We start from the raw sequence: 115,343 nt of genomic DNA, 5'->3' as shown, positions 1-115,343 counted from the left end.
CGCGAGAAAGACCCGCACATCACTCCAGTCCATGCTCTGCCCCCGTACAAAAATGAACAGTGAGAGTGCAGCAATGGCAGTGCCGTAGCAATCCCGTGCCCGACATACTTGTCTGCATTCACCGTCGTCGAATACAAACCGGAGACTGCAAATGAAGATTGGTTTTATCGGAGTGGGAAGCATGGGCAGAGCGATCATTCCACTGCTCGTCCGCGCTGGCCATCACGTCTCGGCATGGAACCGCAGTCAGGCGGCGATCAAGGATCTCGAAGGCATCAGCGTTATCGAAACGCCGGCCTCGGCGTTCCAGCAAGAGGTAGTCATCACTCTTCTGGCCGATGATGCCGCCGTCAGGCAAGTGCTGCTCTCCAGCGCTGTTCTGGAAACTGCAGACAAAGCTTGCGTGCATGTCGTGATGTCGACCTTGTCGCCTTCGCTGATGTTGGAGTTGCAGCGCGAACATGAAGCCGTCGGCATGCCATTGATCGCGGCGCCGGTCTTCGGCGTGCCCGCCGTGGCGGCCAAGGGCGAGTTGAATATCCTGGCGGCCGGATCGCAGGCCGCTGTCTCGACCGTCCAACCGCTGTTCGACCTGCTCGGGAAAAAAACCTGGTATCTGGGCGACCAACCTGAACAGGCCTGTATCGCGAAAATCGCCGGCAACATGATGATCACCCAAGCCATCCAGTCGCTGGGCGAAGCCAGCGGACTCGTTCAACGCCACGGACTGAGCCCTTCGATTTTCATCAAGCTCATGACCCAGACCCTGTTCGCCTGCCCCAGTTATCAACGTTATGGGCAGAACATCGTCAGCAGCAATTTTGAACCGGGATTCAAACTGTCGCTAGGCCTCAAGGATATGAATCTGGCGATCGATGCGGGTCGCCTCAAAGGGCTGGAGTTGCCAGCGGCGGATGCCGTTCGATTGAAAATGAAGTCGGGGGTAGCCAGGGGGGATGGCGACAAGGACTGGTCGGTTTTCGCTCAGCAGACGAATCATTGAGAAGCTCTTTCGAACACCTGTCACGAGGTCATTCATGGAAAACTCCGACATCGCGCGTCAACTCTCAACATTCAGGAAAACCATCGACAATATCGACGCCGCGCTCATCCATCTGCTCGCGGAACGGTTTCGCTGTACCGATGAGGTCGGATTGCTCAAAGCCCGATATCAGTTGCCTGCGGTAGACGAGGCCAGAGAGCAGCAGCAATACCAGCGTCTGGCAGCACTTGCTCAAGAGGCTGAGCTGGATACGGCCATCGTGCAGAGGCTGATGCAGTTGGTCATTGGCGAAGTGGTCGAGCGCCACAGGCAGATCGCCGCCAGGCATGCCCCGACACCCCCAATGACCTCACCCCTCGGGGCTGACCCCGGCGCCACTTATCGAAGCAATCAGACAAACGAGCAGAACCGCATGAAATGGCCAACGATCGAGCAAATTCGCAGCTTCACCGATTTACCCTATGGCTACAGTTGGGATTACCTGAAACGTGAGGAGATCAATGTCGCGACAGATTTTTTCCGGACATGGTTTCCCTCCATTTCGGTGGGGTTGGCAAGCCCGTTTCTGGACCAGCAGTTCTACGCAGACAACGTGGTGCTCGAAGACGATCCGGATCGAGGCATATTCGCTACCGTCGTCCGCCAGAACGATGAGATTGTCGCTATCGCCACGTGGGAAAAAATTGACGGTGCTGACGTTATTTTCGGGCGGGTCGGCGCGGTAGCCAAACCGCACAGACAAGCCAGACTGGCCGTTGCGGCCCAGGACCTGGGAGAAAAAATCGGCACGTTCATGGGCGCGGGGCTGATCTATGGCATGGCAACAACCCGCACGCCGTATATGCAACAAGCACTGGAGCAAGCCGGTTACAAAGCGGTAGGTATAATGCCTGGCCTGGACCGGGAAGAAACAGCACCTGGAATCGTGCGCAGGGTTTACGAAGTCATCTACGTAAAACGGCTCGCCCCACACGCCGACTTTCTCATTCCTACCGTTCATAACCTTACCCCTACAGTCGCGCGACTTTACGCAGATATATTTCAAGGCGATGACGACACGAACTGACGAGCCAGCCTAGTAGCGAACCAACCATCGAAATGCTTCTGATCAGTAACGCTGCCGGCTCGCGCCTTTTGCATCGATCGAGGTAGCCACATTAGGTAATGAGTTCAAAAAGACTCAGCAGCGGCTAAAAGCACCTGTGGGGTTGATTAATAGATGAGAAGTGAACTGAGTGGACGCGGCTCTGGCCCCTGAGTTAGCTTTCGTAACCGTTCTAACTTGGGGCTCCGCAATCATGACTGACCGTCAGATCATTGTTCCAGATGGCATGAGATTGATCTACGAGCGCGCGGGTTATGCACCAGCAGTAAAGGTAGGAAAAACTCTCTACTGCGCGGGTCAGGTAGGCAGGACGCCGGAATTATCCGTCATTGAAGAACCTGAGCAGCAGTTTTTAGCTGCATGGGACAATCTTCGGATCGTCTTGGAGGCAGGTGGCTGTAAATTTGAAGATGTCGTAGAAATGACAACTTACCACGTCGACATGCACCGTCACATGCCAATTTTCAGACGCGTAAAGGATAAAGTCTTTCCGAGAAGCACTTGTGCATGGACCTGCATTGGTGTCAGTGAATTGGCTCGACCTGGCCTTCTCGTGGAGATCAAATGCGTCGCCGTAGAGCGATAACGAGCGCTGCTGTCCAGATAGCCAACGCGTACTCGCTCAGCCAAGCGGCTCAAAGAACGTCTCCGCCCGTTGTGGCACCGGCTTTTTATGTCTGAACATCTGCTGCCAAGCGAGCTGCGCCTGGACCTTGGCCACCGAATCCAGCACTTTCTGCGCCCAGCGATCATCCTCGGGATGCACCACGACCACCCGGAAGCCATGATCCTTGCCTTCAATCTGCACGCCTTCCGAATCATCGACATGCAAGTCGATATCGAACGCTGGCGGATACTTGGAAGGCGCATTCGACATCCCGTGCGCCGTCAGGGCACGGTTGTGCAGCACGCTGTTGACCACGCCGTCGACGCGGATACCGTACAGCGCCAACCAACGTCGGATATAGGACGGCGTGCGCCCGGATGAGGTGTAGACCCAGACACTGCAGTCCTGGCGGCGCAGCTCGCGGATCAGCGATCGCGTGCCCATGCGCAACGGCTCACCCAGCCAACGATGAATACAGGCGGGAAGTCGGCTTTTCTCGACTGCGCAATGGTGCAATTGGCAAGCGAGCGTGTCATCGATATCGAACGAAATTCGTATGCGCTGACGCCTGAACAGCTGCGGCAGAGCGCAGCGGATGACTTGCCCTGCCCGGCTGGCGAAGGTTCTGCATTTGGCCAATGCTGGAGCCCCGCTCATCAATGGCCACCTTGGGAGACAGGCAGGGGCTTGTCTTTGAGAAAGAACTTCATTGGATCGGGCGCCTGTTCTTCTAAGAATGCTGCATATTTTTTCTTGATCTTGGGCAATTCGTACAACGCCTTGACGCCATGCTTGGCGGAGTTGCGGATGACCGAAGACGGGTTGAAATAGCCCTCGGCGTTTTCCAGCGTCAACACGAATGGAGGCAGCCCCGCCCGCATGAGCAGGTAGCTCACAATGAGCGAGCCACTACGGTTATTGCCCTCGATAAACAGCTGCGGCTTGCTCAGAATGCGCACATAGACCCCCGCTGCACGCTTCCAGACCGACTCACTGCGATACGCGCAATACCAGTTGTACAAGTCTTTGATGCCTCCCTCAACATTGTTGAAGAAGTGCGCCTCAGTCGCAGCCAGATGCTGGGCGTATTCCAGCCGGCGCGCCGGATCCCGGCCACAAAGCACTGTGGCATTGATCTCCAGCATCAGGTTCAGTTGCTGCAGATCGAACAGGTCGATGCCGCGGGCAACATATTCGTCAACCAACGCATAACCTTCAAGCACATTGTTCAGGACTTCGTCAGTGAACGGGTCTCGGGGCTCGGTGAAGTGCCGGCTGAGCTCGGCGAAACGGCTCTGCACGTTACGCAGTGCGCGTTCAATCGCAGGCAAATCAAGGCGATGCGTGGCAGGCATTGGAGCTCCTTGGAAACGCTTGGTAAATGTCCGCCGGTGCCCGCCAAATCCATTTGGCTTGTGCAGGTAGGCGGCCGTGACCGGTGCTGTGACTTAGCTGAACTTGCCGCTGATGTAATCGCCGGTCATCTGTTCACGCGGGTTGTCGAAGATCTGCGCCGTCGGGCCCATCTCGACCAGATAACCGGTGCGCGTGCCCTGGGAAATATCCACCGAGAAAAACGCTGTGGTGTCAGCAACACGGATGGCTTGCTGCATGTTGTGAGTGACCAGTGCGATGGTGTAGTCCTTCTTCAACTCGACCATCAACTCTTCGACGCGTCGGGTGGCGATCGGGTCCAGTGCCGAACAAGGCTCATCCAGCAGCAGGACTTCCGGCTCGGTGGCGATTGCCCGGGCGATACACAGGCGTTGCTGCTGGCCACCGGAGAGCGACAGGCCGCTGACCTTGAGCTTGTCCTTGACCTCATCCCATAACGCGGCGCCTTGCAGCGCATGCTTGACGCGGTCACCGATATCGCCCTTGTAGCGATTGAGGCGAAGACCAAAAGCCACGTTGTCGAAGATGCTCATCGAGAACGGGTTAGGCTGCTGAAACACCATACCGATGTAGCGGCGTACGACCACCGGATCGACGCCCTTGCCGTAGACGTCCTGGCCGAGGAAATGCACATGACCCTCGAAACGAAAGCCCTTCACCAGATCGTTCATCCGGTTGAGACTGCGCAGCACGGTGCTTTTGCCGCAGCCTGAGGGACCGATGAATCCGGTGATCTTGTTTTTCTCGATGGGCACGTGGCTGTCACGTACTGCCATGAAGTTGCCGTAGAAAATCTTGTCCAGTTTGCAGTCCATGACTACAGGCGCCTGGGTGACAAACGGAGCGGCAATTTGCGCAGTGGATACGTTCAAAATCAGATGCTCCCGTTCTTAATACTTGGGCTTGCCGAAAATCCGGCTGATGATGTTCACGAACAGCACGATCATCACCAGCACCAACGAGGCCGCCCATGCGAGCTCGAGCTGGTTATCGAAAGGCATGCCGGAGAAGTTGTAGATCAGCACCGCCAGCGACGCAGTCGGATTCATGACATCGAGATTGCCCTGGTGGTAGATCCAGTAGTTGCTGAACAGCGCGGTAAACAACAAAGGGGCCGTCTCGCCTGCGGCACGCGCCACGGCGAGCATCACGCCAGTCAGGATCGCCGGCATGCCGGTCGGCAAGATGATTTTCCAGATGACCTGCGAGCGGGTGCAGCCCATGCCATAAGCAGCATCTTTCATGATCTTGGGCACCATCCGCATCGATTCTTCGGCGGTCAGTACCACGATAGGCAGCATCAGGACGGCGAGCGCCACGCCACCTGCCGGTGCCGAATACGTGCCGGTGGTCATCACTACCAAAGCGTAGGCAAACACCCCCGCCAGGATCGACGGCAGGCCCGTGAGCATCTTGGCGGCAAAACGTGCGGCGTTCCCCAGCTTGCTGTCAGGCCCCAGTTCAGCCAGAAAAATGCCCGCCATGATCCCGACCGGCACCGCGATCGCTGCCGCGATACCGACCATCACAAAGGTACCCGCCATCGCGTTGCCGAAACCGCCGCCCATCTCGAAGCCGGTCGGCGGCAGTTCGGTAAAGACTTCCAGGTTCAGACGCGCACCACCGCGGGTGATCAGCATGTAGAGCACGGAAATCAGCGGCACGCTGGCCAGCAAAGCACCTGCCCAGACCAGGGTGGTCAGGATCAGGCTGCGCAGCGCACGGCCTTCGAATCTGCGTTGCAAGCTGGGCATCGCACCGGTTGGCGCCGTCAGGTCTGTTGCTGCGGTCAGATCAGTCATCACTTGTTACCCCGTTGGGCGTACATCATGATCATCGAGCCGAAAATGTTCACGATCAGCGTAATCAACATCAGCACGAGCGCGGCATACATCAACACCTCGATCTCGTTTGGTCCGGCTTCGGGGAAGTTCAGCGCCAGCAGAGCGGCAAGCGTGTTGGCCGGTGCAAACAACGAGAGGGAAATGTTGTTGGCATTGCCGACCAGCATGGCCAGCGCCATCGTTTCACCCAGCGCGCGCCCCAGGCCCAGCACCAGAGAGCCGAAAATGCCGGTGGCAGCCGAAGGCACCATCACCTTGAGAATCGCTTCCCAATGGGTTGTGCCCATGCCGTACGCGGCCTGTTTGGTTTTCATCGGCACAGCCGTAAGCGCGTCCTGCGAAACGGCGGCAATGGTCGGCAGAATCATGATGGCGAGCACCAGAGCTGCGGGCAGCAGGCCCGGACCGCTCAGGGACGTGCCGAAAAAGGGTATCCAGCCCAGTTCGCTGTTCAACCAGGTCGTCAGCGGCCGAATCGCCGGGATCACCACATAGATCCCCCACAGGCCATAGACCACGCTGGGAATGGCCGCGAGCAGTTCGACGATGGTGCGAAACAGCGCAGCGAGCTTGGTCGGCAGGAAGTCCTGGGTCAGGAAAATCGCCATGCTCACGCCAAAGACACCGGCGATCAGCAAAGCGATGAAGGCGCTGTAAAGCGTGCCCCAGATGGCCGGCAGGATGCCGTATTTGCCCTGGTTGACGTCCCACACACTGCCCAGAAGCACATCAAAGCCGTGCTTCTCCATACCGGGAAGTGCCTTGCGTCCGACTTCGAATACCAGTGCAAATACCAGCGCCAGAATCAGTACCACACCGATACGCGCGAGCGCGCGGAAGGTGCGATCAACCAGGAAATCCTTCGTCGAGGGTGGCTGGCAGGCAGAGTCGGGATTAACCGGTACGACAAAAGGTTTGTTCATGGGCTAAGTCCGGAACAGGGGGAAAACTCTCCCGGCGTGGTGCAGACGCACACGCCGAGAGAGACCTCACGGCGTTACTGAATGTTGGCGGACGCTTTGCGAACCTGTTCGACGACCGATTGCGGCAACGGGATGTAACCCATCGAATCGGCAATCTTCTGCCCCTCGGTCAGGCTGTATTCGACCATTTCACGCATGGCTTTGGCCTTGGCCGGGTTGCCATTATCCTTGCGGAAAATCATCCAGGTATAAGAGGTGATCGGATAGGACTTGGCACCGTCCGGATCAGGCAGCCAGGCCACCAGGTTTTCCGGCATCTTCACCGCCGCCAGGGCCTCGGCACCGCTTTCGGCGTTTGGCACGACGTAATTGCCTGCCTTGTTCTGCAACTGGGCAAAGTCGACCTTGGCCAGCTTCGCGAAGCCATATTCGATGTAACCAATCGCACCTGGGGTCTGGCGCACGGTAGCGGTTACGCCATCGTTTTTCGGCGATTTGATGAACTTGTCACTGGCCGGCCAGTTGACGGTGTTGCCCTCACCCAACGCCTGCTTGAACTCGGCGTTGACGGTTGCCAGGTGCTTGGTGAATACCGCGGTAGTACCGCTGGAATCTGCACGCACGACAACCGTGATCGGCGTATCGGAGAGTTTCAGGTCCGGGTTGGCTGCGACGATCTGCGGATCGTTCCAGCGCGTGATCTTGCCCAAGAAAATGTTGGAATAGACGTCGCGTGGCAGCTTCAGGCCCTTGGGATTGCCCGGCAGGTTATAGGCCAGCACGATTTCCCCGGCGGTCATTGGCAGCAACTGCACGCCTTCGGCGACCTTGGCGATATCTTCGTCTTTCATTGCCGAGTCACTGGCAGCGAAATCCACGGTTTTGTTCAAGAAGTCCTGTACGCCCGCGCCACTGCCCTTGGATTGGTAATCGACAGTGACACCATCGGATTTCTTGCTGAAATCCTTGAACCATGTCAGATAGATCGGCGCCGGGAAACTTGCTCCGGACCCCGTCAGGCGAACATTTTCTGCTGCAAAGGAGGCCGAGGTGGCACAAAGAGATACCGCAATGGCGAGCGCAGCAGACTTCATCAAACTTTTCATTAAATGACACCTAGTGATTACGGGCTCCCGAACTCTGCAGCAGTTTTGTGACGATTTCATGAAAGCAAAGTGGCAAGCGTTACCCTCATGGTCCGCAGCAGCGCCTATGGATGTAATCGGCCTCCGGGTTTCGAAAAATCGAATCTTCCTGTGCCGGACTTGTCACTACCCCCTGATCCCGAGCAGTCACGTGCGAGGTTCACATTGCAAAAACGCTACTTTTCCCCAGCCTTTATGGCCCTCAACCGGAAATGGCGTTAGCATTTCACTCATTCGGCTGAACAAGCCTGTTTATTCAGATCAGGGTCGCATTGTGGAAAAGCTAAAACGCCTTCAAAGCGGGATCGAAGGGCTCGACGCGTTGCTTCAGGGGGGCTTTGTCGCCGGTGCCTCGTACATCATTCAAGGGCGTCCGGGCTCCGGCAAGACCATCCTTGCCAACCAGCTAGGGTTTCACCATGCCCGTAATGGCGGTCGTGTGCTGGTCGCCACGTTGCTGGCCGAGTCCCACGACCGGCTGTTCCAGTTCCTGTCGACCATGAGTTTTTTCGACGCTTCGCGAGTCGGCGCGGAAATTCAGTTTGTCAGCGCATTCGATACGCTGGAAAACGAAGGCCTTGATGAAGTCGTGAAGCTGCTTCGGCGCGAAATCACCCGGCAGAAGGCGACCGTCATGGTCGTCGACGGCCTGCTCAACGCACGTTCCAAAGCCGACTCGCCGATCGACACGAAAAAATTCATCTCTGAACTGCAAGGCCATGCCGCATTTGCCGGTTGCACCGTGCTGTTCCTGACCAGCTCGCGCCTGGATGACGGCAGCCCCGAGCACACGATGGTCGACGGCGTCATCGAAATGGGTGAAGAGCTGTTCGGTACCCGTTCGGTGCGCCGCATTCATTTGCGCAAGACTCGCGGCAGCGGCGCGTTGACCGGTCTTCACGAGTGCGAGATCACCGATAACGGCCTGGTCGTCTACCCTCGCCTCGAAAGCCTCTACAAGCGCCCTTCCGCCCCTGACAGCGCGGACATGACGCGCATCCCCAGCGGCATTGCTTCACTGGATGACATCCTCGGTGGTGGCTTGCACAGCTCCAGCGTGACGCTGGTCATGGGGCCTTCCGGGATCGGCAAGACCACGCTGGGTCTGAAGTTCATCGCGCAGTCGACGGCCGAATCGCCGGGCCTGCACTTCGGCTTCTATGAAAGCCCGCAGCGGCTGCGGCTGAAAGGCCGTTCGCTGGGCATTGATATCGAACACATGGAACACAGCGGTGCGCTGAGCATTGCCTGGCAGCCAACTACCGAAGGCTTGCTGGACGGCCTCGGCGCACGCCTGCTGAGCCTGGTCGATGAAAAAGGCATCAAGCGCCTGTTCATCGATAGCCTCAGCGGCATGACTCGGGTTTCAACCACACCGGAACGCATCACCGACTTTTTCAGCGCGCTGATGAATGAGCTGCGATCCAGAGGCGTTACGGTGTTCGCCTCATGGGAAATGCGCGATTTGTTCGGCTCCGAGGTCAGCGCACCGAACTCCGACCTGTCCAGTATTGTCGACAACCTGATGCTCATGCGTTTCTTTGAGAATCACGCTGAACTTCACAGGACGCTTTCCATTCTCAAGATACGTGATAGCTCCTACAACCCGTCGCGGTTCGAGGTGGTTATCCGTGATCAAGATGTGTTCCTGGAAAAGGCTTTGAAAAATGAACCTTCAGTCACAGCTGAGTCATTGCCTGGTTCAATTTCGTAAGTCTGCAAGCGGGTTGAAATAACATGACCACCATCCTGGTAGTCGACGACGAGTATCTGATTGCTGACATTCTTGGCTTTGCGCTTGAGGATGAGGGCTTCATGACTGTGACCGCGAGCAATGGCAAGAAGGCTCTCGAAGTGCTGGAAAGAGAACGTCCAGCCCTGGTCATCACTGACTTCATGATGCCGGTCATGGACGGCCTCGAATTCGCCGAAGCCGTGCGTGCCCAGCCGTCCGTCAAACACTTGCCGATCATTCTCATGAGTGGCGCGCAAGCGCACATCGGCATGCAGCGTTCGGATCTGTTTGATGTGGTGGTGCCCAAGCCGTTTGATATTGCGGTGATTGTGGCTGAGGTGAAGAGGCTGTTGGGCTCATAGATACTCGACGACAAAGGCAATTTCGGCATTGGCATCGCCCGCTCGCATTTGCGCATTGGAAGGCTCGATGCGCACGAAGCGGGCTTGCAAGGAAACGGATGCATTACCGCCGCTCGATGTTGGCGCTTTCATTATGTAATTCTGGTTCAGCTTGAGTATCGTCCTGTCACTGAAGCGCATTTGCAATGCCAGCCCTTTGGCAGTGGAATTACTGTTGAGGTGTACCACGCCGGTATCAGCGCTCCATGCAGGGCTGCCCGCAGTGGGCGAAAAGGAGTACCTGAAGTTATTGATTCCGGGAGGACAGTTTTTCATATCAAGAAAGAAATATTTCTCCTTGGCATAGTCACCGTTCTGCAAAAAATCGCTCATGGTGTAGCTGCCCATATCCACTTTCACATCAGGTGTTTCACAAGACTGCGAGACGATCCGCGTGCCATTTGTATTCATTGCCAGAGGCTCGATTTCTGCAGCGACGAAGGTCCCAAGTTGGCCTGAGGGTATCGTCGCACTGCCGGAAATAGTTCCCGTCTTTACAAAACGCAAGATGTGCTCAGAACCATTCCAACCCCAACCGCCAGCAGTGTCGGTAGTTCCTGGAAAGCCTTTCCACGCTTTCCCCGATGGCGGTCGGACCCATTGCCAGCCGATTCCGGTATTTCCGATAGGAAAAATCTCCGCGCCCGGCTGAGTAACGCCGACAGTATTGCGTACACCTTCGTTGTGTACCGCAGAGCACCTGAATGAGCTGGGTATGGCGCCCAGGGTCACGATCGGGCTTTCATAGATAACCGTGCCGTTGGGCGTGTCACGAGGCACCGAGATCGTGGCTGGAAGAACCACCCTGACACTGCCCTTGGAATGGTCGGGATAAAATTCGCAAACTGCAGCCATTGCGTTAAATGGCAGTAAATACAAAAAACCGACAATTAAAACATGGGAAAACTTCATAGCAATCTCTCTGAACTCGCCGTGTTTGCAAACATTTGAATGGCGGACGATTGCGTGAACTATCAGCAGTAAACGCCACCAAAGCGGCAGCAGACGATAATGAAAAAAAGGAGCTTGAGCAAAAAGTTTATTTATTCGCAAACAAGACAATTCTCATGGACCCACAAGAAACTTTAGATAGTCGGTTTAAACAAGAAGCCTTCTGCGAATTCGTTAACAAATGTTAGCCGTTATCGACATACGCAAATAGAGCACAATTTAAGACTCGTCTTAAAGGCCCAGCGAATCGAGGTTATTACACTGTCTACTCTTGATAGGAGAAACGATTCCGTGAGAGCCCTCGATACCCTCAATAGCTCAAAACCCCAGAGCAACGCCGCCATCTACTGCCTGACCATTCTTGCGCTGGCACTGATCGCCATGACTGTGGTCGCCGGCTACCAACTCAATGAACTGTTTCCACTGAAGGCTGTGGTGCAACAACAGGAGGTCCAACTCACCCAGCGCGCCGATGCAATCCAGTCGATGAGCGCAGAACTGAAGCGCCTGGCGGAACAGAAACAGGTTTTGGAAGCCGACCTGCTTAGCGCAAAGGAACAGGCGAAGGCCGCTGAGCACGCAAAAACCGAACTCGAAAACAATCGACAGGCAGCCCTGACCAGCGCGGCGTTAGAGGATGAAGATTCACTGTGCGCGATCATCGAGCAAAACATCCGACTTGTTGCGGACCAACTCAATCGCGACGATTTCTTCCGCCTGCGTGATGAGCGCGAAGCTGAAGCCGAAGCGGTACTTGAAAGCTATGAAAAACAACTCGCCAGCTGCATTGAGCAGTTGACAGCACAAACCGCATCGCCAGCACAAACTGACTCTGCACCCCATGCGCAAGACTTTGCTGCGCCGATCGAGCGCTGATCAAAAAGCCCTGGTAGCCAGGGCTTTACGTTTACTGATTAAAGCTTGAATTCCTTGGTCAATTTATTCAGCGATGCCGCCAGTTGCGACAGCTCCGCCGATGCAACTGCCGTCTGTTTCGACCCCTCTGCGGTTTCACATGACAGGTCACGAATGCTGATCAGGCTGCGGTCGACTTCCCGCGCAACCTGAGCCTGCTCCTCGGCAGCGGTTGCCATCAGCAGGTTTCGCTCGTTGATGAGATTCAGCGAGCCAGTGATGTCGGTCAGCACTTCGCCGGCGATATTGGCCATTTCGAGCGTTCTCTCGGCCTGAGCGCGGGTGTGGCTCATGGAGGAAACTGCGCGGCTGGTGCCCGACTGAATGGAGCTGACCATGGACTCGATGTCCTCGGTCGACTTCTGAGTACGCTGCGCCAGCCCTCTCACCTCATCGGCAACCACGGCAAAACCGCGACCCGCCTCCCCCGCCCGCGCTGCTTCGATCGCTGCGTTCAAGGCAAGCAGATTGGTTTGTTCGGCAACCTCTCGGATAACGTCCAGCACGCTGCTGATATCGCTCGCCATGGTCGATAGCGCCTGCACCTCAGCCGAGGTGCTGTGCACGCTGGACACCATCAGGTTGATTGCGGCTACCGTGTCGCTGACCTGGCTTCGACCGGCGACGGCTGCGGCACTTGATTCCGACGTCAACTGCGAGGTCGATGCGGCGTTGTCTGCAACCTGCTCCACCGCTGCACTCATTTCAGTGACGGCGGTGGCGGCCATTTCGATTTCATGGCTCTGACGTTGAGTGATACGCGAGATATCTTCAGTGACGCCGTGCATGACCTCCGAGGTCTCGGCCAACTGCGTGGACGAATCACGGATCATGATCAAGGCATCTCGCAGGCTGGTTTGCATCGCCGCCAATGACGACAGCATTTGCGCCGCCTCATCAGAGCCATCCAGCGCAATGGTTTCGCTCAGATCATTGGCGGCGATGCATTCCGCCACCCTTAGCGAGCCTGCAATGGGTACCGTCAGGCTGCGGGTATACAACACGGCCAGGGCCAACGAAGCACCGATCGCGATGAGAATGAACACACTGACGATCAACAGCGTGTGCTCATAGACATTGTCGGCCTGCTTGCCCGCCTCATAAGCTTCTATTTCGTTGAGTGCAATCAGCTTCTTGAGCGCGACTTGTACGCCATCCGAGGCAGCACGCATCTGATTCTTTGACAACGCAATGGCCGCTTCAAGCTGCCCGTTCGCCACGGTTTGAAGGTATTGCTCCTGAGCCAGATCGTTGACCTTCTGTGCTTTGGCAAACTCCTCGAACGCCTCGCGCCCAGCGTCAGTGGCCAGCAGATCAATGAGCGCTTGCTGATGTTTTTTGATCAGCTGACGCGACTGCTGAATGTCCATCAGGGCTTGCGCCTTGCGCTCAGGGGTTTCGATGGGATTGCGCAAGCGAGCGTTGTTGCCCTTGATTTCGACGAACTCTCGATCGAGTTGGCCGAGCAGCTTGATACTCGGCACGATCGTCGTCTCGACGTACGTTTCTGCCTTGTTGAGCAAGTCGACTTGCTGCAGAGCGATCAATCCGATCGCGATAATCATGAGACAGAACAAGCCGAAACACAGCGCCGAACGAGGCGCGAGATTGAGTTTACGAAGCAGCATGATGCCTTACCTTAGAGTGTATTCAAGACAATGGGGCAAACGAGTGGGCGGCACAGCAGGCGCTGGGCAATAGCACCTCAGCGTCTACGTGGATCATCGCGGGAAGGTGCAGCAGCTAGCGGTTTGCGCACGAAGAGAGTGTGGAGTCGGTCGAGGCCGGCTCCGCAAGTTCCTTGAGCACCGGGTCGGCCAGCATCAGAAAATCTGCCAGTCGCGGCAGATTGATTTTCGAGACCAGGCGCATCCAGCGTTGCGGATGCGGGTTGAAGAAGGTCTTCGACCACTGGTGATCATCGTTGGGATTGAAAATCAGCAAATGACGAATCAGCGGGTTTTCCCCGAAAAAGTCGAGCGGATCCATCGCCATCTCGCTGAGCAGCTCAGCATTGACGACGACCAGGCTCAACCGTTGAGGGCAGTAATACGTCAGTATTTTCAGGTCACGATAAGTGCAAACGTTCAAGACGCTGAGACAGCCCAGCTTGTTGAACTGCTGTTCGATTGACAGACCTCTGCGCACATCGCTATCGGCGATCAGGATCCGCAAGGATCGACTGCGGTTATTTTCAAGAAACATCGGGCACCTTTGGCAGCTCCATTCTTCCTTTCAAGAAAATAACCAAGGGCCAACCTGCCTGATATGAGACTTGTCTCAAAAATGAACGCAGGGATAGATGATAAAAAGCCACACCTTGACGACAGCCCAAGCGATCGGCGCATGGTCTGGCTCAGAAAGTGTTGAAGGAGGGATTTTGCAACGCAGGGGAGTGGCGACAAGCCAGAAGCGCGGGACGGTTCTGTGCGAACCAGACAATTCTCATTATTAACGCCCCTTTTTGTCAGTAACCTTGAAACAAGGGGCGCAGACTCATTCTTTCCAAGCCATCAAGGCAGCGTCATCGTCACTACGTAATTACCGCTCGTTATCTGGTGACCCTTGTTGTCCGTGAGCAGCAAGCGCTGGTCGTAATAATCGTCCTGCTCATGAGTATCGGCAATCACCTTCACAAACACCTGCTGGCGCGACTCACCTCGCCCTGCCGCACTGACGTTGTTCACGGTAAAAATCTGCCCGGTGCTTGCCTGGGGGCAATCAAGCAACTCGACAGAAGAATGGCTGGCGCCACTGGCAATGCAACTTGCCTCGACAATTCGACCGCTGAAGCGAATCACTCCGCTGACCGGCGCAGACTGGGCTGCGCTGACGGTGTCAAAACCGAGCAGGCAAAGGCAGGCAATCAATAAAGGACGTCGAATGATCATCGCGAAACTCCATGGTTATTACCAAGGTATCGCCCGCTGCAAAATGATCTTTAACGTCAGCTTTAATGCAAGGCCAGTCGGATGGTCATGAGCCGATACGTTTACAGCTCGATCCGTTTGATTTTCTTGATCAGATCAGCCTGTGCATGCTCCAGCTTCAATGCACTGCGATTGAGGTCCAGCGGATCGATAACAGGCGCCTCGCACTCGGCTTCAAGCTCGTTACACGCCTCAATGACCTGATGCTCGGCAACAATGCGCGCCGCCCCCTTGATGCGGTGCGCCAGGTCAGCCAACAGCCCGGGATCGCTTTCGGGTATTAGCGAATGCAACTCCTCCAGATCCTTTTCGCAACTCGACAGCGCCTCGCGCAGAAGTTCTTTCATCATGTCGAGATCGCCTCCGGTGAGCTCGTCAAGACGCTCGCGAATCGAACCCAGCTCCTTGATAGTCGCCGCAGGCGGGCTTTCAAATGGCTGGGTTTCAACATTTTTTTCCCAGCCTGCAAGCATGATCGACAAGGTGCCGAGACTGATCGGTTTGAACAGACAATCATCCATCCCGGCCTCCCGGCATTTCACTTTTTCTTCCGGCTGCGCGTTGGCCGTGAAGCCCAGTACGATGCACGGCGATCCACCACTTTCGCGTTCGTCCTGGCGAATGGTGCGGGCCAGCTCATAGCCGTTCATGACCGGCATGTTGCAGTCCGTGATCACAATGTCGAACGGCTCCGAGCGCCACAGCGCCAATGCCTGGGCACCGTCGGCGGCATCACGCACCGCCTGGCCAAGGAAACTCAGCTGCTGCGTCAACAGCAGGCGGTTGGCGCTCTGGTCATCGACTACGAGAATCCTGAGTGTCGGTACCGGTTTGTCCTGAACAACCGAAACAGGCAGCACTTTGCCGCCAAGCGGGCTGAGAATATTGAAGAACAGCGACACTTCCAGGCAGGTGCCTTTGCCAAGCGTACTGGTAATGTTCAGCCGCCCGCCCATCAATTCGCACAATGAACGTGAGATCGCCAGTCCCAGACCGGTGCCGCCTCTGCTGGAGGGACCATGATTGGCTTGGGAAAACGGCTGGAACAGATTCTGCAGATCGGCGCTGGAAATGCCGATGCCGGTGTCCTCGACCTTGAGGTCGACCTGTAAGCGTTCGTCAGCGAGACGTTGGCCGCGAATCGAGACGGTGACATGACCGGTGTCGGTAAACTTGATCGCGTTGCCCACCAGGTTCGAGAGCACCTGCTGGAAGCGCATCGGATCAACCAATACGTCACAGCCGACAGTGGCGTCGATGTCGAGCTTAAGCACCAGACTCTTCTGCCTGGCCAAGCCGTCGAACACCCGCGCCACGGATTCGACCAATTCGCGCAGGTTGGCACGTTTCGGCGAAAGGCTGACATGGCCCGATTCGATGCGTACCACATCGAGGATATCGCCGATCAGTTCCAGCAGACCTTTTGCCGAGTCGTATGCCACTTCAATCGCCGGCCGATCGAAGTGACCTTGCTCGGCACGCTTGAGGGTAAGTTCGAGCATGCCGATCACGGCGCTCATCGGCGTACGGATTTCGTGGCTCATGGTCGCCAGGAACGTGGTTTTGGCGCGGCTCGACTCGTCAGCCAGCTCTTTCGCCGAACGCAACTCCTCGATCAGTTCACGGCGTTCGCTGATATCGATCCAGCCGCAGATCACGCCTCTGACTTCACCCGCCGTGTCGTGATACGGCTGGATCCAGTGGTAAATGATCAGCCGCGTATCACCCACATGCAGCGTGCGATCCACCTCGTAAGGTTCGTCCTGCTCGATGACGCGCAGGTAGTCGTCGTGAAATTGCAACGCCTCCTGACGATTGCGCTTGCCGCTTTCGAGCACGGTCTTGCCGATCACGTCCTTTTCTGACAGGCCAAATGTTTGCAGATAATTATTATTGCAGGTCACCAGCCGACCTTCCCGGTCACGTACGTAAATGGGATGCGGCGTGCCGTTGATCAGCGCCCCCATGAACTTCAGCTGATCGCCGAGCAAGCGCTCTGCACGACTGCGTTCGCGAATCTGCCGACGGATGTAGAAATTCCACGCCAGCGATCCCAGGATAATCAGGAACGCGCCAGCGCTGATCTGGTAGATCAGCGCCTTGTAATCGCGCCACGACAACCCCGAAAACGCTGCAATGGGACGCCACCTGTTGAGGATTACGTCCAGCTCATCCGGCGGAATGCTCAGCAGCGCCTTGTTCAGAATGCTGACCAGTTCGGTATCGGCACGCCGCGCGGCGAAAGCGAGGAAGCCTTTGTTCATGCCGACGATGTTGGAGATACGCAAGCTGTCGCTGTAGATGTGGGCGATGTAGTAGCGCGCACTGTGCAACGTGGTAATCATCGCGTCCGCTCGACCGTCCTTCACGTCAGCCAAGGCGCCCAGAACTGTTTCGTTATCAACGATCTCGATGTCGGGGTAGTCCTTGAGCAGCTCACGCTCAGCCGAACTTTCGGGCACTGCGACGCGCTTGCCGCGCAGCTCCTGCAGGCTTGAAGGCGCGCCTGCGTCCTTGGTGGTGACGATCACAAAGGGGCTGGCAAGGAACGGATGAGTGAAACGCATGCCGACTTCCCGCGAGACCGTTGGTGTCAGCAGAGAAATATCCGCGCTGCCATCCAGCAGACGCGTGCTCAGACTGGAAAAGCTGTCGGTGCGCTCGACATTGATCTGCAAGCCGGTACGCCGCTGGATGAGCTCGAGCAGATCAGCGCCGATCCCGCCAAAGTTGCCGTCACCATCAAAGAATGCAAACGGTGCCTGATCGTCATTGATCACGAACCGCGCGACCGGATGCAGCTCAAGCCAACGTGCTTCGCCGGGTGTCAGGTCAATGCGTTTGGGCGTCAGCGCCCCGCCGCCGCCCGACCAGCGCTTGGTAATTTCGGCAATCTTCGCATCACCCAGCGACTCGAGGGTCGAATCGATCAGACGCAGCAATTGGTCGTTGCCCCGGCGCAAGGCAAAGCTGAAACCGCTGGTTTGGGTTTTGACGAAAGAGTGCAGCCGCACATAGTTGAAGTAGTTGAGGTTGATCAGGTAATTGCTCGACACCGTATCGCCGAGAAACAGGTCGACCTTGCCAAAAGCCAGCGCAGCCAGTGCCAACTCGTTCGATGGAAAAAGCACGAATTCGGCGTTGGGGTATAACGCGTGTAATTGACTGGAAGGCAGGTAATCGTCGGCAACCGCAATACGCAAACCGGCCAGATTGGCCGGCATCGGGCGCCGATCATCACCGCGCATGAACATTGCCGGCACGTCTTCGACATAAGGCTTACTGAGCGTGACGAGGCCGTCGATCAACTCGAAACTGTTGGAACTGCCCAGCATGTCGATGTCGCCACGCTCGAGCGCCGCCATGGCGTCGCGACGGTCGGGATAAGCCTTGACGGTAACTTCGACATGCAAGGCCTGACCGATAATGCAGGCGATGTCGGCGGCTATTCCCTCGTACCGCGTACCGCTGGCGGTCATGACATAAGGCGGGAAATCCGGAAGCGCCGAGCCCAGCACCAGACTGCGCTTCTGCCGCAGCCAACTCCAGTCTTCATTGGCCAGATCGACCTGTAGCTCCTTGCAGTCAGACCGACCGAACACCTGCAGAGTGCGCGGCTCTGCTGCCCACAACGACCCGCTACCGAACATGACAAGCACACTGACTAGCAAAACACCGCGCAACAGATGAAACATAAGCGAGTTATCCCTGGTTGTCCGCCGTCAGGCTGTGCTGCAACTTGAACAGCTCCGCATCACCACGAATGCCAAGCTTTTTGAAAGCGGCCTGTTTTTGCCCGCTGATGGTTTTGCGACTGCGCGAGAACTTCAAAGCGATCTGCGTCACTCCCATCCCCTCGAGGCAGCAGCGCAATACTTCTTTTTCTTTCGGTGACAGAAGAGGATTACTGAGGAAGTCGTCGCCGTGCGCCGCGCCATCGTCATTGGCACCAGCAGGTTCGTCGACCGACGCAGGCAGCACATCGAGTTCGAAGGCCATTTCCGGCGAAAGATACAACTGGCCGGACGCAGCACTGCGGATGGCGGTGATCAGGTCATCGACCGACTGCGACTTGCCGAAGAATCCGCTGACGCCCGCCCCGATCGCCATATTCACTACCGCCGGGCGCTCTTCGGAAGATGAGACAAGGATGCGCATGCCCGGATATTGCTTGCGCAGCAGGCGGATCAGATTGAGCCCGTCCAGCTCCCCATCGTGCAGTTTGTAATCGAGTATCAGCAGGTCGATGTCGATTTCGCGCAATCCGGTGAGCAACTGCGCGCTGCTGCCATACACACCTACGACACTGAACTCGGCTTCGCGCGTCAGCCGCGACTTCATCGCCAGACGTATGAGCGAGTGATCATCAAGGATGGCAACGCGTAACGGATTCACGACTGACCAATGCATGAACAGCTCCATGATGAAGAGTGTTGGAGGACCATCAGCACTTGGCAACCGCAGCAAATCCCGGGCATCACCGAAGCATTCAGGTGCATCTGATTGATTTCTCGGCACATGATGAGTGTTTTGAAGGCGTGACGAAATAGGGCTTTGTCCCAAAAGTCAGAATGCCGCTTGCATCAACGATCGGATGTGCCTATTGCGCGGCGCCAGGACGACTTCTGGCCTTCGAAACGCCAGTCGACCAAATGCGCCCAATTCATCGGGCGAGCATAGAAGAAGCCCTGCCCCCACTGACAACCAAGCCGCGCCAGATGCTGAACCTGATCTGCGGTTTCAATACCCTCTGCCACCACGCGCATGTCCAATTCCCGCGCCAAGGCCAACGCCCCGTGGATGACCGCGCTGTAGCGCGCCTGATGGAAATTCTGCACGAAGCCGGCGTCGAGTTTGATTTCGTTGAACGGCATCTGGCACAGCCGCTCAAGTGAAGAATAGCCGACACCGAAATCATCGATTGCCAGACTGAAGCCGAGCATGCGCAGACGCACCATGTTTTCCATGCTGATCTCGGGCATCTGCAGCAGGCCGGTTTCCGTGAGCTCGAAAATGAGCCCAGCTGGCGAGGCGCCATGGATGCGCAACAGCGCCTTGATCCGGTCGACAAGATTCGGATTGGCCATCTGCGTCACGTCGAGATTGAACGCCAGCTTGAACGGCTTGCCGTGAGACTGGACGAAGCGCTGCAGACTCAAGCCTTGCGTGAGCAGGCTGAAAAACATCTCATCGAGCAGCCCGCAGCGCTCGATCGTCGGCAAGAACATGCCTGGCGAGAGCAAGCCGCGACTGGGGCTCTGCCATCGCACCAGCACCTCGGCGCCATCCACCTCACCACTGCGCAGATGAAACTTGGGCTGGAAGTAGGCGCGAAATTCCTGACGGCGTATCGCTTCGAGCACTTCGTTCTCCGAAGGCTGATCGAGATGACTTTCCACCACTTTGGTATCGCCCGGAGTGTGCGGCCGATAACGCGCCAACAATGGCCCCAGCACATCGATCATCAGAGGCTTGCCGACACTGCCAAGCAATTCCAGCCCCTGCAACGTGACGATTCGATCAACCGTGCGCAACAAGTCTTCAGGCAGTGAACTGCAGATGATCACTGCACGAATCAAACCGGCCTCTCTCGCCAGGCGCAAGAACGTCAAACCATCCATCCCGGCCATGCTCAAGTCACACAATGCAACGTCCACGCCTCCAGCCTGGGATATCACAGCCAGCGCATCCTTGCCGTCAGCCGCCTGAAAGATATTTTTGTACCCCAGACTATTAAGCGCACTGACTGCCGCCGTGCGCTGAAAGGCGTGATCTTCCAAGACCAATATACGAAGCGTGTTCACAAACCTGGAACCTCTTTCTATCAGTCGTTAATAGCGAAAGTCTGAATAATCTTTCAAGCAGGACGCCCGCTCACAAACTTTGCGTTGACTGAGAATTTCTGCATCCGCGAATACTAGCCAGACAAAGACCGCACGACTTTGAGAATTGTCTCATTTGGTTCGCTGCACCATTACCGCAAATATGAATACGCCACTGCCATATTACTGACTGGCTCGCACATTTATCGCTTTAAGACAAATCCCAAAGACCCGCCACCACCGCACACCTAATATGGCCTGGCATTTCAATGCAGCACTTCACAATAACTTCGGATATAAACATGAAAAAGTTCGCTTTCGCAGTACTCACTCTTTCCGTACTGGCTGCCTCCACTGGTGCAGTGGCTGAAGAAGAAGCCGCTAAAGCTGTCAAGGGCGGCAGCGGTCAAATCAGCTTCACCGGCGTTATCAACAACGACGCCTGCTCGGTAGACGGCGCTTCGGGTAACGACAAGATGATTGCCGTGGACATGGGCAGCGTGTCGATCAAAGACATGGGCACCGACTCTGCTCCGGGCGCCGGTCGTGTGGCCGCCAACGATTTCAACCTGAAAGTGAACTGCAACGCTGGCACCAAGGTTTCGATGCTGTTCAAACCAACCGTAAACGGCGGTTCGGGCCTGGTTGATGGCAAAAAAGTTCTCAAGCTGCAAGGTACCGATGCGGCCAAAGGCGTAGGTATCGCGCTGCTGGACAGCAATGGCCAATTGATCGACCTGAGCTCCGAAGCCACCGCCAAAGTGCAGACCAGCCTGACTGGCGACGGCACCACTGGCGGCGACGGCACCCTGTCGTTCGCAGCCGCTTACGTCACCACCGGCGACAAGACCGCTGCTACTGCAGGTACCGGTAACGCCACTCTGCCGTTCGTTCTCGAATACGAATAAGCAACGCGCAATACCCGGACGGGGCCGCTGTGCCTCGTCCTTCCCCGGCCATTAATCGGTGAAAACTATGTTAAGTCGCTATTTTCCGCTTTGCCTGGGGCTTGCCGGGGTGTTGATGACGCACTCGGCATTCGCCAGCATCTCTCTGAGCTCCACCCGGATCATCTTCGATGGCGCGCACAAAGAGGCGAACGTCACGGTGCGCAACGGCGGGCAAACCATCCTCGCACAATCGTGGCTCGATGCCGGCGACACGACTGGCAGCGCACCGCCTTTCGCTGTTACTCCACCACTGGCCAAACTTGAGCCCAATCAACAGCAATTACTGAGGATTCTTTATGAAGGCCGCGGCATGCCTGCGGACAAGGAGTCGGTGGTATGGCTGAACGTGCAGGAAATCCCCCAGGCCAGTGCTGCCGATGTCAACACGCTGCAATTGGCGGTACGTCAGCGTATCAAGGTCTTCTTCCGCCCGGACGGACTCACCGGTGATGCCGCAAAGGCACCGGAGCAACTTGCATGGCAATTGGTCACTCAGGCTGGCAAGTCGGTGCTGAAAGTAAAAAACCAAAGCAACTACCACGTGTCGCTGGCCGATCTGAAAGTCGTTGCAGGAAAAAAAGCGGAATTGGTAATTGATTCGACAATGATCGTTCCAGGGGAAGTTCGCTCATTCAATCTGAAAGATCTGCCAGCTGGTACTTCGCATTTGAGTTTTTCAGCAATTAACGATTACGGCGCACAACAACGATTCGATGCACCACTAAGCGTTGCCGAAAGCCATGCCGAGCGCGTGAAAGATGCCTCCGCCCAGTAAATCCCCCACCCCACCCTGCCAACTTACAAGCTATTCACAAGTTCCGGACTCCGGTTGAAGCAACACGGACTGATAAGGCAAATTGCATGTTTCCCTCCCAACACCACACATCTGAAAGTTGTGTTAAGCATCATGTTGCGCGCCAGAAAAACAAAGCGGCGTTGGGCTGCCTGCATCCATTGTGCTTTGCAATCAACATGGCTATCTGTGGATTTGCCATAGGTGCCGACGCGCCGGCCGCGGTAGCGGGTGAAGCTTTCAATACGTTGTTTCTTGAAGGGTCATCAGCGGTCGATCTGCAACCCTTGTTGAATGCCAACAGCGTACTGCCGGGCCAATACCGCGTTGACGTTTTCAGCAACGGCACGCTGGTCGGTCGACGCGACGTTGATTTCGCGGCCAACCCGGTCAACGGCAAAGTCGAGCCACGCATCACTCTGGAACTGTTGCAGCAGCTGGGTGTGGACATGCGCAAACTTCGTGAGCAGGGTCTGGTTGACGAGCAACACCCTGCCGATCACTACGACCTGCCTGCAATGATCGAGCAAGCCAGTCTCAGCTTCGATGCCAACCGCCTGCGCCTCAATATCAGCGTGCCGCAGGTCGCCATGGCGCGTGGCATGCGCGGCTATGTAGATCCAGAGCTTTGGGACCAAGGTGTGGCCGCCGGTTTCATCAACTACCAGCTGAGCAGCACCCGCAGCAAAACCGATTACTCGACGCAAATTTCCAACAACCTCGGGCTTCGCAACGGCCTGAACCTGGGCGCCTGGCGGCTGCGCAACGAGTCCAACCTGAGCAGCTCCACCGGCCGGCCCAATCGGTTCGTCAGCAACCGCACCTTCATCCAGCGCGACCTCACGGCGATCAAGGGGCAACTGAGTGCGGGGGAAATCTTTTCCGACTCGGATCTGTTCGACAGCGTGCGCTATCAAGGCGTCAAGGTGGCCTCTGATGAGGGCATGCGCGCAGACAGCGAGCGCGGCTATGCGCCGATCATACGTGGCGTTGCTGAAACCAACGCCACGATCGAGGTCCGCCAGGATAACTACATTCTCTACACCACCAACGTGCCGCCGGGTCCGTTCGAGATCAGTGACATCTATCCATCGGGCTCCAACGGCGATCTGGAGATCACCATTGTTGAAGCAGATGGACGGCGCAAGGTCACCCGACAGGCATTCTCCGCCCTGCCGACGATGGTGCGTGAGGGACAGTTGAAGTACAGCCTGTCGAGCGGCAAATTCAATAACAACAGCGAGGGCTATGACAAGCCCGCCTTCCTCAGCGGCACGTTCGCCTACGGCTTGACCAGCAACCTGACAGGCATTGCCGGCCTTCAGGCCAGCAATGGTTTCAAGGCGATTTCAGTCGGTGCGGCGAAGAACACCTCGATTGGCGCAATGTCCCTGGACGTGACGCAATCGTCCAGCAAGGCATTCGGCAAAACCACCCAGGGCAGCAGCATACGCGCGCTCTATGCAAAGACCTTCACCGGCACCGATACCAGCTTCACCCTCGCCGCTTATCGTTATTCGACCGAGGGTTACCGCACGCTGACCGACCATGTCCAGGACACCAGCTCCGGGGCCACCCGGCGCCTGGGTAATTCCAAAACCCGCACCGACCTCACGGTCAACCAGACTTTGGGCGAAGCACGCCAGTTCGGCTCGCTGTACCTGAACGCCAGTGACCAGCGCTATTGGGATCGCGGTGGCTCGCGGAGCTTTTCCGCCGGCTACAACAACAATTGGCGCGACCTGAACTACAACATCAGCCTGAGCAAAACCCAGGAATTCGGCGCGCGCGGTGACACCAGCAACGACACACAACTGAGCGTCTCGATTTCGTTTCCGCTCGGTTCGACACCCCGCGCACCGCGCGCCTACATTTCCAGTAACCATCAGAACACCGGTACCAGCACCCAAGCCGGGATCAACGGTTATCTGACCGAGGACAGCGACACCTACTATTCCGTGCAGACCGGGCGCAGTGTCCAAGGCGATCGATCTGGCTCGCTGAGCCTGAGTACCCGCACATCGATGGGCGACCTGAGCCTGGGTTACAACCGAGGCAACGGTTATGAATCACAGAACCTGAGTGCCGCCGGATCGCTGGTGGCCCATGCAGGCGGCATCAATATGGGCCAGACCGTCGGTGAAACGTTCGGTCTGGTGGAAGTGCCCGGCATGTCGGGCGTCGAAGTCAGCAGCTATTCGGGTGTGAAAACCGGCCTGAACGGCTATGCGGTTCTGCCTAACGCGCAACCGTACCGCGTGAACTGGGTAACGCTGGACACGCGTAACCTGGGCGGTGAGATCGAGCTGGACAATGCCACCCAGCAACTGGTGCCAAGACGAGGTTCGATAGTTCTTGCACGCTTCGAAGGCAGCAAAGGCAGACGCGTCCAGTTTGAACTGTACGATGCCAACGGCCAGCCGATTCCATTCGGCGCGGTGCTGTTGGATAGCGACGGCAAACAACTGGCATTGTCAGATCCGACAGGCAAGGCCCTGGCGCTGGTGACCAAAGATCACGGTGTCATCACCATCAAGTGGCAGGGCAAAAGCTGCCCCGTGCCATACAAGCTGCCGGAAAAGGTCGAAGGTTTGAATTACGAGCAATATCGGTTGGCTTGCTCTTCGAGCGCGAAGTAGACCGACCGCGAGCTTGTCACTCTACGCCCCCTCAACCAAAACTCAGCCCTGAAGATTCAGGGCTTTTTAATGCGCAGTTTGAGCATCGCGTTGATCAATACGCTGGTCCCAGAGCTGAACGTCAGGAGACCTTCCACGGATGCTCACGCCACTTGTTCTGAAAAAACTCGATGAAGACTCGTATCCGTGGACTCAAATGCTTGCGATCCGAATAAAGCAGGTAGATCGGCTCAACCACACCCGTTTTGAAATCCTCAAGCAACGGCACCAGCGTTCCCGCTTTTACATCAAGTCCGATATGAAAGTCCGCAAGCTTCACCACGCCAGCGCCTGACAGCGCCATGTCGCGCAACAGATCGCCTTGAGTAAAAGACGCGCTGGCGGTCACCGGTACCGAGACGCCGTCTCCATCCTGCAAAAATGACCATTTGTTCCACGGGCTGACGAAGCTGAAATTGAAGCAACGATGATTCAGCAAATCTGCGGGTGTGGTTGGTGTGCCGTGTTCAGCCAGGTACTGCGGCGAGGCACAGATCAGCCATTCACATTCGCCGATGCGTCTGGCAATGCGTGATGAGCTGGGCAATACGCCGCTGTGGATGGCGATATCGAGCCCTTGCTCGAAGTGATCGACGAATTGCGCGCCGAGTTGAATCTCAACGTCCAGTGAGGGATACAAATCCAGAAATTCCGGTAGCCACGGCACGATCTGGTGTTTGGCGAAAGAGGTCATGGTGTGGATGCGCAGGGTGCCACTGACCCTGGAGGGCAACGCCTCGGCCAGCGAGTCCGCCTCGTTCATGGCTTCAACGACGGCTTTGGCGCTGCGCAGGTAAGCGGCGCCCTCCTCGGTCAGCGTCAGCACGCGTGAGCCGCGCTGGAACAGCCGGACCTGCAAGCGATCTTCCAGGCGGGTGATCAGTTTGCTGACCGCTGATGGCGTCAGGTGATGGGCGCGCGCGGCAGCAGAAAAACTTCCACATTCGGTAGACCATATAAAAGCGAGCAGCTGCGAATAATTGTCCATGGCCGGTCCTGGCGAAAAGCTTGAAGGCATGTTGTCTCAACGCTTATGAAAAAGCGCGCCGAAGCGCGCTTTTTCCTGGGGTCCGGGTCAGCGAATGAACTGTTCGATGTAGTCGTCCGGCAAACCCAGCGTCTTGTAATGCGCTCGGGCGGCTTCAAGCTTGGTGAACACATCTTCGTAACCCACGGCAACGCCCTGCGGATCGACGTAAGTGTAGCCACCCTGCACGTGGAACCAGGTGATCATTTCACTCACATCCTCGGGGACGAACAGGGTATGCGTTTCACCGGGCGGCTCATAGGCAAAAGACCCCTCCTCCGCGACCCAGTCATGCTCCAGGTAGTACCAGCGACCCTTGAGCACGATCGCATGCACGCCGCCGGTATGGCGGTGACGCGACAGCACGCCGGCCTGACGCACCCGCAACAGGTTGATGTAATAGCCGCCGCTGGTGTTGAGCAGCAATGGCTTGAAGGAGACAGATTTCGTTACCGGCACCCACAGCGCATCGTCTTCAAGCCACTGCGTCATGACGCCCGGATGCACCATGTCGGGCGTCATGAATGGAACTTGCGGCAACTGGTACGCAATGGCGAGCTCATCAGGTTTAACAGGAGTATTCATTGTCAGGCCTCTAGGTTTTCTTGACGAACTCACAGCACTTGATTGCGCCAGGATTTCGCTTGAGGGAAAGGTTATGGCGTCGCTGTACGGGAGAAAACAGCTACTTGGTCATACCTGTTGTGACACAGGAGCACAGCGTCGCGGGCGGCTTCGCGCAGCCTCTGATCAACCGCGCACCCAGGCTGTCAGCCGCCGCCAATCCTTCCACCAGGCGCTGGTAGGTCAAGGGCGGCTGCATGTTTCTGGCGTATGCCGCCGATAAGGTCGCGTCCACGAGGATAGTGATCTGCGCCGTCGTCAATGGCGTGCGCTGACCCAGCTCAGCGAACGTCACGGGCAGCTTCACCGCGTGCAGCAGACGCGCGACCTGTTCAATCTCTTCGACCGGTCGCGCCTCCACCGCCATCTGCACCAGCGTGCCGAACGCTACCAGTTCGCCGTGCAGCATCGACGCCATCGCCGGTATCGCGGTCAACCCCCGAACCAGGGCATGGGACAGTGACAAACCACCGCTCTCGAAACCGACACCGCTAATCAGCACGGTGCCTTCGATGACCCGCTCGACATCATCGGTGAGTTCATGACGACACACCGCCTGATAAGCCGGGACGCCGTACTGCATCAGCGTGTCGAAAACCAGGTTGGTGAGCATCAACGCCGTGTGCAGAGGCGGTGTGCCGAAAGAGTTGTGGCCGCCGGCGGCGTAGCACTGTCGGGCTTCGAATTTCTTGCTGATGGCATCGCCGATCCCGGCCGCGAAGAACCGTGCCGGCGCCTGAACGATGACCTCTGTATCGACAATCACCGCAGCGGGATTCATCTTCAGGAACTCCACGCCCACCACTTTGTGCTCTTCGTCGTAAAGCACGATCAGCCGACTCGTTGGCGCGTCACTTGAAGCGATTGTGGGGCAGACAACGATCGGTACGTCGAGATTGGCCGCCAGCCCTTTCGCCGTATCGATGGTCTTGCCACCGCCCAGCGCAATGATCGTGTCGGGGGCGTGCAGCAATGCCTGCTCGGATAACTGCGCAATCGCAGCGCGCGTGCACTCGCCGGGAAACTCGATGTGCAATGGCTCCAATCCCTGGTCCTGCAACGTGGCGCCAACCTGCGGCCATAGATGCCGGGCGACAAACTCATCGCAAAGCACCAGCGGCCGTGATCGGCCCATGTCGTTCAGCACTCTGCCCAATTGTTGCAATGCATTCGGACCCTGCTCGTAGCGCCCGGGAAATCCCATCGTTTTAACCATGACAAACGTCCTCGCAAGAAGTCATCAGCGCATCAACCAGCCGCCCGCGACATCAACCACCTGGCCGGTAATGAAGTCGCTTTCGCTTGACGTGAGAAAACACGCCGCTCTCGCCACCTCAAGCGGTGTGCCCAGCCTGCGCAGCGGTGTCTCGTCGACCACGGTTTGATTGGCCTGGGCCGATACGGTCTTGAGCAATGGCGTTTCGATTCGTCCAGGTGCCAGCGCATTGGCGGTGACACCGAACGGCCCGAGTTCGCCGGCCAGGTGGCGGGTAAAGCCGATGATTGCGGCTTTGGTCGCACTGTAGTGCGCTGCGACAATCGGCAAGAACGCGCTGCCCGCCACCGAAGACATATTGACGATGCGCCCGAACCGGCGCTCGACCATGCCGGGCGCGAGCACTCGCACCAGGTTGAAGGAGCCATTGAGGTTGATATCGACCACCCGCAGCCACTCATCCGGCGCCATGGTCCAGATCGGCGCGGGTGCGCCGTGGTGTTTGGGCGAAATGCCGGCGTTGTTGATCAGGGTATCGATGAGGCCGAGCTCACCTTGCAAGCGCTCGCAGGCAGCAGCGCAGTCTTGAAAACTCGCGACATCAGCCTGCGCCCACGCGACCGCAAAACCCGCATCACGCAACGCCCCGGCCTGCTGTTGCGCCTTGTCGGCATCAGCGTCGAGCAGCGCCACGGCTGCACCTTCTTCGCAATACAACCGCGCGATCGCCGCACCGATGCCACCACCGGCACCGGTGACCAATACGGTGCGCCCGGCGTGTCTGGAATGAGTCATGACCTTCTCTCGCTTGCAGATGAATGGACTGGGTCAGAGCCCCAGATAAGCACGCTTGACGTGCGGGTTCTCCAGCAGTTCCTGGCCGGTGCCGCTGAGCACCACTTCGCCGTTCTCCAGCACGTAACCTCGATGAGCAATGCGCAGCGTATGAACGATGTTCTGCTCGACGATCAACACGGTGGTGCCCAGCTGGAGAATCCTGTTGATGATCTCGAAGACCTGCGACACCAGCAGCGGTGACAGGCCCAGCGACGGCTCATCAAACATCAACAATTTCGGCTCGGCCATCAGGCCCCGGGCGATGGCGACCATTTGTTGTTCGCCGCCCGACAGTGTCCCGGCGTTCTGATCAAGGCGTTCGCGTACCCTCGGAAACAGATCGAGAATATTGTCCAGACGCTGCCTGTAGCCCGCTCGTGCACTGCGTTTGTAGGCGCCCATCAAGAGGTTGTCGCGCACGCTGATGAAGGGAAACAACTGGCGCCCCTCCGGTATCAGCGTCAGGCCCGCGTCGACAATCTGATCGGGGCGATTGCCATCGATGCGCTGGCCTTCGAATTCGATCGTGCCTTGGGACGGTGTGACGATGCCGCACAAGCTGCGCAGGGTCGTGGTTTTGCCGGCGCCGTTGGCGCCGACGATAGTCACCACCTCACCGGCATTGACCTCGAACGACACGCCACGAAGGATCTCCGTACCGCCATAGCCGCTGTGGACGTTGTCGAGTTTAAGCATGGCTGTACTCCTTACCGAGGTAGGCTTCGATAACCTGAGGATCGTTGATCACATCGTGAGGCGCGCCCTGCATCAGCAGCGTGCCGGAACTGATCACGACGATGCGGTCAGAAAGGCTCATGGTGGCTTGCATCAAGTGCTCGATCATCAACACGCTGACGCCCGAATCACGCACCCGGCGAATGACTGCGATGGCCTTGGCAACATCCGTCGGGTTGAGGCCGGCCATGACCTCGTCGAGCAGCAGGATGCGCGGGCGGGTCGCCAGAGCGCGGGCCATTTCCAGGCGCTTCATGCCGCCGACCGTCAAGTTGCGCGCCCGGGTGTCGAGCAGCGCGGTGAGTTCGGTCAGCTCGGCGACTTGCTCGGCGATCGCCCTCGCCTCCTTCGCGTCGGCGGTGTGCATGAATGCACCGAGCATGATGTTCTCGCAGACACTCAAATCAGCGAATGGCTGCACGATCTGAAAGGTCCGGCCAATGCCTGCCCGGGCGAACTCGGCCGGGCTGTTCGGGGTGACCCAGTCGCCATTGAGCAGGCGCACTTTCACTTGGCCTTTGGATGGCAGAAGAAACCCGGAGAGCTGGTTGAACACCGTAGTTTTGCCGGCGCCGTTCGGGCCGATCACACCCACGATTTCGCCTTCGGCCAAGCTCAGCGAAACATCGTTGGTGGCGTGCAGTCCGCCAAAGAACTTGTGCAGGTTTTCTGCGACCAGAACCGGCTCACCGTGCATGGCCGAGTGGGCTTGCGCCAAGGTCAGCCCGATCGGTGCTTTTGTATTTGCCATCGAACGACGGCCGCCGGGCAATGAGTCGATCCAGGCAAATATCCGGGCCCCAAAACGCCCCACCACGCCTTGCGGAATAGTCAGCACCACCACGACCAGCACGATGCCATAGACCAGACCGTGCACCCCGCTGCCCAGATCGCCAAGCCAGCCGCGTGCCAGTTCAGCCAGCGGCAGCACCAGCAAAGTGCCGATCAGCGGTCCCGATACCGTGCCCAGTCCACCAATCAACGCGAACATGGCGATCTGAATCGACATCTCGAGAGAAAACATCGAGCCGGGTTCGATGAAGGTCAGGTACATCGCATGAAAGCTGCCGACCAGGCTGGTGATAAATGCGGACAACACCACGGCGATCAGCTTGACCTTGACCGAGTTCACGCCCACCGCATGGGCGGCGTCTTCACGCTCACGCACGGCGATCAGGTAATAACCCAGTCGGGAATTCTTGATCTTCCACGACACCGCCAATGTGATGAGCAGAAACGCGAAGGCGATCAGCAGGTACGGCCAGCGCGGGCGGAACAACATCCACTCGAAACCGAGCTTCAGCGGTACGCCCAGCCCTGCCGCACCACCGGTCACGTCATGCTGATTGATCGCCACCAGACGCACGACCTCCAGCACCGCAATGGTCGCCAAGGCAAAAAACGGCCCGCGCAACCTGAAGCACGGCCAACTGATCAGCACCGCGACAATCGACGACAGGATTGCGCCAGCGAACATGCCGATCCATGGACTGATGCCCAGTTTCATCATCAGCAGCGTCGTCGTGTAAGCGCCCACCCCATAGAACACGGCATGCCCCAACGACAGCTGGCCGGCAAACCCACCGACGATGTTCCAGGCACTGGCCAGTGCCGCATAACTGCATATGAGGATGAACAGGTGGTAAACGAACGGCGAGCCAACGCTCAATGGAATGATCAATAACAGCGCCAGGGCCAGTGCACTGACATAGACACGCGGGTGCAAAATATTCATGACCATTTTCCTCACTCAGACCCGCGACCGGAGCCGAAAAGGCCTGTCGGACGAAACACCAGGATGCCCAGGAAAATCGTGAAATAGACGACCTCCTTGAGGTCCGGCGCGATGTAGTAACCGGCGAGACTGTCGACGATGCCGATCAGCATTGAACCGATCAGTGCGCCGGACAGGCTGCCCAGGCCGCCCAGCACCACAATCACAAACGCCGTCAGCACGAAGAAAGTGCCAACGGTTGGAAAGACCGGATATTGCGGAGCGATCAGTCCCGAGGCGACGCCCAGGCAGGCGCAACCCAGGCCGAAGGCAAACACATAGATGTTTTTGACGTTGACACCCATCAGTTGCGCCGCGTTGCGATGCTGTGCAGTAGCGCGGACAGCCCGGCCGAGAAAGGTGTTCTGCAAAAACCAGTGCAGCCCCGCGACCAGTGCGAGCGACGCGACAAACGTGATCAACTGACCGCTGCTGACGCGAAAGGCGCCGAAGCTGACGGTCGTGGTACCGACGCTGATGTTCTTCACCGTCATGACGTCGGCACCGAAGATCAGCAACGCGCCGTTCATCAGGGCAATCGAGACGCCCACGGTGGCGAAAATCTGGATATGTCCCTCGGCGCCAAGCAACGGCTGAATGATGAAACGCTGCATTGCCGCACCAGCGGCAAACAACAGGATCGTTGCAGGAATGATCGCCATATACGGGTGGATGCCGAAGTGCGAATTCAGCAAGTACACGGCATACAGGCCGATCATCAGAAACTCGCCATGGGCGAAGTTGACCACACGCACGATGCCGAAAATCAAAGTCAGGCCGATGCTGATGATGGCCAACGTGCCACCGAGCAATAAGCCGTTCAACAGGAGCTGGATGAAAATTTCCACGGTTGGCGCCCTCTTTGCGAGCGAACGAACCCGTGAAGCTCAATGATCAAGCTTCAGCAGATTGCGGGGTTCAGGTATCAGGGTTGGTCGGAAAAACGCGCTTGGGCAACGGCGGCTGCCTGGGGGTAAACGGTTTTCAGCAGTCCGTTCTGCCACTGCATGATTGCCGTATTGGCGCGCTGGTTCTGGCCGTTCTTGCCAAACCTGGCACCGATGCCGGCAGCCGTGCCGCCGAGAGGAATATCGATGGTTGCCACCGAGGCACGGATCGCATCGGCGTCCAGCGAAGTACTGTTTTCCATGGCATCGAGGAATATCTTCGCCCCGACATAGTTGATCAGGCTGTGGCCCGAGCGCGGTTCGCTGCCGTAGCGATCCTTGTATGCCTTGGCGAACGCACCGATACCGGGAGCGCCGTTTTCATTGGTCTGGAACTGTGGGAAATCGACATTGAGCACGCCTTCCATATTGGCTGCGCCGACGACCTTGACCGTGTCCTGCATGGAATAGCCGCCGCCGGCGCCGATAACGGCTTTGGGCCTGAAACCGGCTTCGCGGATCTGGCGGAAAAACAGCGTCGTGTCGTTCTGATAACTGGTCTGCAATACCACATCCGCCTGGGCGCCTTTCAAACGCAGGATCAGCGATGAGAGATCGACCGCTTTGGCCGAATACGGTAGTACCTCGACCACATTCAGACCTTGCTCCTGAGCGATTTTTTTCTGAAACCCGGCGATGGTCGTACCGTACAGCGCATCCTCGTGGATGATCGCGACCTTCAATTGTTTCGGATCGACCTTGAGCGATGGGCTGACAATCTCCGTGATGGCGGTAATGGTGCCCTCGGCAAAATTCCTGGCGGTCGGGTTGCTGCGCATCACGTAGCTCAGATCACGCTCAGTGATGTGGTCGGACACCGCACCCAATTCGAAAAATGGCACCCCCGCCATCTCCGTCACCTGCGTGGCCGCAAATGACAGCGCCGAGGAATAGCTGCCAAATACAGCAGTGACGTTCTCAACAGAGGTGAGCCGGCGCGCGGCACCGACCGCTTGTCCCGCATCGACTGCGTCGGCCTTGAGCAACTTGATCGGCTCGCCCTTCAAACCGCCCGAGGCATTTCGTTCGGCGACGGCCAGTTCGAGGCCACGGAAGCTCTCGTCGCCCAGCAACGCCAGGGATCCACTCAGGGGATAAAGCGCACCGATCCTGATGTCCGCGAGCGCGGCAACCGGAGTGGACAGGCAAAGCAGGATGCCGGCAGCTTTCAGCCAGCTTTTCGCGGTAGCCGCCACGGCCACGGCTTCCTCTTGAGCGAGTCTCATTGGATTCATCTCCCGCAGATATTGTTTTTATTGTTCCTTCAAATGATCCGTGCCGAGCACAGACATCATCGGATTACAGTGGCGATGACACGCAAGTTTCTGCGCCACTGTTTGCAAGAGTACGGCTCGCCAAGATTGGCTGGATATAGCTGAAAAAGCACACCTGCTGTGAATTTTCGGCACAGCTTCTATCGCCGATTGATCAGTCCCAAGGCGCCGGCGACCACGCTTCCACCAGCCTGTCGATGAACAGCCGAATCTTCGGCGACAGGTGTCGCTTGCTCGGATAAATCACCCGGATCGGCTCGGCAGCCTCGGCGTAATCTGCGAGCAACTGCACGAGCTTGCCACTGCGCAAGTCATCGTTGACTACATAGGATGGCAACGTCGCGATACCGAGGCCGGCGGCAGTCGCCTGATGCAAGGCTTCAGCGCTGTCCATCTGCAGCCGCCCGGCATGAATGACCGACACAGGCTGACCATTGACGCGAAAATTCCACGGCAGCAATCGGCCACCGCTGACGAAGTGCAGGCACGCATGCCCGGCGAGATCTTCGGGTGTCTGCGGTGCCGGATGTTCATTCAGATAATCGGGCGAGGCACAGGTGATCATTTGCTGGTAAGCCACCGTGCGCGTGAGTAGCCCGGAGTCTTCCTTGGGCGGACCGATGCGAATCGCCAGATCGAAACCCTCGTCGATCAGGTCGACCAGCCGATCGGAAAACGTCGCGTCGATGGCGAGCGACGGCCAGTCTCTCAGGCAGCGCTCGATGTGCTGCACAACGTGCAGCCGGCCCAGTGCTACCGGCAGGCTCATGCGCAAGCGGCCGCTGGGCGTCGAACGGCGGAACGCCAAAGCTTCTTCGACCTCGTCCAGATCCTGCAGGATGCCCACACATCGCTCATACAGCACCCGACCATCGTCGGTCAGGCTCAGGCTGCGGGTGGTGCGGTTCAGCAGACGGACCTGCAGACGCGATTCGAGCCGCACGATCGATTTACCGACGGCCGAGCGAGTCAGCCCGAGTTGCCTGGCCGCCGCCGTAAAACTTCCGGCATCCACCGAGGCGACGAAGGCGGCGATGTCGTTCAGGTTATGCAGTTCCATGAGGCCTCCGGGTTTGGCATTCAGGCGGGTTGGCACCGGTTATGGGGAACCCTATTCCCCAATCATGAGCATACCATCTCGATTAGTTAAGCCATCACCAACGCCTGATCGAGGTCATATGAACACTGAAGTAAAAGCAGCCGTACAAACCTGGGCCAACAGCCTCAGCGATCTGGTACCCGTGCTCAAGGGCACCGATACCACCACAAAGATGAGCGACATCCGCGATGCCTACGCAAAAATGCTCGGGCAGAATCAACCGCCGGCTGGCGTGAGGTTTGAAGCAGTCGACATGGGCGGCGTGCCCGCTACGCTGGTGACTCCGGATGAACTCAAGACCGACGCGGTGCTGATGTACATCCACGGCGGTGCCTACATCGTCGGTCGACCTGACGGCTACCACGGCATCGGCGGCAACTACGCAAAAATGCTCGGCGCGCGGGTGTACATGCCGGATTACCGCCTCGCACCCGAGCATCAATTCCCCGCCCCCATCGATGACACTTTGCGCGCCTATGAGTGGTTGCTTGAGCAGAACATCGCCGCCAGCAAGATTGCCTTCGCAGGCGAGTCGGCGGGTGGCGCGATGGTGGTCAGCGTGATGGTCGCGGCAAAATCCAAAGGCTTGCCCTTGCCTGCGGTGGGTTCGTCCATCTCGCCATGGGCCAACCTCGAACACACCGGCACCTCCATGAGCAATCGTGAAGGCCTTGACCCGCTGAACTCCAAGCCAGTGCTGGACATCCTCGCGCGAGCCTTTCTCGGCTGCACCCTGGCCAACCATCCGCTGGCCTCGCCGGTGTTCGCCGACGTCACCGGACTGCCACCGATTCTGGTGCAGATCGGCGAAAACGAACTGATGCTCAGTGACGCCATGCGTCTGGCCAATCACCTGGCGGACAACCGCGTCCGGGTCAATCTTGAAGTGTGGCCCGGCATGTTTCACGCCTGGCATTTCTACGCGGGCATGCTGGCCGAGGGGCAGCAGGCGCTGGAGAGTTCGGTGCGGTTTATCGAGGCGGGGTTGACTGAGGCTAATCGCTGACCAAACTGCGTCCGCTGCTGATCGGCGACACTTCTGGCTGTATAGCTCGGCGCCTTGGCGGTATGGTGGTTTGCCGACCGCCGAGGAACCGTGAATGCCGAAAAAACCACCAGCCCCTGAGAACAGCGCCAGCGCAGCCGACATCGAACGCGCCATTCAGGCCTTGAACAAAATGGCCGAACGCCTGTGGGGCGACGGGCGTGAAGCCGAGGCCAACGCGTTGCTCGATGCACTGGATGCGTTGAACCGCGCCCTCGACCGGATCCGCATCGGGGAAAGTCGCAGGGCCGTCACCCTGCACTGAATCAGACCTGATAGAACTCGCGATACCACTGCACGAACGCTTGCACGCCCTGCTCGATCGGCACCTGCGGGCTGAAGTCGATGCAGCGTGCCAGCGCCGACACGTCGGCCCAGGTCTTCAATACATCGCCCTCCTGCATCGGTAGATAACGGCGCTGGGCCTTCATGCCCAATGCCTGCTCCAGGCATTCGACGAAGATCAATAGCGCTACTGGACTGCCGCGACCGATATTGAACAGCCGGTTAGTACCACGCTCGGCGCTGAGTGCGGGCGGTTTGTCGAGCAGTCGGAAAATCCCTTCGACGATGTCATCGATGTAGGTGAAATCCCGCGCCATTTCGCCTTGGTTGTAAAGGTCGATGGCGCGCCCCTGCAGCATCGCTTCGGTGAACTTGAACAGCGCCATGTCCGGTCGACCCCAGGGACCGTAGACGGTAAAAAAACGCAGGCCGGTGGCTTGCAAGCCGTAGAGATGGCAGTAACTGTGCGCGAGCAATTCGTTGGCACGCTTGGTCGCGGCGTACAACGAAACCGGTTGGTCGACCGGGTCGTCTTCTGCAAACGGCATCTTGGTATTGGCGCCATACACCGAGCTGCTCGAGGCGTAGATAAAGTGCTCCGGCGGATGACGACGGCATGCCTGCAGAACGTTGAGAAACCCGACCAGATTCGATTGCGCATATGCATCAGGATTGTCCAGCGAGTAGCGCACACCGGCCTGGGCGGCCAAGTGAATGACCTGTTTGAAGTGTCCGTGCTGTAACAGCGCGTTCAACGCCGCCTGATCAACAATGTCCAGTCGATGGAAAGTGAAATTGGCCAGCGTCTGCAATCTGTGCAAACGCGCCTGTTTGAGTTTGACATCGTAATAAGGATTGAGATTGTCGATACCCACAACCTCGAGCCCCTCGCGACACAAACGCATGACCGTGTGATAGCCGATAAAACCTGCGGCACCTGTCACCAGAACACTCATGATCACCTCGGCTCACCGGTTGGACTTTAAGGAGATACACAGCACCGAACATTTACCGGCCAACAACGGCAACTATTGATAGACGACCCTAGTTACCCTGGCCAGCAGCATCCGACGCGAGGTATTTAAAAGTCGAACTGCCGATGAATCGAAAGATGTAAGATTGAAACTAATTTGCTATCACGGACGCCATCTAACACCCGCGACTTCAATAACTTCGAAAAGTTTAAAAAATCCGACGAATAAATTTCACCATTCACAAACAATGACTTACGAAACACGGCCATTATCAGCGGATGAAAGGCAGTCTTTTTGACTGTTATTAATTGACAGCTTGCAAAGACTGGCCGATAACTTAGCACTGCCCGAAGAGCTCGCGCCGCCGCGCACTTTTCTGCTCTCCGGCTACTTATGTAATTGGATCCTGAAGGTCGCAACTGCGAACCGTGCGGTAGCTTTGCCTGAATGAAAGCGCGCCGATTCGTTATAGCCAAGACGGCCACGGATATAACAATAACCAACAAGTTGATTCATTTTTGAAACACTTCTTCTGCCAATAAACATTGATGCATCTGGCTCGGCACTTTGCCTTGATCAGCCTACTACCTACTAGCAAGCATGACGGCTCGTCCCACGCTATCGGCCGTCCTGCTTAAACGATCGCTATGTATGGAGTACTCCAGCATGCTAACGGTTTGCCGCAACGGCTCTAACTGGTATTTATTGCAGTGCAAGCCCCGCCAGGATGAACGGGCACAACTCAATCTGCAGCAACAGAACTATTCAACCTTCCGGCCGCAGCTGATGAGCGAGCGCAGTATTCGTGGCAAACGCCAACGAACACTGGAATCGCTGTTCCCCGGCTACGTGTTCATTCAACTGAGCCGCGACGACAACTGGGCACCGATTCGCTCGACCCGTGGTGTCAGCCGCATCGTCGAATTCAACCATGTGCCCGCCCGGGTCGATGAAGACGTGATCGCGCAATTGCGTGAGCGCAGTCAGGAGTCGATCGGCTTTCCTGCGGAACCGACACTCAAGCCCGGCGAACCTCTGCAAATCGTCCAGGGTCCACTGTCCCCGCTCGAAGGCGTGTTCCTGTCCATGCAGGGCGATGAGCGGGTAATGATCCTGCTCAATTTCCTCAACCGCCAACAGCACGTCAGCGTCCCGCTGAGTTACCTCGAACGCCAGCGACAATAGTCCGGATCCGCTTCGCCCTGACCCCGACCCCCTTAATCAGGAGCGTGATCCATGGCTCTGAAGCCTCGCTGTTCCCTGGTTTTAGTCGTCGCCTGCTGTGCCCCCGAAGCTGCCTGGAGCGTTGAGCCGCAAGCGATCAATGTGTACGGCTTCGATTTCACCCCGACCTTTGCCTTGTCGGAAAGCTACGACGACAACTTTCGTGAAGTCGAACACGATGTCGAATCGACCATGGTCACCCGCCTGGCGCCGGCCTTCGAGCTCAAAGCCGAGGACCGCAACAGCGCCACGCGGGTGATCTGGGAGCCGACCCGCTACATCTATCACAGCGCCTCGGACGCTTCGAACACCGCCCAGCGTCTGCGCGCCGACAGCATCATGGAGTTCACCGACCGGCATCGGCTGAAACTCGAAGCCGAGGCACGCAAGTACGAGCGCACCACCTCGACCGCCGTCGACGGCATCAACGACAAAATCGAGAGCCAGCGCGTCGGCGGCGTCTACACCTTCGGCGCGCGCAGTGCGCTGAACCAGATCGACCTCGGCGCCAGTTACGCAAGGCTGCGCTACGACAACTCCGACGGCATCAACGATGACAAGGAGCGCAACACCAGCAATCTGTCCAGCACTTGGTATCACCGCCTCGGCAGCAAGACCCGTGGCCTGCTCGAATACGACCACACCCGCTTCGATTACCTGCAATCGAACAGCCCGCGCAGCAGTCGCTCCGACGCGGTGCTGGCTGGGGCCGAGTGGGACATGACAGCGAAAACCACCGGCAAGCTGCGCGTCGGTTACGAGCGAAAGAATTTCGACCAGAGCGGTTCCGACGACCTGAGCAACCCCACCTGGCAAGTGGATCTGGCGTGGAAACCGCGCACCTACTCGACCTTCACCTTTCTCGCGCGCCAGGCCATGGCCGAAGGCGATGACGGCTCCGACGCGGTGAAAGCCACCTTCACCCAGATCGGTTGGCGCCACGGCTGGACCGAGCGCATCACCACGATTGCTGAAGCCGGCATGGGTCATTACGTCTACGAAGGCCAGGACCGCAGCGACGATTTGCAGGACTACAAACTCGGCGTGAATTACGCAATGCGCCGCTGGCTGGACGTCGAAGTCGCCTACCGCCACCGCGACAACGACTCCGATGCCGACAACGAAAGCTTCACCCGCAATGTTTTCCAGATCACGTTCGACGTCAGTCTTTAGGAGGGTTGGGCCATGCACACGCGCCTGATTTTACTGTTGTTGCTGCTCTGGACAGTGCCCACGGTCGAGGCGGCGGACACCGACACCCATTACCGCCTGGCCGCTGGCGATGTCTTGCGCATCATCGTGTTCGGCGAGCCGGAACTGAGCTTCAAGAAGATTCGCCTCAATGATGCCGGCACGTTCTCCTACCCGTTTCTCGGCGAAATCGTCGCCAAGGGCCTGACGCCCAATCAGGTCGAACAGAAAATTGTCGATGGCCTCAAGCAAGGCTATCTGGTCGATCCGAAAGTCAGCCTCAGCCAGATCGAGTACCGCCCGTTCTACATCAACGGCGAGGTGCAAAAGCCCGGCAGCTATCCGTTTCAGCCCGGCCTGACCCTGGAGAAAGCCATCGCCCTGGGTGGCGGCCTGACCGAACGCGCCTCGATGAAACGCGTGACGATCCTGCGCGGCAGTGGCGGCCCGCCGGTCACTGAAAACGTCTCGCGCACCACTGTCATCGCCCCCGGCGACACCATTTCCATTGCACAAGGCTTTTTCTGATCATGGACAACAGCCCAAGCACCTACCTCGAACGTCCGCTCCAGGGCCACTTGCCAACGCAAGCCGCCGACGAGTCGGACACCCTTGATCTGCTGCATCTGTGGCGGGTGATCTGGTCGGCGAAGTGGAACATCGCCTGGCTTGTGCTGCTCAGTTGCGCGCTGGCCGTGGTGGCGCTGTCGTTCATCACGCCGCAATACGTCGGCAGTGCGACGTTGCTGATCAAGGACAAGACGCCGCCCGTGATGAGTTTTCAGCAAGCCGCCGAAGCCGGTGGCGCGACCACCACCGATTACTTGCAGACCCAGCAAGCGCTGCTGCAATCGCGGGAGCTGGCCGAGCGCGCCGTACGCAAACTGGGCCTCACCACCCACCCGGTCACCGATCCACGCCAGCAGGCGCAGAGTTGGTTCACCCCGCGCCAATGGCTGGCGGAGCTAAATCGCGACCAATGGCTGCCATGGCTGGATCTGCTGCCGCCGCCGAAGCCGCCAGCGACCGAAGAGCAAGTGTTCAATGACGTCACGCAAAACCTGATGCTGCACACCAGCGTCAAGTTTGTCGGCAAGAGTCAATTGCTGGAGATCGACGTCGAACTGCCCGACCCGGCACTCGCTGCGGCGGTGGCCAACGCCCTCGCCCAAGGCTTCATCGACAGCCAGCAGGACACCAGCCTGAAGTCTTCGCAAAACAACACCAGCTGGATGAACACCCGCCTGGTCGAACTGCGTGACAACCTGCGCGTGGCCGAAAACAAGTTGCAGGCCTATCGCGAGGAACAGGGTCTGGTCGATGTCGACGGCGTCGCCACCATCAGTGCCAACGAGCTGCAAATGACCGGCAATCGCATGATCGACGCGCGCCGCGACCGTGCCGAAGCGGAGAGCCAGTTCCGTCAGGCGCAAGCCTTGAGCAACGGCGACATCAGCCGTTTGTCCAGCGTGCCGGCAGTGCTGAGCAATCCGCTGATTCAGCAGTTCCAGGCCGACCTGGCCAAGGCTCAGGCCAAAGTCGAAGAGTTGTCGGGCCGCTACGGGCCGAAACACCCGGCGCTGATATCCGCCCGTTCCGAACAGCGCACCGCCGCCAACAGTCTGCGCCTGCAAGTGCAGCAAGTGGTCGCCGGCATCGAGCGTCAATACCAATTGGCAGTGGCCAGCGAAGACGCCCTGCGCAAATCCTTCAACAGCAACAAAGCGCAGATTCAGGACATTTCGCGCAAGGAATTCCAGCTGCGCGAATTCCAGCGTGAAGTCGACAGCACCCGCGCGCTGTATGAAACCTTCGTCACCCGCCTCAAGGAAACCGCCGCCACTTCGGACATGGATTCGGCCAAGGCGCGCATCGTCGACCCGGCGATCGCACCGCTGGAAGCGAGCAAACCGCGCAAGAACCTGATTCTCGCGATTGTTGCGCTGGTCGCTGCGGTGGTTGGCGTCGCCCTCGCCTTCCTCTTCGATACGCTGAGCAACACCTTCAAGACTGACGACACCGTCGAGAGCCTGCTCAATGTGCCGTTGCTCAGCGTCGTGCCGCTGGTGATGAAGAAGAGCCGACGGCAGTTGGCGCGGCTGTTCGAAGACAACGACCACCCACGCTTCTGCGAAACCATCCGCAACCTGCGCACCTGGCTGATGCTGCAGAACAACGAACGCCCGGCGCAGGTGGTGCTCGTCACTTCCTCGGTGTCCGGCGAAGGCAAAAGTACCATCGCCAACAACCTTGCCTCGTCACTGGCGCCACTGGAACGGGTGCTGCTGATCGATGCCGACATGCGGCAGCCGACGCTGTCGCTGAACTTCGATTTCCCGCCGCAGAGCCCCGGCCTCGCCAACCTCATGGCCGGCAGTGCGCGGCTGGAAGACTGCATCCGCAGCGTCGGCAATCTCGACATGCTCCCGGCCGGCTGTCTTACGCCATCGGCGCTGGACCCGTTCGATGCACCACGGCTGAAAGCCTCGAGCAGTTCGAGCAACGCCGTGGCCCCCGCGCAGGACTTGCTCAGTTCACCGCGCCTCGGTCGGCTGTTGCAGATTCTCAAGTCGCGCTACCGGCACATCATCATCGATTCGCCGCCAGCGGAAATTGTCAGTGACGCGCTGTTGCTGGCCCAGCATTCCGATGCGGTGATCTACGTGGTCAAGGCGCAGAGCACGCCGGTCGGCCAGGTGCGCAAAAGCATCGCCGTATTGCAGCAGAGCCAGGCGCCGGTGTTCGGCGTGGTGCTCAATCAGGTCGATCTGCGCAAGGCGCGCAAGTACGGCCATGGCCATTCCCGTTCCTTCTACGACTACGACTTCGCCCCGCGCTGATCCTTCGGGCCGTGCCGCCCGGCCGCAGCCTGTCCTTCCCTGTTCGACGAATCGGAGATCGCGCCGATGACCTCGCAATATTCCGCGCAAATGGCACACCGTCGCGGCCTCACCTTCTGGGGGCAATGGTTGTGCGCAATGACCCTGGTCAATCTGTTGCTGATTGTTCTGGTGCACTGGCGCATCGGCGCCTTGCCCAGTGAATACCGGCTACTGATCATCCTCACGGTGCTCGGCTCGATGCCGGTCTACAGCCTCGTTCAGGTCTACCACAAACGTCATGGCCTGCTGGTCGGGCTCGGCCGTTTGCTGGCCGGCTGGCTGATTCTGCTCGGACTGCTGATGAGCATCGCCTTCGTCACCCAGACCAGCGCGTTGTTCTCCCGGCAGGTGGTGATTGTCTGGGCGGTGGTCGGTTTTCTCGCCCAGGCGGCGACGTTTCTGCCGCTGCATCTGTTCGTGCGCATGTACACCAAAATGATTTGCAACGAGCGCCGCGCGGTAATCATCGGCACCTGCCCGACCGCCCATGAACTGGCGCGCAAACTCCTCGACCCGGATCGTGCGTTACTGCTCGGGTTTGTCGCGGCGAAAGCCGACAGCGGCCCGGCGCCGAGCATTCTGCCGCTGCTCGGTGAAGTCGAGGACATCCGCGAAATCATCACGCGCTTGCAGGCGCGGCGGGTGTACATCGTGCTGCCGATGGCCGAGGCGGCGACGATCGAAGCGTTGTACATCAACCTGCTCGACATGAACGTCGACGTGGTGTGGATTCCGGATCTGGGCAGCATGGTCCTGCTCAATCATTCGATCTCCGAGATCGAGCGGATGCCGGCGATCTATCTCAACGAAAGCCTGCTTACCTCGCACCCCGGCAGCCTGTTCTGCAAGGACCTGTTCGAACGCAGCGTCGCAGCGGTAGCGCTGATTCTGCTCAGTCCGCTGCTGCTCGGCGTCGCCATCGCAGTCAAGCTGACGTCGCCGGGGCCAGTGCTGTTCAAGCAGAACCGCCATGGCTGCGACGGCGAAGTGATCCGCGTGTGGAAGTTTCGCTCGATGCGCGTGCACAACGATCAGCAAGTGCGTCAGGCCACCCGCGACGACGACCGCGTCACACCGCTGGGACGCTTTCTGCGGCGCAGCTCCATCGATGAGCTGCCGCAACTGTTCAACGTGCTGTTCGGCCACATGGCGCTGGTCGGGCCGCGTCCGCACGCGGTCACCCACAACATCTATTACACCGGCAAGGTGCGCGCCTACATGGCACGGCATCGGCTCAAGCCTGGGATCACCGGGCTGGCGCAGATCACCGGGCATCGCGGCGAAACCGAGACCGTGGAAAAGATGCAGCGCCGGGTCGCCCAAGACCTCAATTACATCAATCAATGGTCGCTGTGGCTGGACATCAAGATCCTCCTGAAGACGCCCTTCACCCTGTTCTCGAAAAACATCTACTGACAGCGGCCAGCGCTCTGGCCCACCCCGCCACGCATGAGGTTTTCCCATGAATGTGAGTGTATTCGGTATCGGTTATGTCGGACTGGTCCAGGGCGCCGCGCTGGCCGAGGTCGGCCACAACGTGCTGTGTGTGGATGTCGACGCGGCCAAGGTGCAGGCCTTGAACGACGGCAGCCTGCCCATCTACGAGCCGGGTCTGAAAAGCCTGGTGCGGGACAATCATCACAGCGGCCGTCTGCAATTCGGCAGTGATCTGGCCGCTGCGGTAAAGCACGGCGATGTGTTGCTGATCGCGGTCGGCACGCCGCCGGACGAGGACGGCTCGGCGGATCTCAAACATGTCCTCAGCGTCGCCCGTACCATCGGCGAACACCTGCGCGGCGAGCAGATCATCGTCGACAAATCCACGGTGCCGGTGGGCACGGCGGACCGGGTGCGCGAATGCATCAGCGCCATCCTCGGCGAAAGCGGGCGTGGTGCACTGACCTTCGATGTGGTTTCCAACCCGGAATTTCTCAAGGAAGGTTGCGCGGTCGACGACTGCATGCGCCCCGACCGGATCATCATCGGCACCGACAGCCCGCGTGCCGAAGCTGTGATGCGCGAGCTGTACGAACCGTTCAATCGCAACCGCGAAAAAATCATCGTCATGGATGTGCGCAGCGCCGAGCTGACCAAGTACGCCGCCAACTGCATGCTAGCGACGAAGATCAGTTTCATGAACGAGATGGCCGGGCTTGCCGAAAAGCTTGGCGCCGACATCGAAATGGTTCGCCATGGCATCGGCTCGGATCCGCGCATCGGCTACCAGTTCATCTACCCCGGTATCGGTTACGGCGGTTCGTGTTTTCCCAAGGATGTGCGCGCGCTGATCCACGCCGCCCACGGCGTCGACATCGATGCGCGCCTGCTTCGCGCAGTCGAGTCGCGCAACAACGAGCAGAAAAGCACGCTGTTCCACAAGATCACCGAGCACTTCAACGGCGCGCTGGAAGGCAAAACCTTCGCGCTGTGGGGCCTGAGCTTCAAGCCCAACACCGACGACATGCGCGAAGCGCCCAGCCGCGTGTTGATGGAAGCGTTGTGGCGAGCCGGCGCCAATGTGCAGGCATTCGACCCGAAAGCCATGGAACAGGCGCAGCAGCTTTACGGCCCGCGCGATGACCTGACGCTGGCCGGCACCAAAGAGGCGGCGCTGAAAAATGCCGACGCGCTGGTGATCGTCACCGAGTGGCAAGCGTTTCGCGCGCCGGACTTCGAACTGCTCGCCCGCCAGCTTAAAAATCCGCTGATCTTCGATGGCCGCAATTTGTTCGATCCGCAACGCCTCAGCGCACGCGGTTTCACCTACATCAGCGTCGGCCGGCCAACCTGCGCCGCTGAAGCACAGGATCTCGCGTCATGATCCGCCTGGAATTGCTCGACCGTTATTCGCCGGCCCTGCTGGAATCCAACCGGGCCTTCTCCTTTCTCAACTTCGCCTCGATCGGCAGTTTCATCCGCCAGCCGCCGTCGTCGCTGGCGTATTTTTGCGACGGCATGCTGATGTCCGGGTTCATGTCGCGCATCACCGGGCGCGCGGTGCAGCGGGTCAGTTTCGATTTCACCTCGATTGCCGATCCGGTGTTGCGTGAATCCGAGCAGCGCGGCAAACGCGTCTATGTGGTCGGTGCGCGGCAGGCCGAGCTTGATCGTTTCGTGGAAAAGCTCGGCATGCAGTACCCGCGCCTGCAACTGGTCGGCGCGCACAACGGGTACTTCGATGCCGAGCAAGGCGCCGCGCTTCAGGCTGATATCCGTCGGCAGCGGACCAACCTGTTGCTGGTCGGCCTCGGCGCCGGTCTGCAGGAGCGCTTTGTCCTCGATGCGCTGCGTGGTGGCTTCAGCGGCGTGGCGTTCACCTGCGGCGGTTTCATTCGTCAGGAAGCCGATGCCGGCGAGCGTTACTACCCCGACGCCATCAACCGCCTGCACCTGCGCGCCTTCTACCGCATGTACCGCGAGCCGCACACGATCAAGCGCTACCTGCTCGACTACCCGAGCAATGCCCTGCGCCTGACCGAACTGATTCTGCGCCAGCAAGTGGCAATCAATGTCACTGCCCCATGAGGATTGTGCCGATGCATATTCTGTTCACGCTCAAGGATTACCAGACTGGCGGCGGCGTCGAGTGCGTGCAGCAACGCCTCGCCGAGCAGTTTCTGGCGGACGGCCGGCGGGTGAGTTTTTTCGTCATGAACGGCGACTCGCCCAACGTCGACGGCGCGCCGAGCATGGCCGGTGGCGGCAGTGGGCTCGCGGGCTGGCTAAAGTCGATCGTGCTGTTGCGCCGGCTGATTCGCCGCGAAAGCGTGACGCACCTGATTGGCGCCAAGGAGCAGGCCAATCTCTGCACCTGGTTCGCCACCCTGGGCAGTCCCTGCAAAGTCATTTACACCCGCCACGCCGCGCTGGATTGCGCCGAGCAAAACACCGGGCGCGCCAGCCTGCGGCTGTTGTACGCGCTGTACCTGTGCGGCAGCGGCAAGGTGGTCGCGGTGTCCCACGGTCTGCGCCAGTCGCTTGCCGGGTTGATGCCGTGGGGGCGACCGCGTATTCGTTATTGCCCGAACGCGGTGATCAGCGAGCAACTGTTGCGTGCGGCTCAGGCGCCGTTGCCCGGTGGCGTGCCCCATCATTATTGGCTGGGTGTCGGCCGGCTAGTGGAAACCAAGGGCTTCGCGCTGCTGCTCGACGCCTACGCGCTGGCGGCGCAACAACGCCCGCTGCCCTATCTGGTAATTGCCGGCGACGGGCCGTTACGCGCAGCGCTTGAAGCGCAGACACAACGGCTGGGCATCGAACGTCTGGTGCATTTCACCGGGCATCTGCGCAATCCCTATCCGCTGATCCGCCATGCGCAACTGTTGGTGCTCAGCTCATTGCACGAAGGTTTGCCGACGGTACTGGTCGAGGCGCTGGCGCTGGGTACGCCGGTGATCTCCACCGATTGCGGCAGCGGTCCGCGCGAGTTGCTCGACGATGGACGCCTCGGGCGTTTGGTCGTCGTCAACGATGTGCCAGCCCTGGCCGAGGCGCTGCTCGACAGTCTGGCCAGCCGCGAACCCGAGCCGCCGCCCCGACATTCAGTCAGCGACGCGATCCTGCCCTATACCAGCCAGTACGCCGCGCAGGCTTATTACCAGGTGTGGAACCGATGAAAAAGCTGCTGATCATCCTCCAGGACCTCGGCGCCGGCGGCGCGGAGAAAATGATGGTGCGCCTCGCCGGTGCCTTGGTTGAGGCCGGCAACGAAGTCACGCTGCTGATGCTCACCGGTGCCGGCATCAATCAGCCGGCGCTCGACCCACGAGTCAGACAAGTGCTGCTCGACAGTCCGCGCAGCGCGGCGGCTGTGCCGGCACTGACACGGTTTTTACGCAGCAATCAGTACGACGCGCAACTGGCCGCCCTCACCCACGTCAACGTCGTGGCGATTGCCGCCGCCGCGCTGTCCGGGACGCTGGCGCGGCTGCATGTCAGCGAGCGCAATGCCTTTTCGCGGGACAAACACGTCAACCCGGCATTGTCGGTCAAGCTCGCCTACTGGCTGGCGCCGTGGTTGTACCGGCTGATTCCCAACCCGGTGATCTGCGTGTCACAAGGCGTCGCCGAGGATCTGGTCGACACCACCATCGCCCGCGCGCGCGATGTGACGACCGCTGACAACCCGGTGCTCGACAACGATTTTCGTGACAAACCCGCCGCCGCGCCCAGCCATCCCTGGCTGAAGGACAAAACCACCCCGGTGATCGTCGCCGTGGGTCGACTGGCGCAACAAAAGGGCTTCGACACTTTGATCGACGCCTTCGCCCGTCTGCCGCAACGCGATGCGCGGCTGATCATCTTCGGCGAAGGCGCCCTGCGCGGCGAACTGCTGGCCCAAGCGACAGCGCTCGGCGTCGCAGAGCGTTGCGATCTACCGGGATACGCCAGTGACCCTATCGCCGAGATTGCCCGAGCGGACTGTTTCGTCCTGTCGTCGCGTTTCGAGGGCAGCCCCAACGCGTTGGTCGAAGCCCTGTCGACCGGCACGCCGGTCGTGGCGACCCGCTGCCCGTACGGCCCGCAGGAAATCCTCGGCGATGGCGCCGTCGCCCCCTTGGTCGAGGTTGACGATCCGGCCGCGCTCGCCAGCGCAATCAGCGCACAAATGGCCGCACCACGAGCCCTGCATCGCCAGCGGCGGATTGATGCCGCCGCGCGCTTCGTCAGCGGCCGCGCGGTGCAGACCTACCTCAAGGCGTTACTCGGGAGGCGCTGAGATGAACCGCCTGCAAGTGCGTTATTCGACACTGGCCGACGCCTTCACCTTGTTTGGCGTGCTGTTCTATACGCAAGTGATCGGCTTCTTTCTGCGCCTGGGGAATGTGAGCACGCTGGACGATGCCCAGCAGGATCTGGAAGGCAATCTGGCCAATCAGGTCTGCGGCTTGCTGACGTTGCTGGTGCCGCTGTTCTTCTTCATTCGCCACAAAGTGTTCCTCAGCAAGAGTTTCTACCGGCAGAACCTGTTTTTGCTGTTGTTTCTCGGCTGCGTGGCGGCGTCGATCAGTTGGTCGAGCGAGCCGATGCTCAGTTTCAAGCGTTTCATTGCGCTGCTCAGCGTGGTGTTTTTTGCCGGTTTTATCGCTTGGCGCTACAGCATCGAGCGGATCGCTTTTCTGTTCGGCTGCGTGATCGGTGCAGCGGCGCTGGTCGGGTTGATCTTCGCCGTGATTCGCCCGGACATCGCCTTTATTTCCGGCGGCATCCGTGACGGGGCCTTTCGCGGGGTGTTCGCGGAAAAGAACGCTGGCGCACGCCTGAACGCGATTGCGATCCTGTTGCTGCTGCCGATGATCCGCCAGCGCAACCCGCTGGCCATGCTGTATGGGCTGTTCGCGCTGATCGCCATCGGTCTGGCGCAGTCAGCCACGGCGATTGCGCTGATCGTCGCCGGCACCGCCAGTTACGCCTACTTCATCACGCTGATCCGGCTGCGCATCAACCGCTCACTGCTGGCCTTCACCGCCGCCACGTTGGTGTTCTTCCTCTTGTGTGGGGTGCTTTACGCCAACTACGCCATGCTGCTGGAACTGGTCGGCCGCGACCCGTCACTCACTGACCGCACGTTGATCTGGGAGCTGTTGCAGCCGCTGATCGATGCGCAATTTCTCAAGGGCTATGGCTTCGGCGCGTTCTGGGCCAGCGCCGATGCCGATGCGTTCATTACCCGCTGGGGCTACATCGGCAATGCGCACAGCGGCTACGTTGAAACCCTGCTCAACGGCGGTTTGATCCAGTTGATCGCCCTGCTGCTGATGTTTGCCCAGACCCTGAGCAAGCGCTATCGGGCAATCACGGCGGATCAGTCGGCGCGCTATCAGGCCTGTGCGCTGGTGATCATCGGCCTGTTCGTCGTTACCAATTACGTCGCCTATGTGATTCCCAACTACCGCTCGGGTGAGTTCCTGATTTTCTGCGTGCTCAGCCTGACCTTCCGCCATCACCTCGTCGCCCGTCCGCAGCCGCTGCCAGCGGCGAATGCTCGGCCAATGCGCGGCACTTTCCGGGAGCAACGCCCATGCTGAATGATCCCTCGGCAGTCACCGTGTGCGTGGTGATTCCGCTGTACAACGCCGCCGCCAGCATTCAACGCACACTGGACTCGGTGTGCGCACAGACCCGCCTGCCGGACAAAGTCATTGTCGTCGATGACGGTTCCAGCGATGCCGGGCCAGAGATCGTCAGGCAGTACGCCGCGCCCTTCCCCATCGTGCTGTTGCAGCAGCCCAACCAAGGCCCGGCCAGTGCACGCAATCGCGGCGTGTTCAGCGCCGAAGAAACCTTTATCGCTTTCCTTGATGCCGACGACCGCTGGCATCCGGAAAAACTGCAAAAACAACTGGCACTGCACGCGGAATTGACCCGACAGGGACGCAAAGTCGGTTTGATCGATTGCTTTCAGATGAGCGAATTCAGTGATGGCAAACGCCAATTGGAGGATCGCTGTAAACACGGCGAGCACTTTGCCGACTTCATGCGCGAGAACATCATCAACGGCACCTCCGGCGTACTCGCCCTGCGCGAGATCATCGTCGCCATTGGCGGCTTCGATCAGAGCCTGCGCTTCGCTGAAGATCGCCTGTTGTGGACGCGCATCGCGGAAATCAGCGAGATCCACAGCGTGCCGCAGATTCTGCACTGGCGCGCCGTCAATGCCGCCAACATCACCGCGCAACCGCACAAGTATTACCCGCACAAGCTGCGCTTCATCCAGCTGTACCTGGCGCGTTACGGCACCCGGCTGAACCAGCAGCAGCGGATCTATTTCGTCCTCGCCAATCACGCGGAATTTCTCAATGCCTTTTCCCGGCGCGGCGATCATCGCCGGGTCATCGAGGTGTTCCGGCAGATGCTCGGGCATTCGTGGCAGACGCTGTTGTTCTCCCGGGGCAAACCGACCCTGCGCTACCTCTACGCCTGCTTCAAAAGTCTGGGCAACAGCCGCTGAATTTCAGGGATCGCGCCATGGCCAACCGTCGCCTGATGACCCTCGCATGGATTTTCACCGAGAAGTTCGGCCTGATCTTTCTGTCGATGATTACCTTTGTCGTCTACGCACATTTGCTGACGCCGACCGAGCTGGGCATCGGCACGCTGATCATCGCCGTGGTCGAAGTGGTCGGCATTCTGTTCTCGTCGATGCTAGAAGACCCGCTGGTGCGCCTGCAGCGGATGGAAGACAAACACATCAGCAGCGTGTTCTGGTTTGCGGTGCTGGTCAGCCTGCTATCGATCGCGTTGATTTCGCTGGCGATGGTGCTCTATACGCCGTCCACCGCGCTGCGCTGGATGACCGCTGTGGCCTCGGTGAAAATCCTTTTCACCCTGATGGCGCGGGTGTATGTGGCGCAAATGCGCCGCAGCGGCAACTTCAAGCTGCTGGCCTCGCGTACCTTGCTCGGCAAAGTGGCTGGCGGTGTCGGCGGGGTGGCCGTGGCGCTGTTGGGTTTCGGCCCGTGGGCGGTGGTCGCGCAGGCGCTGATCATGGACGGCATTTCCACGCTGGTGCTGATGCGCAGCGAACGTCGGCGCATTCCCTTGCTGATCGACCGCCAGGTGCTGAGCGAACTGCTGCGCGCCGGTCTCCCGGTCTGTGTCAACGTGATGAGTTCGCAAACCCTGCAACGCGGCGTCAACCTGATTCTCGGTCTCACCGCTGGCGCCCATGCGGTGGGCATGTTCAATCTGGCCATGCGCATCATCGACCTGCCGCGCTCGGCGATCTGCAACGGCTTGATGAGTTACGCCCTGCCGGTGTTCGCCCGGCGCAGTGCCGAACCGGCGCGGCTGATCGGGATGATTAGCGATTCCACGGCGATCAGCGGCTTCGTGCTCACGCCGCTGTTCTTCGGCATCGCCCTGACCGCCGAAGACATCATCCTGCTGATCTTCGGCGCGAAATGGGCCGACGCGATTCCCTTGCTGCAAGTGCTCGCCTGTACGGCGGCGCTGGGCAATCTGGCGCTGTATGCAACCACTGCGCTGGTGGCGGTCAATCGCACGCACCTGACGCTCAAGGCCGAAGTTGCCACCACCCTGCTCGCGCTGGCGCTGGTCTATTTGCTTGGCGCGAGCTACGGCGGCATGGCGGCGGCGCTGGCTTTGCTGCTGCGCATGCTGCTGATCACGCCGTTGCAGGTACGCGGCCTGCACGCCGCGATCGGTTACGACTGGCGCAGCTTCTTTCAGTCCAGTTACCGCAGCCTGCTTGCCTCTTTCGTGATGGTCGTCGTGGTGATGTGGCTGTCGCGGCAGACCGGCCTGTCCGGTTATGCGCACCTGGCCGGCGACATTGCCATCGGCACGCTGACCTATGCCTTGGCCTACAGCCTGCTGCACCCGCGCTGGCCGCAAGAATTCAAGTTGGTGTTCACCGCCCGCTGAGCCGGATTTCCTCGCAATGGAGTACGTCGTCATGCGCAAAACCACGTTGATCACGGGCGGTGCCGGCTACCTCGGTTCGCACACGGCATTGCAACTGATCGAAGCCGGACACTCGGTGCTGATCCTCGACAATCTGTGCAACAGCAGCCGCGAAGCAGTCGCACGGCTGGAGCTGTTGAGTCATTCGCACGTCGATTTCATCGAGGGCGATATCCGCGACGCCGCGCTGCTGGAAGAGATTTTCAGCACCTACGCGATCGACGCGGTGCTGCATTTCGCCGGGCTCAAAGCGGTTGCGCAAAGCGTGCGCCGCCCCATGGATTACTACGCCAACAATGTGTTCGGCACGCTGAACCTGTGTCAGGCGATGGCCCGCGCCCACGTGTTCAATCTGGTGTTCAGTTCCTCGGCGACGGTGTACGGCGAGCCGGCCCGCATGCCCATCGTGGAAGAGCACGGCACCGGCAAACCGGTTAATCCCTACGGGCGCTCGAAGTTGATGATCGAAGAATTGCTCAGCGACCTTGCCCTCGCCGATTCACGCTGGAACATCGCTGTGCTGCGATACTTCAACCCGATCGGCGCGCACCAGAGCGGGCTGATCGGAGAAGCACCCAGCGGTCGACCGAACAATCTGCTGCCGTGCCTGACCGAGGTTGCCAGCGGCCAGCGCACTGCGTTGACCGTGTATGGCAACGACTATCCAACAGTCGACGGCACCTGTATTCGCGATTACATCCATGTGCTGGACCTGGCTGAAGGTCATCTCAAGGCGCTACAGGTTTTGCAGGGCGACGAGCATGGCCTGCACGTATGGAATCTCGGCAGCGGCACCGGCTACAGCGTATTGCAGATCATCAGCGCCTTCGAAGACGTCACCGGCCTGCGCATTCCCTACCGCTTCGCCCCACGCCGCGCCGGAGATATCGCCGAGTGCCGCGCCGACGCGAGCAAGGCCGGGCGCGAGCTGGGCTGGCGGGCACAACGCCAGCTGACGCAAATGCTCATCGACAGCTGGCGCTGGCAGACCAGCAACCCGTGGGGCTACCGCCCGCAACCGGCGCCGCTGCTGGCGGTGGGTAGCTGAACCGGCGCACATCCATGTTAGGGACGACTCATGAACAGATCACGCTGCTTGCTGTTGGTTTTGCTGCTGCTGAGCGCTGGCGCCAACGCCAATATTCCACGACCGGTGGCTGACGGACTGGTGCTGTGGCTGGACGGCAATGATCCCGCCTCGATGACTCTGGAGGGGCAAAACCAGGTCGTGCGCTGGCTGGATAAATCCGGCAAGGGCAATGACGTCGTCGTCGACAATCGCGCGGCGACGACATTGCCCACGCGCGTCGACAACGCCCTCAACGGCCACGGCGTGGTGCGTTTCAGCGGCACGGCGGCGTTCATGGGCCAGGCGATCCGCACAAGCAAAGGCCCGGTGACAGTCTTTATCGTCTCGCGGCGTCTGCCCGAGCAGGCCGGCGGCAAGGCCTGGCAGCGACTGTTCAGCTCGCGGCCGCAACTGGCGGACAACGACAACGTCGCGCCGAATTTCGGCATCAGCGTGCAGCAGACCAGCGCCTACGAGCCAGCCCTGGCCTTGCTGGAAACCAGTGACGTGCCGATCGGCCCGTTCGCGGTGGCGCGCAATGTGGTGGGCACCTCGGAGATTCTGCGAGGCGACATCGCCGAGGTGCTGGTTTATGACCGCCCATTCAGCAGCCAGGACGAACGCCGCAATGTGTTCGAGTATCTGGCGCAGAAATGGGCGGTCGCCATGCCGCAACAGGTCGACGCGTGGACCCGCGTCGGTCCGCTAGGACCGACCCCGACGCACGTTACGCCCGATCTGCCGTTATCGGACCAGGCCAATGCCGGCGGTTGGACACGCGATACGCGGCTGTCAGACGAATTCAACGGCAGCGCCCTCGATGCCGAACGCTGGCACGTCAACAACGCCACCGGCACCGATTCCCTCGGGCGCAAACCGGCGCTGTTTTTGCCGGAGAACGCCAAGGTCGGCAGCGGTAATCTGAACATCACCTTCCGCAAACAGACCCTCCCGGAAAAATACGTCGCCCTGGGCTACAAGGACTACAGCTCGGCGATGGTGCGCACCAACGAACGGGGCATGTACGGCTATTACGAAGCCCGGGCGAAGCCGATGAACTCTGCCGGCTCCAGTGCGTTCTGGCTGGCGTGGACCGGGCTGCCGGACAACGCCACGGAAATCGACATATTCGAAATCGGCGGCAAAACCCGCGACGAAGCGTTCGACCGCCGGTACAACATGAACGCCCATGTCTGGGCCAGACCGCAGAATGATCAACACCTGAGTTCCGGCAGCACGTGGAATGCCCCTTGGCGGCTGGCCAGTACCTTTCATGTCTACGGTTTCGACTGGCAACCCGAGACCTTGCGCTGGTACGTCGACGGCGTACTCGTCCGGGAAGCAAAGAACAGCTACTGGCATTTCCCGATGCAAATCGTCTTCGACAGCGAAGCGATGTGGGACTGGTTCGGGGTGGTCGACGATGCTGACCTGCCGTCGGTGTTTCGCATCGATTACGTCAGGGTCTGGACCCGCTCGCCGCAGTAGTGCTGTGTTCAACGGGTTTGGACCTTCGCTTGCATCCGCCACAGCGTGCGGAAACCTCCCTGACGCTCGCGCAGTTCTTCCGGCGTGCCGTCCTGCACTAACTCGCCCCCCTCCAAGCGCCATCCCCCGCCCCTCGATACCCGCAAAAACCCCTCGATCCTGCTCGCAAAGGTTGACGTGCGCCAAGCCAACCGAGAGCTGCCCTCGCCCTTTGCTCTACCATCCATCGGCTGTGTTGGAAAATCATCAAACCCCAGTGCAAGTCCGTTATCAGAATCGGTAACCACTCCAGCAACAGACATCCTCAGGGACACTCATGGCTAATGATCCCTCCAACTCCGACCGCACCAGGTTCAGGCCGGAGCATGCGGTCGAGACAACCTTTCCTGCCAGCAATCCGATTTCACCGTGAGTCTTGACCGGCGCAGCCTCAATCTTGTCGCGGCAGCGTTCGCGCTGACGGCGTTGTCCTATGGCCTCGCGCGCTTCGCTTACGGATTGCTGCTGCCGCAGATTCGTCAGGATCTGACGCTCAGCGTGACCGCTGCGGGATGGATTGGTGGCAGTGCGTTCGCCGCTTACTGTGTGGGCATCGTTGCGACGTTTGTCTGCAATGGCAAAATCAGTCCGCGCGGGTTGACGGTGATGGCCGGTGCAGCGGCCACGCTGGGGATGGGCCTGGTGGTTGTGGCCTCGTCGGGGCTGACGTTGGGCTGTGGTGTGGCGCTGGCGGGATTGAGCACGGGTCTGACTTCGCCGCCATTGGCCAGCGCGGTGGCAGCGCGTCTTGATGATGCGGATCGCCCGCGGGCCAATGGTTTTATCAATGCCGGGACAGCGGCGGGAATCGTTTTTTCCGGTTTTGCGGCGATATTGGCGGCCGGGCAATGGCGCCAGCTGTATGCCCTGTTTGCCTTGACCGGCATCGGCGTCACGATCTGGCTCTGGTTTGCGGTACCGCGCCGGGTCGAGCGTGACGTCGCGCAGAGCTTCTCGCTGGCAATGCTGCGTCGACCCGGCGTACTGCCTTTGTGCGCCAGTGCTTTCCTGATGGGCCTGGCGAGCACGGCGATCTGGACATTCGGCGCCGATATTTTGCGCAGTGAGGCTGGTTTCTCCAATCAGGGCATTGCGTGGGCGTGGATCGTATTGGGCGCTGCGGGAATCAGCGGCTGCATGACCGGTGTGCTCACCGGCCGCTTCGGTGTCGCACGCATGCAGCATCTGGCGCTTGCCGGGATCGCCCTCGGGACGTTGGGCCTCACTGGCGCATCAGTTTCAGCCGGATCGGGCCTCGCCGCGATGTGTCTGTTTGGCGCGGCCTACATCGTTTCTTCAGGCGTTTATCTGCTGCAAGGCATTCGTTTGTTGCCGGACCGCCCGGACCTGGGACTGGGCATTCCGTTTCTGCTTCTGGCGCTCGGTCAGACCGCTGGCACGCCGGTTTTCGGCGCGGTGCTGGAGGCTGCCGGTGTGATCGTTGCCCTTTGTGTTTTCGCGGCGGCCGCTTGCGCCGCCATGGTGCTGTGCCCAAGAGATGGTGAAAGTCCGCGCAGACAGATGTGCCAATCCACCGAAGGCTTGGGTCGCTAATGATTTTTATCGTCAGGAGTACAAACCATGGCCGTAAACATCAGCAATCTCACCCTCTCCACTCCGGTACCCGTCTCGGCGACCAATCCAGTCGCACTGGAGCTCAACGGCGCCGAAGCCATTGCGCAATTTCCCAGCATCGTCACCGTGCTGCCGGACGGATCGCTGCAACTGTCCGCGCCGACCAAAGGCGCCTCAAGCAAGAGCACCCACCGCACCCGCTGCGAATGGAAAGAATCCTTCTATTGGTCGCTGGCCAGCGCCGCTGACCACCTCAACTATCAAGAAATGGCCGTGACCAAGGTCAACTCGGCGCAGAAAGTCGTTATTTCGCAGATGCATGTGAAAAACGACGACAGCCCCGCCATCAAGGTGTTCTGGCAGAAAGGCAACATCACCATGGGCTTCCGCCAGAGTTTCAACCAGCCCACCCCGGTCAACACCACGGTGCTCAAGGGCGTACCGCTGGGCGCGAAATTCAAGGTGACCATTCGCGCCAACTCTGCCGGCGTGGCCCGCGTCACCGTCGACTACAACGGCGTTGTCGGAACATCAGGTGATTTGCAGCTCGACTCAACCTGGAATTCGCAGGTGTTCAATTTCCACGGCGGGGTCTACAACCAGATCGACTACACCAACGCCACGCCGCCTGAGGATGGCTCGATCTGCATCATCAGTGACTTGTTGATTTCGCATACTTAGGGGCGCATACGCACAAGGGCCTGCGTAGCTTTCGCTGGCAGGCCCTTGTGTAGGTCCAGACGCCAATTACGACGCGTCGATCCAGATGGTTTTCAGTTCAGTGTATTGGTCGTGCGCCCAAATCGACTTGTCGCGCCCGCCGAATCCCGACTCCTTGTAACCGCCGAATGGCGTCGAGGCATCGCCCTCGCCGAAGCAGTTGACCGTGACGATCCCCGCGCGAATGCCGCGTGACAGTTTCAGCGCATTGCGCAGGTTGCCGGTGTACGCCGAAGCGGCCAGTCCATAGGCAGTGTCGTTGGCCAGAGCGATGGCTTCATCGACCGTGTGAAAGGTGGTGACGCTCAGCACCGGGCCGAAGATCTCCTCTTGGAACAGGCGACTGTCGGGGTTTACGCCATCGACGATGGTCGGCTCGACGAAGATATCGTGGCGAGTCTGGCCGCCCACCAAAAAGCTGAGATGCTCGTCGCGGGCGATATCGAGATACAAACGCACCTTGTCGAAATGCGCCTTGCTGATCATCGAGCCCAAACGGTTCTCCGGGTCCAGCGGGTCACCCATTTTCCAGTCGCCGAGCTGCGCCTGAACGCGCTGCAAGAGTTCGTCCTTGATGTCGGCGTGGACGATCAGGCGCGATGAGGCTGAGCAGTTCTCGCCCATGTTCCAGAACGCGCCATTGACCACATGCTGCGCGACCACATCGATGTCTTCGACATCGTTCATGACCACCGCCGGATTCTTGCCGCCGCACTCGAGCACGATGCGTTTCAGGTTGGATTCGCTGGAGTATTTGAGGAACAGCCGGCCGGTGTCGGTCGAGCCGGTGAAGCTGACCATTGCCACATCGGGATGACGCCCCAGCGGCTCGCCCGCCTCCTTGCCGCCGCCGGGCACGACGTTGAACACACCGGCAGGAATACCCGCCTGATGCGCCAGTTCGGCGACACGCAAGGTGCTCAGGGTGGTTTCCTTGGCCGGTTTGACCACGATCGAACAGCCTGCGGCCAGTGACGGGCCGATCTTCCAGGCGAGCATCAGCAGCGGGAAATTCCATGGCAACACCAGCCCGACCACGCCGATCGGCTCGCGCACGACCATGGTCACCGCGCCGGAACCGACCGGCGCCGTGGCGTCGTAAATCTTGTCGATCAGCTCGGCGTGCCAGCGCAGGGTATGGATGGTTTCCGGCACGTCGATGGTCTGGCACTCACGAATTGGCTTGCCACTGTCCAGGCTTTCCAGCACCGCCAGTTCATGAGCGTTGTCTTCCAGCAATTGGGCAAAGCGCAGCAACAGCGACTTGCGCGCCGACGGTGCGAGTGACTGCCAGCGGCCGTCATCAAACGCTGCTTTCGCTGCTGCAACGGCCTGGTCGATATCGTCGGCATCACACGCGGCAATCTCGGTCAGCACCTGCTCGGTGGCGGGATTGGTCGTGGTGAACGTCTTGCCGGACTTTGCCGGACAAAAACGCCCATTGATAAAAGCCTGATGGCGAAATTCCAGCTGCCCCGCCAGTTCACGGTATTGCTCTTTACTCAGCAGATCTGCCATTTCAAGCCTCCTCGACAATGCGCGCGACGTTCTTCTGCAGGGTTTCGATGACGTTTTTCAGTTGCTCTCTCTCGGCGGGCTCCAGCGCTTGCAAAGGTGCGCGTACACCGCCGGCACGCAGGCCGCTGAGTTCGCTGCCATGCTTGATCGACTGCACGAACTTGCCGCTCTCGAGGACGTCCATGAGCGGCAACATCGCCGACATGATCCGCCGGCCCTTGTCGAAGTTCTTTTCCAGTACGCAGGCTTCGTACAGCGCAATGTGTTCACGCGGGATGAAGTTGGAACCAGCGCAGACCCAGCTGCGTGCGCCCCAGGCAAAGAACTCCAGCGCCTGATCATCCCAGCCGCAGGACAACTGGATCTGCGGGTGCGAGTGAGCCAGACGATGCAGCCGTGCGGTCTCGCCCGAACTTTCCTTGATCGCGGCGATGTTCTTGCAATCGGCAATGGCAGCGAAGAATTCATCGCCCATCGCTACGCCCATCCGCGACGGATAGTTGTAAAGCATGATCGGCAGACCGGCGGCCTTGTCCACTGCGAGCACATGGGCGGCAATCTCTTTCTGCGTCGGCAAGGCATACGGCGGCGAGCCGACCAGAATCGCGTCTGCTTGCAGTGCCTTGGCCTTCTCGGCGAAGTACACCGAATCTTCGGTACGAATGCCGCCAGTGCCAACCACCAGTGGCAAGCGCCCGCGAATCACCTCTTTCGCGCGCTGGGCCACGGCGACCCGCTCCTCCGCGGTGTGCGCGTAATACTCGCCGGTCGAACCGCCGATCACGATGCCGTGCACCCCGGACTCGATCAGGTATTCGATTACTTCGGAGAACGCCGCATAGTCGATCTGGCCATCGGCGGACAACGGGGTAATGGCCGGGGTAAAGATTCCATCAAAGTTCATCGCGTTTTCTCCAGGGTTCAATATTCAGGATTTCGGGCTTCAGGTAATTCAGCTTTCTCTGCCGGCGCGGTACTGCCCCCACTTGAGGTTCATGTTCACCCCCAGCGATAGGAACGGTTCTGGCGGGTTGCTGTTGGGACCGGGGGTTTGCAGGAGGAAATCGATCAGCCCGTCGCGTTGGCCTGCCAGCCAGTCGGCCAGCAACTTTCCAGTGACAGTGCCGCGAGTGACACCGAGGCCGTTGCAGCCCAGCGCGCCGTAGACGTTGGGCGCCAGCTCACCGAAAAAGCCGTTGTGATTGCGCGACATCGCCAGCGCGCCGCCCCAGGTGTAGTCGAACGTGACGTTGGGCAGCATCGGGAAACGCTGGTCGAACGACGCCTTGTGCCGGCGCACGAAACGCTCGTTGTATTTGCGGTTGCTGCGGCCATCGGGGTTAAAGGTGAAGCTGTTGCGGATCAGCAAGCGGTTGTCCGGCGTGCGGCGCACCGTGGTGCCGAACGGATCAGCGGGAATGGCGCCCCAGAACGGTTTGCCACCCAAGCGCGTCTGCTCTTCCTCGGTCAGCGGCCGGGTGATGCTGGCGTAGGTGTAGATCGGCAACATGCGCCCTTGGAGGAAACCGAAACGCATTCCGAAGGAATTGTTCGCCAGAATCAGTTTGTCGGCCGTGATGCTGCCGTGGGCATGTTTAAGAACCGTCCTGGCGCCGTACTCGACTTCGAGAATCGGCGTGCGCTCATACAGCGTGACGTTGGCAGGCAGATTGTCGGCCAGGCCCTTGACCAGCCCGGATGGCTGCAGCAACACCGCGCCCGGCGTGAACAATGCCTTGCGGTAGAAATGCGTGCCCAGATGTTCAGGCAACTCATCGGCGTCGATCATTTGAAACGGCTGATCGAGTTTCTCCAGACCGCGACGATAGGCATCGAGCACGGCGATACCGCGATTCTCCACGGCAGCCTGATATTTGCCGCACGCCTTCATCTGACAGTCGATGCGGTACTGATCGACCAGATCACGCAGGATCGACTGCCCGGCCAGATTGAGTTTCAGACTGGTGCGCGCCAGTGCAATGTCACCGATGTAATCATCGGCGCCGATATCGTGCGGCAGGTCAATGGCAAAACCGGCATTGCGCCCCGATGGCCCTAATCCAACTTCCTGTGCTTCGACCAGTACTACTTCGTCATCGGGAAAATTCAACGCCAGTTGCCGCGCACAGGCGAGTCCGGTGAAACCGGCGCCGATGATCACCCACCGCGCCGAGCGCTGCCCACGGTGCGCAGGCTCGGGGCTACGCGGTTTGCTCAGATGAAACCAGCCACAACTGTCATCATCGGCGGGTAATGAACTGACTTTCATAGTGTTGAACCGTTAATCGTTGAAGTTGCAAAACGCACGCGGCACAAAGCGAACGCACGCAGTGGCGTTGATCGGAAACTGGTAAAACCGTGACTGGCGCAAACCGTCAGTTCGCGCGGCTGATTCAGTAGCTGGCGGCTAAGGCATAGCGCCCGTGGCTGGCAGAGTCGCTAGCGTAGTGGTAATCCCTGAACGTCATCGGCGGTAAGCCGAACAGATCCTTGAAGCGCTTGTAGAAGTGCGGATAACTGACAAATCCGGTCGCCAGTGCCACGTCTGTCATCGAGCGATCACTTTGCACGATCAATTGCCGTGCGCGGGTCAGGCGCAACTCCAGGTAATAGCGATTGGGCGCAGCGTTCAAATAGCGCGCGAACCGGCGTTCCAATTGTCGGCGCGACACTCCGACGTGACTGGCGATGGCATCGATTTCCATCGGTTCCTCGATGTTGTTTTCCATCAGGTCGATGGCGATGTTCAGCGGCTTGGGAATCGCTGCAGGCCGAACACCGTCGGCAGCTCCCGCAGGTTTGCCCTGTGCCGGCTGATGGACCCGTCTGATTTCATCGAGCAGCGCCACATCGTTGTGCGAACCCAGTCCTTGCATGATCGCCAGGGTCATATCCAGTGCCGCATGAGCGTTGGCACAAGTGGCTCGGCGCTGAGCGACGATGAATTCACGGCTGGAGGCTTTCAACTGTGGGAAGTACTCGCTGAGCAAACCGCAGCTGTCGCGGTGACAGGCGAATTCCTCAGCGCCGAGCAATCCCGCATCAGCCAGGTAGAACGCTGCATTCCAGCACCCGGCAACAATGCCCTTGCCAGCGGTTTTCTTCAGCACTCGGCGCAGCAGCGGTTGCGGCGCCAAGCGGACGCGCTGACCGCCGATCACAATCAGCGCGTCATGGTTGAAGCCCTCTGCGACCAGTCGTTGCGAATCGACCGGCACGCCAATATCGCTTTCGACACGTCCGCCCTTGAGCGACCAGGTCGAGACGGTGTACAGCGTTTCGCCATTGATGAGGTTGCCGGTAACCAGCGCGTCCATCGCCGTGGACAGGGTCGTCAGGGAGAAATTCTCAAGTAATACGAAGGCCACTCGCACCACTCGGGCCTGTCCGGCCACCGACGCGGACTGGCGAAAGCCGATGTTCTGCTGCTTCAACGGACTCTGAAAGGTTTCCATCTTCGCCTCACTCACTCGCCGTTCACTGACACCTGCGATCGCAACGTTGGCGACGGGCTGAGCCGCCGCCAAGCGCGGTCGAACCGATTAGTTCGCCGCCGCGCGTGCGTCACTCAACCAACCGTCATAAGCCTGCTGATTGGCCTTGATCCATTCAGCGGCGTGACGCTTGATGTCGGCGAGGGATTTTTCACCCTTTTGCATGCGCAGGTTCTGTTCGCTTTCCGCGCTGGGCGGAATGCTGACCTCGGAGAGGAATTTGCGCGCCACCGGGTTCTTCTCGGCGAATTCCTTGTTCATCACGGCATTGACTGTGTCTACCGGGAAACCGAGGTTCTTGCCGTCATGGAAGGTGTCTTTGCTTTCCTTGCCGTCTGGCAGCGAGGTGAACGGCACTGGCAACCAGACCACATCGCGTCCTTCCACCAGCACGCCGGCAATCCACTGGGGTACCCAAGTGAAGAACAGCACTGGTTTACCCTGTTGAAAGCGCGCGATGGTGTCGGCCATCAAGGCGAAATACGAGCCGCGGTTATCCACCACGGTCGGACCGAGACCATAGGCCTTCATGTGATGTTCGATCATGATTTCGCAGCCCCAGCCCGGGTTGCAGCCGGTCAGGTCGGCCTTGCCATCGCCGTTGCTGTCGAACAGTTTGGCGATCTCCGGCTTTTTCAGATCGGACAGGTCCTTGATCTGGTAAGCCTCGGCGGTTTTCTTGTCGATCATGTAGCCCTGCAGCACGCCTTTCATGACCTGCCCGACCTTGACCATCACGTCATCGCCGCCCGCCTTTTCATAAAATGCCTGGTGCAGGATTTCCCATTCATGCACGGTGAAATCCGCATCGCCGTAGGACAGCGCGAGAAACATCGCCGGGTAGTCGACCTCTTTGGGCGCTTTCACTTCGTAGCCCAATTCCTTGAGGCCGGCGATCACCACTTCACCGCGAAAACGCTCTTCGGCGATGCTCGGGAAAATCGGCGTGATCGACACACCGGCGCCCGGTTTGTTGGCATCGGCTGCGTAGACTGCCGAGCACAACAGAGTGCCGAACAACGAAGCCATCAGGCCTTTCTTGAAAGTTGTCAGTTTCATGTTTCACCACGCTTGAAAGTGTTTATGGGTGAGCAGGCAAATTCAGTTGGTCACGGGAAGTGCAACGGTTTTCTTTTTTTCAGTTTCATCAGCAGCCCTACCGGGCCGGTGTCGTACCAGCGCTGACCGGTAGCCAGATCGCTGCTGCGTTCGCCCATGGCTTGGGTCAATCGGTCGAGAAACACCGCCAGCAACACCAGACCGGCGCCGCCGACACTGGCCAGGCCCATGTCGAGGCGGCCGATGCCGCTCAACACCATCAGACCGAGACCACCCACCGAGATCATCGAGGCAACCACCACCATCGACAGCGACAACATCAAAGTCTGGTTGAGCCCGGCCATCATCGTTGGCGCCGCCAGCGGCAATTGCACCTTCAGCAGCATCTGCGTGGCCGTGCAGCCGAACGCCCGCGCCGCCTCGACCTTGTCGGCGGGCACCTGCCGGATGCCGAGGTTGGTCAGCCGCACCAGCGGCGCGACGGAAAAGATGATGGTGACGATCACCCCGGGTACGTTGCCAATGCCGAACAGCATGACCACCGGCACCAGGTACACGAATGCCGGCAGCGTCTGCATGGCGTCGAGAACCGGGCGGATGATCATTTCGGTGCGATCACTGCGCGCACATAAGATGCCCAGCGGGATGCCGATGACCGCGCAGAACAATAGCGATGTCAGCACCAGAGCCAGGGTGACCATCGCGTCGTTCCACACGCCGATCAGGCCGAGGCCGGTGAGCGTGGCGACACTGAAAATGGCGATTCGTTTGCCGCCGATCTGCCAACTGATCAGTCCGGCAATGATGATGAAGACGGTGGGAGGTACCGACAGCAGGCTCCACTGCACGCCGTCCAGGACCTGGTCGACCGGCCAGCGAATCGAGCGGAACACTTCACGAAAGTTGCTGACCAGATATTTAAGCGCGGTTTCGACCCACGAACCCAAAGGAATGTTGATGCTCTGGAAAGGATCCAGAATATTGAAATCTGACATGGTGCTACCTCGCCCGCAGAAACTGCTTTATCAATTCTGACTGTTCGGAGTTCAGCTGTTACTTAGGCAGCTCAGTAAGTGTCCTTGGGAAATCGAACCTTTATAAAGTCCAACTTCATCGACCACCGGCATTGGAGTTGCCGACGCGGCAACAATATGAAAGATGTCTCGCAACGAGGCCTCAGCCTTGATCGTTACTTGACTGCCCGGCAGATAAACAACATTCGAATCCTGCTGGGCGATATCCCCGGCCTTCAATATTCGACTGGTGTCGAAACCATTGAAGAAGTCGCGCACATATTTATTCACCGGGTTGCACAGCAGTTCACGCGGAGTGCCGATCTGCACCACGCGTCCGCCTTCCATGATCGCGATGCGATGGCCGATGCGCACCGCTTCTTCAATGTCGTGGGAGATGAAAATGATCGTGCGATCCTGCTCGGCCTGAAGTTTGATCAGCTCGCCCTGCATCTCGCTGCGGATCATCGGGTCGAGCGCGGAGAAAGCTTCGTCCATCAGCAGAATGGCGGGGTCGTTGGCCAAGGCGCGGGCCAGGCCTACACGCTGCTGCATGCCGCCGGAGAGTTGATGGGGAAAGCTGAATTCCTGGCCGGACAGCCCGACCTGCTCGAGGGCGCCCATGGCCCGGCAGTAGCGTTCTTTCTCGCTGACACCGCTGATTTCCAGACCGAAACTGACGTTATCAATGACGCTCATGTGCGGCATCAGGGCGAACGACTGGAAGACCATGCCCATGTCCTTGCGCCGCACTTGCAGCAGATCCTTGTCGCCCAGGCCGGTAATTTCCTTGCCGTTGAGAAAGATCTTGCCGGAGGTCGGTTCGATCAACCGGTTGAACAAGCGGACCATGGTCGATTTGCCGGAGCCGGACAAACCCATGATCACAAAGATTTCGCCTCGGCGAACGGAAAAGTTGGCATCGAATACACCAATGGCCTGACCGGTCTTTTTGAATACTTCAGCTTTCGAGGCGCCCTCTTCAATCATCTTCATGGCCAGCACTGGCTGGCTGCCGAAGACTTTGAAAACATTCTTTACGCAGATGATCTCGTCGGAACTTGTCATACCATGCCTCCTTCGCGTCGCACTTCGATCACTTTAAACGGCAAGTAATCAAGCGAAACTGTGTTTAAACGGCAGAGGTAATGAATAAATGTCTTCACGACGGTTTCCTTTTATTATTTTTGGGTGCCCAGGAAAGAAGGGATGTTGCAAATCTATTAGCATCACCGCGCTTAATCCAACTACATTTACAGGGGCAATTTGATAACGTCGGGTTATCGGTTGCGGGCTCGGGCATGGCTGTCCGTTCGGCTCCGCACCATGAGCGACCGGGTCTATTCCCAAAGCGACGCTGGCGTGGCCCTGCGAGGAGCGTTCCGTTACCCTCCACGCGCTTCGTTGGGGAGCTTTATCGTTAGGAGAGTGTACGAATGACCAAGCATGTCGACCCTGACACCATCCTGCTGAAAATGCCGTCCTTGAGGGCTGTGAAGGCATTTGTCGCCGCCGCCAAATACGAAAGCTTCACCCGTGCCGCCGAGGCGTTGTGCGTTTCGCAAGCGGCGATCAGCCGGCAGATCCGCGAGCTGGAAAGCTACCTGGGCGCGCAACTGTTTACCCGGGTGGGTCGTGCGGTAGAACTGACCGCTGCCGGTGCGGTGTTCTTTGATGCCGCGCAACTGTCGTTCGTCAACATCGCCCAGGCCGCCGAACGGATTCGCAACAGCCAGTCGAGCAAGAAAGTGCTGACCGTCTGCTGCTCCCCGGCCTTTTCCGCGCTGTGGTTATCAGATCACCTGCAGGAGTTCTTCGCTCAGTGTCCTGACATTGAACTGAACCTGATCACCACGCAGAACTTTCTGACGATGGAACCCGGCGTGCAGCCGGACATCTTCATCACCAAGATTTCGCGCATCCGCGAAGGCTATAGAAGCTATCCGCTTTGCCACGACGTGATCTACCCGGTGTGCACGCCGCAGTATCTGGAGCAGCATCCGGAGATTTCCACCATCGAGGGCGTGCGCGATTCGGCCCTGCTCAACCTCAGCCCTTACGGCCGTTCGCAAGTCGCCGAACACGTCGACTGGGGCGTGTGGCTGGCGTTTCAGGCAATCGATATCGACGACCGCCCGGCCAACAGTCCACAGATTTTCAACGCCAACGACTACAACCTGCTGATCAGCATGGTGCTGACTCATCAAGGCATCGCTCTGGGCTGGAATCACCTGGTCACGTCGCTGGTGCAGCGAGGCTTACTGGTGCGACCGATTGAGCAGCAGGTACAGCTGCGCAACAGTTGGCACTATTTGAGCTGCCGCGAAAATTCGGACAATGAAGACGAATTGCAGCGCTTCCGTGAATGGATTCTGGGGAAGTTTCCCCGCCGTTGATCTGCTCTGCGCCAGCGTCGGTCGTTTTGGTTATCAATAGCGCGACGAAAATGTCGCTGGAGCAGCCTGCCGTCCCTGACCCATTGTTGAGCGACGCCGACCAAGCACGGTCGCGCTCAACACACAGGAAGGGCTTGTTGCATGTCACTCTTCGAATTCACTCGCGATTTTGATTTTCTCGACGCTCCGCAGAAAACCCGCGCGATCGTACAAAACAGTCTGCTCGACATTATCGGAGTCATGGCCGGCGCGGCGAGCAACGACACCAGTGTCGCGATGCGCCGGTTTGCCGAACGGCACTATCCGGCCGGTCTCTACAGCAGTCGCCTGATTTTCTCCGGGCAGCGCGTCAACGTGCTCGGCGCAGCGTGGGCCGGCGGCTTCAGCGCCGACAGCCTCGACGCCCATGAGGGCCATTTCAAATCCAAGGGCCACGCAGGGGCGACCTTGGTACCCGTTCTGCTCGCCCTCGCCGATGCACTGCATCAGCAGGGCCAGTCCATCAGCGGGCATGAGCTGCTGAGCGCTTTATGCATTGGTTACGAAACCGCGTTGCGCGCAGGTTCGGCATTGATGGCGACCTCACCTACGTATCACGCTTCCGGTGGCTTTTCAGCCCTGGGCGTGGTCTGCGCTGGCGCGCGATTGTTGCGTCTGGATGAGACAACGTTCCGCCACGCCTTGGGCATTGCCGAATACTTCAGCGCACGCTGCCCGATGATGCGCGTGGTGCAAGCGCCGACGATGCTGCGTGATGCTCATGGTGCGGGCGCATTCACCGGTCTGAACGCTTTGTTCATGGCCTTGGAAGGCATTACCGGTGCGCCAGCGGAAACAGTCGAAGACATCGCCGTTTCAGAGCATTGGCGCGACCTCGGTCAGCGTTGGGAAATCGACAGTCAGTACTTCAAACCCTGGCCCGTCTGCCGCTGGGCGCAACCAGCGCTGACCGCAATGCTTGAGCTGCAACGACAACATCCTTTGCTCGCTGCCGATTCGATCGAAACCATACGTGTGGAAACGTTCTATGAATCGATGTGCCTGCAGGGACATTCACCGAAGAACGCCGATCAAGCGCAATACGCCTTGGCGTTTCCACTCGCAGCGCTGGTTGTCAGGGGCAAGGTCGGGCCTGAGGAAGTCACCGGTCTGGCGATTACTGCGCCGGATATTCTGGCCCTCAGCGCCCGCATCGAAATCGTCGAAGCCGCCGATATCTCGGCCAGATTCCCCGAGGAAATCCTCTCCCGGTTGAGCATTACTCTGAAGAATGGCGAGGTGCTGGTGAGCCCGATCACCGCTGCGCGCGGCGATCCGCAGACGCCTTTGAGCGTTGAAGAGCTGGAGCAAAAGTTTGATCTGTTCGCTCAGTGGCTCGGCCTTGAACGCAGTACAGCTGTGAAGATGGCAATCAGAAACATCGCTAAAGCCGACTGCGCCGTCACTGCACTGCAAGCGGTTTTTCAAGCGGTGCCGACTTCACCCTGACTCTGTCACTCATAACCGCGAATCATTAATTGCCCGCAGCAAATGTCGGTTGTGACGTTTGTTCTGTGCCGGATAGGCTGAGGCTTATCGTTCGCTTATTTGGAAAGTCACGGTTAAAGGTGACCGCTCAAGATCGAAGTCCTGGGAGGATAACAATGAACAACAAGCAAAGCGTTTATGACCTGATCGCACAACGCAAACCGTGGCATTCGCTGCCGGGCGCGCTTTACCGCAGTGAGGACGTATACCGTCAGGATCTTGAGCAGATCTGGCACCGAGACTGGATCTTCGCCGGCCACACCTTTGAAATCACCAAACCGGGGCAGTATTTCACGTTGCAGATTGGCGACTATCCGGTGGCCGTCGTTCGCGGCAAGGATGGTGAGGTTCGGGCCTTCCACAATGCGTGCCGGCACCGTGGCGCGAAAATCTGCGAGGCTGACCATGGCAAAGTGGCGAAGATGGTCTGCCCGTATCACAAGTGGACTTACGAGCTGGACGGCAACCTGTTGTTCGCCGGCAACATGGGCCAGGACTTCGACAAAGCGCAGTACAACCTGAAAAGCGTGCACTGCGAAATCGTCGACACCTACATCTACGTCTGCGTTGCCGCCAAGGCACCCGACTTTGAAGGTTTCCGCAAAGCCGTCAGCCCTTTCATCGCGCCGCATTTCCTTGAAAACTGCAAAGTCGCGTTCGAGTCGAACATCGTCGAGAAAGGCAACTGGAAACTGGTCTTCGAAAACAATCGCGAGTGCTACCACTGCGACGGCTCACACCCAGAACTGCTGCATTCGTTTGTCGATAACCTTTCAGTCGGAGGCATCAGCGGCGAAGACGATCCCGAGCTGTCGGCATATTGGGCCAAGTGCGAAAAGGCCGGATTGCCAAGCCGTCTGGTCATGGACATCAATGGCCAGTTCCGCATGACGCGTATCCCGCTTTCATCAGGCGCCGTCAGCTACACCATGGATGGCAAGCCCGCCGTCAACGGCCGCCTCGACAAGACCTCCGAAGCCGACATCGGCGCGCTGCTGTACTTCCACTACCCGTCCACCTGGAACCACTTCCTCGGCGACCATGCGCTGAGTTTCCGCGTGCTGCCGATCAGCGCCACTGAAACATTGGTCACCACCAAATGGCTGGTGCCCGACACGGCGGTGGAAGGCGTTGACTACGATATCGAGCGCCTGACCAAAGTGTGGATTGCCACCAACGATCAGGATCGCACGCTGGTTGAAGGCACCCAACGCGGGGTGACCTCGCCCTCCTACGAACCCGGCCCGTATTCGGAAACCGCCGAGACTGGCGTTTGTCAGTTCGATGACTGGTACTGCGTGACGATGATGGATCGGCTCAAAGGACCGATTCCGTTGAAGTCGGTTGGTTGATCGGCGCTTATCGTCCATGAGCGGTTGCACATCATCCCTGGCAATACGCGAAAACTACGGCGAGCGCGCGTCCACGCGGATCGTTTTCCTGATCACCGGCATTGTCATGTCGGCCTGGGCGCCGCTGGTTCCTTTGGTAAAAGCGCGCACCGGGCTGGACGAAGGTGGCCTGGGCCTGTTGTTGCTGGGCTTTGGCATCGGCTCGATCGTGGCCATGCCGTTCGCCGGATACCTGACCGCGCGTTTTGGCTGTCGGCCGGTGATCATCGCCTCAACTCTGGCTCTGTGTGCGGTGCTGCCGATGCTGAGCCAGTTGACGTGGCTACCGGGGCTGGCGCTCACGGTGCTGTTGTTCGGCGCGAGCATGGGCATGCTCGACTGTGCGATCAATATCCAGTCGATCATCGTCGAAAAGAACAGCGGCGAAACCCTGCAATCGGGTTTTCACGGGCTCTATAGCGTGGGCGGAATCGCCGGTGCCGTGGCGATGACGGCGATGCTCAGTATTGGCCTGGATCCGCTGCCATCGGTGCTGTGCCTGGTGGCGATCATTCTCGCCTCGCTATATAAGGCTGCACCAAACCTGCTGCCTTACGGTACCGAGCGCGACGGCCCGATCTTCGCGGTTCCGCGCGCAATCGTCCTGTTGCTGGGTGTCCTCTGCTTCATCGTGTTCCTGACCGAAGGCGCAATGCTCGACTGGAGCGCGGTGTTTCTTGCCTCGCAACGCGATATGCCATCGAGCTACGCAGGATTGGGCTACGCCTGTTTCGCCGCAACCATGACGCTAGGACGGCTGACCGGCGACGCGATTGTCAGCCGACTGGGCGGCATTCGTGTAGTGACGCTCGGCGGTATCTGCGCGGCAGTCGGCATGCTGATTTCGCTGGTGTTCGATGGCTGGCCGGCGTCATTGCTGGGCTATGCGCTGGTCGGCGCCGGATGCTCGAACATCGTTCCGGTGTTGTTCAGCGCCGCAGGTCGACAACAGCGCATGCCGCAGCGCACCGCTATTCCGGCAATCATTTCCATGGGTTATGCGGGGATTCTGATGGGGCCGGCGTTCATTGGCCTGATCGCCCATTTCAGCTCGTTGACGATCGCCTTGGGTGGCGTGGCCGTGCTGTTGTTGTTTGTCAGCTGTGCCGCGAGGTTGCTCAAGGCCTGAACGCGGCGAACTCTGACGGGCCTGCGTCCTAACGTCGCAGCCGTCAGCTATTGGCAAATCCTGCGCAAGCCGTAGAATCCCGCGCGCTCTTGCAAGCGCGCGTCTGGTCACAGACGCGAACTTGCAGGGCTGGCCATGTCGTCCGACGCCACCGCCCTGCCCGATCGGCAGACATTTGCACAACACCTGTTCCAGCCTGGCAACCGCACGCGCAGTGGCGCACGTTGCGCTGTTCGATTTTCTTGAGGTTTTTATGTCTCCGCGTTTGCTGGCCATGGCGCTGGCGCCCCTGCTCGGGCTGTTCATTATTGCTCTGGGCAATGGTTTTCTGTCTTCCCTGACCACCCTTCGCCTGGACGCCGCCGGCGCCTCGGCGACGATGATCGGAATTGTTTCGTCGGCCTATTTCATCGGCCTGACGCTGGGCGCGGTGTTCAATGACCGGCTGATTCTGCGCATCGGCCATATACGCGCCTACGGCAGCTTCGCCTCGCTGATTGCCGTGACGATCCTGTTGCAGGGTCTGTTCTATGACACCTGGGGCTGGCTCGTCCTGCGGCTGATCAATGGCTGGGCCACGGTGGGTGTGTTTCTGGTGATCGAGAGCTGGCTGCTGCTGGCCGGTGACGAGAAGATTCGCGGGCGCTTGCTCGCGCTGTACATGATCGTCCTTTATGGCGCTGGCGTTTTGGGCCAGGCGACGCTCGGGATCATCACCGGCATGAGTGACAGCGCGCCGTTCATGGTCGCCGGCATGCTTGCTGCGCTGTCGGTGCTGCCGATCGTGATCCTGCCGCGCGTGTCGCCGCTGCTCGATCAGGTCGAACCCCTCAAGCCCCGGCAACTGCTGGGCGTGACGCCGACCGGGCTGGTCGGCTGTTTCGGCTCGGGGGTGACCATCGCGGCGATCTACACCTTGTTGCCGCTGTATCTGCAACGCAGAGGTCTGGACGTCGGAGAAGTCGGCAGCATGATGGCCTGGACGATCCTCGGCGCGATGCTGCTGCAGTATCCGGTCGGACGCTGGTCCGACCGCACGGATCGCTTGCAGGTGCTGACGCTTCTGACGGTGGCATGCACGGCATTATCGCTGGTGATTGTGCTGCTGCCGCTGTCTTCGACAATGCTCGCGGCGATGCTGTTTCTGCTCGGTGGCGGCGTCTTCGCGCTGTACCCGGTTGCCGTCAGCCACGCGGCCGACCGCGCGCCGGCCGAAGCGTTGGTGCCGATGATTCAGGGTTTGCTGCTGATCAACTCGCTGGGCTCGGCCATCAGCCCGATGATGATCTCGCCGGTGATGAACTCGTTCGGCGCCAACGGCCTGTTCTGGGTATTTGCGGTGGTCAATCTGAGCATGGTCAGCTTTTTCTTCTGGCGCCGCGGCAAACGCCCGGTGCCGGCCAACCCCGCACCTTTCACGGCGGCAGCAACCTACTCGCCGACGGGTGCGGAGTTGCGGGTCACCGAGGATTTGCGTGTGGCCGCTGAGGAGCATCCGGCGATGATGGATGCGATCAGCGGGGAACTGGTGATGCAGCCACGGTGACCGCTGATCAGCAACTGCCCGGCGGGATGCCGTCCTTGTTGAAGTCCTTCAAGCGCTCGCGCTCTTCTTCGGTGGAATGCGCCGGGGTGGTTTGATCCGGTACCTCTTGCGGCACTTCGGTATTTTCTTCAGTCATGGCTTTGCCCTCGTTGTCGATGCTATTTCGGCATCGGCGAGGGCTGGCAGTTCCGGATTTTCAGCTCCACCGCAGCCATGCGCTTCAGTTACGGCGAGCATTACCTTCAGCGAACAGCGCCAGATGCTTGCCTCAAGAGCGGGTACGCTCAATCAGCATCCTCTGCAACGTGTTGTCCTTCACCCAGTAATGGTGGAACAGCCCCGCCAACGCGTGCAGGCCGATCAGCCAGTAGCCGGCACTGCCAATCCATTCGTGCCAGTACTTGAGTTGTTTGGCCAGGTCCGGATCAATAGCCACCGGCGCCGGCACATGGAAACCGAAGTACGGAAACGGTTTATCGCCCGCCGCGAGCATGAGCCAGGCCAGGACAGGCGTGACAATCATCAATCCATACAGCGCCAGGTGCGTCAGGTGCGCAACTGCGGTCTGCCACGCCGGCGGTTTGGGGGTGATCGGTGGACGCGGGGTCAATCGGCCGATCAGACGAATCCACACCAACGCGAAGATGCTTGCGCCAAACAGCCCATGCATACCCATCAGCAGGCCGCGTGCTTCGCTGCCTTTGGGCATATAGCCTTTGATTTCGACGCACGCATACACACCGACGAACAACGCCAGCATCAGCCAATGCAGGATGATTGAGAGTTTTCCATAACGGGTTACAGCGGTGTCGCGAATCATAGGAAACGCCTCGTGATTGTTGTGGAGCGACGATCATCTCGCTCGAAATTATCGATCCGGTTGCCCTGAATCAAGGCTAACCATGCTTGCCCAGCCTTAAGGGAGTCTGAAGATCGGCGCTGCGGTTAACGGTTTTTCATCTTCAGACTTCGTTAAGAAATGGCTTGGATACTGCGCTCAAACCCATTGAGGGAGGCGTTCTGCCCATGCCCGAATTCGACTGGAACATCCCGCTGCCCTTGCACTTCGGCCAGGCCGAATCGTTGCCGATGACGCTGAGAAAAGCGTTGCCGGAGGACGAGCTGCGCGCGCCCTTCGAAGCCTTTATCCAGCAGCGTTTTCGCACGGCTCACGGTGCCGAAATCCGCCATTTCATGCCCGAGCTGTTCGGCATGCACAACAGCGATGGCCAGTTGTGCGCAGTGGCCGGGGTCCGTCGAGCGCATCTGGAGGCACTGTTTCTCGAGCGCTATCTGGATGAACCGATCGAGCCGTTGATCAGCGCCGCCGCCGGTCGTGCAGTGGATCGCAAGGTCATTGTCGAAGTCGGCAACCTCGCCGCCAGCGATACCGGCAGTGCGCGCCTGAGCATCATCGCCATCACCTATCTGCTGGCCATGGGCGGCCTGGAATGGGTGACCTTCACCGGCAACATCGGACTGGTCAACAGCTTCCATCGCCTCGGTTTGAAGCCCGTGACATTGTGCGCCGCTGATCCACAGCGACTGGGTGACGAGCGTCAACACTGGGGCAGTTATTACGAAAGCAAACCCTGGGTGCACGTCGGCAACATTCGCGCGGGATTTGTTCATCTGCGCAATATTGGCCTGTTCACTCGCCTGGGTTTGCCGACTTCCGTTGAAGGAGCCTGCCATGTCGCTTGAATTGCAGCGCTTCCAGGAAACCCTGCGCGACCATGCCCGACGCAATGACAACGCCTCAGCCCTGTGGGGCGACACGCTGAGAATAGATTACGCCACGCTGTATGCCGAGGTGTTGTATCGCCAGGAGCGCCTGCGCGATGAGCAGGTGCAGGTGATTGCGCTGGCGCTGGACAACGGCGTCGACGCGATGCTTTGGGATCTGGCTGTGTTGTTCGAAGGCTTGACCTGCGTAACGCTGCCACCGTTTTTCAGTGCCGCGCAGCGCGCCCATTGTCTGGAGCAGAGCCAGGCCGAACGGGTGATCGCCGAGCCGGAACTGCAAGCCGAGCTGCTGGCGGCGGGCTATGAATTACGAGGTGAATTCTGGTGTCGCTCGTTCAATGGCCCGAGTCGCATGCCGGCGGGCACCGCGAAACTCACGTTTACCTCCGGGACCACCGGCACGCCGAAAGGGGTGTGCCTGAGCGCCGACAGCTTCCTGCGAGTTGCCCGGGAGCTTGATCAGGCAAGCGCAACCGCTGGACCGGAGCACCATCTGGCGCTGTTGCCTTTGGCGATCCTGCTGGAGAACCTGGGCTGTTATGCCGCGCTATACGCCGGTGCGGTGTTGAGCCTGCCAAGCCAGACAACCCTCGGCATTCAAGGTGCCAGCGGCATCGATGTTGCGCGCCTGCTCGGTTATCTGGGCAAGCGTGCGCCGGAGAGTCTGATACTCGTGCCACAGCTGCTGCAAGTTCTGGTCAGCGCCGCTGAACAGAAGGCTTTCGATCCGCAAACCTTGCTCTTCGCCGCGGTCGGTGGCGCGCGGGTGTCAGCGGATCTGCTGCACCGCGCGCAACGGGTCGGGTTAGCGGTTTACGAGGGATACGGCTTGTCCGAGTGCGCCTCGGTCGTATGCCTCAATCGCCCCGGCGCGCGCCGTCCGGGCAGCGTCGGGCGCCCTCTGCCTCATATAGAGGTGCGGTTGGCCGAGGACGGGGAAGTGCTGATCAAGGGTTCGGTGTTGCTCGGTTATCTGGGGGAGCCGGCGTATACCGATCAATGGTGGCCGAGTGGCGACCTGGGCGAGTTCGATCCGGAAGGTTTTCTCTATCTCAAGGGCCGCAAAAAACACCAATTCGTCACCAGCTACGGGCGAAACGTCAACCCGGAATGGGTCGAGTCGGAACTGACCCAGCGCCGCCACATCGCTCAAGCGTTCGTCTATGGCGAGGCGATGCCGCACAACCACGCCCTGCTCTGGCCGCATCGTCCGAACTGCACCGATGCCGAGCTGGCCGCTGCCGTCGCCGAAGCGAACGAGGCGTTGCCCGATTACGCCCAGGTGCATCAGTGGACGCGCCTGGCGCAGCCCTTCACCGCCGCCAACGGCCTGCTCACCGCCAATGGCCGGCCGCGCCGTGACGCCATCATCGCGCAGTACCACACGCAATTGACCGAATCCGCCACTTCCGAGGAATCCGCATAATGAGTTTTTTCGACACCCTGCAAGAAGCCACACAACGCGAACGCCACGAGCTGTTCAACCTGCCGATCATCGTCGATGCGTTGCAAGGCAAGGTCAGCCTCGACAGCTATCGGGCTTTTCTTGCCCAGGCTTACTACCACGTGCGCCACACCGTGCCGCTGATGATGGCTTGCGGTGCACGCCTGCCGACGCGCCTGGAATGGCTGCGCAAAGCGGTGTGCGAGTACATTGAGGATGAATACGGCCACGAACAATGGGTGCTCAACGACATTGCCGCCTGTGGTGGTGATCGCGACGCCGTGCGCGATGGCCAGCCGTCATTGTCAATCGAGCTGATGGTCAGTTTTCTCTACGACCTGATCGCCCGGGGCAATCCGGTGGGTCTGTTCGGCATGGTGAACGTGCTCGAAGGCACCAGCATTGCCCTGGCGACCCACGCGGCGGGGAGCATTCGCGATCGCCTGGCGCTGCCGGAAACGGCATTCAGCTATCTGAGCTCCCACGGCGCGCTCGATATCGAGCACATGCAGACCTATCGGCGGTTGATGAATCAGCTGGAAGACCCTGACGATCAAGCGGCGGTCATTCATGCCTCGAAAGTCGTCTATCGCCTCTACACCGACATGTTCCGTGATCTGCCGCGCGACGCTGAGGCTCAACATGCAGCTGCATGAAGCCCGCGTGGTGCTGACAGGTGCCAGTGGCGGCATCGGCCTGGCCATCGCCAGTGCCTTGTGCGCCGCCGGTGCCAGGGTATTGGCCGTGGCGCGGCATCAGGAGGCGCTGTTGCCGCTGCTTGAGCGGTATCCGCAGAACCTGTGCTGGGTCGCCGCCGATCTGACCTTCATCAGCGATCGGCGCAAAGTGTTGGCCGCCGCCGACGCCATCAGCGGCATCAACCTGCTGATCAACGCCGCCGGGGTCAATCACTTCGCCATGCTCGAACAGCTCGATGACAGTGACATCAACGCGATGCTGGCGGTGAACATCAGCGCGCCAATCTGCCTGACCAAAATGCTGTTGCCGCAGCTCAAGCAGGCTGACAGCGCGATGGTGGTCAACGTCGGCTCGACCTATGGCTCGATCGGCTACCCCGGTTACGCCAGTTATTGCGCGAGCAAATTCGCCCTGCGCGGGTTCTCCGAGGCGTTGCGCCGCGAGCTGGCCGACACGCGGGTCAGCGTGTTGTATGTCGCGCCCCGGGCCACCCGCACCTCGATGAACAGCGCCGCTGCGCAAGCCTTGAACGATGCCCTCAAGGCCAGCGTTGACGATCCGCAGACCGTGGCGTCGGCAGTGATGCATGCGATTGCCGGCGACCGTCGTGATCTCTACCTAGGCTGGCCGGAGCGATTTTTCGTCCGTTTGAACAGCTTACTTCCGCATCTGGTGGATCGCGGTCTGCGCAAGCAATTGCCACTGATCCGCCGTCTCAGTGAAAAACCTGACAACGAGGCTTCAAAGCCATGAAAAAACTCTCCACATGCCTGCTGTTTGCCGCCCTCAGTCAAAGTGTCTGGGCGCTTGAGCCGGCTGATCAGCAACGTCTCACCGGCATCCAGCAGAACTGGGCGCACATTCAATACGAGGTCGCGGAAAAGCAGCGCGCCGCGGCGTTCGAGCAATTGGCCAGCGAAGCCAACGCGTTCACCACGCAACGTCCGAATGTGGCCGAAGCCTGGATCTGGAAAGGCATCGTCACCAGCAGTTGGGCCGGTGCCGAGGGCGGGCTCGGTGCCCTGGGCAAAGCCAAGGACGCCAAAGCGGACCTGGAAAAATCCCTGACGCTTGACCCTAAAGCCCTGCAAGGCTCGGCATACACCAGCCTCGCTGCATTGTACGATCGGGTACCGGGCTGGCCGATCGGCTTCGGCGACAGCGACAAGGCCGAGCAATTGCTCAAACAAGCCCTGCAGCTCAACCCCGATGGCATCGACAGTCTGTACTTCTGGGGCGACCATCTCTACCGTCAGAAGCGCTACGCTGAAGCCAAGGCAGCGCTGATCAAGGCCAGACAAGCCGCACCCCGTGCGGGCCGCGAAAGTGCCGATGCCGGGCGTCGTAAAGAGATCGACGCCTTGCTGGTGGACGTGAACAAGAAACTCGACTGAAAGGAGTGCGCGTGCGTTTATTACTGATCGAGGATGACGTGGCGCTGGGTGAAGGCATCTATCAGGCGCTGGGCCGTGAGGGATACACCGTCGACTGGCTCAAGGACGGCAGCAGCGCCTTGCACGCGCTGCTCAGCGAAACGTTTGACGTCGCCGTGCTGGACCTCGGCCTGCCACGCATGGATGGCCTCGAAGTGTTGCGCCGCCTGCGCGACAGCGGTTCGAACCTGCCGGTGTTGATTCTCACCGCTCGCGATGCCACCGAAGACCGCATTGCCGGACTCGACGCCGGTGCTGACGATTACCTGGTCAAGCCGTTCGACCTCGCCGAACTCAAAGCCCGCCTGCGCGCCTTATTGCGCCGCAGTGCCGGGCGCGCCCAGGCGCTGATCGAACACGCCGGCATCAGCCTCAACCCCGGCACCCAGCAGGTCAGTTATCAAGGCCAGCCGGTCGCGCTCACCCCCAAGGAATATCAGTTGCTGCACGAACTGCTGTCGCCGCCGGGGCGGGTGATGACTCGCGATCAATTGATCCAGTTGCTCTACGGCTGGAACGAAGAAGCGGAAAGCAACACCCTGGAAGTGCACATTCATCACCTGCGCAAGAAGTTCTCCACCGACCTGATCCGTACCATCCGCGGCGTGGGTTATCTGGTGGAGGAGCGTCGATGACCTCGATCCGCCGGCGCACGCTGACCCTGATCATCGGCCTGTTACTGGCCGGTCTGGCGATACTCAGCACCTTCAATGTGCATGACAGCAACCACGAAATCGCCGAGGTGTACGACGCGCAATTGGCGCAGAACGCACGCCTGCTGCAGGGCGTGATGCGTATGCCGATGGCGAGTACCGAGCACGCGCAGTTGTATCAGGCCTTCAATCAGGCTCTCGGGGAAGCCAAGCCCCGGGTTGACGGACATCCTTACGAAAGCAAAATCGCCTTCCAGGTGTGGAACCCGCAAGGCGAGGTGCTGGTACATACTGCCAGTGCGCCCTCCTTCACTGCGCCGCCGACGAGAACGGGCTTCAGCGACGTCGTCGATCTGAAAGGTCGGCAATGGCGAGCGTTCATGCTGGAAGACAAGCAGAACGGCCTGCGCATCTGGGTCGGCGAGCGCGACGATGTGCGCACCGACCTGGTCGACCGCATCGTACGCCACACGCTGTGGCCGAACATGCTCGGCAGCCTGATCCTCGCCGCCATGGTCTGGCTGGCCATTGGCTGGGGGCTCAAGCCGCTGGCAGACATGGCGGCGACTCTGCGCGCCCGTCACAGTGGTTCACTTGAGCCGCTGCAACTGACGCCCCTGCCCAGTGAGCTGGAGCCAATGCAGGCAGCGCTAAATCGCATGCTCGCGCAGATTCAGGAAGTGCTCGGCCGGGAGCGTCGCTTTATCGCCGATGCCGCGCACGAAATGCGCACGCCGCTGGCGGTGCTGCGGGTGCATGCACAAAATCTGCAGGAGGCCGGTACCGAAGAGGAGCGCCGTGAGTCACTTGAGTTTCTGATCTCCGGAGTCGACCGCACGAGCCGACTGGTCAATCAGCTGCTGACCATGGCGCGTCTTGAACCCAAACCTAACCCGCCGCCACTGCAACGCATTGATCTCAGCGAAACCGTACGCAACAGCCTGGTGCAATTGACACCATGGTTGCTGAGCAAACACCTTGAATTGATCTTCGAGGTCAGCGACCAACCGTTTCATGTCCTCGCCGACCCCGCCGCCATCGACATTGCGCTGAATAACCTGATCACCAACGCGGCGAATTTCTCCCCCGAACACGGTGCGATCACCGTGCACCTGAGCGAGTCCGATGGCTTCTGTCATTTGACGGTCGACGATCAAGGGCCGGGAATCGATGAATCGGACAGAGAGCGATTGTTCGAGCGTTTCTACAGCCGTGGCACGGCGCATGGAGCCGGGTTGGGGTTGACCATTGTCAACACCATCGCGATGCGACTGAACGGACGGATTGAACTGACTAACCGCGCAGAGGGAGGTTTGAGGGCGACGTTATCGATTCCGGCAGGGGAATAATCATCCGATTGATTCAGCTGTATGCCGCCGGCCCCAAATACCTGCTGCTCAGCGCTCTGCTCTACGCGCTTGGCTCGTTGATTTACCTGGGCACGCTGAAAACACGTCAGGGTCAGCCGCTCAGCGGTCCGGAAACGGGTGTGTTGATCATCATCTGGGCCGCCGCGATTTACGCTGGCCGGATGTTGTGGGCCGGAACGCTGACTTTGTAAGGTGCACCAGCGTTTTCGCTAGACCGCCAGTACGCTGCAGGGAACCTGGTACAGAATATGTTCGGTGGTACTTCCCAGCAGTTTTTCCAGCCCGTGACGTTGAACCCTGCCCATCACAATCACATCCACATCGTGCTCTTCGGCAAACTCACTGATCACCGCCACGGGATGCCCCTCCCTGCTATGCCTGTGCTCGTCCGTCACACCGAATTTCCTCGCCAAAGCGCTGTAATGCGCTTGCAGTTCCTTGCGCCGGGCATTCATCAATTCCGAAACAGTCCAGTTGTTCACCACTTCATCCAGATAATTTTGCGAGACGTCATAGGCATATAACAGGTGCAACTCTGCACCGAACTGAGTGGCGAAGGATGTCGCCTGTTCGACGATCCGGTCATTGAGAGCGCCCCCATCATCTTCGCTTGCAGCTACATCCACTGCCGCTACGACCTTGCGCGGCAGACCCGGGCCAGCAGCGCCCAACAAGTAGACCGGCACCGGACAATCACGCAGCAGCTGCCAATCCAATGGGGTAAACAAAGCGCGTTTGAGTAAGGATTCGTGCTGCACTTCCTTGATCAGCAAATCGGGCTGGTTCACGGTGACGTGATCGAGGATCTCTCGTTTCATGTCTTCGGACCAGCCAACCTCCGTCGTCACCCGCAAACCTTCGGCTCGCAGGCTGGCAGCCTGGCTTGCCAGCCACTCGTGATGGTCCTGTAAATAGGCCGCACGGGCCCTTGCCCGATCCCCTTCCTCCAGCAGCGACAGGAAATCCCACCATTTGATCAAGGCTGCGATATGCAGCGACGCGCCGCTGGCTTTAGCCAGGGCGGCGGCCTGGCTTATCGCCGGAGAATGGCGCAGGGCCGGGTTGATGATCAGCAACAAGTGTTGATATTGGCTCATGTTTGTCTCCAGAGAGATGGACATCTGCGCTCATGTCACTCGCAGCTGACCCGGGCGGAAAGAATCAGACAACAACGTCAATCGAGGTTGCGCCATAGCTCGGCGACGTCCTTGATAAATGTCATATGCAAGGCGCATGGTGCTCGTCCCCCCCACTGAGAAACCTGAATATGGAGGCTTGTCCACCACCCTTGCGCAAGCGCCTGGGAAACCGACAAAGCGGCGATGAAACTGGCGAGCGGCATTGATCTGGATCAATCGCTGCGACGACAAACTGGATCGAAATAGGGTCATGATTCGGCGGCGCCCGCGTTTCGGATCAGGGACAGTCACAAGCTGCTCGAACACGTGAAAGTTACAGATGCGGCCACAGGGTGACAGGTCCGCAACCCACCCTCATTCTTGCTTTGCGAGGTTCACGATATGGTCATCAATGATCCAGCCATGACAACCGCCAATGTCCGCGACGCAATCGATGACAGTGGCGCACTGTTTCACGAAGCCGATCGGCTCAGCGAACAGGCCTATGCCGTCCTTGAAGAGCCGTTTTCTCCAGACACCATGCACAAGTTCAGCGAAGCGAGGAAACGCGCCGATGAGAAATATCGGCACGCCTGGCAACAAGGGCAATACGCACATGGCGGGCGCAGTCACTGATTGATTACCCTCAACCGATTACCATCAACTGCTGCGATGACCGGTCAGGCTGTGGCAGGGATTGCCTTGACCATCAACAAGCTGCAAGGAGCCCGGTTCACCAGGCATTCGGCCGTGCCGCCGATGAAGCCGTCCAGCGCCTGATGGTGACAGATGCCGAGCACCAGCAGGTCGAACGCGTTCTGCCGGGCGAAGTCTTCGATCACCCGGTACGGGACACCTGCAAACATGTGGCTGTGCTGTTCATCGAGACCATAGCGCTCGGCCAGCGTATCGAAGGCTTCCTGCTGAGTGTCGTTGATCGCATCGCGCAAACTGTGATCCAGACTCAAGTTCGGCACACTCATCGCCGCATCACCCACCACCGACCAGTTGCTCACATTCAACAAGTGCAGCGAGGCATCGCATTTCGCTGCCAATGTCGATGCAACGCCGAGTATCCGGTCGTTGAGCCCTTGGGTCAGATCCTCAAGATGCGACAGGTCAATGGCCGCCAGTATCTTCAAGGGTTTCGGATGTGCGGCCTCGATGACCAGATGCACGCAGGCGGGACAATCTCGTACCAATAGCCAGTCCAACGGCTGGTGAAACGTTTGATTGAGCGCCGAAACATGGTGAGCATCCTTGATCACCAGATCGACATGAAAGTCATTGATGTACTCAAGTACATGCGCCGGCGTGGCCCTGGCCCAGACCACTTCGGTGCTGACTTGCACGCCGGCGCCACGTTGAAACCGGGCCTGCTGCTCCAGCCACTGGCGATGCATCTGCAAATAGCCTTCACGCGCTTGCGCCATGGCGTCGTGGTCGAACAAACCGGCCAACGCCAGGGACTGGACATGATCGAACGCCACGATGTGCAACAACGCGCCACTGGCGCGAGCAAGTGCCTGGGCGCGATCAAACGCCGGGGTGCGGGTCATTTCGGCAGGTGCGATCAACAGAATGCGTTTGAGCCTGAACATCACGTGTATTTCCAGTCAGCGCCATTGGACGATTCTGCAACTCTGCCAACCGCCACGCTTGATATGCATCAAGTCTCCCCATCAAGCCTGCGACACAAGAGCGGCGCAGAGGCCGTTGCCTTTGTGATTCCCCTCCCCGCCGTTCGTCCGTAATCACGCTGGCACGCCAAACGAAAGGCACGTGCGCTGCGAAGACTTCTATGCTTATCACACTCACTGGAGGCTGCTTATCCATGCTTGAAGCCCACTCGCCCCCGCCGATTCTCAAAACTGCCTGTTCCAACTGCAGCGTGGTTGAGTTGTGCCTGCCGCTCGGTTTGACGGGCCCGGAGGTCGAGCGGCTCGACACGCTGATCGTGCAGCGATACAAGGTGAAGAAAGGCGCTGCTCTCTACAGGACGGGGGACCCGCTACGCTCGCTGTACGCCGTGCGAATAGGCTCGTTCAAGACCAGCGTGGTCTCCGTCGATGGCCGCGAGCAAGTGACCGGTTTTCATATTCCCGGCGAAATGCTCGGGCTGGACGCCATCAGCATCGATCAACACGCGTGTACTGCGTATGCACTGGAAGACAGCGAAGTCTGTCCGATTCACTTCGCACAGCTGGAAAAACTCGCGCAAAGCCTGCCATCGCTGCAGCACAACCTCAACAAGTTGCTGAGCCGGGAAATCGTGCGCGATCACAGCATGTTGATGCTCATGGGCAACATGAACTCCGATGAGCGCCTGGCGGCTTTCCTGCTCAACCTCTCACAACGCCTCAGCTCCCGTGGCTATTCCTCGAAAGAGTTCGTGCTGAAAATGCGCCGCGAAGAAATCGGCTCCTACCTTGGGCTGCGTCTGGAAACCATTTGCCGCGGCATTGCCCACTTGCGCGATCAGGGTTTGGTGGAAATCACCGCACGCGACGTAAAAATCCGCAACATGGACGGCCTCAAGCAGATGGTGTCGGGCTGCAACCGCCAGCAGCATTGAGCCCGTCCATGAGTTCCTGCCATGCCTTCGCCATCCCTCGGGCAAGCCATATCGAAGCGATGGGCGCGCTGTTTCGATGCACTTGAAATCACCTGTCTTTCTAACCGTTGAACGTCGCTTGAAAAGCTGCGTACTGCCGATGCCGGCAAAACCTCGTGCGTCGGCTGAGCGGTGACGCGTTGCGCAAATCGAGGGAACTCCGATGGCCGACTCAAGCAAGAAAATGAGCCTCATGGGGCTCACCACACTGGTGACGGTGAACATGATGGGCTCAGGCATCATCATGTTGCCGACGAGCATGGCCCAACTCGGCGCTGTTTCATTGCTGTCATGGATCGTCACCGCTGTCGGCTCGATGGCTATCGCGTACTGCTTTTCCCAATGCGGCATCTTCTGCCTGCGCTCAGGCGGGCTATCCGCCTACACCGAAGAGGCGCATGCAAAGTCAGGCTTTTTTCTGTGCTCTTACCTGTACTTCCTGTCGCTGGCCATCGCCAACGTGGCGGTGGCCATTTCGGCAGTGGGCTACATGACGTCGTTCATGCCTTGGCTGGGAAGCGGCGCCATTCCTTTATTCGTTGGAACGGTCGGCCTGCTCTGGCTGACCACCGTGGCGAATTTCGGCGGCCCAGGCATCACCGGCAGGATTGGTGCGGTTACGGTGTGGGGGGTGATCATTCCTGTAGCGGGCTTGAGCATCATCGGTTGGTTCTGGTTCAAACCCGATCTGATCATCGCCGCCTGGAACCCGAATCAACTGCCGATATCCGAGGCCATCAGCAAAGCGATTCCCCTGACGCTCTGGGCGTTTCTCGGCATGGAGTCGGCAGCCCAGGCCTCAGATGCGGTGGAAAACCCCAAGCGCACCGTACCGCTGGCCTGTCTGTTCGGGACACTGGGGGCAGCGGTGGTCTATGTGCTATCGACGACGGTCATTCAGGGCATTATTCCCAACGCCGAACTGGCCAACTCATCTGCGCCTTTCGCGCTCGTTTATGCGCACATGTTCAATCCCCTGGTCGGCAACATCATCATGGCGCTCGCGGTGATGGCCTGTGTCGGCTCGCTGCTGGGCTGGCAGTTCACCTTGGCGCAAACGGCCAAAGTGACCGCTGATCAGGGCATGTTTCCAAAACTGTTCAGCAAGGTCAGCGCACGCAACGCCCCCATCGTCGGGATGCTGGTCTGCGGCGTATTGCAGACCTTGATGGCGCTGTCGACCATTTCGCCGAACGCGAGCGCGCAGTTTGGAAAACTTGTCAGCCTCGCCGCGGTGACCAACCTGATTCCCTACGTGACGGCAGCCACCGGGCTGCTGGTGATGATGTACAAAGCCAGAGTCAGCGCAGCCGTATACACGCGCAATACCCTGCTGTTAGTGGTTGCCGTGGCCTATTCGTTGTATGCGCTGTATGCCTGCGGCAAAGACGCGGTATTCGGCGGCATCCTGGTCCTGGTGTTCGGCTACCTGCTTTACGGTTTCCTCGCCAAACGTTTTGTCGCTGCCCCTGCGCCTGTCGGCCCCCGGCCTGATACCCCTTGATCGAAGTCTTCGGTACAGCACAGATATCTGAATTCGAGGAACCGCGCGCATGAACGTGAAACTGATCAGAGCCCACCACCTGCTGCTCGTCTGCGTCCTTGCGCTGCTACCGGTAGTGACCCATGGCAATACGCTGGAGCGCATCCGTGCCAGTCAAGCGATCACCCTTGGCTACGTGCCTGACTTCATGCCTTTCAGTGATCAGGCCGCCGATAAAGCCAGCGGCTATGCCATCGATCTCTGCCTGAAAATAGCCGAGAAGGTCAGGATCGATCTGAATCTGCCGACGTTGAAAATCCAGTACCAACCGGTCTCGCTCAACGACGAGATGAGCGCCGTCAGTTCCGGCAAGATCGACATTCTTTGTACGCCGACCCCACCCACGCTGGCGCGGCGCAGGGTCGTCAGCTACTCGGTGCCGATTTACACCGCCGGTCTCTCGGCGGTGGTGCGCCAGGATGCTTCCGAAACCTTGCTCAATGTGCTGAACGGCAAAGTGGCCCATACCGGGCCAACGTGGCGAGCCACGGTGAACCGTGGTCTGGCCAATCAGACGTATGCCGCCATCGCTGGTGGTGTCACCGAGACGTGGATACAACAGCAGATGCGATTGCTGGGTGTGGTAGCCACGCTGGTCACCGTAGAGAACGCAGAAGCCGGTCTGAATCTGGTTACCAATGGCAAAGCCGATGCGTTTTTCGCTGAACGCATGCTGCTCAAGCATCTGCTGACCAGAAATTATCCATCGGGCAACCTGGTGCTGGTGGAGCGGATTTTCGAGTCCGCACCGACGGCGATGGCAGTGGATCGAGAGGATGAGGACTTTCGTCTGCTGGTCGACACGGCGCTGAGTGAAATGTACCGATCCGGCGAAATTGAACAGGCATTCGACAAACATCTGGGCGGCGCCGGCGATGCGGCCAGGAAGCTGTTCAAGATCTATGCAATCCCCTAGCGAGCCAGCGAACAGGCTGGCTCGCTACGCTGCGATCATGCTCACCGCACAGGCTCTTTCCTCACCGCCAGAATGCTCCCCGGCAGCGAATACAATGCGCGCTCGGTGGTGCTGCCGATCACGCGTTCGATGCCCACTCGATGAACCGTGCCCATCACCACCACGTCGGCCAGGTACTGCTCGACAAACTCACTAATGACCTGCACTGGATGGCCCATGACGAAGTGTCGACGCTCAGGTGGCACTCCGTGACGATCGGCTAGCGCGACAAAAGCCTGATGCAGTGTCTGACGCAGTTCGTTCGCCAGATCTTCGTTCCAGCCACCGTTGACCATTGGCGCATCGCCGTTGAAGGCGGCGGACAAATCGTAGGCGCATAGCAGGTGCAATGGCACGTCGCATTGCAACGCCAAAGTGTTCGCCGATCGTATGATGACGTCGTTCAAGCCATTGATTTGGGTATCTGGATCAAACGGGTCAACGGCCGCGACGACACGATGCGGCAACGCATAGCGAATCTGATTGACCAGATGCACGGGGATCGGACACTCACGCAGCAGGTGACAATCGAGCGGCGTGATGAACACGCGCTTGAGCGCCGGTTCCAGTCGCACATCCTTGATCAACAGGTCGGGCTTGAGCACATGGACGGTCTTGAGGATGTCCAGCAGCGGATGGCTGGAGAAGACCACATCAACGGTGCCGTCCAGCCCCTGGTTGCTGAGCTGCTCGAGCTCATCGGCCACCCAGCGACGGTAGCGCCGCTGATAGCGCTGAGCATCCACGTCATCGATTTTTTCCTCCCACAGATGGGTGATCGGCACCGGCTCGACGAAGGCCCGCACATCCAGCGCCGCCCCGCTCGCCTTGGCCAGCGCGATGGCACGCAGCATCGCCGCCGATTGATGCAGCGTCTGGTCAGCGACCAGCAACAGACGTTCATATTGGCCCATCACACACCTCCGCTCGGCACCGGCGCGGTGGGCCGGCAGGCTTCAAGACTGCGCCCGCTCGCCCTGGCCGGGCGTTGATTTACATCAAGCCCGGGTCAATGAGCGAGGCGCATGGCAGCTGTCTGATGTAGATCAGATGTCGCCGTGGGCAACCGCGTAGAAGGGAGGCAAGCGGACGCTTTTTCAACGCCCGCCAGCCTTTCGAACCGGATGGAGAATGACCATGCTCACCGTCAAAGACCACAACGATCAGGCCGTGGCCGCTTACGCGGCGGTTTCCGGTCAATACTGGATTGAGGCGCTCAAGGACGGTCGCCATGTATTGATCCGGCCGCTCACGGAGAAGGATCGCCTGCGCGAATACGACTTCATCAAGCGCCTGTCCCCCGAATCCAGGCACATGCGTTTTCTCGCCCAGATCGGCGAACCCGGCACCGCTCTGCTCGACCAGTTGATGGACACCGATAACAAACAGCGCACCGCCTTCATTGCACTGGTTCACGAGAACGGCAAGTTGATCGAAATCGGCATCAGCCGCTATGCCGGCACAGGCGGACATCAATGCGAGTGCGCGGTGACGGTCGCCGATGAATGGCAGCACTTGGGCTTGGGCACGTTGCTGATGGAACACTTGATCAAGGCAGCCCGCCACAACGGATTCCGCCAGATGTACTCGGTCGATGCCGCCAGTAACGCGGCGATGCGCGATCTGGCCAAAAGCCTGGGCTTCGAGACCCACAATGATCCGGACGACGCACGCCAGGTCATTCATCGTCTTGACCTGTAAATGAATCGCCCCGAGGTGAGTCGGCCAACGATTCACCTCGGGGCGTTCGTGTTTCAGGATTGCAGTGTGGGTTGCGGCTTGATCGCCAGCACACTGCAAGGTGCCCGATGCAGCAGCTGTTCGGCGGTGCTGCCTAACAACTTGCTCAAGCCGTGGTGCTGCACTGTGCCCATGACAATGACGTCGATCTGCTTGTTGATGGCGAACTCGCAGATACTGCGCACCGGCGCGCCCTCGATGAAGTGCCGGCATGAGGCTGGGACACCGTGACGCTCGGCCAGGGCCGTAAATGCCTCATGCTGCGCAGTGCCCAGCGCTTCATGAATCCCAGTGGCCAACGGCAATGCGCCGAACCCCATGTCCGTGGCGTAAACCGCCGTCCAGTCGTAAACATGCACCACATCAAGACTGGCATCGCACTGCGCGGCCAGTTGGGCGGCGGCATCGATGATCTGATCGTTGAACAGGCAGTGCTGCTCTTCGCTGCGCAAGACATCGACGATGGCCAGCACACGGCGTGGGCGCGGATGGGTGTCGTCGCTCACCAGATGCACCGGCACCGGGCAATCGCGTAACAGTTGCCAGTCCAGCGGGGTGTAGAAAATACGCTCCAGCACGGACTCGTGCTGCACATCCTTGATGATCAATAGCAACGGCATCTCGTTGATGAACTGCAGGATCTCGGCGAAGGGATCCTGAACCCACATCACCTCGCTGGTGACCATGATCTGATGCCTTGCCAGCAACGACGCCTGCTCTGTGAGCCACTGCCGGTGAGTGCGCAGATAACCATCGCGGGCGAGGCGGATCTGCTCGGGGGCAAACAGCCCTGCCACTGCCAGCGCCTGCAAGTAATCGAAGGCCACGATGTGCAGCGGCAACTGCATGGCCTGGGCCAGCGCAGCCGCGCGCTCGAACGCTGGCGTGTGCTCCATGGCTGAAGGAGTGATCAACAGTAAACGCGGAGTCTGTGACATGGGATACCTCGGCATGCGGCCAGCCAGAACAAACAGTCTTCAGGGTGAATGCTGTGTCCATTGGCAGCTTGATCTTTGTCAGCAAGAGCACCGATTGCGCTCAAAACAGCACAGTGCCCGCCCACATGGCCAAGGTCAGCAATACCTGGCCCGGGATCACGCAGGCAGCGAAACGCCTGCCGCCGCTGACCCACGCCACCACGCATTTGCTCACCGAGTTACTGCTGACGGCAATCAGCGCTGGCACGACTATCGAGTCATAAGGCACCTGGCCCGCCTTGGCCAGGCTGGCGATGGACGCTGTGGCAGAGTGCGCATCGGCAAAGCCCGAAAGCATTGCGGTAAGCCACAGACCCGCCTGACCAAAGTGGCTGAGCATGGCCGAGGAGACGAATGTGATGCCGGTAAGAGTCAGTGTCACGATGACCGCGAGTTTCAGATTGAACGCCCCTGCCGTGTCGACCGGTTTGCTGCGGCTCCCTCGCGTGGGGTCTGGGAACATCAGGCAGGCGCCGTACAACAACGTGGCGATCAAGCCGCAAAGCAGTGGCGTCCATATACTGTTCAGCAGATTCGGATCAACCATCATGAGGATCAGTCCGACCTGTATCACCGTTGCCAGATTGGAGAAAATCGCAGCCGCGCTGAGGATGCGGATATTGCCCGGCTCATGGGCAAGGCGTTGGCCCATGGTCGCGATCGTCACGGTACTGGAGGCGAAGCCGGATGCAATCGCGCTGATGACGTAGCCATAGCGCGAGCCCAAAGCCCGCACGGCAATGTGGCCGAACGCGCCGACCAGCATCAGCAACACCGTCACGGTACAAATGGTGCGCAGATTGATCGCGGCGTACGGGCCGATATATCGGTCCGGTGCCAATGGCAGTATTACCAGCGCTGCGATCAGCAAGATCAGGCCATCACGCATTTCCGCGTCGGACAACTGGCTGTTGGCAAAGTGATGCAGCGTCTGGCGATAGGCCAAAAGGCCCGCAATCACCACGCCAAGGGCAATTGCCAGCGCCGGCGCGGTTGCGCACAACGCGCCCAGGATCAGCACCGCGATCAACGCCACCTCGCTGGTCAGCCCAGGGTCGTCGCTTTGACTACGCCAGTACGCAACGCTGGTCAGCAACGTGACACAGCCGGCGACGATCCCCAGCAGCAGGCCACCGCCGACCTGTAGCGCGACATACCCCAACAGCGCGGTAATGGCGAACGTGCGCAAGCCGGCGCAGTGTCGCGCATCGCCGGTGCCCTTGTGCCGTTCACGCTCAAGACCGATGAGCATGCCGATCCCCAACGCCGCAGCGGCGCCGGACAGATCAAAAACCTCATTCATGATGGGTAGCGTCCCGCAGGGTCTGCGACCCTGCTCTGCATTCGGCTTACGGCGAGCATTCAACGCTCACGGCCATTCGGCGCGCCGTTGCCGGCCGCGCTGGCAACGGCTGGGCAAACGCATTCGGCCACTCGTGAGGGGCGTTGATACGGGCCTCAAGCACCTCGACAAATTCCTGCGCAGCCTTAAGGCTCCTGAAGCCCACATCCCAGTCATCCATGTGCACGACCCAGCCATGGGGAGCGTGTTTTTCAGTGATCTTGATGTTCATGCAAACCCCGGTTTCAGCGGCACGCCAAGGTGCTTTCAAGGAGTGATTGCGACTTTCATGACTCCGTCGCGTTGATGAGCGAACAACTCATACGCCTGCTCGATGTCGTCCAGTCTGAAACGGTGAGTCACCAGCGGTGACAGATCGACGGCGCCGCTCTGCACCACGGCCATCAGTCGACGCATGCGTTCCTTGCCGCCCGGGCACAGGGTGGAAACGATGCTGTAATCGCCCAATCCGGCGGCAAACGCCCCGAGCGGGATGTGCAGATCGCTGGAATACACCCCGAGGCTGGACAAACGCCCGCCCGGGCGCAGCACCCGCAATGCCGACTCGAACGTGCCTTGGGTGCCCAGCGCTTCGATGGACACATCCACGCCACGGCCATCGGTCAACGCCATGATCTGTTCCACCACATTGCCGTCCTTGAAATTGACGGTATGGGTCGCGCCCAGTTGGCGCGCCATGGCCATGCGTTCGGGAACCGCGTCGACACCGATAATCGTGGTGGCGCCCTTCAGGCGCGCTCCGGCCACGGCGCAGAGGCCGATGGGGCCCAACGCAAATACCGCGACAGCGTCGCCGATGGCGATCTCGCCCCGCTCCGCCCCCGAGAACCCGGTGGACATGATGTCCGGGCACATCAGGACCTGCTCATCGCTCAACTCATCGGGGATCGGGCACAGGTTGGCCTGTGCATCCGGCACCAATACGTACTCGGCCTGGCAACCGTCGATCGTGTTGCCAAACTTCCAGCCGCCAATGGCCTTGAAGCCGTGCCGGGTGTCCGGGCCGTCCTGCGAGCCGCAACCACACAGACACGCGTAACTGTGCCCGCTTGGGGTGATGGCACCGGCGATCACTCGCTGCCCTTCGATAAAACCGCGTACTTGCGAGCCCAATCGCTCAATGATGCCGACCGGTTCGTGCCCGATGGTCAGCCCTTTGGCCACTGGATATTCGCCGCGCAGGATATGTACGTCGGTGCCGCAAATGGTGGTGGTGGTCACGCGGATCAACGCATCCAGCGGCCCGACCTCGGGAATCGGCTTGTCATCGAGCACGATGCGGTTTTTTTCAACGAATATTGCGGCTTTCATGGTGGCCATGATGACTTTCCCTCCGCCGACAGGTGAGCGCAGAGCAGAGCTTGAGCCGCGGCGACAGGGTCGTAGTTGATAATGGTCAACTATCCGAGGATCAGTGGTCTTGCTCGACCGTACATCCGCTCACGACCACGCGCTGATGTCTGGTTGATAAATATCAACCCCGCCCTGCTGGCTCGCTCCAGGATAAGCGCATGCGCCACTACTCACTCCAGGCATGCAGCGCAATGCTTGGGTGACTACCTCGGGAGTTCTGTCATGTCTGAGCAATCGCGTTTCATGCTGGTCGTGTCGCCGCTGATGAAAAACAGTCCCGCATTCGACCGCGCCGCCGCACTGGCCAAAGCGTCGGATGCCGCACTGCATATTGTCGCGTTTGATTATCTGGAGGGCCTGGCGACCGCAGGAATGGTCAACGAGCAAGCCCTGGAGCAGATGCGTCTGGGCTATGTCGAACGCCATCATCAATGGCTCGAAGACCAGGCCCGGCCGCTGCGCAAGATCGGAGTGACCGTCACCACCGAGGTCGTCTGGGTGGACAATCCTTTGAAGGAGATCCTCATCCATTTGAAGGAACAGCCGATGGCCGCGCTTGTAAAGGCTCTGGAGCACGAATCATTTCTGTCGCGGCTGATGTTCACGCCGCTGGATATCCACCTGTTGCGCGAATGCCCGGTGCCGCTGCATTTTGTCAGCCACGCTCAAAACGCACTGCCACGCCGAATCGTCGCGGCGGTCGACCCCTTCCATCGTGATGGCCAATACCAGGGCCTCAACGACCGGATCCTGCGCGAAGCAGCAAGACTGGCCGGTATCTGCAATGGCAGCCTGGACGTAATTTATGCTCATGACCTGTCATCGATCAGCGCTGCCGAATTCGGCTTCAATAACGCGTCCGCGATCTTTTCTTCCAGCGCAGCCAAGAAACTGTTCGACGCCCAAGGCGAAGCTTTCCATGCGCTGGCTGCACGCAACAACATTCCGGCAGAAAACCAGCACATGATTGTGGGCGATCCCGCCAAGGTGCTTTCCAGCTATGCCGATGCTTACGACATCGATGTGATCGTAATGGGCCGCGTCACTCATCGAGGAATAGGCAGACTGGTTGGCAGCACGGTCGAGCATCTGTTGTACAAAATGCCCTGTAGCGTATGGGTGGTAGCGCCGGAAACGCTTACTCGCTGATGGATGCAGTCGACGCTGAAGAAAGGAGTGGATCTCCAGGCACCAGACGGCGACGGAATGGCCAGTCAGGAGCGTGGAAAACATTTCCACGGCACAAAAAATAAGGGCTTGCATGACATATGTCATGCAAGCCCTTGATATTTATGGTGCCCGAAGCCGGAATCGAACCGGCACGCCCTTACGAGCGGGGGATTTTAAGTCCATTATTTTTTCCTTATAAATCATAACCTTATGGTGATGATTTTTCCGCATCACACAAATTCTCTGTTCGTTTTAGGGTAGTGAAACCAGGAGCTCAAAACAAATTGCGGAAAGAATTCGGGCCGCCAGAAGCCCGTATTTCAAGCAAAGGCAGTCGGATGTAGGTCTGTAGAAATGGCCTTGAAGCTGTCACCGGTTACAGCTCTACATTGAATCCGCTGAGGCCCACGCCTTCGGCAAAACGCCCCAAGGCGGTCAGGCTGGCCCAGGTGCGCAGCGGTTCACGTCGCGAGCGCACCGGCACCCAGCGGGCGCCGCTGCCGCCCAGGCGAATCGACAGGCCCCAGTCGGAACCGCCGTCGATCCTGGCCACCAGGCATTCGCGTACCGCGTGTTGTTCGACCCAGGGCGCGCAACACCTCTTCGTGAATGCCGTCGCAGATCATGCTTGCAACGCCTCGCGCTGGGCCTGGACGGCGTTGTCGAGCAACCGGTACAAACCTTCGATGGCGCCTTAGTTCAGAGCACGCACGGTTTCGATGCCGAAGACAAACCCCTCGGCGCGATCCGCCACGCGCTGCAGCTCCTCAAGGCTGAGACAGGTCTCGATCCGGGCCAGGAAATTGCCAATCTGCATGTAAACGGACGCCGGCAGGTTCAGCGCGTCCAGCGCCTCGACCTGGTTCATTGCCATTTCCATCCTTGGAGGTTGGCAGGCGGCTCAAGCGGCAGTTCGTACTGCTCGACATCGATCAGCAGCCAGCCGCCGCCCGGTTCGTTGCTGCCATCGACAATCGGGCCTTGCAGCACCAGACCGCCGGGCATGATCACCTGTATGGCATTGGCTTCAGGGGGGCCTTGCAGATAGTGGTCAAACTCAAGGCGAAAGCGCTGCTGCCCGACCTTGAGGATACGGACGTTCAATTCGTAGGTGGTCAGCTGGTTCGGTGGCTGCCCCCGGTAGAGGGCCAGCACGCCGACGCTGGCCGAGCCTTCATAGGCGTAAGACATAAGCCTGTTCCTGATCCGTGGGATCGGCCTGGACGTTTGCCAGAGCGTTAGGGAATGGTAGACCAGCCCCGGCCAGGGTGGTTTCCACGGCCACAAAAAAAGGCCCCCACACCGGGGTCGGGTGTGGGGGCCAATTGAACATAGGCTGGAATTCTGTCTAACGGTCATCAAACGCCGCAATAGACGCAAAGCACTCCTTCGCTTTTGCCTACCAGATAAGGTTTTGTAAACTGGCGAAAGCTCTGCGAGGGGGTGGTGCTACTTCCTGCCACCCAATAACAATTCATCCCAAAAACTGGGCGTCAACTCCCCGCCTCGAAAAATAACCTCCTTAATTGCGCGCGCGCACAGTGGCAAGCCATCTTTGAGGGCGATTTCTGCTCGTGCTTCACCTTTTGTTTTCTTTGATAGCTTTCCAGAGTGGGCAGCAGAAGATCGGCAGTTATAGAGATCGCGCAGCAGAGAATAAATATCCTTACGCTCAGTAAAGTCGCGCCCTAGAAGCCAAGCACCGCGTAGTCGAAGCGTTAACGAAATCTGGGCTGTATCATCAAGCTCCGCAAGTAACAACGACTCCATCGCAACGCCGAGGTCAATTGCTCGATCGACCAAATTATCATGACGGACAGCTTCATTAAGGCGATGGATCGGCACCTCAAGTTTTTCTCGCTTCGCCTTTGGCAACGCAAAGTAGAAGGCAAGAGTTTTTTTAAAGTCCTCTAGTTCATCTAAAGTGACTTCATGCACTTGGCCGATACCTGCCTCTTGATATTTGTTTTGCCAAATGCGACTAGTGACTCCATAGAGAAAGGCACCTTCTTGCAATTCCGAATAGCTTCGGCGGTTAATGACGATGGATGGCGAGATAATAGTAAGCAATTCCGATACATGCTTTAAATAATTCATCTCATCAAGATCAAAGATTAGACCCGCAGGATCGCCTCGGTCAAAAAATTTTGGCCGCACGCTTGTAAGACGGTACAAGACAGAGTCAGGCATTCCTGCTGAAGGTGTGTAATCTACAGGCAGCGTCGGCGACATAAAATCAAAAGTCGCTTGTCCTTCCGAATTTTTTTTCAAAAAAATTTCAAAGATGCGGATGGCACTGATTCTGGACTTGCAATGAAAACATCGTCTAACAGCTGAAATGTGCCCGGTACTTTTATGCCTCGCAACAAAACGACTTCGACACATGGGTTATAATCCTGCTCGATAAAATCAAATAAAGCATCAACTGAGCTTTCGACGCCGTCATCTAGCGCCCTGCGAACCAACGCCTGTCCGACATTGTGAATATTTAGTGTGCATCGCATATTTCCAAGATTTAAATCCTTCCCGTCATTTTCTTTTAGACTAGGCAAGCTCGACAACATTGCGTTATACGTATCCGGAACGTGAAATCGCGCACTTTCACCTGGAAAGCTAAATTTTAAATCCTCACTCAGTCCTGCACTGACCAACTCTACAATCAGATCCCGTAACGTAGGCATTCACACTCCTTTCTGAAAAAAATCCCAGCGGCCAGTCATTAACGTTTACACAATCAGGGTCGATCCCCTAGGACTGCCTTAGTCGCATAATTACGTCTGTAATCGCTTTGGCATTTGTGTCCAAGGTTCCCATGGCCACGATTGCGTTATCTGCAACGCTCTCTACACCATTCGTCGAGAGCCAGTTGGTGATCTCTTCTATGGCCGCACCCAGAGCATGCTGGTTGTGCAGAAGCAATGTCAGAGCATCTGCCGTGGCGATGTTGGAGTCTGAGTCAGATGGCATGGAAGTCGTCCTTGGAGTTGGGTTCGGAAAAGCCTAGCTCATCGCATGGCTGGCGTAGGTCAGTCACTCCTTCAGGTGAGCTCCATTTGCGCACCAAAATAGAGCCCCAGTCCCATATCAGTCCCATGAGGCCTTTTTTCAGACGCCAAAAACCACAAACCCCCGACTTTCTCTAGGAAAATCAGGGGTTTGCGTTTTCAGAATGTGGCGGTGAAGGAGAGATTCGAACTCCAAATCCCTAACGACCATCAACATTCATCGCGACCCTGACAACGGCAGCTTTCGGCCAGTAGCAGACATTCGATTTAGTGACTCTTCGAACCAACCTGCCGATCTTCACCTAGCGATTGCAGCTTTTCTAGCTACGCTTGCCAGCAAGAGATTGGCGTAAGTGCGCCTGCTCTTGAATTGCGCACACGGGAGCCAACATACATGGATAGCATGCAGGACGTTTACCCATCAGCTACCGTTCTGGTGGTCGACGATACCCCCGATAACCTGATGCTGATCGCCGAGTTGCTCAAGGACAAATATCGGGTCAAGGCTGCCAACAGCGGCGAAAAGGCCCTGCGCCTGCTACAGGCAGACCCGCTTCCCGACCTGATCCTGCTTGACATCATGATGCCGGGCCTGTCCGGTTATGACGTTGCCGAGCAGCTCAAGCTTGACGCTCGTATTCGCCATATACCGATCATTTTCCTGACCTCCATGACCGCTACGGAGGACGAGATTCGCGGCTTGAGCCTGGGCGCTGCGGATTACATCACCAAGCCGATCATTCCCCCGGTTCTAATGGCCAGGGTCGAGACTCAGATCAAGCTCAAGGCCGTTGCCGATTTCCTGCGCAATCAAAACGATTTCCTGGAGCAGGAAGTGCAACGGCGTACCCGCGAGGTAATCGCCATCCAGGATGTCACGATCCACGCCATGGCTTCGCTGGCCGAAACCCGTGATAACGAAACCGGCAACCACATTCGCCGCACCCAGCACTACATCAAACGCCTGGCTGAACTGTTGCGCAATCACCCGCGCTTCCGGGACTTCCTCGACGAGGATACGATCAAACTGCTCTTCAAATCGGCACCGCTGCACGATATCGGCAAGATTGGCATTCCTGATCGCATCCTGCTGAAACCGGGGCGGCTGACCGCCGAAGAGTTCGAGATCATGAAAACCCACACCACATTGGGGCGCGACGCCATCCAGCACGCCGAGGATCAGTTGGGAATAAACGTCGATTTCCTTCATCTGGCCAAGGAAATTGCCTACGGCCACCAGGAAAAATGGGATGGCAGTGGCTATCCACAAGGTGTGGCCACCGATGACATCCCGATCAGCGCCCGATTGATGGCCGTGGCGGATGTCTACGATGCGCTGATCAGTCGCCGCGTGTACAAGCCCGGCATGCCCCACGAGCAGGCGGTGAAAATCATCCGCGAAGGTCGGGGCTTGCATTTTGATCCGGACATCTGTGACGCGTTTCTCGCCAATGCCGAGCAGTTCCGCGCAATTGCCGAGCGATTTGCCGACAGCGACCAGGACATGGCCAGGCAATTAGCCCTGCTTGAGCAAATTGCTGATCGTCCCTGAGCCCCGCGTATCACTCTGCACATCCAGCTGAAAGAGGCCGTTTATGAACAGACTGTTCGAGATGCTCGAGCGCCTGTCCCTGCGCAGCAAATTGATCATCGGCTTCGCGGCGTTGATGACATTAATCCTGATACTCGGCGTGCAAAGCCTGCGCACCCAGTATTCGCTCAGAAACGAAATGCAGCAGTTGTACCAACAGGATCTGGTGGGTATCCAGCATGTGCAGGAGGTTCGGGTACAGTTGCCGCATCTGTTGCTCGCCATGCAACGTGCAATCGCTACCAACAACGCGGACATCCGCATCAGCGCCAGAGCCCAGATGAATGTCGCCCAGGCGCGACTCCATGAAGCGCTGGAGCAGGTACGTCCAACTCTACGCAGACAGAGCAGTATCAGCAGCCTGCTGGAATTCGAACGGGTATTACAGCGTCTGCAAAAAGATGGCGATGAAGCGTTGGAGTTCGCCGGCAAGGGTTCCTTGGGTCAGGCCTTGATGTTGCTCAACAGTAAGGATTTTCTTGCGTTGGAACAGGGCGGCGACGGGTTGCTCAACCAGATCGAGAAAAACAAGGAAGCCGACATCCACGATACGGCGAAGAACCTCGCTGAGTACGCCCAGCGCAGCAGCATGATCACCTATGTCTTGCTGTTGGGCGGTTCAACGTTGGCTTTGCTGTTGACCTGGCTGGTAAGTTATTCCATTCGTGTGCCGCTCAACCGCGTCCGCGTGGCGGTTGATGAATTGGCGTCGGGCAAGCTGGACGGCCAGATCCCGCACACCGACCTGCACAACGAAACCGGCGACCTGGCACGGGCCATTGCCACGCTTCAAGTGGAGGCTTGTCAACTTGAACGCCAGCGTTGGGTGAAAGGCCATGCCTCGCTCCTGCAAGTGGATCTGCAACAGGCTGAGACGCCACAGCAATTGGCCCAGGCTTTTTTCAGCCGCATCGCGCCCCGTTTGGGCATGTGCCAGGGGGCGCTTTACGTGCTCTATGAGGGCGCGTTGCGCCTGCAATTAGTCGGCGGTTATGCGGTGGACAGTGAGCACCCGTTGCCCGCCGAGCTTGAACTCGGTGAGGGGTTGCTTGGCCAGTGCGCACTGGATCGCCAACCCCGTCAGCTTGAGGATCTGCCCGAATCGTTCTGGCATGTGCGCGCGCAGTTGGGCGCAGCTGCTGCCAGCCATCTGATGGTGCAGCCGGTGCTGCGTGGCGAGCGCCTGCTCGGGGTTTTGGAAATGGCTGGCTTTCACTCGCTGGAGGAGAAAGAGGCGTTGCTCTTGCAAGAAGTCCTGCCGAGGCTGGCCGGTGCGATGGCCATTATGGAACGCAGCGAGGCAGCCCAGGCGCTGCTGCAGGAGACACGGCGCCAGGCTGACGAAATGGGCGCGCAAACCTTGCTGCTGGAACACCAGGCCAGAGAGCTGGAGGCCCAGCAGGCAGAACTGCGCGCCACCGAGGCCTGGTACCGCGGCATCATCGAGGCAGCCCCGGACGGCATGCTGGTGCTGGGAGCCGACGGCCGCATCCTGATGACCAACCCGCAAATGGACACCTTGTTTGGTTACGCCCCCGGCGAGCTGATTGGCGCCAGTATCGAGCGTCTGGTACCGCAGGCTGCCCGCGAGCGGCATGTCAGGTTACGCGACGGCTTCATTGCCAGCGGCGGAACCCGGCAGATGGGCGGCGATCTGGACGATTTGAGCGGAGTACGCAGAGACGGCAGCCTGTTCTCCGTGGAAATCGGTCTTTCCCATTTGCCCCGCCTCGAGGGTCGTGGCGTCTGTGTGTGCGCCTCGGTGCGCGATGTCAGTGAGCGCCGGGCTATGGAAGCCAGGCTGCGAACTGCCAGCGATCGCCTGAACCTGGCACAAGAGGCCGGTGACATCGGGTTGTTCGACGTCGATCTGGTCAGCGGCACCAACTATTGGACTCCTCAGCTTGAAACGCTGTTCGGACTTGAGGCTGGCGGCTTCGGTGGCTCGTTGGCGCACTGGGAGGCGCTGGTGCATCCCGAGGATGTGGCGCGAGTCAGCAGCACGTTCGAGAACGCCGTTCAGGGTGGCGATGATCGCGTCGAGTTCGACTTCCGGATCGTGCGTAAAAACGATGGGCAGGTGCGCACGTTCCGCTCGCTGAATCGCTTCTCACGCACGCCTGACGGCAAACCATTGCGCGCAACCGGCATCAACATCGACGTCACCGCACTGGCAGAGGCAAGGGCTGCGGCCGAAGAGGCCACGCTGGCCAAGAGCGAGTTCCTCGCCAACATGAGCCATGAGATCCGAACACCGATGAACGCCATCATCGGCATGAGCCACTTGGCGCTGCGTACAGAATTGGATAAACGCCAGCGCAACTACATTGAAAAGGTCCACCGATCAGCGGAGAACCTGCTGGGAATCATCAACGACATCCTCGACTTCTCCAAGATCGAGGCCGGCAGGATGAACCTCGAACACGTGCCTTTCCGCCTGGAGGACGTATTCGACAGTTTCACCTCGATGATTGGCCTGAAGACCGAGGACAAAGGCCTGGAGTTGTTGTTCCAGATCCCGCCCGACTTGCCCACGGCACTGCTGGGTGATCCTCTGCGGTTGGGGCAAGTGCTGATCAACCTGGGCAACAACGCAGCCAAATTCACCGAGCATGGAGAGATCGTGGTCGGAGTGGAAGAAGTGGGGGCGCACACGGACAGTGTGCAACTGCATTTCTGGGTCCGCGACACAGGCATTGGCATGACCATCGAGCAGTGTTCACGCCTGTTTCAGTCATTCAGCCAGGCGGACAGTTCGATCACCCGCAAATACGGTGGCACCGGGTTGGGGCTGTCTATCTCGAAGAAGCTGGTGGAGCTGATGGCCGGCCGAATCTGGGTCGAAAGTGAACCGGGGATAGGCTCTACATTCCATTTCCAGGTGCAACTCGGCGTGCAGCAAAACGTTCTGCCGCGTCGCATGTTCAAGGCCGGCGAACTGCTTGGTATGCGGGTACTGGTCGTGGATGACAACACCAGTGCCCGTGAAATTCTCTCGGGCATGGCACGCAGCTTTGGCCTGGAAGTGGATGTCGCGCAGAGCGGTAGTCTGGCGCTGCGCATGTTGGCCGACGCCGAGCACAAGGTATTGCCTTACGATCTGGTCTTGATGGACTGGCGAATGCCCGGCATGGATGGCATGGAAGCCGTAAGCAGAATGCATTCCGCCAGTCTGATGCGAACACCATCGGTCATCATGGTGACCGCTTTTGGCCGTGAGGAAGCCCGCGAAGAAGCCGAACGTCAGGGTCTCCAGTTGCCGGTGATACTGACCAAACCCGTCACGCCGTCCTCGTTACTCGAAGCCATCGGTGTCGTGCTGGGCAGAGACACGCCCAGCGATACTCGGGCTAGCGAACGCTTCCAACAGAATGCCAGTACCGTAGCCAGTCTCAATGGCGCGCGGCTGCTTCTGGTCGAAGATAACGAGCTGAATCAGGAATTGGCCAGTGAGCTGCTGGAAAGTGTCGGAATACGCTTGCGACTTGCCACGCACGGCCAAGAGGCCTTGGATATCCTCGGCGAGGATGACGACTTCGATGGCGTGCTGATGGATTGCCAGATGCCAGTGATGGATGGCTACACGGCCACCCGGCAAATTCGCCAGCAACCGCGCTTCAGCAATCTGCCAGTGATCGCCATGACCGCCAACGCTATGGACGGTGACCGCGAGCGTGCGCTCGAATGCGGCATGAACGACCATATCTCCAAGCCACTGAATGTCGAAACGATGTTCGCGACAATGGCAAAGTGGATTAAACCAAGAGCCGCTCAAGCACCGCTGAACGCAGGTTTCACCGATGGCTTGCCAGATCGTCTTGAGGGCATTGATCTGGCTGCGGGTCTCGCCACTTGCATGGGGCGGCGGGATCTCTACTTACGTCTGCTCTGCAAGTTTCGCGATACCCAGACAGACTTTGCCGAGCAATTCCAGGCCGCACGAATCGATCCGGATCCTGGTGCCGCGGGACGGCTGGCGCACAGTTTGCGCGGCACCGCCGGCAACATCGGCGCCAAGACCGTGGCGCAGGCTTGCGCTTTGTTAGAACAGGCCTGCCAGAACGGCGAGCCGGCTACGGTAGTGCAAGCGCTAGCGATGCAGGTCGAGCATTGCTTGCTCCCAACCCTGGCGGCTCTGGCCGACCTTAAGGCAAACACACCGGCCTCCATGGATGGCTACCCGCTGGACGACTCGGCAATCAGCGAGCAACTGAACAGGCTTATCGCTCTTTTGGGCGAAGGTGATACGGCGGCTTCGGACGTGCTGGTGGCACTGCGCAATATGCCACTCGATCAAGCGTTGGCAGAACGGCTGGCACTCGCCGCGGCGCAGGTGAAACTGTTCGACTTTGATCGCGCCTTGCAGCTCATTCAGGATAAATGAATTGGGTAAGCAGATAGCCGCTAACCGTTAACTGCAGTTGACCGCTTTTGGCCGTAAGCGGCCATACCGAGTGACATTTGCGCACAATCAAAGCGGAATACTCTGGTCATAATCCATTGAAATTACTCGTTTTAGTCATGGACTTGAAAACCGTCGACTGTAACAGGTCCATGAGTTCGAATCCCATCGCCTCCGCCATCTTATGTACCGACAAAGCCCTGATTATCCAGGGCTTTGTTGTTTCCGGGGTTTGAGATTTTCACCCTGCAATTTCTGGATCGTTTCCGCATTTTTTCATTCATTTCCGCAACCCTCCCCCACTCTCATCCAAATCGAACGGCTCGGCAAAGATCTTCGGCACGCGTCTGGTGCCGGCGTGATCTCGATCGGCCAGATGCTCGCGCTCGATCTTGTTCGCTAACGAACCAAAGTGATATTGGCTCGCAGAGCCTAGAGACAACTTCAGTCAGTGTTCCGATACTGCCGATGGCGGTAGGTTGATACATGGCCCTTAGCGACCCGTTGATCACCGCAAGCATCACTCTGGATTATCTCGGCGCGGTGCAAATCAACGAGTGGCTCGAAGTGCGTCTTGAGCACTCCAGAAAGGGACGTCAATCGGCGTTTGCTGACGTCAGTCTGCACATCGGTGAACGAACGGTCGCGCGCGCCAGTGCCGTGTTCGCCCTGCCGCTGAGCTGAGGCGCTACACATCAGTCTGACGCCTCAGAATCGTCCCGCGCCGGCACAGGAATTTGCCACGAGGGTTTCTTGCTGATCTGGCTATCGAACGTGCGTCGCGCTTCGCGGAAACCCTCGACGTTTTCCACCACCCAAGTCCAGATCGGCGACATCCGCACCAGCAATCCCATGCCCAATGGCGTCAGCTCGTACTCGACGTGCGGCGGCACCTGGTCGAGCTCGCGCCGAGTCAGCAGGCCGTCGCGTTCAAGCGCACGCAGGGTTTTGGTCAACATGCGCTGAGTCACACCGGTCATCTGCCGTTTGATCTCGGCATGGCGCATCGTGCCGTAGACCCCCAAGGCATGCAGGATGCCCAAAGACCAGCGACTACCGGCGTGCGCAAGCACTTCGCGGCGCACGCCATCATCGTCTCGTCTGAGCGTCTGGCAGATTGCTTCTGCCTCACTGAGCGCTTGCTGATCAGTCATTTCTTCACCTGGTATCACGCGTGTGCCTTCTTCTGAGTGCCGCCCGATCGTGCCAGCATTTGCCGATCTTACATGCAGATTTCAGGAGACATCATGACCGAATGGAACCACCCTTCCGCGCAATCCATTCTCGTCCTGGGCGCAGGTGAGCTCGGCCTGCCGGTTTTGCGCAACCTTGCGCGAGTGGCAAAGCGCTCGCCCGGCAGCACGATCAGCGTGCTGCTCAGGGGCTCAACGATCAATAGCAAGGTGCAGGGAAAGAAAGCCGAAATCGATGAACTGCGCAGTCTCGGCGTACAAATGGTGGCGGCAGATCTGGTCAACGATTCAATCGATCAACTGGCCGAAATCTTCGCACCGTTCGATACCGTCATCGGCTGCGCCGGCATGGTCGCTGGTCGCGAGACACCGATGAAGCTGGCGACCGCCGCGCTCAAGTCCGGCATCAAACGCTACTTTCCCTGGCAGTTTGGCGTGGATTTCGAGGTGATCGGCCGGGGCAGTCCGCAGGATCTGTTCGATGCTCAACTCGACGTGCGCGAACTGCTGCGCGCGCAGGACAAAACCGAATGGGTGATCATCTCGACCGGCATGTTTACCAGCTTCCTGTTTGAGCCAGTATTTGAAGTCGTTGATTTCGACAACGACACCGTTAACGCCTTGGGCAGCCTGGACACCAGCGTGACGCTCACGACCCCGGATGACATCGGCAAGCTGACCGCAGAAATCGTTTTCTTCGAACCGCGTTTTCGCAACGAGATCGTGTATCTGTCGGGCGACACGCTGACCTATGAACAGGTCGCGGGCCTTCTCGAACGCGTGCTCGGACAGCCCTTCAAGCGTAACGTCTGGACAGTGCCGCACCTGATGCAGGAACTGGAAAAAGACCCCACTCACCACATCAAAAAGTACCGCGCGGTGTTTGCCCAAGGTCGAGGTGTGGCGTGGCCTAAAGCGGGCACTTTCAATGAGCATCGAGCGATTCAGGTCACGACTGCTGAGCAGTGGGCGCGGGAAAACCTCAAGGCTGATTGAATGTCAGCTCGACTTACGCTTTAGCTGACATGAAGTGTCCCACTTTAAAAATCATCCATTGATGTGTGAACCGATAACCCGTGAGATAGGCACGGCTACAAACAGCCCGCCATCCGCTGATAACAAGAAAAAGGTTCACAAATCATGCGCAAGTTCGTAAAAATCCTGACCCTGACTTCCTCCGTCCTCCTTTCGGCGCCGTTCACTGTTCAAGCGCAGGAGTCCACTAAAGACACCGGCCCGGCCTTTGTTGTGCACCGGTTGACCGACTTTCTCTACGCCATCGGCGAACCCGATTACTATCAGAAAAATTTCTCGTATTTATTGGTCGGGAAGAACCAGGCGTTGATGTTCGATGCAGGGGCGAATCAGAAAGAAAACATCACGCACGTGGCGAGCAGGATCACCGACAAGCCGCTTTCGATGCTGCCATCGCACCTGCACTTTGATCACCTGGGCGGCCTGCACAACTTCAACAGCATCTACCTGGTCGACACTCCGTTCACTCGCCGGTTCAGAGGCAAGGATGGCGTCTACCGTGTGCCCGAGCCGGTCTATCTGGGCAACTTCGATCACATGGTGGTGCCGCCCTTCAAAGTCGCGCGGCTGATCAAGCCCGACGAGACGATCGACCTTGGAGGCCTCAAGGTGCGCTTGATCAGCGTGCCGGGTCACACTCCGGACGAAGTCGCGCTTTTTGATGAGACGCACAACATCTTGCTCTCGGGAGATCATGTGTACCCATCGTGGCTGCTGGCAGGCAATCTCAAAGACTACGTCGCTTCGCTCGATGCCACACTGAAACTGATCAATCGGCAAACCTCCATTTATGGCGCGCATGCCGACGAGGATCCGACCAAAGTGCCGTCGATGACCTTCGCCGATGTGCAGGCGATTCGCGACAAGATGGCCCTGATCCTTGCTGGACAGACCAAAGGTGAAACCTTCAGCGATCCAGAGCTGGTCAGGAGTTCCGATCTATACAAGGTCAAGAATGACATCAGTATTCTCACCAACATCCGGTTTACCGATGGTCGTGGCTACGGTTACTGAGCGGGCTGCCCGGCCGTAGCGAGTAACCAATCGATGAACGCCCGTATTGGCGGGCGTTCGCGCGCGGCTTCAGGACAGGCCACGTAATAATTGTGCAGCGCAGGCAAGGTTCCCGACAGCGGCCGCACCAACCGGCCTTCGTCCAGATCCCGTGCGGACACCAGCTCATCGCTCAGCGCGACACCGAAACCATCGCGCGCCGCCTGCAACACCATGCCGAAGTCTTCAAAGTAGATGTCCTCTGTGCCGATGCAATTGACACTGGCGTCGGCCAGCCATTGCTGCCACTGGCTGCCGGTGTCTTCGTGGAGGAGACGGTGTCGAGCCAGATCCGCCACCTCGCGAATGGCTTTCGGCCCCCGCAGATATTGCGGGCTGCACACCGGCGTCATACGGATGCCATGCAACAAACGCCACCAGACGCCCGGCCACGGCGGCGAACCGTAGACCACTGCAATGTCGGCCCGGCGCCAGTCAACTTGCGGTATTCCCGGCGCGGTGATCACTTTCACCCGCACCGAAGTGGACGCTTCCATGAAGCGCAGCAGAGGCGTCGTCAGCCACTCCACGCCCTCGGCAGGCGGGATGGATAAGGTGATGTCGACGACGTTGCGCTCCGCATCGCAAGCGGACTGCATTGCCGCCACCGCGCCGCTGATTTCGCCCATGGCGTTTGCCACATGTTTTTGCAGCAGTCGACCGTTGGCGGTCAGCATCAGCTGCCTTCCGCGCTTCTCGAACAGCTTTATACCGAGACCGGCCTGCAACGCTTTGACTTGCTGACTCACCGCGCCAACGGTGACATGCAGCTCAACCGCAGCGGCCGCCAAACTGCCCAGGCGGGCCACACTCTCGAACACCTTGAAGTTGTGCAGAGGGGGAAACGTCATCTCATCTCCGTAAGATTCTGCGATCAGGTAAGGCATCTGGCATGGCTACTCTGATGGCACGGGGAGCTCCGCGTTACTGTTCCAGATCTTGACAGGCCTGCTAAACAAATTCTCAGTCTGGAAACTTGAGATCCGCCATTCATACTCTTCAATCTCAAAACGCACGTTGAGAAGCGCGGCATTGAGATGCGACCTACCATCGCTAAACGTACTGGTCTGGAGCATCGTCCAATGCCCGATACCAAAGTTCTCCATGACTTCGATCACCTCGCTGGTTAAGAAATGCACATTAAGAGCAAAATGCGCTGGCGTTTTCATATAGGTAGAAAACATGGCCCGAATTTCTTCACGCCCTCGGTAGCCACCGAAGCTATTTTCATAGCGGGCCCCCTTACCTTCCCATATTGCCTGCCGGGTAAACAAAGACGCCAACTCATCCAACGGCGTGTCGGCGTCCAGACCATCACATAATTGCATATACCGGTTTATGCACCGGCGGATCGCCTGTTGATCTTCGAAAACTTTTATACGGTTTTGCAGCTCTTGGACACTAGTCATGTTGTACCTCAGTCGCGGCCAGCGTGGATGGGCACGCCAGCACAGACAGTCAAGTCGCCGCACTCACAGCGAGCTGCTCGCGTAGTTATTGATTAACAGGCGGTCTGCAACTGCAAACAGCTTTTCATCACCGCCTTTGGCTGCTACCAGCTGCAGACCGACGGGCAACCCGCAGTCGCTAGTCAGCGGGATGCTCAGTGCGGGATGACCGGAAAGGTTGAATGGCCGCACCAGCGCGGTCATGCCCAATACCGCACGAGTGTCCTCCGCCTCTTCCACGCGAAGCGGGAAGTTAGGCATGGTCGGGAGCGCGATGACATCGAAACGCGTCAGAGCCTCATCCACCTCGGCGCAAAACAATTTACGCACTTCCTCAGCCCGTTCGAGCGCTTGGTCAGTGGTTTGCCCGGCGGCGGCCAGGCGGCCAGCGACATCTGCGCCAACTTTCATCGAGCTCAACAAGTGGCCGCAAGCCTGAAAGGTCTCACGGTTAATTATGGCCACGCCCGCATCATAGGCGGCCGCAAAATATTCCAGCTCAAGCCGGCCCAAAGGCAAGGAACTCCGCATTAACGCCGTGTCGACCACTGCGCTGATCACGGGGTCCGCTTGAACCTGAAGGAGGCCAATCTTCACACCTTCAGCTAACAACTGCGGTGTGAATGTCGGATCGATCATGCCCATTGCTCTTTCAAGCATCGGCAGCGTAGCGGCTATTGGGCCTACGCAATCCAAGCTGGATTGTGCAGGCATCACGCCCAACCGGCTGACTCTGCCGAATGTAGGTTTCATCCCGAAAACGCCACAGCAGCAGGCCGGGATACGCACTGATCCGCCAGTGTCGGTGCCCAGGCTGAAATCGACCAGGCCTGCGGCAACTGCCGCAGCAGATCCACTTGAGGAACCTCCTGGTATGCGCCCTGGAAAACGTGGATTTGAAGCGGTGCCGAAATGACGATTGATGCCCGTCGTGCCGAAGGCCAGTTCATGCAGGCCGACCTTGGCAGTGATATGCGCGCCTTCTCTCAATATGTTTTCAACCACCTCGGCATGCCGTTGGGCTGGAGACGCATCCTCGAGCGCGCGGGAAGAAGCGCGTGTCGGATAGCCTTGTATATCAATGGTGTCTTTAACCGCGACGCGCAAGCCGCCTCGGCTGCCCATATCGAGCGTTTCAACTATGACGTTCATCATTCCAATTCCATTGCTGTGGTATTTTCAGCCGGCGGTAGTTGTGCGGCGGTCGATCAACCTCCCGACGGCCGATGAAAAATCTCTCCCAGTGAGGCATAGAAAGGTCCCCCAAGACGTGAGAGTGGGCGCATCTTCACCGAATCAACTCGGCCACCGTCGTAAATATCCGGTGACAAGTGATAGGCAACTACCTCACCGATAAACAACTGGCTGTCGCCGTCACCCAGAGAAAGCGTCCGATGCAGCCGACACTCCATTTGCACGGGCGTGCTGGCGATACGCGGCGGTCGGATGGTGCGACTGGGTAGCACATCAATACAGAGCATTTCGACCTCACTGACATAGGGGTCGACCTCATCGGCGCAACGATGCATCAGTTCCATACTGGCTTCGGTGACCACGTTGACTACAAATTCGCCGCTTTCGAGGATGTTTCTCGCGGTGTCCTTAAGCACACCGTGACGTTGTTCGATATTGATCGCCAATAGCGTCGGACGCGTTGCGACATAGTTGTACGAACTGAACGGAGCCGCGTTGACCGTGCCCTGCGAATTGAGGGTCGTGACCCACGCAATCGGCCGCGGCGCGACACAGCCAACGATAAGCTTGTGCGCCGCAGCAGGCTCAAGTTCGCGCCCGTCTACATAAATAAACGCTTCCACTTCGACCTCTTATGTAATGGTTCCAGAAGATGAAACTGCCTGGGTAGTTACGGACAGCCCAGGCAATGGTTCGAGTTCCAGGCGCCCTACTCGGCAGTTTTTGCCGGGCGAATTGAAAGCACTGCCATGGTCGTGATCGCTCCCATGACAATCAGCATCACCGAAACCGGCCAGGCGTCCTTGTAAATGCTGAACAGCGCAGTGGCCGCCAGCGGTGCCAAGCCGCCGGAGAAGATAGAGGCGATTTCGTGCCCCATCGCCAGGCCGGAATAACGGACCTTTGGCGGAAAGAGTTCGCCCATCAGTGCCGGCTGCGTTCCGATCATGGCGCCGTGACACACCGCCAATCCCACCAGAGCAGACACGTAAACCCACACAGGCTCGTGAGTATCGAGCAACCAGAAGAACGGGAATGCGAACAGCATCAGGCCTACGGATCCGAAGGCGTATACCAACCGCCGACCGATCCGGTCTGACAGCCAGCCCCAGAAGACGATCGTGAACGCTTCAACGATCATCGCCACCATGACACTGGCAAGCACCAGTTGCGTATCCAGCCCTGTGAACTTGGCGTAGGCGACTGTAAAGGCAAGAAACAGATAGGCGCTGCCGTTCTCGGCAATGCGCAAGCCCATGGCTTGCAGTACTGCCTTGGGGTGATTGCGGAGCACTTCAAGGGCGGGCATATGTTGCGCTTTCTCCTGGCCCGCCTGGGTTTCGAATTCCTGGCTTTCCGGCAGGCTGCGGCGGATATATACCCCGACCCCGAAAATCAGAATGCTGGCGAGAAAAGGCACCCGCCATCCCCAGCTCATCATGTCGTCATAGGGCAGCATCTGGACCAGATAGAACGCTGCCGCCGACAGCACGAAACCGCCCGACACACCTAATTGGCTCCACGCTGCGTAGAACCCTACGCGGCCTTTCGGTGCATTCTCGCTGAGCATCAACACCCCGCCACCCCACTCACCGCCGGAAGCGACACCCTGTAAAATTCGCAACAAGACCAGACAGACCGGCGCCAAGTAGCCGACCTGCTCGAAGGTGGGCAAAAGGCCCATGGCGAACGTGGCAATACCCATGATCCCCAGTGTCATGATCAAGGCTTTCTTGCGCCCTGATTTGTCGCCGATATGCCCGAAAATCAGCCCACCGAGTGGCCGCGCCAGAAAGCCAACAGCGAAGCCGGCAAATGAGGCCATGGTGCCGAGAACGGGATCGGTACCCGCCGGGAAAAACAAAGGACCAAAGATGAGCGCTGCTGCGGTCCCGTACAGGAAGAAGTCATACCATTCCAAAGCGTTGCCCAATACCGAAGCGATGACGATACGGCGCATGGTCTGAGGATCGCTGTAATTTTTTATATGGGTATTCAGATTAGTCATTGTTTTACTTCTCCGGTTTTATCACCAGATCTTCCAAGTGTAGGAAGTCACCAAGCGATACTCGTTATAATCGTTGCCAAATTTTTGCTGAATACGAAAGTTTTTGACTTCGAAGAGCAAATCCTTGAACGGCCCGCTCTGAACGACATAATTGAAACTGATGTCACGTTCATTTTCCTCTTCGCGACTTAATCCCTTCCCCCGATCAATATCAGTTCCTTTGATATAACGAGTAAACATGCGCAGCCCAGGCAACCCCATGGCCGCAAAGTTATAGCCGTAGCGAACGGACCAGCTTCGTTCATCAGGCCGGATAAATGGTAATCCCGCCCAGTTCGGCAGATACAGCTGTGGCACATATCCGTTCAATGTCGGAAATACAGTTTCCCCGGCCATCCGCTGATAACTGGCGCCAAACAGATGGCCACCTTTTTCCAGCGTAATCAGCCCGCTGTAAGCACGATTATCGACTGCCCCCCCCAACGCACTGCCATCTTCACGATTGTTGAAATAACCCAAGTCGGTTCTCAGCACATAACCGTCTGCAATTGGCCAGGCGTGCTTGATACCGCCGTAGTCCTGCTTATAGATATCGTTGAGCACGCCATGAAAATAACTGGCTTGCAGCGCCGGGGTAAGCGCATAGGTAGCCCCGGCGAAATCGAGCCCGTCACTGTGCTGACTATCCGCTGTACCCCAACGGTACAGGCGCTCGTGATCTGAAGACTGGCGGGTGACTATGGACCAGAATCGCCCGCCTACCAGGGTCAGGCGATCGAGATCACGAGACTCGATTACGGCGCCTTGATAGATCGTGTCGAGCAATCGACTGGGATCGTTGGAGGCCACCGGATAATTGGGTTTCTGGTCGCCGATTTTTACCGAAGTCCTGGCGTATTTGAATTTCAACGTGGCGCCTGCCCGCCCATAGTCTCGCGCGGCCTTTTGTTCATCCAGGCTATACGGCAACGTGCCGTCATTGCCGGAAGAATCCAAACGCAAAGCAAACTGCCCATTGATATCCAGTCCGACCGCTACCGGAGTTTCGCTGTAGCCTGATTCATATTGCAGATCGAAGCCCTGCGACCAGTTACCGATTTTATCGGCAGTCGGCAGGTTGTCCGTGAAATTCCTGCTCAAGTAAAAGTTCCTGAAGTTAATGGAAAGATGGCTGTCGTCCTTGATTTCGGCTAAACATCCCAGAGGAATTGCCGGACCACTGCAAATACAAATAAATGCTGTACGCAACCGCCAGTCTTTATCCATTTCTTGAACCCTGAGGTGTGATCACACAAGTCATCGGCAGTAAACCAAGTACAGGCTCGACCGGGGCATGAATGCCCGCTCGCAGTCACATTTTGTTTTTGTTTTGTCTTCAGATATCCAGCACCAGGCGCGAGTCAGTCGCCCTAGAACAACACAATATGATTTGCTCGTTACTCTGTTTTTCTTCATCGGTAAGATAAACATCCCGATGATCGGGCCTACCCTCAATCACATCGCACAGGCAGGTGCCGCAAATTCCCTGCTCACACGACACTTCAACTTTTATCCCGACAGCAGCCAGCGCGTCGACGATGCTTTGCCCTTCTTCGACTTGCACGGTTTTCCCACTGCGGGCAGCGACGACTTCGAAGCTTTCGCCGGCCCTGTCGGTCTCGACCTGAAAATATTCGCGATGTATCCGCTGCTCGTCATAGCCCTGGCCGCGTGCACTTTCGATGACCCAGTCCATGAATCCCATCGGCCCGCAGGTGTAAACGTGGCTGCCGGATGGCGCGGCATTCAGCACTGCGCTCAAATCCAGATATTGGTGCGGGTCTGCATCACTGAAATGTGTGAACACTCGGGCCGCGAAAGGCGCCGCTTCCAGTTCATCGACGAAAGCGCAGCGCGCCCTCGATTGCCCCTTGTAATGAAGCTCGAAGCTTTGGCCCTGCGCATGCAATGCATACGCCATCGCAATCATCGGGGTGATGCCAATGCCGCCGCCCAGCAAAATTGAATGACTGGCATCGGCAATTAGTGGAAACAAGTTTCGTGGCGCGCTTATGCGGATATCCGTCCCCGGCACGAGACGATCGTGAACCGCTGTTGAGCCACCTCGGGAATTGCCATCCCTGAGCACGCCGAGCCGGTAGACGTTGTTGTTGCCCGGGTCACCGCATAAGGAATATTGCCTGACGAGCTCCGCACCGAGGTGCAGGTCGACGTGCGCACCAGCGGTAAACGCAGGCAACGGCTGGCCGTCGGCAGCGGCCAGTTCCAAGACAACGACGTCGTCGCCTTGTACCTCACGCTTGCGGACGATCACATCAAGCATCTGATCGTTCATGGCCGATTCCTCAAAGGATATAGCCGATACCAGCGAGCGAATCGTCGCTGTTGATCAGGCTGATGACTTTGCGGTGAAGTTTGAATTGTCCCTCGTAACGCACCAGCTCGTAGACCACATCAGCGCTGTAATGCTTGAGACTCTCCTTGCGAAACTCGCGCACATTCTGCGCGCATCGCACGGTGACGCTGGCACCGTCATCGGCCAGCACGCGTATACGCGACAGAGTCCTGACGGTACGGGGCTGCGGGCTGGTCGAGATAGACTCGCCGCCCACCAGGCGCTGCACACGCAATAGGCGCATGTGGTGATCGTCATAGGCGTAATTGAGGGTGTTTTCGAAGTCAGTTTCCTTCGGGTCGATCGGGATCACGTAAACACCTTTTTCGGTCCACCTGCCCAACCAGTTTTCATATTCGCCGTGATCCAGCATGTCGCCTTCCTGCCAAATGAAAGCGGTCACTTCTTGCAGCAATTGCAGGTTCATAGATTTCTCCACTCTCAAGCCGACATCAACTTTTTCCACTGCTGGTACGCCGCACGCATGCCGGTCTCGGCGCTCACGTCGGAAATCCGGCCGTCTTCGCTAGTCTTCTCACCAGGCAATCCGCGGTTGAGCATGATCCATAACTCCTCACCGGCACTGGCGCCCTTCTGCACGCGCTCCCATGCCTCGGAATCGTCCGGCGTGCCGAAACCCATCGGGCCCTGAAAGTGCTCGTGCAGGCGTAACCGGTAACGGTTGGCGGCTGCCGGGCCGCCGTCCATGGTGATCACGGAGTGATGGATCTCGGTCTCGGTCACTGAAATCGGCTGCAACACCCGGAAAAAGGCCATCGAACACGCAACATTGGGAAACAGGTTGAGGTTGAAACCCGATCCGCCTACAGCACGGACAATGCGACGAACCTGCAGCTCGTCTATGCCCTCTTCGCGTAACTCGGCGGCGAGCCTTTCGAAACGTTCAGGAATCGGTTTATCAAGGTCAGCTTCGAGATCGACCAGATCAGGAATCATCACCATGACGCTATGGCCGTTGCCCAGGTCTTCGACATAACCGGGGCCATTGACGAAGTCGAACAGGGCCAGGGTCTGCTCGTCCACCGAGGACAGAAAGCTTTTGTGCACCAACGGGAAGTGATAGGCGTCGGTGGTGTTTTCCAGCTGGATTTTCCAGTTACCGGGAAAGCGGAAACGATGCTCGCCGGGGACCTTGATGCCATAGCCGGCCCCCTGTTTCATAAACAGGTCCATCCATTTTTTCGCCGCGCCGAGGAAATCTTCCAGCGGCTCGATGTCCTGTTTGAAGGTCGCGAAAACCATGCCGGCGTAGCTTTCGGTGCGTAGACTGATCAGCGGCAGTTCGCTCTTGTCCAGGCAGTCGCCGTAGCTCTCCGGATGCGGAATGCCGCGCAACGAACCATCGAGGGCATAGCCCCAGCCGTGATAGGGACAGACGAAGCTGTTTGTCTTGCCTTTCTTGTGCTCGCAGACAGTGGCCCCACGGTGGCGGCAGCGATTAAGCAGTACGTTGATCGACTTTTTACGGTCGCGCACGACAATCACCGGCTGCTTGCCGATATAGGTCGTTTTGTAGCTACCCGCCTCGGGCACTTCGCTTTCGTGCGCCACCCAAATCCAGGTGCTGTGGAAGATTTTTTCCAACTCGGCATCGAAGAGCTGCGGATCGGTATAGAGCGACGTATGAACACGATCACCCTGCACCAGGTCTTGAGGGTCAACCGACAGATTGACGGTGGGAATAAGCTTGGTCACGGAATCACCTTACTATTTTGGCAGTACAAGGTTTCGCGGGCGCATAGCGTCTGTCACGCCCACGGCACGGCAGCGCGTCCAGCGCAGCGCGTTGGGTATCGGCAGTCAGCTCAGAATGCGAGCGGCAAAAGACGGGGTTGGCTTCTTAGGGATCCATAACGCGCCAGTGACACTGGCACGTACGAGCGCAGAGACGGGTTTGAGTGCACGGTCATGGCATTAGCCCTCGTTCTTGTGCGCCTCCCGGCTGGGAAGCTTTATGACTCACAAGCTAAAGGGCAGCGGCCGACCGCTCAATGACAGGTCCCGTCAAAGTCGTTGCGCCTAGCGCAACAAGCTTGGACGGTTAAACAGGGGCGGATACGCACGCGCAGCTACTGAAGCGCCCTCCTCATGGTCTTGGCGATGTCCATGGCCAACTCACGGCTCAACTCGTCAAGGCTTCGGCCGCGACGCGCAACGACATGAATTTCTGTGGCATTCAGTTCTTCGCAATCTATCGTCAAAGCTTTGAATATGCCGTTGCGCATTTCATCCGTGACGTGCAGTTCAGTTAGAAGAGTGGCGCCAAGGCCGGAGCGAACGAAATCAAGGATCACCGACAGCGAATTGGAGGTCATCGACGGAGTGACGTCGATGGACTGCTCTCGACAAACGCCATCGAGTAATTCTCTGACGCGAAATTTCGGTCCAGGCAGCACCAGTGGCTGTCGGGCCACTTCTTCAAGCGTGACAACGCTGCGTTGCGCCAGCGCACTGTCCCGATGAACGATCAGGCGCAGCGGCTGCGGCAGGCTGAAAAGCCGGTTCAGACGCGTTATCTGATCAGGCGCGAAGACGACGCCCAAGTGTGCTTCGTCCGCGATTACCATACGTTGCACTTCGCAGGACGGGGCGGTGATGATTTCGCTCTTGTGCAAATGGTGCGCACGCATCAGTTCCTGAAGGGAATTGATCGATTTCGCACCCAGCAAACCCTCTCCTACTGCGATCACGGTTGTCGCGTCGGCAATGCCGCGCAACTTATCCAGATGAGTCATGAACGCAGCGTAGCGAATGTTACGCTCCTCGTAGTAGGCCACGGCTGCTTCACCTGCGGCTGTGAGACTCATCCGGTGCGTGCCCTGCCTGACCAGATCAATCCCCAATTCTTCTTCGAGCTTGGCTATCTGGCGGCTCACGGAAGAGGTTGCGATGCCCAACTCTTCCGCGGCGGCACGCATCGAGCCCTTTGCATGGCTCAGATGCAGGTAGCGAAGACGGTTGTCCTGCAATTCAGTTTGACGACTGCTGCGATGTGGCATCGATGTACCCTTTTTCGAAACGACGTGCCGCGCAGCCATGACAGGCCTGGATGCGCAGCGATGCGGCCCGCCCCTTGAGCGAGGGGCAGTTACCGGCATCCTACATCAGGCTAATCTGGAGAGGGACGCGTATCGAATCATCGGCCACGAACAAGACGGAACAACTGACTGCGGGCAAGGCGCCTCCAAGGTGAGATACACGCAGGGGCGCAATCGCCGTTTGTCATGCAAGGGTCTAATGCTGGATTTTTATCGGCTTGCCTTGCACGAGACGTCAACGTTTCGTGCAAGGCGTGCGGCGTCATGGATACGGAGTGGTGGGCGCAATACCAGCAAACAGTGCGCCGGCGCTGTCGTAGGTCGCCTCGCCGAGGAAAGCATGCTGGGTGACTACCATCGAATCGCGCAAAATCCATTGCAGCCGGTTCTCATCGAAGATCGCTGCGGTGCCCGCCAGCCGATAAGCCATCGCCACCACCTCTGCACAGGTGTGCGCCGCGTGCGTCGCGCTCAATCGAAGCAAGTTGGCTTGCTGCTCGGTGACTGGGTCGCCGGCCAGTATGGATGCCCAGACAGCGTCCGGCGCTTCGTAGAAAAAGCCCGGGCGCTGCGCAGCATCGCCTCAGCCTTGCCCAGTTCAATCCGGTAGTACGCGCGATCACCTAGCCGGGGCGCGCCGGTAACGGTCTTGGTGCTGCCCGACATCGCCGTTACCAGATCCAGCGCCGCGCGCGCCAGCCCCAGATTTACCGCCGCATGCACTTGGGCCTGATAGGAAACCGAAGGATAACGATATAGTGGCTCATCAATGGTTGCCGCCGTACCGCGCACAAATGTCCAGGCGTGCTCAACGGTTTTGTCTTGCAGTCGTAGATCATGGCTGCCGGTTCCCTGCATGCCGACTACGTTCCAGTTTTCGACAATCTGCACTTCTCTTGCGGCAAACACCGCAGTCAATGGCTTGCCCGCAGCGGCACCGCCGCCGTTGGCCGCAGTCCCCCCAATGCCCACGCCGATCCAGTCTGCGCCCTTGCAGCCACTGGCGAAACGCCAATGGCCGGTAATCTCCCAGCCGCCATCTACGGCTTTGGCGGGCTGCA

The 115,343-nt window shown here is 58.8% G+C and carries 107 protein-coding genes and 2 pseudogenes (2 of these 109 only partly in view); 51 read left to right on the top strand and 58 right to left on the bottom strand.

Features of this window, described 5'->3' with window-relative positions:
* Positions 1-33 carry the beginning of a LysR family transcriptional regulator gene (locus AB4O45_RS26160; protein ID WP_460161525.1) on the bottom strand. Its footprint begins 828 nt before the window's first position, so 33 of the gene's 861 nt are visible here — the first part of the coding sequence; the start codon lies at positions 31-33; its stop codon lies off the left edge, out of view.
* 148 nt (positions 34-181) lie between these two features.
* Here AB4O45_RS26160 and AB4O45_RS26155 point away from each other — a divergent pair, with 148 nt between their 5' ends.
* From AB4O45_RS26155 to AB4O45_RS26145, 3 genes are all read left to right on the top strand, one after another.
* On the top strand, positions 182-1,003 hold the full coding sequence (locus tag AB4O45_RS26155) for an NAD(P)-dependent oxidoreductase (RefSeq protein WP_460160839.1): 822 nt from the start codon (positions 182-184) through the stop codon (positions 1,001-1,003).
* A 34-nt stretch (positions 1,004-1,037) separates the two neighbouring features.
* On the top strand, positions 1,038-2,069 hold the full coding sequence (locus AB4O45_RS26150; RefSeq protein WP_460160838.1) for a chorismate mutase: 1,032 nt from the start codon (positions 1,038-1,040) through the stop codon (positions 2,067-2,069).
* A 232-nt stretch (positions 2,070-2,301) separates the two neighbouring features.
* Positions 2,302-2,694, top strand: a complete 393-nt coding sequence (locus AB4O45_RS26145) for a RidA family protein (protein WP_009049394.1) — start codon at positions 2,302-2,304, stop codon at positions 2,692-2,694.
* 36 nt (positions 2,695-2,730) lie between these two features.
* On the opposite strand, the gene AB4O45_RS26140 is transcribed toward AB4O45_RS26145, so the two are convergent.
* From AB4O45_RS26140 to pstS, 6 genes are all read right to left on the bottom strand, one after another.
* Positions 2,731-3,372: a hypothetical protein gene (locus AB4O45_RS26140; RefSeq protein WP_460160837.1), complete on the bottom strand. Its 642-nt coding sequence runs from the start codon at positions 3,370-3,372 to the stop codon at positions 2,731-2,733.
* Positions 3,372-4,070, bottom strand: a complete 699-nt coding sequence (locus AB4O45_RS26135; RefSeq protein WP_150635412.1) for a hypothetical protein — start codon at positions 4,068-4,070, stop codon at positions 3,372-3,374. The genes AB4O45_RS26140 and AB4O45_RS26135 overlap by 1 nt, the downstream gene beginning before the upstream one ends.
* 93 nt (positions 4,071-4,163) lie before the next feature.
* A complete protein-coding gene (gene pstB, locus AB4O45_RS26130; protein WP_016774591.1) occupies positions 4,164-4,925 on the bottom strand; it encodes a phosphate ABC transporter ATP-binding protein PstB in 762 nt (253 codons plus the stop codon).
* 75 nt (positions 4,926-5,000) lie between these two features.
* On the bottom strand, positions 5,001-5,912 hold the full coding sequence (pstA, locus tag AB4O45_RS26125) for a phosphate ABC transporter permease PstA (protein ID WP_460160836.1): 912 nt from the start codon (positions 5,910-5,912) through the stop codon (positions 5,001-5,003).
* On the bottom strand, positions 5,912-6,877 hold the full coding sequence (pstC, locus tag AB4O45_RS26120; RefSeq protein WP_024012838.1) for a phosphate ABC transporter permease subunit PstC: 966 nt from the start codon (positions 6,875-6,877) through the stop codon (positions 5,912-5,914). Before pstC ends, pstA begins: the two co-directional genes overlap by 1 nt.
* 74 nt (positions 6,878-6,951) lie before the next feature.
* Entirely contained in the window at positions 6,952-7,983 is a 1,032-nt protein-coding gene (gene pstS, locus AB4O45_RS26115; RefSeq protein ID WP_051600442.1) for a phosphate ABC transporter substrate-binding protein PstS, read from the bottom strand.
* A gap of 313 nt (positions 7,984-8,296) precedes the next feature.
* Between pstS and AB4O45_RS26110 the strand changes: the two genes are divergently transcribed.
* Both AB4O45_RS26110 and AB4O45_RS26105 read left to right on the top strand, forming a co-directional pair.
* On the top strand, positions 8,297-9,736 hold the full coding sequence (locus AB4O45_RS26110; protein WP_130899380.1) for an ATPase domain-containing protein: 1,440 nt from the start codon (positions 8,297-8,299) through the stop codon (positions 9,734-9,736).
* A gap of 23 nt (positions 9,737-9,759) precedes the next feature.
* Positions 9,760-10,119: a response regulator gene (locus AB4O45_RS26105; RefSeq protein WP_016774585.1), complete on the top strand. Its 360-nt coding sequence runs from the start codon at positions 9,760-9,762 to the stop codon at positions 10,117-10,119.
* Here the strand turns inward: AB4O45_RS26105 and AB4O45_RS26100 are convergent.
* A complete protein-coding gene (locus tag AB4O45_RS26100) occupies positions 10,114-11,070 on the bottom strand; it encodes a fimbrial protein (RefSeq protein ID WP_056785684.1) in 957 nt (318 codons plus the stop codon). The genes AB4O45_RS26105 and AB4O45_RS26100 overlap by 6 nt on opposite strands.
* 330 nt (positions 11,071-11,400) lie before the next feature.
* On the opposite strand from AB4O45_RS26100, the gene AB4O45_RS26095 reads away from it, so the two are divergent.
* Complete coding sequence (locus AB4O45_RS26095) at positions 11,401-11,985, top strand: hypothetical protein (protein WP_056785683.1); 585 nt, start codon at positions 11,401-11,403, stop codon at positions 11,983-11,985.
* A gap of 38 nt (positions 11,986-12,023) precedes the next feature.
* On the opposite strand, the gene AB4O45_RS26090 is transcribed toward AB4O45_RS26095, so the two are convergent.
* From AB4O45_RS26090 to AB4O45_RS26065, 6 genes are all read right to left on the bottom strand, one after another.
* Positions 12,024-13,652: a methyl-accepting chemotaxis protein gene (locus tag AB4O45_RS26090; RefSeq protein WP_095179876.1), complete on the bottom strand. Its 1,629-nt coding sequence runs from the start codon at positions 13,650-13,652 to the stop codon at positions 12,024-12,026.
* 115 nt (positions 13,653-13,767) lie between these two features.
* Positions 13,768-14,199, bottom strand: coding sequence for a hypothetical protein (locus AB4O45_RS26085; protein WP_460160835.1), 432 nt, complete (start codon positions 14,197-14,199; stop codon positions 13,768-13,770).
* Positions 14,200-14,537: 338 nt separating this feature from the next.
* Complete coding sequence (locus tag AB4O45_RS26080; RefSeq protein ID WP_016774580.1) at positions 14,538-14,915, bottom strand: type 1 fimbrial protein; 378 nt, start codon at positions 14,913-14,915, stop codon at positions 14,538-14,540.
* A 101-nt stretch (positions 14,916-15,016) separates the two neighbouring features.
* Positions 15,017-18,649, bottom strand: coding sequence for a transporter substrate-binding domain-containing protein (locus AB4O45_RS26075; RefSeq protein WP_258708114.1), 3,633 nt, complete (start codon positions 18,647-18,649; stop codon positions 15,017-15,019).
* A 7-nt stretch (positions 18,650-18,656) separates the two neighbouring features.
* Positions 18,657-19,364, bottom strand: a complete 708-nt coding sequence (locus AB4O45_RS26070) for a response regulator transcription factor (RefSeq protein WP_041478777.1) — start codon at positions 19,362-19,364, stop codon at positions 18,657-18,659.
* Positions 19,365-19,537: 173 nt separating this feature from the next.
* Positions 19,538-20,758 (bottom strand): EAL domain-containing response regulator, encoded by a 1,221-nt coding sequence (locus tag AB4O45_RS26065; RefSeq protein ID WP_056785675.1) that lies wholly within the window; start codon positions 20,756-20,758, stop codon positions 19,538-19,540.
* 320 nt (positions 20,759-21,078) lie between these two features.
* Here AB4O45_RS26065 and AB4O45_RS26060 point away from each other — a divergent pair, with 320 nt between their 5' ends.
* The 3 genes from AB4O45_RS26060 (at position 21,079) to AB4O45_RS26050 (ending at position 25,158) form a co-directional block, all read left to right on the top strand.
* On the top strand, positions 21,079-21,684 hold the full coding sequence (locus AB4O45_RS26060; RefSeq protein ID WP_083352866.1) for a fimbrial protein: 606 nt from the start codon (positions 21,079-21,081) through the stop codon (positions 21,682-21,684).
* Between the two features lie 67 nt (positions 21,685-21,751).
* On the top strand, positions 21,752-22,501 hold the full coding sequence (locus AB4O45_RS26055) for a fimbrial biogenesis chaperone (protein WP_460160834.1): 750 nt from the start codon (positions 21,752-21,754) through the stop codon (positions 22,499-22,501).
* 197 nt (positions 22,502-22,698) lie between these two features.
* A complete protein-coding gene (locus AB4O45_RS26050) occupies positions 22,699-25,158 on the top strand; it encodes a fimbria/pilus outer membrane usher protein (RefSeq protein WP_460160833.1) in 2,460 nt (819 codons plus the stop codon).
* A 121-nt stretch (positions 25,159-25,279) separates the two neighbouring features.
* Here AB4O45_RS26050 and AB4O45_RS26045 read toward each other — a convergent pair whose 3' ends face one another.
* The 9 genes from AB4O45_RS26045 to AB4O45_RS26005 form a co-directional block, all read right to left on the bottom strand.
* Positions 25,280-26,185 (bottom strand): LysR family transcriptional regulator, encoded by a 906-nt coding sequence (locus AB4O45_RS26045; protein WP_016774575.1) that lies wholly within the window; start codon positions 26,183-26,185, stop codon positions 25,280-25,282.
* Between the two features lie 87 nt (positions 26,186-26,272).
* Positions 26,273-26,809 carry a 2,4'-dihydroxyacetophenone dioxygenase family protein gene (locus tag AB4O45_RS26040; RefSeq protein WP_024012829.1) on the bottom strand — a complete coding sequence of 179 codons (537 nt, stop codon included), beginning with the start codon at positions 26,807-26,809 and terminating at the stop codon, positions 26,273-26,275.
* A 100-nt stretch (positions 26,810-26,909) separates the two neighbouring features.
* A complete protein-coding gene (locus tag AB4O45_RS26035; protein WP_460160832.1) occupies positions 26,910-28,064 on the bottom strand; it encodes a glycerol dehydrogenase in 1,155 nt (384 codons plus the stop codon).
* Positions 28,065-28,088: 24 nt separating this feature from the next.
* Positions 28,089-28,859, bottom strand: coding sequence for an SDR family oxidoreductase (locus AB4O45_RS26030; protein WP_150635418.1), 771 nt, complete (start codon positions 28,857-28,859; stop codon positions 28,089-28,091).
* Positions 28,860-28,892: 33 nt separating this feature from the next.
* Positions 28,893-29,597, bottom strand: coding sequence for an ABC transporter ATP-binding protein (locus AB4O45_RS26025; RefSeq protein ID WP_073474647.1), 705 nt, complete (start codon positions 29,595-29,597; stop codon positions 28,893-28,895).
* A complete protein-coding gene (locus AB4O45_RS26020) occupies positions 29,590-31,371 on the bottom strand; it encodes a branched-chain amino acid ABC transporter ATP-binding protein/permease (RefSeq protein ID WP_460160831.1) in 1,782 nt (593 codons plus the stop codon). Before AB4O45_RS26020 ends, AB4O45_RS26025 begins: the two co-directional genes overlap by 8 nt.
* 11 nt (positions 31,372-31,382) lie before the next feature.
* Positions 31,383-32,258, bottom strand: coding sequence for a branched-chain amino acid ABC transporter permease (locus tag AB4O45_RS26015; protein ID WP_353187781.1), 876 nt, complete (start codon positions 32,256-32,258; stop codon positions 31,383-31,385).
* A 77-nt stretch (positions 32,259-32,335) separates the two neighbouring features.
* The gene (locus AB4O45_RS26010; RefSeq protein ID WP_052392174.1) at positions 32,336-33,583 is read right to left on the bottom strand and encodes an ABC transporter substrate-binding protein; all 1,248 of its coding nucleotides are present in this window, start codon (positions 33,581-33,583) and stop codon (positions 32,336-32,338) included.
* A gap of 202 nt (positions 33,584-33,785) precedes the next feature.
* The gene (locus AB4O45_RS26005; RefSeq protein WP_460160830.1) at positions 33,786-34,691 is read right to left on the bottom strand and encodes a LysR family transcriptional regulator; all 906 of its coding nucleotides are present in this window, start codon (positions 34,689-34,691) and stop codon (positions 33,786-33,788) included.
* A gap of 118 nt (positions 34,692-34,809) precedes the next feature.
* On the opposite strand from AB4O45_RS26005, the gene AB4O45_RS26000 reads away from it, so the two are divergent.
* The gene (locus AB4O45_RS26000) at positions 34,810-35,736 is read left to right on the top strand and encodes an alpha/beta hydrolase (protein WP_460160829.1); all 927 of its coding nucleotides are present in this window, start codon (positions 34,810-34,812) and stop codon (positions 35,734-35,736) included.
* A gap of 94 nt (positions 35,737-35,830) precedes the next feature.
* Positions 35,831-36,040 (top strand): hypothetical protein, encoded by a 210-nt coding sequence (locus AB4O45_RS25995; RefSeq protein WP_315435007.1) that lies wholly within the window; start codon positions 35,831-35,833, stop codon positions 36,038-36,040.
* A gap of 1 nt (position 36,041) precedes the next feature.
* On the opposite strand, the gene AB4O45_RS25990 is transcribed toward AB4O45_RS25995, so the two are convergent.
* Positions 36,042-37,016: an NAD-dependent epimerase gene (locus AB4O45_RS25990; protein ID WP_056785646.1), complete on the bottom strand. Its 975-nt coding sequence runs from the start codon at positions 37,014-37,016 to the stop codon at positions 36,042-36,044.
* Positions 37,017-37,700: 684 nt separating this feature from the next.
* Here AB4O45_RS25990 and rfaH point away from each other — a divergent pair.
* From rfaH to AB4O45_RS25910, 16 genes are all read left to right on the top strand, one after another.
* Positions 37,701-38,219, top strand: a complete 519-nt coding sequence (rfaH, locus tag AB4O45_RS25985; RefSeq protein WP_056785643.1) for a transcription/translation regulatory transformer protein RfaH — start codon at positions 37,701-37,703, stop codon at positions 38,217-38,219.
* Positions 38,220-38,270: 51 nt separating this feature from the next.
* Positions 38,271-39,431, top strand: a complete 1,161-nt coding sequence (locus AB4O45_RS25980) for an outer membrane beta-barrel protein (protein WP_315435006.1) — start codon at positions 38,271-38,273, stop codon at positions 39,429-39,431.
* A gap of 12 nt (positions 39,432-39,443) precedes the next feature.
* Positions 39,444-39,977, top strand: a complete 534-nt coding sequence (locus tag AB4O45_RS25975) for a polysaccharide biosynthesis/export family protein (protein ID WP_236168959.1) — start codon at positions 39,444-39,446, stop codon at positions 39,975-39,977.
* A 2-nt stretch (positions 39,978-39,979) separates the two neighbouring features.
* Positions 39,980-42,289 (top strand): GumC family protein, encoded by a 2,310-nt coding sequence (locus AB4O45_RS25970; RefSeq protein WP_460160828.1) that lies wholly within the window; start codon positions 39,980-39,982, stop codon positions 42,287-42,289.
* 66 nt (positions 42,290-42,355) lie between these two features.
* A complete protein-coding gene (locus AB4O45_RS25965) occupies positions 42,356-43,747 on the top strand; it encodes an undecaprenyl-phosphate glucose phosphotransferase (protein WP_056785633.1) in 1,392 nt (463 codons plus the stop codon).
* Positions 43,748-43,793: 46 nt separating this feature from the next.
* On the top strand, positions 43,794-45,152 hold the full coding sequence (locus AB4O45_RS25960) for a UDP-glucose dehydrogenase family protein (protein ID WP_460160827.1): 1,359 nt from the start codon (positions 43,794-43,796) through the stop codon (positions 45,150-45,152).
* Positions 45,149-45,856 (top strand): WecB/TagA/CpsF family glycosyltransferase, encoded by a 708-nt coding sequence (locus AB4O45_RS25955; protein WP_056785627.1) that lies wholly within the window; start codon positions 45,149-45,151, stop codon positions 45,854-45,856. Before AB4O45_RS25960 ends, AB4O45_RS25955 begins: the two co-directional genes overlap by 4 nt.
* An 11-nt stretch (positions 45,857-45,867) precedes the next feature.
* The gene (locus tag AB4O45_RS25950; RefSeq protein WP_460160826.1) at positions 45,868-46,947 is read left to right on the top strand and encodes a glycosyltransferase; all 1,080 of its coding nucleotides are present in this window, start codon (positions 45,868-45,870) and stop codon (positions 46,945-46,947) included.
* Positions 46,944-48,050 (top strand): glycosyltransferase, encoded by a 1,107-nt coding sequence (locus AB4O45_RS25945; RefSeq protein ID WP_460160825.1) that lies wholly within the window; start codon positions 46,944-46,946, stop codon positions 48,048-48,050. Before AB4O45_RS25950 ends, AB4O45_RS25945 begins: the two co-directional genes overlap by 4 nt.
* 1 nt (position 48,051) lies before the next feature.
* Complete coding sequence (locus tag AB4O45_RS25940) at positions 48,052-49,359, top strand: O-antigen ligase family protein (protein WP_252885930.1); 1,308 nt, start codon at positions 48,052-48,054, stop codon at positions 49,357-49,359.
* Complete coding sequence (locus AB4O45_RS25935; protein WP_323620655.1) at positions 49,353-50,282, top strand: glycosyltransferase family 2 protein; 930 nt, start codon at positions 49,353-49,355, stop codon at positions 50,280-50,282. The genes AB4O45_RS25940 and AB4O45_RS25935 overlap by 7 nt, the downstream gene beginning before the upstream one ends.
* 17 nt (positions 50,283-50,299) lie before the next feature.
* The gene (locus AB4O45_RS25930) at positions 50,300-51,718 is read left to right on the top strand and encodes an oligosaccharide flippase family protein (protein ID WP_460160824.1); all 1,419 of its coding nucleotides are present in this window, start codon (positions 50,300-50,302) and stop codon (positions 51,716-51,718) included.
* Positions 51,719-51,749: 31 nt separating this feature from the next.
* Positions 51,750-52,805 carry a UDP-glucose 4-epimerase GalE gene (gene galE, locus AB4O45_RS25925; protein WP_460160823.1) on the top strand — a complete coding sequence of 352 codons (1,056 nt, stop codon included), beginning with the start codon at positions 51,750-51,752 and terminating at the stop codon, positions 52,803-52,805.
* A 30-nt stretch (positions 52,806-52,835) separates the two neighbouring features.
* A complete protein-coding gene (locus AB4O45_RS25920; protein ID WP_460160822.1) occupies positions 52,836-54,314 on the top strand; it encodes a family 16 glycosylhydrolase in 1,479 nt (492 codons plus the stop codon).
* Positions 54,315-54,722: 408 nt separating this feature from the next.
* On the top strand, positions 54,723-55,907 hold the full coding sequence (locus AB4O45_RS25915) for an MFS transporter (RefSeq protein ID WP_460160821.1): 1,185 nt from the start codon (positions 54,723-54,725) through the stop codon (positions 55,905-55,907).
* A gap of 27 nt (positions 55,908-55,934) precedes the next feature.
* Positions 55,935-56,609 (top strand): polysaccharide lyase family 7 protein, encoded by a 675-nt coding sequence (locus AB4O45_RS25910; protein ID WP_460160820.1) that lies wholly within the window; start codon positions 55,935-55,937, stop codon positions 56,607-56,609.
* Positions 56,610-56,675: 66 nt separating this feature from the next.
* On the opposite strand, the gene AB4O45_RS25905 is transcribed toward AB4O45_RS25910, so the two are convergent.
* From AB4O45_RS25905 to AB4O45_RS25875, 7 genes are all read right to left on the bottom strand, one after another.
* The gene (locus AB4O45_RS25905) at positions 56,676-58,166 is read right to left on the bottom strand and encodes an aldehyde dehydrogenase (protein ID WP_423661250.1); all 1,491 of its coding nucleotides are present in this window, start codon (positions 58,164-58,166) and stop codon (positions 56,676-56,678) included.
* Position 58,167: 1 nt separating this feature from the next.
* The gene (locus AB4O45_RS25900) at positions 58,168-59,070 is read right to left on the bottom strand and encodes a dihydrodipicolinate synthase family protein (protein ID WP_252878087.1); all 903 of its coding nucleotides are present in this window, start codon (positions 59,068-59,070) and stop codon (positions 58,168-58,170) included.
* 48 nt (positions 59,071-59,118) lie between these two features.
* A complete protein-coding gene (locus AB4O45_RS25895) occupies positions 59,119-60,435 on the bottom strand; it encodes an NAD(P)/FAD-dependent oxidoreductase (protein WP_252878086.1) in 1,317 nt (438 codons plus the stop codon).
* A gap of 124 nt (positions 60,436-60,559) precedes the next feature.
* Positions 60,560-61,621 (bottom strand): GlxA family transcriptional regulator, encoded by a 1,062-nt coding sequence (locus AB4O45_RS25890; protein ID WP_252878085.1) that lies wholly within the window; start codon positions 61,619-61,621, stop codon positions 60,560-60,562.
* Between the two features lie 87 nt (positions 61,622-61,708).
* Positions 61,709-62,719: a glycine betaine/L-proline ABC transporter substrate-binding protein ProX gene (gene proX, locus AB4O45_RS25885; protein ID WP_252878084.1), complete on the bottom strand. Its 1,011-nt coding sequence runs from the start codon at positions 62,717-62,719 to the stop codon at positions 61,709-61,711.
* A gap of 50 nt (positions 62,720-62,769) precedes the next feature.
* Positions 62,770-63,714 (bottom strand): glycine betaine/L-proline ABC transporter permease ProW, encoded by a 945-nt coding sequence (gene proW, locus AB4O45_RS25880; RefSeq protein WP_460160819.1) that lies wholly within the window; start codon positions 63,712-63,714, stop codon positions 62,770-62,772.
* 51 nt (positions 63,715-63,765) lie between these two features.
* A complete protein-coding gene (locus tag AB4O45_RS25875) occupies positions 63,766-64,800 on the bottom strand; it encodes a quaternary amine ABC transporter ATP-binding protein (protein WP_252878082.1) in 1,035 nt (344 codons plus the stop codon).
* Positions 64,801-65,168: 368 nt separating this feature from the next.
* Here AB4O45_RS25875 and AB4O45_RS25870 point away from each other — a divergent pair, with 368 nt between their 5' ends.
* The 5 genes from AB4O45_RS25870 (at position 65,169) to AB4O45_RS25850 (ending at position 71,721) form a co-directional block, all read left to right on the top strand.
* On the top strand, positions 65,169-66,128 hold the full coding sequence (locus AB4O45_RS25870; RefSeq protein ID WP_122610472.1) for a LysR family transcriptional regulator: 960 nt from the start codon (positions 65,169-65,171) through the stop codon (positions 66,126-66,128).
* 141 nt (positions 66,129-66,269) lie between these two features.
* Positions 66,270-67,616, top strand: coding sequence for an MmgE/PrpD family protein (locus tag AB4O45_RS25865; protein ID WP_460137953.1), 1,347 nt, complete (start codon positions 66,270-66,272; stop codon positions 67,614-67,616).
* 155 nt (positions 67,617-67,771) lie between these two features.
* Positions 67,772-69,007, top strand: a complete 1,236-nt coding sequence (locus AB4O45_RS25860) for an aromatic ring-hydroxylating oxygenase subunit alpha (RefSeq protein ID WP_305382992.1) — start codon at positions 67,772-67,774, stop codon at positions 69,005-69,007.
* A gap of 16 nt (positions 69,008-69,023) precedes the next feature.
* Positions 69,024-70,175 (top strand): MFS transporter, encoded by a 1,152-nt coding sequence (locus tag AB4O45_RS25855; RefSeq protein WP_252887857.1) that lies wholly within the window; start codon positions 69,024-69,026, stop codon positions 70,173-70,175.
* Positions 70,176-70,428: 253 nt separating this feature from the next.
* On the top strand, positions 70,429-71,721 hold the full coding sequence (locus tag AB4O45_RS25850) for an MFS transporter (RefSeq protein ID WP_460160818.1): 1,293 nt from the start codon (positions 70,429-70,431) through the stop codon (positions 71,719-71,721).
* Positions 71,722-71,728: 7 nt separating this feature from the next.
* Here the strand turns inward: AB4O45_RS25850 and AB4O45_RS25845 are convergent, their stop codons facing one another.
* Together AB4O45_RS25845 and AB4O45_RS25840 are read right to left on the bottom strand one after the other, a co-directional pair.
* Entirely contained in the window at positions 71,729-71,857 is a 129-nt protein-coding gene (locus AB4O45_RS25845; RefSeq protein WP_095179833.1) for a hypothetical protein, read from the bottom strand.
* A gap of 132 nt (positions 71,858-71,989) precedes the next feature.
* Positions 71,990-72,541: a cytochrome b gene (locus tag AB4O45_RS25840; RefSeq protein ID WP_252869434.1), complete on the bottom strand. Its 552-nt coding sequence runs from the start codon at positions 72,539-72,541 to the stop codon at positions 71,990-71,992.
* A 206-nt stretch (positions 72,542-72,747) separates the two neighbouring features.
* Here AB4O45_RS25840 and AB4O45_RS25835 point away from each other — a divergent pair, with 206 nt between their 5' ends.
* From AB4O45_RS25835 to AB4O45_RS25800, 8 genes are read left to right on the top strand one after another with little or no spacing between them, the layout of a single operon-like run.
* On the top strand, positions 72,748-73,425 hold the full coding sequence (locus tag AB4O45_RS25835) for a thermostable hemolysin (RefSeq protein WP_460160817.1): 678 nt from the start codon (positions 72,748-72,750) through the stop codon (positions 73,423-73,425).
* Positions 73,415-74,893: an AMP-binding protein gene (locus AB4O45_RS25830; RefSeq protein ID WP_460160816.1), complete on the top strand. Its 1,479-nt coding sequence runs from the start codon at positions 73,415-73,417 to the stop codon at positions 74,891-74,893. The genes AB4O45_RS25835 and AB4O45_RS25830 overlap by 11 nt, the downstream gene beginning before the upstream one ends.
* On the top strand, positions 74,893-75,567 hold the full coding sequence (locus AB4O45_RS25825) for a TenA family transcriptional regulator (protein ID WP_041478762.1): 675 nt from the start codon (positions 74,893-74,895) through the stop codon (positions 75,565-75,567). The genes AB4O45_RS25830 and AB4O45_RS25825 overlap by 1 nt, the downstream gene beginning before the upstream one ends.
* A complete protein-coding gene (locus tag AB4O45_RS25820; RefSeq protein WP_130929940.1) occupies positions 75,554-76,363 on the top strand; it encodes an SDR family oxidoreductase in 810 nt (269 codons plus the stop codon). The genes AB4O45_RS25825 and AB4O45_RS25820 overlap by 14 nt, the downstream gene beginning before the upstream one ends.
* Positions 76,360-77,004 carry a tetratricopeptide repeat protein gene (locus AB4O45_RS25815; protein WP_041478760.1) on the top strand — a complete coding sequence of 215 codons (645 nt, stop codon included), beginning with the start codon at positions 76,360-76,362 and terminating at the stop codon, positions 77,002-77,004. Before AB4O45_RS25820 ends, AB4O45_RS25815 begins: the two co-directional genes overlap by 4 nt.
* Before the next feature lie 11 nt (positions 77,005-77,015).
* Positions 77,016-77,678 (top strand): response regulator, encoded by a 663-nt coding sequence (locus AB4O45_RS25810; protein WP_016774538.1) that lies wholly within the window; start codon positions 77,016-77,018, stop codon positions 77,676-77,678.
* A complete protein-coding gene (locus AB4O45_RS25805) occupies positions 77,675-79,045 on the top strand; it encodes an ATP-binding protein (protein WP_460160815.1) in 1,371 nt (456 codons plus the stop codon). Before AB4O45_RS25810 ends, AB4O45_RS25805 begins: the two co-directional genes overlap by 4 nt.
* 8 nt (positions 79,046-79,053) lie before the next feature.
* Positions 79,054-79,257 carry a hypothetical protein gene (locus AB4O45_RS25800; RefSeq protein ID WP_056785583.1) on the top strand — a complete coding sequence of 68 codons (204 nt, stop codon included), beginning with the start codon at positions 79,054-79,056 and terminating at the stop codon, positions 79,255-79,257.
* An 18-nt stretch (positions 79,258-79,275) separates the two neighbouring features.
* Here AB4O45_RS25800 and AB4O45_RS25795 read toward each other — a convergent pair whose 3' ends face one another.
* A complete protein-coding gene (locus AB4O45_RS25795) occupies positions 79,276-80,163 on the bottom strand; it encodes a universal stress protein (RefSeq protein WP_305382987.1) in 888 nt (295 codons plus the stop codon).
* A gap of 444 nt (positions 80,164-80,607) precedes the next feature.
* Between AB4O45_RS25795 and AB4O45_RS25790 the strand changes: the two genes are divergently transcribed.
* Positions 80,608-80,820, top strand: a complete 213-nt coding sequence (locus AB4O45_RS25790) for a hypothetical protein (RefSeq protein WP_460160814.1) — start codon at positions 80,608-80,610, stop codon at positions 80,818-80,820.
* A 44-nt stretch (positions 80,821-80,864) separates the two neighbouring features.
* Here the strand turns inward: AB4O45_RS25790 and AB4O45_RS25785 are convergent, their stop codons facing one another.
* Entirely contained in the window at positions 80,865-81,785 is a 921-nt protein-coding gene (locus tag AB4O45_RS25785) for a universal stress protein (RefSeq protein ID WP_460160813.1), read from the bottom strand.
* A gap of 233 nt (positions 81,786-82,018) precedes the next feature.
* On the opposite strand from AB4O45_RS25785, the gene fnr reads away from it, so the two are divergent.
* From fnr to AB4O45_RS25770, 3 genes are all read left to right on the top strand, one after another.
* Complete coding sequence (gene fnr / locus AB4O45_RS25780) at positions 82,019-82,759, top strand: fumarate/nitrate reduction transcriptional regulator Fnr (RefSeq protein WP_130900925.1); 741 nt, start codon at positions 82,019-82,021, stop codon at positions 82,757-82,759.
* Between the two features lie 202 nt (positions 82,760-82,961).
* On the top strand, positions 82,962-84,302 hold the full coding sequence (gene potE / locus AB4O45_RS25775) for a putrescine-ornithine antiporter (protein WP_460160812.1): 1,341 nt from the start codon (positions 82,962-82,964) through the stop codon (positions 84,300-84,302).
* A gap of 49 nt (positions 84,303-84,351) precedes the next feature.
* Entirely contained in the window at positions 84,352-85,257 is a 906-nt protein-coding gene (locus AB4O45_RS25770; protein WP_460160811.1) for an amino acid ABC transporter substrate-binding protein, read from the top strand.
* 41 nt (positions 85,258-85,298) lie between these two features.
* On the opposite strand, the gene AB4O45_RS25765 is transcribed toward AB4O45_RS25770, so the two are convergent.
* Positions 85,299-86,210 (bottom strand): universal stress protein, encoded by a 912-nt coding sequence (locus AB4O45_RS25765; protein ID WP_460160810.1) that lies wholly within the window; start codon positions 86,208-86,210, stop codon positions 85,299-85,301.
* 223 nt (positions 86,211-86,433) lie between these two features.
* Here AB4O45_RS25765 and AB4O45_RS25760 point away from each other — a divergent pair, with 223 nt between their 5' ends.
* Positions 86,434-86,997, top strand: a complete 564-nt coding sequence (locus AB4O45_RS25760; protein ID WP_041478749.1) for a GNAT family N-acetyltransferase — start codon at positions 86,434-86,436, stop codon at positions 86,995-86,997.
* A 53-nt stretch (positions 86,998-87,050) separates the two neighbouring features.
* On the opposite strand, the gene AB4O45_RS25755 is transcribed toward AB4O45_RS25760, so the two are convergent.
* The 4 genes from AB4O45_RS25755 to AB4O45_RS25740 all read right to left on the bottom strand — a co-directional run bounded on the left by AB4O45_RS25755 (position 87,051) and on the right by AB4O45_RS25740 (position 90,696).
* On the bottom strand, positions 87,051-87,974 hold the full coding sequence (locus AB4O45_RS25755; protein ID WP_460160809.1) for a universal stress protein: 924 nt from the start codon (positions 87,972-87,974) through the stop codon (positions 87,051-87,053).
* A 100-nt stretch (positions 87,975-88,074) separates the two neighbouring features.
* Positions 88,075-89,316, bottom strand: a complete 1,242-nt coding sequence (locus AB4O45_RS25750; RefSeq protein ID WP_460160808.1) for an MgtC/SapB family protein — start codon at positions 89,314-89,316, stop codon at positions 88,075-88,077.
* 46 nt (positions 89,317-89,362) lie between these two features.
* A complete protein-coding gene (locus AB4O45_RS25745) occupies positions 89,363-89,587 on the bottom strand; it encodes a hypothetical protein (RefSeq protein WP_252880043.1) in 225 nt (74 codons plus the stop codon).
* Between the two features lie 35 nt (positions 89,588-89,622).
* Positions 89,623-90,696, bottom strand: coding sequence for an NAD(P)-dependent alcohol dehydrogenase (locus AB4O45_RS25740; protein ID WP_252887848.1), 1,074 nt, complete (start codon positions 90,694-90,696; stop codon positions 89,623-89,625).
* A gap of 255 nt (positions 90,697-90,951) precedes the next feature.
* On the opposite strand from AB4O45_RS25740, the gene AB4O45_RS25735 reads away from it, so the two are divergent.
* Positions 90,952-91,878 (top strand): universal stress protein, encoded by a 927-nt coding sequence (locus AB4O45_RS25735; RefSeq protein ID WP_460160807.1) that lies wholly within the window; start codon positions 90,952-90,954, stop codon positions 91,876-91,878.
* Positions 91,879-92,275: 397 nt separating this feature from the next.
* Here AB4O45_RS25735 and AB4O45_RS25730 read toward each other — a convergent pair whose 3' ends face one another.
* The 6 genes from AB4O45_RS25730 to AB4O45_RS25705 form a co-directional block, all read right to left on the bottom strand.
* Positions 92,276-92,452, bottom strand: coding sequence for a hypothetical protein (locus tag AB4O45_RS25730; RefSeq protein WP_460160806.1), 177 nt, complete (start codon positions 92,450-92,452; stop codon positions 92,276-92,278).
* Positions 92,453-92,593: 141 nt separating this feature from the next.
* On the bottom strand, positions 92,594-92,767 hold the full coding sequence (locus AB4O45_RS25725; RefSeq protein WP_460160805.1) for a hypothetical protein: 174 nt from the start codon (positions 92,765-92,767) through the stop codon (positions 92,594-92,596).
* Positions 92,764-93,090, bottom strand: coding sequence for a hypothetical protein (locus AB4O45_RS25720; protein WP_460160804.1), 327 nt, complete (start codon positions 93,088-93,090; stop codon positions 92,764-92,766). The genes AB4O45_RS25725 and AB4O45_RS25720 overlap by 4 nt, the downstream gene beginning before the upstream one ends.
* A gap of 258 nt (positions 93,091-93,348) precedes the next feature.
* Positions 93,349-94,170, bottom strand: a complete 822-nt coding sequence (locus AB4O45_RS25715) for a hypothetical protein (protein WP_460160803.1) — start codon at positions 94,168-94,170, stop codon at positions 93,349-93,351.
* Positions 94,167-94,580 (bottom strand): hypothetical protein, encoded by a 414-nt coding sequence (locus AB4O45_RS25710; RefSeq protein ID WP_460160802.1) that lies wholly within the window; start codon positions 94,578-94,580, stop codon positions 94,167-94,169. The genes AB4O45_RS25715 and AB4O45_RS25710 overlap by 4 nt, the downstream gene beginning before the upstream one ends.
* A gap of 67 nt (positions 94,581-94,647) precedes the next feature.
* Complete coding sequence (locus tag AB4O45_RS25705) at positions 94,648-94,866, bottom strand: hypothetical protein (RefSeq protein ID WP_460160801.1); 219 nt, start codon at positions 94,864-94,866, stop codon at positions 94,648-94,650.
* 432 nt (positions 94,867-95,298) lie between these two features.
* Between AB4O45_RS25705 and AB4O45_RS25700 the strand changes: the two genes are divergently transcribed.
* From AB4O45_RS25700 to AB4O45_RS25690, 3 genes and pseudogenes are all read left to right on the top strand, one after another.
* Positions 95,299-96,456 (top strand): response regulator, encoded by a 1,158-nt coding sequence (locus AB4O45_RS25700; RefSeq protein ID WP_150368111.1) that lies wholly within the window; start codon positions 95,299-95,301, stop codon positions 96,454-96,456.
* 43 nt (positions 96,457-96,499) lie between these two features.
* The gene (locus AB4O45_RS25695) at positions 96,500-100,879 is read left to right on the top strand and encodes a response regulator (protein WP_460160800.1); all 4,380 of its coding nucleotides are present in this window, start codon (positions 96,500-96,502) and stop codon (positions 100,877-100,879) included.
* Between the two features lie 519 nt (positions 100,880-101,398).
* Positions 101,399-101,581 (top strand): annotated as a pseudogene (locus AB4O45_RS25690) (acyl-CoA thioesterase domain-containing protein); the annotation flags it as partial.
* A gap of 11 nt (positions 101,582-101,592) precedes the next feature.
* Here AB4O45_RS25690 and AB4O45_RS25685 read toward each other — a convergent pair.
* Complete coding sequence (locus AB4O45_RS25685; RefSeq protein ID WP_460160799.1) at positions 101,593-102,051, bottom strand: winged helix-turn-helix transcriptional regulator; 459 nt, start codon at positions 102,049-102,051, stop codon at positions 101,593-101,595.
* A 93-nt stretch (positions 102,052-102,144) separates the two neighbouring features.
* Between AB4O45_RS25685 and AB4O45_RS25680 the strand changes: the two genes are divergently transcribed.
* Complete coding sequence (locus tag AB4O45_RS25680; protein ID WP_460160798.1) at positions 102,145-103,086, top strand: aromatic alcohol reductase; 942 nt, start codon at positions 102,145-102,147, stop codon at positions 103,084-103,086.
* A gap of 144 nt (positions 103,087-103,230) precedes the next feature.
* A complete protein-coding gene (locus AB4O45_RS25675) occupies positions 103,231-104,139 on the top strand; it encodes an MBL fold metallo-hydrolase (protein WP_460160797.1) in 909 nt (302 codons plus the stop codon).
* Here AB4O45_RS25675 and AB4O45_RS25670 read toward each other — a convergent pair.
* The 11 genes and pseudogenes from AB4O45_RS25670 to AB4O45_RS25620 form a co-directional block, all read right to left on the bottom strand.
* On the bottom strand, positions 104,133-105,029 hold the full coding sequence (locus AB4O45_RS25670) for a LysR substrate-binding domain-containing protein (RefSeq protein WP_460160796.1): 897 nt from the start codon (positions 105,027-105,029) through the stop codon (positions 104,133-104,135). The genes AB4O45_RS25675 and AB4O45_RS25670 overlap by 7 nt on opposite strands.
* 45 nt (positions 105,030-105,074) lie before the next feature.
* On the bottom strand, positions 105,075-105,587 hold the full coding sequence (locus AB4O45_RS25665) for a nuclear transport factor 2 family protein (protein ID WP_460160795.1): 513 nt from the start codon (positions 105,585-105,587) through the stop codon (positions 105,075-105,077).
* A 63-nt stretch (positions 105,588-105,650) separates the two neighbouring features.
* Entirely contained in the window at positions 105,651-106,778 is a 1,128-nt protein-coding gene (locus AB4O45_RS25660) for an amidase (RefSeq protein WP_460160794.1), read from the bottom strand.
* Positions 106,779-106,834: 56 nt separating this feature from the next.
* The gene (locus AB4O45_RS25655; RefSeq protein ID WP_460160793.1) at positions 106,835-107,443 is read right to left on the bottom strand and encodes a flavin reductase family protein; all 609 of its coding nucleotides are present in this window, start codon (positions 107,441-107,443) and stop codon (positions 106,835-106,837) included.
* An 86-nt stretch (positions 107,444-107,529) separates the two neighbouring features.
* Positions 107,530-108,828 (bottom strand): MFS transporter, encoded by a 1,299-nt coding sequence (locus AB4O45_RS25650; protein WP_460160792.1) that lies wholly within the window; start codon positions 108,826-108,828, stop codon positions 107,530-107,532.
* Positions 108,829-108,849: 21 nt separating this feature from the next.
* Positions 108,850-110,094 carry an OprD family outer membrane porin gene (locus tag AB4O45_RS25645; RefSeq protein ID WP_460160791.1) on the bottom strand — a complete coding sequence of 415 codons (1,245 nt, stop codon included), beginning with the start codon at positions 110,092-110,094 and terminating at the stop codon, positions 108,850-108,852.
* A 109-nt stretch (positions 110,095-110,203) separates the two neighbouring features.
* Entirely contained in the window at positions 110,204-111,163 is a 960-nt protein-coding gene (locus tag AB4O45_RS25640; RefSeq protein ID WP_460160790.1) for a PDR/VanB family oxidoreductase, read from the bottom strand.
* 10 nt (positions 111,164-111,173) lie between these two features.
* Complete coding sequence (locus tag AB4O45_RS25635; RefSeq protein WP_460161524.1) at positions 111,174-111,650, bottom strand: aromatic-ring-hydroxylating dioxygenase subunit beta; 477 nt, start codon at positions 111,648-111,650, stop codon at positions 111,174-111,176.
* A 14-nt stretch (positions 111,651-111,664) separates the two neighbouring features.
* The gene (locus AB4O45_RS25630) at positions 111,665-112,939 is read right to left on the bottom strand and encodes an aromatic ring-hydroxylating oxygenase subunit alpha (protein ID WP_460160789.1); all 1,275 of its coding nucleotides are present in this window, start codon (positions 112,937-112,939) and stop codon (positions 111,665-111,667) included.
* A 374-nt stretch (positions 112,940-113,313) separates the two neighbouring features.
* Positions 113,314-114,243, bottom strand: a complete 930-nt coding sequence (locus AB4O45_RS25625; RefSeq protein WP_460160788.1) for a LysR family transcriptional regulator — start codon at positions 114,241-114,243, stop codon at positions 113,314-113,316.
* Between the two features lie 301 nt (positions 114,244-114,544).
* Positions 114,545-115,343, bottom strand: a pseudogene (locus AB4O45_RS25620) (acyl-CoA dehydrogenase family protein); it runs 391 nt beyond the window's last position.

The organism is Pseudomonas sp. S2_B10 (genome assembly GCF_054668425.1).
This window is presented reverse-complemented; position numbering and strand designations above follow the sequence as displayed.

Excerpts from the sequence above, each read along its gene's own strand:
- AB4O45_RS26155 (WP_460160839.1), top strand. The coding sequence starts at position 182 with ATGGGCAGAGCGATCATTCCACTGCTCGTCCGCGCTGGCCATCACGTC.
- AB4O45_RS26150 (WP_460160838.1), top strand. The coding sequence starts at position 1,038 with ATGGAAAACTCCGACATCGCGCGTCAACTCTCAACATTCAGGAAAACC.
- AB4O45_RS26145 (WP_009049394.1), top strand. The coding sequence starts at position 2,302 with ATGACTGACCGTCAGATCATTGTTCCAGATGGCATGAGATTGATCTAC.
- AB4O45_RS26140 (WP_460160837.1), bottom strand. The coding sequence starts at position 3,372 with ATGAGCGGGGCTCCAGCATTGGCCAAATGCAGAACCTTCGCCAGCCGG.
- AB4O45_RS26135 (WP_150635412.1), bottom strand. The coding sequence starts at position 4,070 with ATGCCTGCCACGCATCGCCTTGATTTGCCTGCGATTGAACGCGCACTG.
- pstB (WP_016774591.1), bottom strand. The coding sequence starts at position 4,925 with ATGGACTGCAAACTGGACAAGATTTTCTACGGCAACTTCATGGCAGTA.
- pstA (WP_460160836.1), bottom strand. The coding sequence starts at position 5,912 with ATGACTGATCTGACCGCAGCAACAGACCTGACGGCGCCAACCGGTGCG.
- pstC (WP_024012838.1), bottom strand. The coding sequence starts at position 6,877 with ATGAACAAACCTTTTGTCGTACCGGTTAATCCCGACTCTGCCTGCCAG.
- pstS (WP_051600442.1), bottom strand. The coding sequence starts at position 7,983 with ATGAAAAGTTTGATGAAGTCTGCTGCGCTCGCCATTGCGGTATCTCTT.
- AB4O45_RS26105 (WP_016774585.1), top strand. The coding sequence starts at position 9,760 with ATGACCACCATCCTGGTAGTCGACGACGAGTATCTGATTGCTGACATT.
- AB4O45_RS26100 (WP_056785684.1), bottom strand. The coding sequence starts at position 11,070 with ATGAAGTTTTCCCATGTTTTAATTGTCGGTTTTTTGTATTTACTGCCA.
- AB4O45_RS26090 (WP_095179876.1), bottom strand. The coding sequence starts at position 13,652 with ATGCTGCTTCGTAAACTCAATCTCGCGCCTCGTTCGGCGCTGTGTTTC.
- AB4O45_RS26080 (WP_016774580.1), bottom strand. The coding sequence starts at position 14,915 with ATGATCATTCGACGTCCTTTATTGATTGCCTGCCTTTGCCTGCTCGGT.
- AB4O45_RS26075 (WP_258708114.1), bottom strand. The coding sequence starts at position 18,649 with ATGTTTCATCTGTTGCGCGGTGTTTTGCTAGTCAGTGTGCTTGTCATG.
- AB4O45_RS26070 (WP_041478777.1), bottom strand. The coding sequence starts at position 19,364 with ATGCATTGGTCAGTCGTGAATCCGTTACGCGTTGCCATCCTTGATGAT.
- AB4O45_RS26060 (WP_083352866.1), top strand. The coding sequence starts at position 21,079 with ATGAAAAAGTTCGCTTTCGCAGTACTCACTCTTTCCGTACTGGCTGCC.
- AB4O45_RS26055 (WP_460160834.1), top strand. The coding sequence starts at position 21,752 with ATGTTAAGTCGCTATTTTCCGCTTTGCCTGGGGCTTGCCGGGGTGTTG.
- AB4O45_RS26050 (WP_460160833.1), top strand. The coding sequence starts at position 22,699 with ATGGCTATCTGTGGATTTGCCATAGGTGCCGACGCGCCGGCCGCGGTA.
- AB4O45_RS26045 (WP_016774575.1), bottom strand. The coding sequence starts at position 26,185 with ATGGACAATTATTCGCAGCTGCTCGCTTTTATATGGTCTACCGAATGT.
- AB4O45_RS26040 (WP_024012829.1), bottom strand. The coding sequence starts at position 26,809 with ATGAATACTCCTGTTAAACCTGATGAGCTCGCCATTGCGTACCAGTTG.
- AB4O45_RS26035 (WP_460160832.1), bottom strand. The coding sequence starts at position 28,064 with ATGGTTAAAACGATGGGATTTCCCGGGCGCTACGAGCAGGGTCCGAAT.
- AB4O45_RS26030 (WP_150635418.1), bottom strand. The coding sequence starts at position 28,859 with ATGACTCATTCCAGACACGCCGGGCGCACCGTATTGGTCACCGGTGCC.
- AB4O45_RS26025 (WP_073474647.1), bottom strand. The coding sequence starts at position 29,597 with ATGCTTAAACTCGACAACGTCCACAGCGGCTATGGCGGTACGGAGATC.
- AB4O45_RS26020 (WP_460160831.1), bottom strand. The coding sequence starts at position 31,371 with ATGAATATTTTGCACCCGCGTGTCTATGTCAGTGCACTGGCCCTGGCG.
- AB4O45_RS26010 (WP_052392174.1), bottom strand. The coding sequence starts at position 33,583 with ATGAGACTCGCTCAAGAGGAAGCCGTGGCCGTGGCGGCTACCGCGAAA.
- AB4O45_RS26005 (WP_460160830.1), bottom strand. The coding sequence starts at position 34,691 with ATGGAACTGCATAACCTGAACGACATCGCCGCCTTCGTCGCCTCGGTG.
- AB4O45_RS26000 (WP_460160829.1), top strand. The coding sequence starts at position 34,810 with ATGAACACTGAAGTAAAAGCAGCCGTACAAACCTGGGCCAACAGCCTC.
- AB4O45_RS25995 (WP_315435007.1), top strand. The coding sequence starts at position 35,831 with ATGCCGAAAAAACCACCAGCCCCTGAGAACAGCGCCAGCGCAGCCGAC.
- AB4O45_RS25990 (WP_056785646.1), bottom strand. The coding sequence starts at position 37,016 with ATGAGTGTTCTGGTGACAGGTGCCGCAGGTTTTATCGGCTATCACACG.
- rfaH (WP_056785643.1), top strand. The coding sequence starts at position 37,701 with ATGCTAACGGTTTGCCGCAACGGCTCTAACTGGTATTTATTGCAGTGC.
- AB4O45_RS25980 (WP_315435006.1), top strand. The coding sequence starts at position 38,271 with ATGGCTCTGAAGCCTCGCTGTTCCCTGGTTTTAGTCGTCGCCTGCTGT.
- AB4O45_RS25975 (WP_236168959.1), top strand. The coding sequence starts at position 39,444 with ATGCACACGCGCCTGATTTTACTGTTGTTGCTGCTCTGGACAGTGCCC.
- AB4O45_RS25970 (WP_460160828.1), top strand. The coding sequence starts at position 39,980 with ATGGACAACAGCCCAAGCACCTACCTCGAACGTCCGCTCCAGGGCCAC.
- AB4O45_RS25965 (WP_056785633.1), top strand. The coding sequence starts at position 42,356 with ATGACCTCGCAATATTCCGCGCAAATGGCACACCGTCGCGGCCTCACC.
- AB4O45_RS25960 (WP_460160827.1), top strand. The coding sequence starts at position 43,794 with ATGAATGTGAGTGTATTCGGTATCGGTTATGTCGGACTGGTCCAGGGC.
- AB4O45_RS25955 (WP_056785627.1), top strand. The coding sequence starts at position 45,149 with ATGATCCGCCTGGAATTGCTCGACCGTTATTCGCCGGCCCTGCTGGAA.
- AB4O45_RS25950 (WP_460160826.1), top strand. The coding sequence starts at position 45,868 with ATGCATATTCTGTTCACGCTCAAGGATTACCAGACTGGCGGCGGCGTC.
- AB4O45_RS25945 (WP_460160825.1), top strand. The coding sequence starts at position 46,944 with ATGAAAAAGCTGCTGATCATCCTCCAGGACCTCGGCGCCGGCGGCGCG.
- AB4O45_RS25940 (WP_252885930.1), top strand. The coding sequence starts at position 48,052 with ATGAACCGCCTGCAAGTGCGTTATTCGACACTGGCCGACGCCTTCACC.
- AB4O45_RS25935 (WP_323620655.1), top strand. The coding sequence starts at position 49,353 with ATGCTGAATGATCCCTCGGCAGTCACCGTGTGCGTGGTGATTCCGCTG.
- AB4O45_RS25930 (WP_460160824.1), top strand. The coding sequence starts at position 50,300 with ATGGCCAACCGTCGCCTGATGACCCTCGCATGGATTTTCACCGAGAAG.
- galE (WP_460160823.1), top strand. The coding sequence starts at position 51,750 with ATGCGCAAAACCACGTTGATCACGGGCGGTGCCGGCTACCTCGGTTCG.
- AB4O45_RS25920 (WP_460160822.1), top strand. The coding sequence starts at position 52,836 with ATGAACAGATCACGCTGCTTGCTGTTGGTTTTGCTGCTGCTGAGCGCT.
- AB4O45_RS25910 (WP_460160820.1), top strand. The coding sequence starts at position 55,935 with ATGGCCGTAAACATCAGCAATCTCACCCTCTCCACTCCGGTACCCGTC.
- AB4O45_RS25905 (WP_423661250.1), bottom strand. The coding sequence starts at position 58,166 with ATGGCAGATCTGCTGAGTAAAGAGCAATACCGTGAACTGGCGGGGCAG.
- AB4O45_RS25900 (WP_252878087.1), bottom strand. The coding sequence starts at position 59,070 with ATGAACTTTGATGGAATCTTTACCCCGGCCATTACCCCGTTGTCCGCC.
- AB4O45_RS25895 (WP_252878086.1), bottom strand. The coding sequence starts at position 60,435 with ATGAAAGTCAGTTCATTACCCGCCGATGATGACAGTTGTGGCTGGTTT.
- AB4O45_RS25890 (WP_252878085.1), bottom strand. The coding sequence starts at position 61,621 with ATGGAAACCTTTCAGAGTCCGTTGAAGCAGCAGAACATCGGCTTTCGC.
- proX (WP_252878084.1), bottom strand. The coding sequence starts at position 62,719 with ATGAAACTGACAACTTTCAAGAAAGGCCTGATGGCTTCGTTGTTCGGC.
- proW (WP_460160819.1), bottom strand. The coding sequence starts at position 63,714 with ATGTCAGATTTCAATATTCTGGATCCTTTCCAGAGCATCAACATTCCT.
- AB4O45_RS25875 (WP_252878082.1), bottom strand. The coding sequence starts at position 64,800 with ATGACAAGTTCCGACGAGATCATCTGCGTAAAGAATGTTTTCAAAGTC.
- AB4O45_RS25870 (WP_122610472.1), top strand. The coding sequence starts at position 65,169 with ATGACCAAGCATGTCGACCCTGACACCATCCTGCTGAAAATGCCGTCC.
- AB4O45_RS25865 (WP_460137953.1), top strand. The coding sequence starts at position 66,270 with ATGTCACTCTTCGAATTCACTCGCGATTTTGATTTTCTCGACGCTCCG.
- AB4O45_RS25860 (WP_305382992.1), top strand. The coding sequence starts at position 67,772 with ATGAACAACAAGCAAAGCGTTTATGACCTGATCGCACAACGCAAACCG.
- AB4O45_RS25855 (WP_252887857.1), top strand. The coding sequence starts at position 69,024 with ATGAGCGGTTGCACATCATCCCTGGCAATACGCGAAAACTACGGCGAG.
- AB4O45_RS25850 (WP_460160818.1), top strand. The coding sequence starts at position 70,429 with ATGTCTCCGCGTTTGCTGGCCATGGCGCTGGCGCCCCTGCTCGGGCTG.
- AB4O45_RS25845 (WP_095179833.1), bottom strand. The coding sequence starts at position 71,857 with ATGACTGAAGAAAATACCGAAGTGCCGCAAGAGGTACCGGATCAAACC.
- AB4O45_RS25840 (WP_252869434.1), bottom strand. The coding sequence starts at position 72,541 with ATGATTCGCGACACCGCTGTAACCCGTTATGGAAAACTCTCAATCATC.
- AB4O45_RS25835 (WP_460160817.1), top strand. The coding sequence starts at position 72,748 with ATGCCCGAATTCGACTGGAACATCCCGCTGCCCTTGCACTTCGGCCAG.
- AB4O45_RS25830 (WP_460160816.1), top strand. The coding sequence starts at position 73,415 with ATGTCGCTTGAATTGCAGCGCTTCCAGGAAACCCTGCGCGACCATGCC.
- AB4O45_RS25825 (WP_041478762.1), top strand. The coding sequence starts at position 74,893 with ATGAGTTTTTTCGACACCCTGCAAGAAGCCACACAACGCGAACGCCAC.
- AB4O45_RS25820 (WP_130929940.1), top strand. The coding sequence starts at position 75,554 with ATGCAGCTGCATGAAGCCCGCGTGGTGCTGACAGGTGCCAGTGGCGGC.
- AB4O45_RS25815 (WP_041478760.1), top strand. The coding sequence starts at position 76,360 with ATGAAAAAACTCTCCACATGCCTGCTGTTTGCCGCCCTCAGTCAAAGT.
- AB4O45_RS25805 (WP_460160815.1), top strand. The coding sequence starts at position 77,675 with ATGACCTCGATCCGCCGGCGCACGCTGACCCTGATCATCGGCCTGTTA.
- AB4O45_RS25795 (WP_305382987.1), bottom strand. The coding sequence starts at position 80,163 with ATGAGCCAATATCAACACTTGTTGCTGATCATCAACCCGGCCCTGCGC.
- AB4O45_RS25790 (WP_460160814.1), top strand. The coding sequence starts at position 80,608 with ATGACAACCGCCAATGTCCGCGACGCAATCGATGACAGTGGCGCACTG.
- AB4O45_RS25785 (WP_460160813.1), bottom strand. The coding sequence starts at position 81,785 with ATGTTCAGGCTCAAACGCATTCTGTTGATCGCACCTGCCGAAATGACC.
- fnr (WP_130900925.1), top strand. The coding sequence starts at position 82,019 with ATGCTTGAAGCCCACTCGCCCCCGCCGATTCTCAAAACTGCCTGTTCC.
- potE (WP_460160812.1), top strand. The coding sequence starts at position 82,962 with ATGGCCGACTCAAGCAAGAAAATGAGCCTCATGGGGCTCACCACACTG.
- AB4O45_RS25770 (WP_460160811.1), top strand. The coding sequence starts at position 84,352 with ATGAACGTGAAACTGATCAGAGCCCACCACCTGCTGCTCGTCTGCGTC.
- AB4O45_RS25765 (WP_460160810.1), bottom strand. The coding sequence starts at position 86,210 with ATGGGCCAATATGAACGTCTGTTGCTGGTCGCTGACCAGACGCTGCAT.
- AB4O45_RS25760 (WP_041478749.1), top strand. The coding sequence starts at position 86,434 with ATGCTCACCGTCAAAGACCACAACGATCAGGCCGTGGCCGCTTACGCG.
- AB4O45_RS25755 (WP_460160809.1), bottom strand. The coding sequence starts at position 87,974 with ATGTCACAGACTCCGCGTTTACTGTTGATCACTCCTTCAGCCATGGAG.
- AB4O45_RS25750 (WP_460160808.1), bottom strand. The coding sequence starts at position 89,316 with ATGAATGAGGTTTTTGATCTGTCCGGCGCCGCTGCGGCGTTGGGGATC.
- AB4O45_RS25745 (WP_252880043.1), bottom strand. The coding sequence starts at position 89,587 with ATGAACATCAAGATCACTGAAAAACACGCTCCCCATGGCTGGGTCGTG.
- AB4O45_RS25740 (WP_252887848.1), bottom strand. The coding sequence starts at position 90,696 with ATGGCCACCATGAAAGCCGCAATATTCGTTGAAAAAAACCGCATCGTG.
- AB4O45_RS25735 (WP_460160807.1), top strand. The coding sequence starts at position 90,952 with ATGTCTGAGCAATCGCGTTTCATGCTGGTCGTGTCGCCGCTGATGAAA.
- AB4O45_RS25725 (WP_460160805.1), bottom strand. The coding sequence starts at position 92,767 with ATGAACCAGGTCGAGGCGCTGGACGCGCTGAACCTGCCGGCGTCCGTT.
- AB4O45_RS25720 (WP_460160804.1), bottom strand. The coding sequence starts at position 93,090 with ATGTCTTACGCCTATGAAGGCTCGGCCAGCGTCGGCGTGCTGGCCCTC.
- AB4O45_RS25710 (WP_460160802.1), bottom strand. The coding sequence starts at position 94,580 with ATGCCTACGTTACGGGATCTGATTGTAGAGTTGGTCAGTGCAGGACTG.
- AB4O45_RS25705 (WP_460160801.1), bottom strand. The coding sequence starts at position 94,866 with ATGCCATCTGACTCAGACTCCAACATCGCCACGGCAGATGCTCTGACA.
- AB4O45_RS25700 (WP_150368111.1), top strand. The coding sequence starts at position 95,299 with ATGGATAGCATGCAGGACGTTTACCCATCAGCTACCGTTCTGGTGGTC.
- AB4O45_RS25695 (WP_460160800.1), top strand. The coding sequence starts at position 96,500 with ATGAACAGACTGTTCGAGATGCTCGAGCGCCTGTCCCTGCGCAGCAAA.
- AB4O45_RS25685 (WP_460160799.1), bottom strand. The coding sequence starts at position 102,051 with ATGACTGATCAGCAAGCGCTCAGTGAGGCAGAAGCAATCTGCCAGACG.
- AB4O45_RS25680 (WP_460160798.1), top strand. The coding sequence starts at position 102,145 with ATGACCGAATGGAACCACCCTTCCGCGCAATCCATTCTCGTCCTGGGC.
- AB4O45_RS25675 (WP_460160797.1), top strand. The coding sequence starts at position 103,231 with ATGCGCAAGTTCGTAAAAATCCTGACCCTGACTTCCTCCGTCCTCCTT.
- AB4O45_RS25670 (WP_460160796.1), bottom strand. The coding sequence starts at position 105,029 with ATGACGTTTCCCCCTCTGCACAACTTCAAGGTGTTCGAGAGTGTGGCC.
- AB4O45_RS25665 (WP_460160795.1), bottom strand. The coding sequence starts at position 105,587 with ATGACTAGTGTCCAAGAGCTGCAAAACCGTATAAAAGTTTTCGAAGAT.
- AB4O45_RS25660 (WP_460160794.1), bottom strand. The coding sequence starts at position 106,778 with ATGAACGTCATAGTTGAAACGCTCGATATGGGCAGCCGAGGCGGCTTG.
- AB4O45_RS25650 (WP_460160792.1), bottom strand. The coding sequence starts at position 108,828 with ATGACTAATCTGAATACCCATATAAAAAATTACAGCGATCCTCAGACC.
- AB4O45_RS25645 (WP_460160791.1), bottom strand. The coding sequence starts at position 110,094 with ATGGATAAAGACTGGCGGTTGCGTACAGCATTTATTTGTATTTGCAGT.
- AB4O45_RS25640 (WP_460160790.1), bottom strand. The coding sequence starts at position 111,163 with ATGAACGATCAGATGCTTGATGTGATCGTCCGCAAGCGTGAGGTACAA.
- AB4O45_RS25635 (WP_460161524.1), bottom strand. The coding sequence starts at position 111,650 with ATGAACCTGCAATTGCTGCAAGAAGTGACCGCTTTCATTTGGCAGGAA.
- AB4O45_RS25625 (WP_460160788.1), bottom strand. The coding sequence starts at position 114,243 with ATGCCACATCGCAGCAGTCGTCAAACTGAATTGCAGGACAACCGTCTT.